Annotated in this window: 105 protein-coding genes, 1 other RNA gene and 1 pseudogene (2 of these 107 cut by a window edge); 33 read left to right on the top strand and 74 right to left on the bottom strand. The window is 62.7% G+C overall.

All coding sequences use genetic code 11. The features are described 5' to 3' along the window. Nucleotides 1-169, bottom strand: the start of a protein-coding gene (gene recG / locus NOV72_RS11740) for an ATP-dependent DNA helicase RecG (protein WP_106854750.1). It extends 2,015 nt beyond the left edge of the window; 169 of the gene's 2,184 nt are visible here — the first part of the coding sequence; its start codon is at nt 167-169; the stop codon falls past the left edge of the window. 72 nt (nt 170-241) lie between these two features. On the opposite strand from recG, the gene queA reads away from it, so the two are divergent. From queA to secF, 5 genes are all read left to right on the top strand, one after another. Next, entirely contained in the window at nt 242-1,288 is a 1,047-nt protein-coding gene (queA, locus tag NOV72_RS11745; protein ID WP_106854751.1) for a tRNA preQ1(34) S-adenosylmethionine ribosyltransferase-isomerase QueA, read from the top strand. 50 nt (nt 1,289-1,338) lie between these two features. Further along, the gene (tgt, locus tag NOV72_RS11750) at nt 1,339-2,499 is read left to right on the top strand and encodes a tRNA guanosine(34) transglycosylase Tgt (protein WP_106854752.1); all 1,161 of its coding nucleotides are present in this window, start codon (nt 1,339-1,341) and stop codon (nt 2,497-2,499) included. 209 nt (nt 2,500-2,708) lie between these two features. After that, a complete protein-coding gene (gene yajC, locus NOV72_RS11755) occupies nt 2,709-3,038 on the top strand; it encodes a preprotein translocase subunit YajC (protein WP_106854753.1) in 330 nt (109 codons plus the stop codon). Between the two features lie 127 nt (nt 3,039-3,165). After that, nucleotides 3,166-5,235, top strand: coding sequence for a protein translocase subunit SecD (secD, locus tag NOV72_RS11760; protein ID WP_106854754.1), 2,070 nt, complete (start codon nt 3,166-3,168; stop codon nt 5,233-5,235). Nucleotides 5,236-5,261: 26 nt separating this feature from the next. Next, nucleotides 5,262-6,212, top strand: coding sequence for a protein translocase subunit SecF (gene secF / locus NOV72_RS11765; protein WP_106854755.1), 951 nt, complete (start codon nt 5,262-5,264; stop codon nt 6,210-6,212). A gap of 77 nt (nt 6,213-6,289) precedes the next feature. On the opposite strand, the gene NOV72_RS11770 is transcribed toward secF, so the two are convergent. The 3 genes from NOV72_RS11770 to NOV72_RS11780 all read right to left on the bottom strand — a co-directional run bounded on the left by NOV72_RS11770 (nt 6,290) and on the right by NOV72_RS11780 (nt 8,168). Next, complete coding sequence (locus tag NOV72_RS11770; protein WP_106854756.1) at nt 6,290-6,868, bottom strand: YceI family protein; 579 nt, start codon at nt 6,866-6,868, stop codon at nt 6,290-6,292. 56 nt (nt 6,869-6,924) lie between these two features. Next, the gene (locus NOV72_RS11775; protein ID WP_106854757.1) at nt 6,925-7,482 is read right to left on the bottom strand and encodes a YceI family protein; all 558 of its coding nucleotides are present in this window, start codon (nt 7,480-7,482) and stop codon (nt 6,925-6,927) included. Between the two features lie 116 nt (nt 7,483-7,598). Then, nucleotides 7,599-8,168 (bottom strand): cytochrome b, encoded by a 570-nt coding sequence (locus NOV72_RS11780; protein WP_106854758.1) that lies wholly within the window; start codon nt 8,166-8,168, stop codon nt 7,599-7,601. Between the two features lie 460 nt (nt 8,169-8,628). Between NOV72_RS11780 and NOV72_RS11785 the strand changes: the two genes are divergently transcribed. From NOV72_RS11785 to NOV72_RS11805, 5 genes are all read left to right on the top strand, one after another. After that, nucleotides 8,629-9,309 (top strand): paraquat-inducible protein A, encoded by a 681-nt coding sequence (locus NOV72_RS11785; RefSeq protein ID WP_106854759.1) that lies wholly within the window; start codon nt 8,629-8,631, stop codon nt 9,307-9,309. Continuing rightward, complete coding sequence (locus NOV72_RS11790; RefSeq protein ID WP_106854760.1) at nt 9,306-9,986, top strand: paraquat-inducible protein A; 681 nt, start codon at nt 9,306-9,308, stop codon at nt 9,984-9,986. Before NOV72_RS11785 ends, NOV72_RS11790 begins: the two co-directional genes overlap by 4 nt. Further along, entirely contained in the window at nt 9,979-11,661 is a 1,683-nt protein-coding gene (locus tag NOV72_RS11795) for a PqiB family protein (RefSeq protein ID WP_106854761.1), read from the top strand. Before NOV72_RS11790 ends, NOV72_RS11795 begins: the two co-directional genes overlap by 8 nt. Further along, the gene (locus tag NOV72_RS11800; RefSeq protein ID WP_106854762.1) at nt 11,658-12,359 is read left to right on the top strand and encodes a PqiC family protein; all 702 of its coding nucleotides are present in this window, start codon (nt 11,658-11,660) and stop codon (nt 12,357-12,359) included. Before NOV72_RS11795 ends, NOV72_RS11800 begins: the two co-directional genes overlap by 4 nt. A 145-nt stretch (nt 12,360-12,504) precedes the next feature. Further along, nucleotides 12,505-13,116, top strand: a complete 612-nt coding sequence (locus NOV72_RS11805; RefSeq protein ID WP_181291007.1) for a glutathione S-transferase N-terminal domain-containing protein — start codon at nt 12,505-12,507, stop codon at nt 13,114-13,116. An 18-nt stretch (nt 13,117-13,134) separates the two neighbouring features. Here the strand turns inward: NOV72_RS11805 and NOV72_RS11810 are convergent, their stop codons facing one another. From NOV72_RS11810 to NOV72_RS11825, 4 genes are all read right to left on the bottom strand, one after another. Continuing rightward, on the bottom strand, nt 13,135-14,169 hold the full coding sequence (locus tag NOV72_RS11810) for an alpha/beta hydrolase (protein WP_106854871.1): 1,035 nt from the start codon (nt 14,167-14,169) through the stop codon (nt 13,135-13,137). A gap of 305 nt (nt 14,170-14,474) precedes the next feature. Continuing rightward, on the bottom strand, nt 14,475-15,032 hold the full coding sequence (locus NOV72_RS11815; RefSeq protein WP_106854763.1) for a TetR/AcrR family transcriptional regulator: 558 nt from the start codon (nt 15,030-15,032) through the stop codon (nt 14,475-14,477). Between the two features lie 140 nt (nt 15,033-15,172). After that, nucleotides 15,173-16,303, bottom strand: coding sequence for a tRNA 2-thiouridine(34) synthase MnmA (mnmA, locus tag NOV72_RS11820; RefSeq protein ID WP_106854764.1), 1,131 nt, complete (start codon nt 16,301-16,303; stop codon nt 15,173-15,175). A 7-nt stretch (nt 16,304-16,310) separates the two neighbouring features. Continuing rightward, nucleotides 16,311-16,793, bottom strand: a complete 483-nt coding sequence (locus tag NOV72_RS11825; protein WP_181291009.1) for an NUDIX hydrolase — start codon at nt 16,791-16,793, stop codon at nt 16,311-16,313. Nucleotides 16,794-17,018: 225 nt separating this feature from the next. On the opposite strand from NOV72_RS11825, the gene NOV72_RS11830 reads away from it, so the two are divergent. From NOV72_RS11830 to NOV72_RS11840, 3 genes are read left to right on the top strand one after another with little or no spacing between them, the layout of a single operon-like run. Beyond that, nucleotides 17,019-18,164: a Re/Si-specific NAD(P)(+) transhydrogenase subunit alpha gene (locus NOV72_RS11830; protein WP_106854766.1), complete on the top strand. Its 1,146-nt coding sequence runs from the start codon at nt 17,019-17,021 to the stop codon at nt 18,162-18,164. Between the two features lie 19 nt (nt 18,165-18,183). Beyond that, complete coding sequence (locus NOV72_RS11835) at nt 18,184-18,504, top strand: NAD(P) transhydrogenase subunit alpha part 2 (RefSeq protein WP_106854767.1); 321 nt, start codon at nt 18,184-18,186, stop codon at nt 18,502-18,504. Beyond that, nucleotides 18,505-19,947: an NAD(P)(+) transhydrogenase (Re/Si-specific) subunit beta gene (locus tag NOV72_RS11840; protein ID WP_106854768.1), complete on the top strand. Its 1,443-nt coding sequence runs from the start codon at nt 18,505-18,507 to the stop codon at nt 19,945-19,947. A gap of 70 nt (nt 19,948-20,017) precedes the next feature. On the opposite strand, the gene NOV72_RS11845 is transcribed toward NOV72_RS11840, so the two are convergent. Then, a complete protein-coding gene (locus NOV72_RS11845; protein ID WP_106854769.1) occupies nt 20,018-20,236 on the bottom strand; it encodes a hypothetical protein in 219 nt (72 codons plus the stop codon). Between the two features lie 212 nt (nt 20,237-20,448). On the opposite strand from NOV72_RS11845, the gene NOV72_RS11850 reads away from it, so the two are divergent. The 9 genes from NOV72_RS11850 (at nt 20,449) to ruvB (ending at nt 30,044) form a co-directional block, all read left to right on the top strand. Continuing rightward, entirely contained in the window at nt 20,449-21,753 is a 1,305-nt protein-coding gene (locus NOV72_RS11850; RefSeq protein ID WP_106854770.1) for a THUMP domain-containing class I SAM-dependent RNA methyltransferase, read from the top strand. Nucleotides 21,754-21,929: 176 nt separating this feature from the next. Then, the gene (locus NOV72_RS11855) at nt 21,930-23,327 is read left to right on the top strand and encodes an aminopeptidase P N-terminal domain-containing protein (RefSeq protein WP_106854771.1); all 1,398 of its coding nucleotides are present in this window, start codon (nt 21,930-21,932) and stop codon (nt 23,325-23,327) included. A gap of 2 nt (nt 23,328-23,329) precedes the next feature. After that, the gene (locus tag NOV72_RS11860; RefSeq protein ID WP_106854772.1) at nt 23,330-24,526 is read left to right on the top strand and encodes a UbiH/UbiF/VisC/COQ6 family ubiquinone biosynthesis hydroxylase; all 1,197 of its coding nucleotides are present in this window, start codon (nt 23,330-23,332) and stop codon (nt 24,524-24,526) included. A 212-nt stretch (nt 24,527-24,738) separates the two neighbouring features. After that, nucleotides 24,739-25,833, top strand: coding sequence for a tRNA dihydrouridine synthase DusB (dusB, locus tag NOV72_RS11865; protein WP_106854773.1), 1,095 nt, complete (start codon nt 24,739-24,741; stop codon nt 25,831-25,833). Next, a complete protein-coding gene (locus NOV72_RS11870; protein ID WP_008351548.1) occupies nt 25,830-26,063 on the top strand; it encodes a Fis family transcriptional regulator in 234 nt (77 codons plus the stop codon). Before dusB ends, NOV72_RS11870 begins: the two co-directional genes overlap by 4 nt. 64 nt (nt 26,064-26,127) lie before the next feature. Continuing rightward, a complete protein-coding gene (gene purH, locus NOV72_RS11875) occupies nt 26,128-27,693 on the top strand; it encodes a bifunctional phosphoribosylaminoimidazolecarboxamide formyltransferase/IMP cyclohydrolase (RefSeq protein WP_106854873.1) in 1,566 nt (521 codons plus the stop codon). Nucleotides 27,694-27,781: 88 nt separating this feature from the next. Beyond that, the gene (ruvC, locus tag NOV72_RS11880; protein ID WP_106854872.1) at nt 27,782-28,324 is read left to right on the top strand and encodes a crossover junction endodeoxyribonuclease RuvC; all 543 of its coding nucleotides are present in this window, start codon (nt 27,782-27,784) and stop codon (nt 28,322-28,324) included. A 21-nt stretch (nt 28,325-28,345) separates the two neighbouring features. After that, a complete protein-coding gene (ruvA, locus tag NOV72_RS11885) occupies nt 28,346-28,927 on the top strand; it encodes a Holliday junction branch migration protein RuvA (RefSeq protein ID WP_106854774.1) in 582 nt (193 codons plus the stop codon). Between the two features lie 58 nt (nt 28,928-28,985). Then, nucleotides 28,986-30,044 (top strand): Holliday junction branch migration DNA helicase RuvB, encoded by a 1,059-nt coding sequence (gene ruvB / locus NOV72_RS11890; RefSeq protein WP_106854775.1) that lies wholly within the window; start codon nt 28,986-28,988, stop codon nt 30,042-30,044. A 77-nt stretch (nt 30,045-30,121) separates the two neighbouring features. Here the strand turns inward: ruvB and NOV72_RS11895 are convergent, their stop codons facing one another. The 25 genes and pseudogenes from NOV72_RS11895 to NOV72_RS32280 form a co-directional block, all read right to left on the bottom strand. Next, nucleotides 30,122-31,270, bottom strand: coding sequence for a type VI secretion system protein TssA (locus NOV72_RS11895; RefSeq protein ID WP_106854776.1), 1,149 nt, complete (start codon nt 31,268-31,270; stop codon nt 30,122-30,124). Next, nucleotides 31,267-32,340 (bottom strand): type VI secretion system baseplate subunit TssG, encoded by a 1,074-nt coding sequence (tssG, locus tag NOV72_RS11900; RefSeq protein ID WP_106854777.1) that lies wholly within the window; start codon nt 32,338-32,340, stop codon nt 31,267-31,269. Before tssG ends, NOV72_RS11895 begins: the two co-directional genes overlap by 4 nt. Continuing rightward, nucleotides 32,340-34,232: a type VI secretion system baseplate subunit TssF gene (gene tssF, locus NOV72_RS11905; protein ID WP_106854778.1), complete on the bottom strand. Its 1,893-nt coding sequence runs from the start codon at nt 34,230-34,232 to the stop codon at nt 32,340-32,342. Before tssF ends, tssG begins: the two co-directional genes overlap by 1 nt. A gap of 69 nt (nt 34,233-34,301) precedes the next feature. Then, on the bottom strand, nt 34,302-34,856 hold the full coding sequence (gene tssE / locus NOV72_RS11910; protein WP_425428725.1) for a type VI secretion system baseplate subunit TssE: 555 nt from the start codon (nt 34,854-34,856) through the stop codon (nt 34,302-34,304). Beyond that, complete coding sequence (locus NOV72_RS11915) at nt 34,843-35,655, bottom strand: type VI secretion system accessory protein TagJ (RefSeq protein ID WP_106854780.1); 813 nt, start codon at nt 35,653-35,655, stop codon at nt 34,843-34,845. Before NOV72_RS11915 ends, tssE begins: the two co-directional genes overlap by 14 nt. Further along, a complete protein-coding gene (locus NOV72_RS11920; RefSeq protein WP_106854781.1) occupies nt 35,652-36,356 on the bottom strand; it encodes a TagK domain-containing protein in 705 nt (234 codons plus the stop codon). Before NOV72_RS11920 ends, NOV72_RS11915 begins: the two co-directional genes overlap by 4 nt. Nucleotides 36,357-37,354: 998 nt before the next feature. Continuing rightward, entirely contained in the window at nt 37,355-37,927 is a 573-nt protein-coding gene (locus NOV72_RS11930) for a hypothetical protein (protein ID WP_106854783.1), read from the bottom strand. A 100-nt stretch (nt 37,928-38,027) separates the two neighbouring features. Continuing rightward, nucleotides 38,028-38,834, bottom strand: a complete 807-nt coding sequence (locus NOV72_RS31930) for a lysozyme inhibitor LprI family protein (RefSeq protein WP_146149992.1) — start codon at nt 38,832-38,834, stop codon at nt 38,028-38,030. Next, on the bottom strand, nt 38,818-39,099 hold the full coding sequence (locus NOV72_RS31935) for a hypothetical protein (RefSeq protein ID WP_146149993.1): 282 nt from the start codon (nt 39,097-39,099) through the stop codon (nt 38,818-38,820). Before NOV72_RS31935 ends, NOV72_RS31930 begins: the two co-directional genes overlap by 17 nt. Before the next feature lie 16 nt (nt 39,100-39,115). Continuing rightward, nucleotides 39,116-40,075, bottom strand: coding sequence for a DUF2345 domain-containing protein (locus tag NOV72_RS32715; RefSeq protein ID WP_245933002.1), 960 nt, complete (start codon nt 40,073-40,075; stop codon nt 39,116-39,118). Then, a pseudogene (locus tag NOV72_RS32725) lies at nt 40,073-41,895 on the bottom strand (type VI secretion system Vgr family protein); the annotation flags it as partial. The pseudogene NOV72_RS32725 and the gene NOV72_RS32715, both read right to left, overlap by 3 nt. A 52-nt stretch (nt 41,896-41,947) precedes the next feature. After that, nucleotides 41,948-45,970, bottom strand: coding sequence for a type VI secretion system membrane subunit TssM (gene tssM / locus NOV72_RS11940; RefSeq protein WP_106854784.1), 4,023 nt, complete (start codon nt 45,968-45,970; stop codon nt 41,948-41,950). Between the two features lie 30 nt (nt 45,971-46,000). After that, a complete protein-coding gene (gene tssL / locus NOV72_RS11945; RefSeq protein ID WP_106854785.1) occupies nt 46,001-47,275 on the bottom strand; it encodes a type VI secretion system protein TssL, long form in 1,275 nt (424 codons plus the stop codon). A 71-nt stretch (nt 47,276-47,346) separates the two neighbouring features. Continuing rightward, entirely contained in the window at nt 47,347-47,610 is a 264-nt protein-coding gene (locus NOV72_RS11950; RefSeq protein WP_106854786.1) for a PAAR domain-containing protein, read from the bottom strand. 11 nt (nt 47,611-47,621) lie between these two features. Continuing rightward, a complete protein-coding gene (tssK, locus tag NOV72_RS11955) occupies nt 47,622-48,965 on the bottom strand; it encodes a type VI secretion system baseplate subunit TssK (RefSeq protein ID WP_106854787.1) in 1,344 nt (447 codons plus the stop codon). Between the two features lie 32 nt (nt 48,966-48,997). Continuing rightward, entirely contained in the window at nt 48,998-49,513 is a 516-nt protein-coding gene (gene tssJ / locus NOV72_RS11960) for a type VI secretion system lipoprotein TssJ (protein ID WP_106854788.1), read from the bottom strand. A 99-nt stretch (nt 49,514-49,612) separates the two neighbouring features. After that, complete coding sequence (locus tag NOV72_RS11965) at nt 49,613-50,098, bottom strand: Hcp family type VI secretion system effector (RefSeq protein WP_106854789.1); 486 nt, start codon at nt 50,096-50,098, stop codon at nt 49,613-49,615. 122 nt (nt 50,099-50,220) lie between these two features. After that, entirely contained in the window at nt 50,221-51,717 is a 1,497-nt protein-coding gene (gene tssC, locus NOV72_RS11970) for a type VI secretion system contractile sheath large subunit (RefSeq protein ID WP_106854790.1), read from the bottom strand. Nucleotides 51,718-51,753: 36 nt separating this feature from the next. Further along, a complete protein-coding gene (gene tssB / locus NOV72_RS11975; protein ID WP_106854791.1) occupies nt 51,754-52,287 on the bottom strand; it encodes a type VI secretion system contractile sheath small subunit in 534 nt (177 codons plus the stop codon). Nucleotides 52,288-52,340: 53 nt separating this feature from the next. Next, entirely contained in the window at nt 52,341-55,049 is a 2,709-nt protein-coding gene (gene tssH, locus NOV72_RS11980) for a type VI secretion system ATPase TssH (RefSeq protein ID WP_106854792.1), read from the bottom strand. 558 nt (nt 55,050-55,607) lie between these two features. Then, entirely contained in the window at nt 55,608-55,736 is a 129-nt protein-coding gene (locus NOV72_RS32985) for a hypothetical protein (protein ID WP_281261807.1), read from the bottom strand. Between the two features lie 311 nt (nt 55,737-56,047). Beyond that, entirely contained in the window at nt 56,048-56,698 is a 651-nt protein-coding gene (locus NOV72_RS11990) for a histidine phosphatase family protein (RefSeq protein ID WP_106854794.1), read from the bottom strand. Then, nucleotides 56,695-57,138, bottom strand: a complete 444-nt coding sequence (gene dtd, locus NOV72_RS11995; protein WP_106854795.1) for a D-aminoacyl-tRNA deacylase — start codon at nt 57,136-57,138, stop codon at nt 56,695-56,697. Before dtd ends, NOV72_RS11990 begins: the two co-directional genes overlap by 4 nt. Nucleotides 57,139-57,142: 4 nt before the next feature. Continuing rightward, nucleotides 57,143-58,402: a tyrosine--tRNA ligase gene (gene tyrS, locus NOV72_RS12000; protein WP_106854796.1), complete on the bottom strand. Its 1,260-nt coding sequence runs from the start codon at nt 58,400-58,402 to the stop codon at nt 57,143-57,145. Nucleotides 58,403-58,419: 17 nt separating this feature from the next. Beyond that, entirely contained in the window at nt 58,420-58,593 is a 174-nt protein-coding gene (locus tag NOV72_RS32280) for a hypothetical protein (protein WP_181291011.1), read from the bottom strand. Nucleotides 58,594-58,771: 178 nt separating this feature from the next. Between NOV72_RS32280 and NOV72_RS12005 the strand changes: the two genes are divergently transcribed. Continuing rightward, nucleotides 58,772-59,902 carry an anhydro-N-acetylmuramic acid kinase gene (locus NOV72_RS12005; RefSeq protein ID WP_106854874.1) on the top strand — a complete coding sequence of 377 codons (1,131 nt, stop codon included), beginning with the start codon at nt 58,772-58,774 and terminating at the stop codon, nt 59,900-59,902. A gap of 56 nt (nt 59,903-59,958) precedes the next feature. Here NOV72_RS12005 and erpA read toward each other — a convergent pair whose 3' ends face one another. The 3 genes from erpA to rplM all read right to left on the bottom strand — a co-directional run bounded on the left by erpA (nt 59,959) and on the right by rplM (nt 61,367). Continuing rightward, a complete protein-coding gene (erpA, locus tag NOV72_RS12010) occupies nt 59,959-60,324 on the bottom strand; it encodes an iron-sulfur cluster insertion protein ErpA (RefSeq protein WP_061117816.1) in 366 nt (121 codons plus the stop codon). Between the two features lie 210 nt (nt 60,325-60,534). Then, nucleotides 60,535-60,927 (bottom strand): 30S ribosomal protein S9, encoded by a 393-nt coding sequence (rpsI, locus tag NOV72_RS12015; protein ID WP_106854797.1) that lies wholly within the window; start codon nt 60,925-60,927, stop codon nt 60,535-60,537. 11 nt (nt 60,928-60,938) lie between these two features. Then, nucleotides 60,939-61,367, bottom strand: a complete 429-nt coding sequence (gene rplM / locus NOV72_RS12020) for a 50S ribosomal protein L13 (protein ID WP_008351572.1) — start codon at nt 61,365-61,367, stop codon at nt 60,939-60,941. Between the two features lie 573 nt (nt 61,368-61,940). On the opposite strand from rplM, the gene NOV72_RS12025 reads away from it, so the two are divergent. Continuing rightward, the gene (locus tag NOV72_RS12025; protein WP_062263356.1) at nt 61,941-62,363 is read left to right on the top strand and encodes an OsmC family protein; all 423 of its coding nucleotides are present in this window, start codon (nt 61,941-61,943) and stop codon (nt 62,361-62,363) included. Nucleotides 62,364-62,417: 54 nt separating this feature from the next. On the opposite strand, the gene rnpB is transcribed toward NOV72_RS12025, so the two are convergent. The 3 genes from rnpB to pyrC all read right to left on the bottom strand — a co-directional run bounded on the left by rnpB (nt 62,418) and on the right by pyrC (nt 64,737). Next, nucleotides 62,418-62,830, bottom strand: an RNA gene (gene rnpB, locus NOV72_RS12030) — RNase P RNA component class A. 13 nt (nt 62,831-62,843) lie between these two features. Continuing rightward, complete coding sequence (locus tag NOV72_RS12035; RefSeq protein WP_106854798.1) at nt 62,844-63,656, bottom strand: DUF3025 domain-containing protein; 813 nt, start codon at nt 63,654-63,656, stop codon at nt 62,844-62,846. 10 nt (nt 63,657-63,666) lie between these two features. Beyond that, the gene (pyrC, locus tag NOV72_RS12040; protein WP_106854799.1) at nt 63,667-64,737 is read right to left on the bottom strand and encodes a dihydroorotase; all 1,071 of its coding nucleotides are present in this window, start codon (nt 64,735-64,737) and stop codon (nt 63,667-63,669) included. A gap of 181 nt (nt 64,738-64,918) precedes the next feature. On the opposite strand from pyrC, the gene NOV72_RS12045 reads away from it, so the two are divergent. Next, complete coding sequence (locus tag NOV72_RS12045) at nt 64,919-65,821, top strand: class II glutamine amidotransferase (RefSeq protein WP_106854800.1); 903 nt, start codon at nt 64,919-64,921, stop codon at nt 65,819-65,821. 48 nt (nt 65,822-65,869) lie between these two features. Here NOV72_RS12045 and NOV72_RS12050 read toward each other — a convergent pair whose 3' ends face one another. The 7 genes from NOV72_RS12050 to NOV72_RS12080 all read right to left on the bottom strand — a co-directional run bounded on the left by NOV72_RS12050 (nt 65,870) and on the right by NOV72_RS12080 (nt 73,644). Beyond that, nucleotides 65,870-66,595: an amino acid ABC transporter ATP-binding protein gene (locus NOV72_RS12050; protein ID WP_106854801.1), complete on the bottom strand. Its 726-nt coding sequence runs from the start codon at nt 66,593-66,595 to the stop codon at nt 65,870-65,872. Next, complete coding sequence (gene gltK / locus NOV72_RS12055; protein WP_106854802.1) at nt 66,592-67,269, bottom strand: glutamate/aspartate ABC transporter permease GltK; 678 nt, start codon at nt 67,267-67,269, stop codon at nt 66,592-66,594. Before gltK ends, NOV72_RS12050 begins: the two co-directional genes overlap by 4 nt. Beyond that, nucleotides 67,269-68,009 (bottom strand): amino acid ABC transporter permease, encoded by a 741-nt coding sequence (locus NOV72_RS12060; protein ID WP_106854803.1) that lies wholly within the window; start codon nt 68,007-68,009, stop codon nt 67,269-67,271. The genes gltK and NOV72_RS12060 overlap by 1 nt, the downstream gene beginning before the upstream one ends. Before the next feature lie 68 nt (nt 68,010-68,077). After that, nucleotides 68,078-68,971 (bottom strand): glutamate/aspartate ABC transporter substrate-binding protein, encoded by an 894-nt coding sequence (locus NOV72_RS12065; RefSeq protein WP_106854804.1) that lies wholly within the window; start codon nt 68,969-68,971, stop codon nt 68,078-68,080. 265 nt (nt 68,972-69,236) lie between these two features. After that, nucleotides 69,237-70,550, bottom strand: a complete 1,314-nt coding sequence (locus tag NOV72_RS12070) for a Glu/Leu/Phe/Val family dehydrogenase (protein WP_106854805.1) — start codon at nt 70,548-70,550, stop codon at nt 69,237-69,239. Nucleotides 70,551-70,658: 108 nt separating this feature from the next. Continuing rightward, nucleotides 70,659-71,630 (bottom strand): LysR family transcriptional regulator, encoded by a 972-nt coding sequence (locus NOV72_RS12075; protein ID WP_106854806.1) that lies wholly within the window; start codon nt 71,628-71,630, stop codon nt 70,659-70,661. A gap of 130 nt (nt 71,631-71,760) precedes the next feature. Beyond that, nucleotides 71,761-73,644: an ABCB family ABC transporter ATP-binding protein/permease gene (locus tag NOV72_RS12080; RefSeq protein ID WP_106854807.1), complete on the bottom strand. Its 1,884-nt coding sequence runs from the start codon at nt 73,642-73,644 to the stop codon at nt 71,761-71,763. A gap of 242 nt (nt 73,645-73,886) precedes the next feature. Here NOV72_RS12080 and NOV72_RS12085 point away from each other — a divergent pair, with 242 nt between their 5' ends. Next, on the top strand, nt 73,887-74,282 hold the full coding sequence (locus tag NOV72_RS12085) for an acyl-CoA thioesterase (protein WP_106854808.1): 396 nt from the start codon (nt 73,887-73,889) through the stop codon (nt 74,280-74,282). 8 nt (nt 74,283-74,290) lie between these two features. Here the strand turns inward: NOV72_RS12085 and NOV72_RS12090 are convergent, their stop codons facing one another. Continuing rightward, nucleotides 74,291-77,404 carry a sensor domain-containing protein gene (locus tag NOV72_RS12090; RefSeq protein ID WP_106854875.1) on the bottom strand — a complete coding sequence of 1,038 codons (3,114 nt, stop codon included), beginning with the start codon at nt 77,402-77,404 and terminating at the stop codon, nt 74,291-74,293. A 198-nt stretch (nt 77,405-77,602) separates the two neighbouring features. Beyond that, nucleotides 77,603-78,082, bottom strand: a complete 480-nt coding sequence (locus tag NOV72_RS12095) for a nitrate reductase associated protein (protein ID WP_106854809.1) — start codon at nt 78,080-78,082, stop codon at nt 77,603-77,605. Between the two features lie 190 nt (nt 78,083-78,272). On the opposite strand from NOV72_RS12095, the gene fdhD reads away from it, so the two are divergent. Then, nucleotides 78,273-79,100 carry a formate dehydrogenase accessory sulfurtransferase FdhD gene (fdhD, locus tag NOV72_RS12100; protein ID WP_106854810.1) on the top strand — a complete coding sequence of 276 codons (828 nt, stop codon included), beginning with the start codon at nt 78,273-78,275 and terminating at the stop codon, nt 79,098-79,100. A gap of 6 nt (nt 79,101-79,106) precedes the next feature. On the opposite strand, the gene NOV72_RS12105 is transcribed toward fdhD, so the two are convergent. The 18 genes from NOV72_RS12105 to NOV72_RS12195 form a co-directional block, all read right to left on the bottom strand. Further along, nucleotides 79,107-79,871: an enoyl-CoA hydratase gene (locus tag NOV72_RS12105; RefSeq protein ID WP_106854811.1), complete on the bottom strand. Its 765-nt coding sequence runs from the start codon at nt 79,869-79,871 to the stop codon at nt 79,107-79,109. A 54-nt stretch (nt 79,872-79,925) separates the two neighbouring features. Further along, nucleotides 79,926-81,122 carry an acetyl-CoA C-acyltransferase gene (locus NOV72_RS12110; RefSeq protein WP_106854812.1) on the bottom strand — a complete coding sequence of 399 codons (1,197 nt, stop codon included), beginning with the start codon at nt 81,120-81,122 and terminating at the stop codon, nt 79,926-79,928. Nucleotides 81,123-81,150: 28 nt separating this feature from the next. Beyond that, nucleotides 81,151-83,580 carry a 3-hydroxyacyl-CoA dehydrogenase/enoyl-CoA hydratase family protein gene (locus NOV72_RS12115; RefSeq protein WP_106854813.1) on the bottom strand — a complete coding sequence of 810 codons (2,430 nt, stop codon included), beginning with the start codon at nt 83,578-83,580 and terminating at the stop codon, nt 81,151-81,153. A gap of 960 nt (nt 83,581-84,540) precedes the next feature. Beyond that, nucleotides 84,541-86,328, bottom strand: a complete 1,788-nt coding sequence (locus NOV72_RS12125) for an acyl-CoA dehydrogenase C-terminal domain-containing protein (RefSeq protein WP_106854815.1) — start codon at nt 86,326-86,328, stop codon at nt 84,541-84,543. A gap of 69 nt (nt 86,329-86,397) precedes the next feature. Continuing rightward, nucleotides 86,398-87,072 (bottom strand): TetR/AcrR family transcriptional regulator, encoded by a 675-nt coding sequence (locus tag NOV72_RS12130; protein WP_106854816.1) that lies wholly within the window; start codon nt 87,070-87,072, stop codon nt 86,398-86,400. Between the two features lie 268 nt (nt 87,073-87,340). Further along, nucleotides 87,341-88,588, bottom strand: a complete 1,248-nt coding sequence (locus NOV72_RS12135) for a phospholipase D-like domain-containing protein (RefSeq protein ID WP_245933004.1) — start codon at nt 88,586-88,588, stop codon at nt 87,341-87,343. A gap of 44 nt (nt 88,589-88,632) precedes the next feature. Beyond that, on the bottom strand, nt 88,633-89,109 hold the full coding sequence (nudB, locus tag NOV72_RS12140; protein WP_106854818.1) for a dihydroneopterin triphosphate diphosphatase: 477 nt from the start codon (nt 89,107-89,109) through the stop codon (nt 88,633-88,635). A 109-nt stretch (nt 89,110-89,218) separates the two neighbouring features. Then, the gene (gene aspS / locus NOV72_RS12145; RefSeq protein ID WP_106854819.1) at nt 89,219-91,021 is read right to left on the bottom strand and encodes an aspartate--tRNA ligase; all 1,803 of its coding nucleotides are present in this window, start codon (nt 91,019-91,021) and stop codon (nt 89,219-89,221) included. Nucleotides 91,022-91,114: 93 nt separating this feature from the next. Beyond that, complete coding sequence (locus tag NOV72_RS12150; protein ID WP_106854820.1) at nt 91,115-91,777, bottom strand: DUF502 domain-containing protein; 663 nt, start codon at nt 91,775-91,777, stop codon at nt 91,115-91,117. Between the two features lie 135 nt (nt 91,778-91,912). Continuing rightward, a complete protein-coding gene (locus NOV72_RS12155; RefSeq protein ID WP_106854821.1) occupies nt 91,913-92,269 on the bottom strand; it encodes an FmdB family zinc ribbon protein in 357 nt (118 codons plus the stop codon). Between the two features lie 143 nt (nt 92,270-92,412). Beyond that, nucleotides 92,413-93,030, bottom strand: coding sequence for a methyltransferase domain-containing protein (locus NOV72_RS12160; protein WP_106854822.1), 618 nt, complete (start codon nt 93,028-93,030; stop codon nt 92,413-92,415). Nucleotides 93,031-93,040: 10 nt separating this feature from the next. After that, nucleotides 93,041-94,612, bottom strand: coding sequence for a ubiquinone biosynthesis regulatory protein kinase UbiB (gene ubiB, locus NOV72_RS12165; protein ID WP_106854823.1), 1,572 nt, complete (start codon nt 94,610-94,612; stop codon nt 93,041-93,043). Between the two features lie 22 nt (nt 94,613-94,634). Next, nucleotides 94,635-95,303 carry a ubiquinone biosynthesis accessory factor UbiJ gene (locus NOV72_RS12170; protein WP_106854876.1) on the bottom strand — a complete coding sequence of 223 codons (669 nt, stop codon included), beginning with the start codon at nt 95,301-95,303 and terminating at the stop codon, nt 94,635-94,637. A gap of 169 nt (nt 95,304-95,472) precedes the next feature. Next, on the bottom strand, nt 95,473-96,483 hold the full coding sequence (locus NOV72_RS12175; protein WP_106854824.1) for a Tim44 domain-containing protein: 1,011 nt from the start codon (nt 96,481-96,483) through the stop codon (nt 95,473-95,475). A 25-nt stretch (nt 96,484-96,508) separates the two neighbouring features. Next, on the bottom strand, nt 96,509-97,240 hold the full coding sequence (gene ubiE / locus NOV72_RS12180) for a bifunctional demethylmenaquinone methyltransferase/2-methoxy-6-polyprenyl-1,4-benzoquinol methylase UbiE (RefSeq protein ID WP_106854825.1): 732 nt from the start codon (nt 97,238-97,240) through the stop codon (nt 96,509-96,511). 83 nt (nt 97,241-97,323) lie between these two features. Then, nucleotides 97,324-97,731, bottom strand: coding sequence for a gamma-butyrobetaine hydroxylase family protein (locus tag NOV72_RS12185; protein WP_106854826.1), 408 nt, complete (start codon nt 97,729-97,731; stop codon nt 97,324-97,326). A gap of 12 nt (nt 97,732-97,743) precedes the next feature. Then, complete coding sequence (locus NOV72_RS12190; RefSeq protein ID WP_106854827.1) at nt 97,744-98,178, bottom strand: HIT family protein; 435 nt, start codon at nt 98,176-98,178, stop codon at nt 97,744-97,746. A gap of 37 nt (nt 98,179-98,215) precedes the next feature. Next, nucleotides 98,216-102,310, bottom strand: a complete 4,095-nt coding sequence (locus NOV72_RS12195; RefSeq protein ID WP_106854877.1) for a DUF3683 domain-containing protein — start codon at nt 102,308-102,310, stop codon at nt 98,216-98,218. Between the two features lie 80 nt (nt 102,311-102,390). Between NOV72_RS12195 and NOV72_RS31940 the strand changes: the two genes are divergently transcribed. The 4 genes from NOV72_RS31940 (at nt 102,391) to queF (ending at nt 106,072) form a co-directional block, all read left to right on the top strand. Next, the gene (locus tag NOV72_RS31940) at nt 102,391-102,570 is read left to right on the top strand and encodes a hypothetical protein (protein ID WP_146149994.1); all 180 of its coding nucleotides are present in this window, start codon (nt 102,391-102,393) and stop codon (nt 102,568-102,570) included. 236 nt (nt 102,571-102,806) lie between these two features. Next, nucleotides 102,807-104,330: a threonine ammonia-lyase, biosynthetic gene (ilvA, locus tag NOV72_RS12200; RefSeq protein ID WP_106854828.1), complete on the top strand. Its 1,524-nt coding sequence runs from the start codon at nt 102,807-102,809 to the stop codon at nt 104,328-104,330. Between the two features lie 6 nt (nt 104,331-104,336). Beyond that, on the top strand, nt 104,337-105,251 hold the full coding sequence (locus NOV72_RS12205) for a 5'-nucleotidase (protein WP_106854829.1): 915 nt from the start codon (nt 104,337-104,339) through the stop codon (nt 105,249-105,251). Then, a complete protein-coding gene (queF, locus tag NOV72_RS12210; protein ID WP_106854830.1) occupies nt 105,248-106,072 on the top strand; it encodes an NADPH-dependent 7-cyano-7-deazaguanine reductase QueF in 825 nt (274 codons plus the stop codon). Before NOV72_RS12205 ends, queF begins: the two co-directional genes overlap by 4 nt. A gap of 54 nt (nt 106,073-106,126) precedes the next feature. On the opposite strand, the gene NOV72_RS12215 is transcribed toward queF, so the two are convergent. From NOV72_RS12215 to NOV72_RS12225, 3 genes are read right to left on the bottom strand one after another with little or no spacing between them, the layout of a single operon-like run. Beyond that, complete coding sequence (locus NOV72_RS12215; RefSeq protein ID WP_106854831.1) at nt 106,127-106,507, bottom strand: RidA family protein; 381 nt, start codon at nt 106,505-106,507, stop codon at nt 106,127-106,129. A gap of 31 nt (nt 106,508-106,538) precedes the next feature. Next, on the bottom strand, nt 106,539-108,023 hold the full coding sequence (locus tag NOV72_RS12220) for an N-acyl-D-amino-acid deacylase family protein (protein WP_106854832.1): 1,485 nt from the start codon (nt 108,021-108,023) through the stop codon (nt 106,539-106,541). A 2-nt stretch (nt 108,024-108,025) separates the two neighbouring features. Beyond that, a complete protein-coding gene (locus NOV72_RS12225) occupies nt 108,026-108,922 on the bottom strand; it encodes a MurR/RpiR family transcriptional regulator (protein ID WP_106854833.1) in 897 nt (298 codons plus the stop codon). 145 nt (nt 108,923-109,067) lie between these two features. Between NOV72_RS12225 and NOV72_RS12230 the strand changes: the two genes are divergently transcribed. After that, complete coding sequence (locus NOV72_RS12230; RefSeq protein WP_106854834.1) at nt 109,068-110,342, top strand: amino acid deaminase; 1,275 nt, start codon at nt 109,068-109,070, stop codon at nt 110,340-110,342. On the opposite strand, the gene NOV72_RS12235 is transcribed toward NOV72_RS12230, so the two are convergent. Both NOV72_RS12235 and NOV72_RS12240 read right to left on the bottom strand, forming a co-directional pair. Continuing rightward, nucleotides 110,339-110,809 (bottom strand): MarR family winged helix-turn-helix transcriptional regulator, encoded by a 471-nt coding sequence (locus NOV72_RS12235; protein ID WP_106854835.1) that lies wholly within the window; start codon nt 110,807-110,809, stop codon nt 110,339-110,341. The genes NOV72_RS12230 and NOV72_RS12235 overlap by 4 nt on opposite strands. Before the next feature lie 18 nt (nt 110,810-110,827). Beyond that, nucleotides 110,828-112,423: an MFS transporter gene (locus NOV72_RS12240; protein WP_106854836.1), complete on the bottom strand. Its 1,596-nt coding sequence runs from the start codon at nt 112,421-112,423 to the stop codon at nt 110,828-110,830. A 106-nt stretch (nt 112,424-112,529) separates the two neighbouring features. On the opposite strand from NOV72_RS12240, the gene NOV72_RS12245 reads away from it, so the two are divergent. Then, entirely contained in the window at nt 112,530-113,378 is an 849-nt protein-coding gene (locus NOV72_RS12245; protein WP_106854837.1) for an EcsC family protein, read from the top strand. On the opposite strand, the gene NOV72_RS12250 is transcribed toward NOV72_RS12245, so the two are convergent. Together NOV72_RS12250 and NOV72_RS12255 are read right to left on the bottom strand one after the other, a co-directional pair. Continuing rightward, nucleotides 113,348-114,274 (bottom strand): alpha/beta hydrolase, encoded by a 927-nt coding sequence (locus tag NOV72_RS12250; protein ID WP_106854838.1) that lies wholly within the window; start codon nt 114,272-114,274, stop codon nt 113,348-113,350. The two genes, NOV72_RS12245 and NOV72_RS12250, sit on opposite strands and share 31 nt — an antisense overlap. A gap of 12 nt (nt 114,275-114,286) precedes the next feature. Further along, nucleotides 114,287-114,398: the 3' portion of a CHRD domain-containing protein gene (locus NOV72_RS12255; protein ID WP_106854839.1), read on the bottom strand. It continues 335 nt past the right edge of the window; the window shows 112 of its 447 coding nt (coding positions 336-447); its start codon lies off the right edge, out of view; the stop codon is at nt 114,287-114,289.

A 114,398-nucleotide genomic window follows, 5' to 3' on the forward strand; every position in this document is an offset into this window, starting at 1 on the left:
TGTCGGATTTCAGGCCGAGCTTCGCGAGTTTGTCCGCCGTGCGAACGACGGGCTTGGGTTTTTCGTCCGCTTTCGCCTTCTTGCGCGCCGGCGCGGCGGCGCGCGGCGCATCGCTTTCCTCTTCGGGGAGCGGCTCGGTCGAGGCCAGGCGGCGGTCGGACAAGGGCATCTAATCTCTTCGCAAGTACAATAAGGGGTTTGTTCGGCGCGTTTTCGCCTCGTTCGTGCCTTTGTTCACGCCATGTTCACGCTTTCCGATTTCGATTTTAATCTGCCGCCCGAGCTGATCGCGCAGAGCGCGCTTGCCGAGCGCAGCGCGAGCCGCCTGCTCGAGGTGGACAACCGCGTCACGCCCGCCACGCTCGTCGACCGGCGCTTTTCCGAACTGCCCGGTCTGATCGCGCCGGGCGATCTTCTGGTGTTCAACGATACCAAAGTCCTGAAGGCGCGATTCTTCGGCCAGAAGGCTAGCGGCGGCCGCGTCGAGGTGCTGGTCGAGCGGCTGACCGGCGCGACCACGGCGCTCGCCCAGATCCGCGCGAGCAAGAGCCCGGCCGAAGGCAGCACGATCCGGCTCGCGGATGCGTTCGACGTCACCGTCGGCGAACGCGTCGAGCCGTTTTACACGCTGCATTTTCCGGCCGAATGCCTGACGCTCATCGAGCAATTCGGACGTTTGCCGCTGCCGCCCTACATCGAGCACGACGCCGACGCCTACGACGAAACGCGCTATCAGACGGTCTATGCCGCAAATCCGGGCGCGGTGGCCGCGCCGACGGCCGGCCTGCATTTCGACGACGCGCTCTTCGCCGAGCTCGATGCACGCGGCGTCGAGCGCGCCACGTTGACGCTGCATGTCGGCGCGGGCACGTTCCAGCCGGTGCGCGTCGAGAACATCGCCGAGCACAAGATGCACAGCGAGTGGTACGACCTGCCGCAATCGCTCGTCGATCGCATCGCGGCCGTGAAGGCGCGCGGCAACAAGGTGATCGCGGTCGGCACGACGTCGATGCGCGCCCTCGAAGCCGCCGCGCGCGATGCCGCCGACGCCGGCCGGCCGCTCGCCGCGACGCAGGCCGAAACCGATATCTTCATTACGCCGGGCTACGGATTTCGCGTCGTCGACCGGCTGGTGACGAACTTCCATCTGCCGAAGTCGACGCTGCTGATGCTCGTGTCGGCGTTCGCCGGCATGGACACGATCCGGGATGCGTACAGGCACGCAATCGAGCAGCGTTACCGCTTCTTCAGCTATGGCGACGCGATGCTGCTGACGCACCAGCGCTGAATTTCAACCACTGCAGCGCCGGACTGTTTTCCGGTCGCACAGGAACCTCAATGACGACCCATCACATCCCGCCCGAAAACGGCCTCAAGTTCGAATTGCTCACGACCGATGGCCAGGCGCGCCGCGGCCGTCTCACGCTCAATCACGGCGTCGTCGAAACGCCGATCTTCATGCCGGTCGGCACCTACGGCACCGTCAAGGCGATCCAGCCGCGCGAACTCGAAGAAATTCGCGCGCAGATCATCCTCGGCAACACGTTTCATCTGTGGCTGCGTCCGGGGCTGGATGTCATCGGCGCGCACGGCGGCTTGCATAAGTTCATGGGATGGAACCGGCCGATTCTCACCGATTCGGGCGGCTTTCAAGTGTTTTCGCTGGGAGAACTGCGCAAGATCACCGAAGAAGGTGTCACGTTCGCGTCGCCGATCAACGGCGACCGGCTCTTCCTCTCGCCCGAAGTGTCGATGCAGATTCAAAAGGTGCTGAACTCCGACATCGTCATGCAGTTCGACGAATGCACGCCCTACGCGACCAACGGCATTCCGACTTCGCACAAGGACGCCGCCGACTCCATGCGCATGTCGATGCGCTGGGCGAAGCGCTCCATCGACGAATTCAACGGGCTCGGCAATCCGAACGCGCTCTTCGGCATCGTGCAGGGCGGCATGTTCGAAGACCTGCGCGACGAATCGCTCGCGGGTCTGTCCGACATCGGCTTTCATGGCTTTGCGATCGGCGGGCTTTCGGTCGGCGAGCCGAAGGAAGACATGATGCGCGTGCTGAATCACATCGGCCCGAAGCTGCCGGCGGACAAGCCGCATTACCTGATGGGCGTCGGCACGCCGGAAGATCTCGTCGCGGGCGTCGCGGCGGGCGTCGACATGTTCGACTGCGTGATGCCCACGCGCAACGCGCGCAACGGCTGGCTCTTCACGCGTTTCGGCGATCTCAAGATCAAGAACGCGACGCACAAGAATTCGATGAAGCCACTCGACGAATCCTGCGCCTGCTACACGTGCCGGAATTTCACGCGCGGTTATCTGCACCATCTGCATCGCGTCGGCGAGATTCTCGGCGCGCAGCTCAATACGATTCACAACCTGCACTATTACTTGCAACTGATCGGCGAAGTGCGGGAATCGATCGAAAATCACACGTTCGAAGCATTCCGCAAGACCTTTGCGGAGAATCGCGCGCGCGGCGTTGATTGACGCGCGTCTCGAAACGCGCGACGAGTATTACAATCACCTTTCCACCACTTGCGGAAAATGCCGCGAAAGTCCGGGAATCCGCGCCGTAACGGCTTGATGACAAAGCGCATTCCCGGAGTCTCACGGCATGGGCGGGTGGTAGAATAGCGGGCTAATTTCTATTCGAGTTTTTCGAACGTATTTGTGACGTTTTCAACGGAGAGACCAACGTGTCGTTCATTTCCAATGCCTTTGCACAAGGCGTAACCGCGGGTGGCGCGGAATCGAGCCTGATGAGCTTCCTGCCGCTGATCCTGATGTTCGCGGTGCTGTACTTCATCATGATCCGTCCGCAGATGAAGCGTCAGAAGGAGCATCGCAACATGCTCTCCGCCATGGCCAAGGGCGACGAAGTGGTCACGAACGGCGGTATCGTCGGCAAGATCACGAAGGTCACGGATGCGTACGTGGGCGTGGAAATCGCCGAAGGCACGGAAATCACCATCCAGAAAGCTGCTGTGACCACCATTCTTCCCAAGGGCACCATCAAGTCGCTGTAAGGCCACTCGTTCCATCGCGTCCGGCGCGGCCTCGCTCACCGAGCCGTCCGAGTCTTCACAACCGGCTCATCGCGCATAACGCCGGACGCCCTCTCCTCCGAAGCCAACTTTCCGGTCGGCCATTCCCATGAATCGTTATCCCCTCTGGAAGTATGTCGTGATGCTGGTGGCGCTCGTCATCGGTCTCGTGTACACGCTCCCCAATTTCTTCGGCGAGGCACCCGCAGTCCAGGTGTCGAGCGGCAAGGCGACGGTCAAGCTCGATTCCTCGACGCTTTCGAACGTCGAAGCCGCGCTCGCCGCGAGCAACATCAAGGCCGACGAAGTCACCTTCGACAACTCGCAGCTGAACGCGAACATCCGCGTGCGCCTGAAAGACACCGACACGCAATTGCACGTGAAGGACCTTCTTTCGAAGGCGCTGAACGCCGATCCGACCGATCCGCAGTTCATCGTCGCGCTGAATTTGCAGAGCGCCTCGCCGCGCTGGCTGACGGCCCTGCACGCGCTGCCGATGTACCTCGGTCTCGATCTGCGCGGCGGCGTGCACTTCCTGCTGCAGGTCGACATGGCCGGCGCGCTCAACAAGAAGCTCGACTCCGACGCCGCCGACGCGCGCACCTATCTGCGCGACCGCAATATCCGCGACGGCGGCGTGAACCGCGTCGGGCAGTCGGTCGTCGTGAACTTTTCGGACGAGGCGAGCGCGGACAGCGCGCGCACGCAGCTCCAGACGGGCGTCTCCGAACTGCAATGGGTGACGCGCCAGGGCGGCGACGGCGTCCAGGTGGTCGGCACGTTCTCGCCGAGCGCGCAGAAGCTCGTCGAAGATGGCGCGCTCAAGCAGAACATCACGACGCTGCATAACCGCGTGAACGAACTCGGCGTCGCGGAGCCGGTGATCCAGCAGCAGGGCTCGGACCGCATCGTGGTCGAACTGCCGGGCGTGCAGGACACCGCGAAGGCGAAGGACATCATCGGCCGCACGGCGACGCTCGAAGCGCGCCTCGCCGATCCGGTCAACACTTACATCGGCCCGAACGAAGCGGTGCCGCCCGGCGACGAAGCGTTCAAGCAAGGCGACCGCACCGTGCTGCTGCGCAAGCAGGTGATCTTCACCGGCGACCGCATCATCGATGCATCGGCGGGCTTCGACGATCATCAGCGTCCGTCGGTCAACATCCGTCTCGACTCGGCGGGCGGGCGCGCGGTGTCGTCCGTGTCGCGCGACAACATCGGCAAGCCGATGGCGATGATCCTGTTCGAAAAGGGCAAGGGTGAAGTGCTGACGGTCGCGACGATCCAGTCCGAACTCGGCGACCGCTTCCAGATCACCGGCCAGCCCACGCCGCAAGCCGCCACGGACCTCGCGCTGCTGTTGCGCGCAGGCTCGCTCGCGGCGCCGATGGACATCATCGAGGAACGCACGGTCGGCCCGAGCCTCGGCGCGGACAACATCAAAAAGGGCTTCGATTCGGTGACCTACGGTTTCGCCGCGATCGCCATCTTCATGATCGCGTACTACCTGCTGTTCGGCGTGTTCTCGATGCTGGCGCTGTCGGTCAACCTGCTGTTGCTGGTCGCCGTGTTGTCGCTGCTGCAGGCGACGCTGACCTTGCCGGGTATCGCGGCTATCGCGCTCGCGCTCGGCATGGCGATCGACGCAAACGTGCTGATCAACGAACGTATCCGCGAGGAACTGCGTAACGGCGCGCCGCCGCAAACCGCGATCCAGGAAGGCTTCAAGCACGCCTGGGCCACGATTCTCGATTCGAACGTCACCACGCTGATCGCCGGTCTCGCGCTGCTCGCGTTCGGTTCGGGCCCGGTGCGCGGCTTCGCGGTCGTGCACTGTATCGGCATTCTCACGTCGATGTTCTCGGCGGTGTTTTTCTCGCGCGGGCTCGTGAACCTGTGGTACGGCGGCAAGAAGAAGGTGAAGTCGCTCGCGATCGGCCAGGTGTGGCGTCCGGATGGCGCGAACGCCGAAGCGGCCGCCGCGGCCTATCTCGCGGCGCAGCGCGGCGACGAATCGCCTGTCGACGAAATCGTGAAAACCGCCAAGGGCAAGACGAAGACGGCGGTGGCTGCGCCGCGCGCGGCGGCGGGCCGGGCGCAAGCGCGCACGGGCAAGCCGACGGTGCGCCGTCGTTCGGGCCCGGGCATCGATCAACAGAAACCGGGCGAGTCCCGCTGATTCCGCTGAGTCCGGAGAGATAGACAATGGAATTCTTCCGTATTCGCCGCGACTTGCCGTTCATGGAACGCGCGTTGATTTTCAACGTGATTTCGTTCGTGACGTTTCTCGTGGCCGTATTTTTCCTCGTGCATCGCGGCCTGCATCTGTCGGTGGAGTTCACCGGCGGCACGGTCGTCGAAGTGCAGTATCCGCAGGCCGCGCAGCTCGAACCGGTGCGAACGTCGATGTCCAGGCTCGGCTATCCCGACGCGCAGGTGCAGAACTTCGGCACGTCGCAGGACGTGCTGATCCGTCTGCCGCTCAAGCAGGGCCTGACGTCCGCGCAGCAGAGCGATCAGGTGATGACCGCGCTCAAGACCGACAACGCCGAAGTGAAGCTGCAGCGCGTCGAGTTCGTCGGTCCGCAGGTCGGCAAGGAACTCGTGACGAACGGCCTGCTCGCGCTCGCGTGCGTGGTCATCGGCATCGTGATCTATCTGTCGTTCCGCTTCGAATGGAAGTACGCGGTCGCGGGCATTATCGCGAACTTGCACGACGTGGTGATCATTCTCGGCTTCTTCGCTTTCTTCCAGTGGGAGTTCTCGCTGTCCGTGCTGGCGGCGATTCTCGCGGTGCTCGGCTACTCGGTGAACGAGTCGGTGGTTATCTTCGACCGGATTCGCGAAACCTTCCGCAAGCAGCGCAAGATGAGCGTGAAGGAAGTGATCGATCACGCGATCACGAGCACGATGTCGCGAACCATCATCACCCACGGCTGTACGGAAATGATGGTGCTGTCGATGTTCTTCTTCGGCGGCCCGACGCTGCACTACTTCGCGCTGGCGCTGACCGTCGGTATTCTGTTCGGCATCTATTCGTCGGTGTTCGTGGCGGCGGCGCTCGCGATGTGGTTCGGCGTGAAGCGCGAGGATCTCGTGAAGGACAAGAAGGACAAGTTCGATCCGAACGATCCGAACGCCGGGGCGCAAGTCTGAGCGTCACGCATTTTGCACAGGCGTAAAAAAGCGGCCGGTCATCGTTGACCGGCCGCTTTCTTTTGAGGCGTCGGAACTTACTGCTTCACGCCTTCGGCCTGAATATGCAGCACCGTCTTCAGGCTGAACCCGTACGACTTGCCGTAATCCATGCCGAAGTCGCCGCGATCGAAGGTCGTCGTCGCTTCCACGCCGCACACTTCCTTCTTCATCATCGGGTTCATGAAGCACTTGAAGCTCTCGACCTTCAGGTTGATCGGCTTCGTCACGCCGTGCATCGTCAGCGTGCCGATCACTTCCGAAGGCGTGTCGCCATCGAACTTGATCGACGTGCCCTTGTACTCGGCCGTCGGATACTTCGCGACGTCGAAGAACTCGGCCTTCTGCAGATGCTCGTCCAGCTTCGCATTGCCGGTGTTGACCGACGACACGTCGATCGTCACGTTGACCGTGCCGGTCTTCGCGGCGCGATCGAGCGTGACTTCGCCGCTGCTCTTGTTGAACTTGCCGCGCCACGTCGACACGCCACCGAAGTGATCGGCCTCGAAGCTCGGATACGTATGGTTCGGGTCGAGCTTGTACGTGTCGGCGGCCATTGCGCCGAACGAAAGACCCAGTGCAACCGCGCCCGCGGCGATGATCGAAAGCTTTTTCAAGTTGTTCTCCTGACTAACCAGATACGCTCAATTGCGTCGTGTGATGAAAGCGCCGCTCACTTCTTCGCGGCAACGATGTGAAACTTGATGACGACGTCGTCCGCGACGATCGACGTATCTTTCCATTCGCCCGTCCCGACATCGAACTGGGTGCGTTTGATCGGCAGCGCGCCGTCGAAGGTTTCCGTCGCGCCCTGCTGCGTGACCGTCACCGGAACCGTGACCGTCTGCGACTTGCCCTTGATCGTGATCTTGCCGGTCACGTTGTACTTGTTGCCGCCCGCCGGCGCGATCGCGCTGGAGACGAAAGTCGCCGTCGGATACTTGGCGGCGTCGAACCATTCCGCGCCACGCACCTGCTTGTTGTAGTCGTCGTCGCCGAGGTCGTAGCTGCCGGTGTCGATCGAGATGTTCGCCGTGCCCGCCGTCGGCTTCGCCGGATCGAATGCGATCTGCGCGCTGAACTTGTTGAACTTGCCGTCCGTGGGGACGTTCATCTGCTTCGAGGTGGCGGTCACCGTGCTCTTGCTCACGTCCACCTGCGCCTGCGCGGCGGCGACGAGAGCGAGCGAAGCCGCCGTGGCCAGCATCCAACGATTGAGTTTCACTTTCATGTGTGCCCTATTCAAACGGTTCGACCGAACAAACCAGTATTGGAAATCATAAGAACGCGATAACTATCAGCCGCCGAGAAACGCCCTGCCAACGGCGAGGAAACAATGCGATGCCCTTACTTGAGGAACGGCAGCATGCGAGCGAGCAAGCCGTCGCGATCGACGAAATGGTGCTTCAGCGCGGCGAGCACGTGCATCGCGACGAAGAACAGCAACGTGTAGTTCAACGCGATATGCACGATGCGCAGCGTCGCCTTCAGCGCCTTGTCCGGACCGATGATCGTCGGCAGCGGCAGCACGCCGAGATAGACCACCTGAAGACCGGCCGCCGAACTGTACAGATAACCCGAAGCGGGAATGACGAGCATCAGCAAGTAGAGCAGAAAATGGGTGAGATTCGCCGCGCTCTGCTGCCAGCGCGGCATGCCATCGGGCATCGGCGGCGCCTGATGCGTCGCGCGCCAGATGAGACGCAACAGCGCGAGCGCGAACACCGTCACGCCGATCCACTTGTGCCACGAAAAGTACTTGAGCTTCGTCGGCGTGAAACCCGGGATGTCGGTCATGATCCAGCCGAGCCAGAAGCCGCACACGATCAACAACGCGATCAGCCAATGCAGGCCGATCGCCGTGGCGCTGTAGCGTTGCGCCGGCGGCGTCGCCGCGATGCGAGCGGTGCTTTCCATTTTGCTTTCACCTCATGTGTTCGATATTGCCCGGCGCTGTCGCCGGCCGACGACGAGCATTCAAGGCCGCCATGCTACATCAACGATAACGAATTGCCAGTACGCGCAAAGACGCCCGCGCAGAACCCGAAGAGCCAGTGCCGGCGCGGCTTTGCGGGCTTTCAAGCGATGTTTTCGGGCCTTCGTATGCCGCGCATGCAACGAACTATTCCATGCGTGCAACGGTCGATGAAAACGCGAACAAGCGGCGCGGCCCGCGACGGATTCCGGCATTGAAGTAATAACGAGCGGACCCGCGATTTAATTCCGCGCACGCCACGCATCCTGCCCAATCCGACAGCGAGTCGCCATTTGATACCATGCTGTTACTTTTTGTGCTGGCCCACTGTTTGCTAAGCTCCGTCGGAGCCGGTCCTCGCGGCGCCCGACAAACATGCTCGACACGTCTCGGGCCTCGACCATGAACGCGAACGAACCGGATGATCTCATCGCGTGTCACGAATGCGACGCGCTGTTCAACAAATGTGCGCTGCCTCGGCGCACTTCGGCGAAGTGTCCGCGCTGCGGATCGCTGCTCTATCGCAGCATCTCGTCGAACCTCGACAAAATCTGCGCAATGACGCTCGCGGCGCTCGTCACGTTCGTGATCGCGCAGGGCTTTCCCATCGTCGAACTGGATGCGAACGGGCTTACCTCGCAGACCACGCTCATCGGCGCGATCGTCGCGCTGTGGAACGAGCAAATGGAAATCATGGCGGTGCTCGTCTTCTGCTCGACCATTCTCTTTCCGTTGTGCGAGTTGCTCGCGCTGCTCTATGTGCTGCTTCCGCTGCGCTCGGGCTACGTGCCGCCGGGCTTCAACGCGCTGCTGCGCGGCATTCAGTTCGTGCGTCCGTGGGGGATGATCGAAGTCTTCATGCTCGGCGTGCTCGTCACGCTCGTGAAGATGGTCAGCATCGCGCGCGTGATTCCCGAAGCGGCGCTCTTCGCGTTCGGCGCGCTGACGCTCATGTTCGCGGTCGTCGTGAGTTTCGATCCGCGCGCGCTGTGGGACATCGCGAGCACGCTCGGCCCGCGCGGCGCGACCAAGCCGGCGAACGGCCGCAAGCGCATCCCTTCCGAAGCGAGGCAGAAAACGTGAACGATCCGATCGATCCCGGAACGGGCGAGCAAGCCAGCGAGACGTACTACACCACGGCGTCGCGCGCGAACGTCGTGTCGTGCCATGCGTGCGGGCTCGTGCAACCGCTCGCGCGCACCGTCGAGAAGCAACGCTGCACGCGCTGCGACGCGGCCGTGCACCGGCGTCATCCGGACAGCATCGCGCGCACCTGGGCGCTGCTCATCAGCGCCGCGATTCTTTATATTCCGGCGAATCTCTTTCCGATCATGCACACGTCGTCGATTCTCGGTTCCGAGGACGACACCATCATGAGCGGCGTCGCGCTCTTCTGGAACGACGGCGACTATCCGCTCGCCGCGGTGATTTTCATCGCCAGCATTCTCGTGCCGATGCTGAAGCTCGTCACGCTCGGCTTTCTCACCATCAGCGTGCAGCGGCGCTCCACGTGGCGGCCGCGTCAGCGCACGACGCTCTTTCGCATCGTCGAAGGCATCGGCCGATGGTCGATGCTCGACGTTTTCGTCATCACGCTCACCATCGCGCTCGTGCGCTTCAAGTCGCTCGCTGTCATCACGCCGGGGCCGGGCGCGCTCGCGTTCGCGTCGGTCGTCGTGCTGACGATGATCGCCTCCATGCAATTCGACCCGCGCCTCATGTGGGACAACATCGAACCGTCAGGAAAGAAATATGACTAGTGCCCAAGGTCCGAACGACCCGAAGCAGCCGGCGCCGCCGACAGACAACCGGGGCAACGGCGACAAAGGCAAAGGCGGCGGCCTGCCGCCGAATCTGCCCGAGCCCGTGATCGAGCCGCGCAGCCGCTGGCTGCCTTCGCTCGTGTGGGTCATTCCGCTCGTTGCGGCGCTGATCGGCGTGATTCTCGTCGTGAAGACGGTGTCGAGCCGCGGACCGACCGTCACGATCAGCTTCGTGAGCGCGGAAGGCCTCGAACCGGGCAAGACGAAGGTGAAGTTCAAGGATGTCGATATCGGCACGGTCAAGAGCATCACGCTGTCGAAGGATCATTCGCGCGTGCTCGTCGATGTGCAGCTCACCAAGGAAGCCACCGATTTCGCCGTGAAGGACACGCGCTTCTGGGTCGTGCGCCCGCGCGTCGCGGCAAGCGGCGTGACCGGTCTGTCGACGCTGTTGTCGGGCGCCTATATCGGCGTCGATGCCGGAAAATCGACGGACGATCAGACGTACTTCGTCGGTCTCGAAACGCCGCCCGCCGTCACCGGCGATCAGAAGGGCCACACCTTCACGCTGCACGGCGAGTCGCTCGGTTCGCTCGATATCGGCTCGCCGGTCTACTATCGCCGCGTGCAGGTCGGGCAGGTCGTCGCGTTCTCGCTCGACAAGGACGGAACCGGCGTCACGCTGCAGGTGTTCGTCACCGCGCCCTACGATCAGTACGTCGGCAGCAACTCGCGCTGGTGGCATGCGAGCGGCGTCGATCTGCGGCTCGACTCGAGCGGCTTCACGCTCAACACGCAATCGCTCGCGACGGTCGTGCTGGGCGGCATCGCGTTCCAGACGCCGCCGAGCCAGCAATCCGGTCCGCAGGCGCAGAACAACACCACGTTCCGTCTCGCCGGCGATCAGGCCGACGCGATGCGCGATCCCGACGGTCAGGCCGTTCACGTCGTGATGAACTTCAACCAGTCGCTGCGCGGGCTGTCGGTCGGCGCGCCGGTCGATTTCCGCGGCATCGTGCTCGGTCAGGTGACGGGCATCGGCGTGCAATACGATACGAAATCGCATTCGTTCATGATGCCGGTGACGATCGATCTCTATCCCGACCGTCTCGGCCGGCGCGCGAAGCAGGCGCTGCCGGAACAGGGTTCGACGGCGAGTCAGGACATGCTGCAACTGCTCGTGAATCGCGGGCTGCGCGGACAGTTGCGCACCGGCAATCTGCTGACGAGCCAGTTGTATATCGCGCTCGACTTCTTCCCGAAGGCGCCGCCCGCGAAGGTCAGCGTCGCCAACGATCCGCTCGAACTGCCGACCGTGCCGAACACGCTCGACGAACTGCAACTGCAGATCGCCGACATCGCGCGCAAGATCGACAAGATTCCGTTCGACCAGATCGGCACGAATCTGAACGGATCGCTCAAGAACGCGAATGCGCTCTTCGACCGGCTCGACAAGGAGGTCCTGCCGGAAATGCGCGACACGCTCACGCAGGCGAAGAAGACGTTCGGCCAGGCGCAATCGACGCTGCAATCGGACTCGCCGCTTCAGTCGGACGTGCATCAGGCGCTGCAGGAACTCACGCGCACGCTGCAATCGCTCAACTCGCTCGCGGATTATCTGGAGCGCCATCCGGAATCGCTCTTGCGCGGAAAATCGGGAGACAAACCATGAAGTTCGGCTCGTTGATGTTGACCTTGAGCGCGTCGGCGATGCTCGCCGCCTGCGCTTCGCCGGCGAGCCGTTTCTACACGCTCGGCGGCGGCGACGCGCGGGCCGTGCCGTCCACGCAGGCGTCGTTCTATTTCGAGCTCGCGCCCGTCGATGTGCCGCAGCAGGTCGCGAAGAATCAGTTGGTGGTGCAGACGAGTCCCGCGCAGGTGCGCGTGCTCGAAGACGAGCGCTGGGCGTCGCTGCCCGGCGACGAAGTGCGGCGCGCGCTCTCCGCCGATCTCACGCAGCAGCTCGGCGCGATCGATGTCTACGGCACGCCGCATCCCGAGTCGGTGCCGGTGTATCGCGTGAAGGTGAACGTGCAGCGCTTCGAATCGTGGCCGGGCTCGCAGGCCGTGCTCGACGCCGTGTGGAGCGTGCGCGCCGCCGGCTCGGACACGGTGCTGACGTGCCGGACCGTCGCGCAGGAACGCGTGGACGCGGGTTACGACGCGCTCGTCGACGGTCATCGCAAGGCGGTCGACGCGCTCGCCTCCGCGATTTCCGCGGGCGTGCGGAGCCTGAGCGCGCTTCCGTCGACGGCGGCCGGGCCGGCAGCGTCGGCGAAAAGCAAAGGCGGCGCGAACGCGAAGCCCGCGACCGCGCCGGTTCTGCCGTGTCCGTCCGCGAGCGCCGCGACGACTGCCAGCGCGCAATGATTTGCCCCTTGCCCGGCGTCGTCCGGGCGTGCTCATGTTGTCGGCAGACGACATCGAAAACGGAAGCCGCCTCTAATTTGCCGATGGTTCGCGCGCGCCGGTTAAGATCGTCGTCGCCCGTATTCGGATCAATTGTGAAAATTAGATGATGAAACTGATCGGTTCGCATCCCAGCCCGTTCGTCCGCAAAGTGCGGATTGTCATGGCGGAAAAGAAGATCGATTGCGAACTGGTGCTCGAGGACGTCTGGGCATCCGATTCCAAGATCCACGACTACAACCCGCTCGGCAAGGTGCCGTGCCTCATCCTGGACGACGGCGAAGCGGTGTTCGATTCGCGCGTGATCTGCGAGTACGTGGACACGCTCACGCCGGTCGGCAAGCTGCTGCCGCAGGAGCGCCGCGAGCGCACCGAAGTGCGTTGCTGGGAAGCGCTCGCCGACGGCATGCTCGACGCCGCCGTGCTGATCCGGCTCGAAGGCGTGTTGCGCGAGGAAGCGCATCGCAATGAAAAGTGGCTGGCGCGTCAGCGTCACAAGATCGAAGACGGTCTGCACGCGATGTCGCGCGGTCTCGACGCCAGGCAATGGTGCTCGGCGAACCGCTTCACGCTCGCGGATATCGCCTGCGGATGCGCGCTCGGCTATCTCGACTTCCGCATGCCCGATCTGAACTGGCGCGACGCGCATCCCAATCTCGACAAGTACTACGCGCGCATTTCGCAGCGCCCGTCTTTCGTCGATACGGCGCCGGACTGATTCCCGGCGCCGAAGCGCTTACTTCTTCAGCGCGGCTTTCAATGTCGCGTTCGCCTGAGCGATCGCCGCGCGCGTGGCGGGCGTTTCGGCGAGTGCGTTGAGCATCACGAAGTCGTGGATCGTGCCGTTGTAGCGCGCCGACGTCACCGGCACGCCCGCTTGCGTCAGCTTGCGCGCGTACGCCTCGCCTTCGTCACGCAGCACATCGTTTTCGTCGGTGATGACGAGCGCCGGCGGCAATCCCTTCAATTCGTCGAGGCTCGCGCGCAACGGCGATGCCGTGATCTTCTCGCGGTCCGCGGCGTTCGGCGCGTAGGCGTCCCAGAACCATTTCATCGCGTCGCGGGTGAGCCACGGGCCGTTCGCGAACTGGTTGTACGAGGCGTCGTCGAAATTCGCGTCGGTCACCGGGTAGAACAACACTTGCGCGCGCAGCTTCGGACCGCCGCGTTCCTTCGCGAGCAGCGTGACGGCCGCCACCATGTTCCCGCCGACGCTATCGCCCGCGACGGCCATGCGCGATGCATCGACGTTGAATTCGCGCGCGTGATCCGCGACGTAGCGCGTCGCAGCGTAGGCCTGTTCGATCGGCACCGGATACTTCGTTTCCGGCGAGCGGTCGTAGTCGACGAACACGACTTCCGCCTGCGCGCCATTCGCGATCTCGCGCACGAGGCGGTCATGCGTGTTTTTGTCGCCGAGCACCCAGCCGCCGCCGTGGAAGTACATGACGACCGGCAGCGGGCCGTTTGCGTGCTCGGGCCGCACGATGCGCAGCGCGATCTTGCCGGTCGGGCCGGCCTGGATCACGCGATCTTCGATTTTCGCCACCTGTTTTTTCACCGGCTGCGCCTGTGCGCCGGCGAGCACGTTGCGCGCGTCGGCGGGCGAGAGCGTGTAGATCGGCGGCGCTTTGCTCGCGGCGAGCGTATCGATGAAATGCTGCGTCGCCGGTTCGAGTACGGGCGCGGCGGATTGCGCATGCGCGGCGGATTGCGTCAGCACGGCAGTTGCAACGGCAGTGGCGATGAGCGCGGCCTTGAGCTTTGTCATGATGCATTCCTTCTTGGGTTCGGTTGAGCCGTTGTTTTGTCGGCAGCGGCGGAACGGGAGGTGAAACAAAACAACGCCAAATTCGAATCTACATCTACTACTAGATAGATTTTGAACGGCAGTAGGACCCGATGAAGTCCGATACGGGCGCTTTCTTCCCGAAATGCTCGGCATCTCGCCATATAAACCGACGAAACCACCGCGCCGCTCAGAAAACTGCCTTATCCAACCAAAATCTATCTACTCAACGATAGATAATCAACCGTGAATTCACTTGTTTTTCACAAGGTTATCCACAGCCTTATCTACCGCCGGACCGCATCCGCGACTTCTTCGAGCCGCGTGCGCGTCTGAAACAGGCGGCACGCAAGCAAGCTTCCCTGAAACGCTGCGTACAAAGTGCGCGCCGCGGCCTCGGGTTTTCCACCGGCGTCGAGCGTGTCCTGCGCTTCGCCTTCGGCGAGCACTTTCGCCAGCCAGTTCTCGTTAGCCTTGTAGAACGACTGGACAGCGTGCCGCACCTTTTCCGGCAACGATTCGATGTCCGCCGCGAGCATGCCGCACAGGCAAATCTGGTCGCCACCGCCGATGATTCGTGCAAACAGCTTCGTGTAGCGATCGAGTTTCTTGTCGGCCGGGGCGGAACTGTCGATCGCGTAGATCGACGACATCACATCCGCGCTGTAGGCGTTCACGGCTTCGAGCGCCAGATCTTCCTTGGTCGGGAAGTAGTAGTGGATGCTGGAAGTCTTCACGCCGACCAGTTCGGACAAGTCGCGGTAGCTGAATCCGTTGTAGCCACGCGTCATCAACAAGGTCTGCGCGTGATCCAGCAGCGCTTCCCGTACCGTGTTCTTGTCCATTCGTGTCATTGCCCCTGCAGTCGATGTGCGTAATTTATCTATCACTAGATAGACCGTCAAGCGCTTGTATCAAAAAAGTTTTTATCGGACCGATAGAAAGTGGCAAGCCCCGACGGAGGTCGGGGCTTGCCACGAAATCGCTAACGCGCCACGGAAAGCGTCGCGGTTTGCGTCGACTCCTGCCCCGCCGCCGCATGCTCGATGATGCCGCCGCCCAGACATACATCGCCCTGATACAGCACCGCCGATTGACCCGGCGTGACGGCCCATTGCGCGTCGTCGAAATGGAGGGCGAAGCGGCCGCCGTCCGCGTTCGAGAAGCGGCACGCCGCGTCCTGCTGCCGATAGCGCGTCTTGGCGCCGCACGCCGCGTCTTCTGCGGGCGCAAAGCCCGCGACCCAGCTCGTGTTGCCCGCGACGAGCGTCGGCGACAGCAGCCACGGGTGATCGTGACCCTGCACGACGTAGAGCGTGTTCGTCGCCATGTCTTTGCCGGCGACGAACCACGGCTCGCCGCTGCCATCCTTCGCGCCGCCGATGCCGATGCCCTTGCGCTGCCCGAACGTGTAGAACGCGAGCCCGATATGTTCGCCGACGATCTTCCCTTCGGCCGTCTTCATCGGACCGGGCTTGGTCGGCAGATAGCGGTTCAGGAATTCGCGGAACGGCCGCTCGCCGATGAAACAGATGCCGGTCGAATCCTTCTTCTTCGCGTTCGGCAGGCCGATCTGCGCGGCGATCTCGCGCACTTTCGTCTTCGGAATTTCGCCGAGCGGAAACAGCGTCTTCGAAAGTTGCGCCTGATTCAGCCGATGCAAAAAGTACGACTGATCCTTGGTCGAATCGGTGGCTTTGAGTAGCTGGAACAGCCCGTTTTGCTCGCGCACGCGCGCGTAATGGCCCGTCGCGATGGTTTGCGCGCCGAGCGACATCGCGTGATCGAGGAACGCCTTGAACTTGATTTCGGCGTTGCAGAGGACGTCCGGATTCGGCGTGCGGCCGGCCGAACATTCGCGCAGGAACTCCGCGAACACGCGGTCCTTGTACTCGGCGGCGAAGTTGACCGCCTCGACATCGATGCCGATCAGATCCGCGACCGACACCACGTCGATCCAGTCCTGACGGGTCGAGCAGTACTCGCCGTCGTCGTCGTCTTCCCAGTTCTTCATGAAGAGGCCGACGACGTCGTAGCCTTGTTCCTTCAGAAGCCATGCCGTCACGGACGAATCCACGCCGCCCGACATGCCCACCACCACTTTTCGCTTGCTCATAGGGATATCACGCCCGCACCGCCGGCGCGACCGAATGCGTATGAATGAAATCGAGCGGCACGCGCCGCCCGGATAAATAGTCGTCGACACACTTCATCACGAGCGGCGTCCGATGCCGCTCCACGCATGCCCGCAACTCGTCGGGGCCGAGCCACATCGCGCGCACGATGCCTTCATCGAGAGCACGGCCGGCCTCTTCGCCCAAGGACTTGCCGCAGAACGTGAACCGCAGATACGTGACGTCGCGCCCCGGCCCGGCGAAGTGCGTCATATAAGCGCCGACGAGCGCCTCGGGCTCGAAGCGGTGCGCCGTTTCTTCGAGTGTCTCGCGGATCACCGCTTCGACGAGCGTTTCGCCCGCTTCGAGATGACCGGCCGGTTGGTTTATTCGCAGCCCTGCGGCCGTGTGCTCTTCGATGACGAGAAATTTTCCGTCCCGCTCGACGATTGCCGCCACCGTAACGTGGGGGGCCCAAGTGTCTGATTTCATGGTGAGATATTTTACCGTCCCGACGACGATCCCGCGCGACGCCTCCTAAGGGTAAGCGCTGAGTTGGGCGGATGAAACAAGTGCCGGATCGAATTCTTGCGCGCGCATTCTTCGGTTACAGTTGCGATAGCCGTAAGTTCCAGCATTTGAAATAAAAACTCAGCCTTAAGCCTTCCTAAGCCTTCCCCAGGGCGAAAGAGGCAACAAAGACAGGAGGATTTGAAGATGCACATCGGAGTGCCTGCTGAAACGCGGGCGAACGAGGCGCGTGTCGCCGCTACGCCCGAAACGGTCAAAAAACTCGTCACGCAAGGACATCGCGTTTCTGTCCAGAGCGGCGCGGGCTTGCCGGCAAGCTATATCGACGACGCCTTCGCGCAAGCGGGCGCGGATCTCGTCGATGTGGCGACGGCCTTTTCCGCCGAAATCGTCCTCAAGGTGCAATCGCCGAGCGAAAGCGAACTGGCGATGCTCAAACCGGGCGCCGTGCTCATCGGCATGCTCGATCCCTTCAACACTGAAAATACCGCGCGGCTCGCCGGCACGGGCGTCACCGCGTTCGCGCTCGAAGCCGCGCCGCGCACCACGCGCGCTCAAAGTCTGGATGTGCTGTCGTCGCAGGCGAACATCGCCGGATACAAGGCGGTGCTCATGGCCTGCCAGTATTACCAGCGCTTCATGCCGATGCTGATGACCGCCGCCGGCACCGTGAAAGCCGCGCGCGTGCTGGTGCTCGGCGCGGGCGTCGCGGGTTTGCAGGCGATCGCGACGGCCAAGCGTCTCGGCGCGGTCGTCGAAGCGTCCGACGTGCGTCCGGCCGTGCGGGAGCAGATCGAATCGCTCGGCGGGAAGTTCGTCGACGTGCCGTTCGAAACCGACGAGGAACGCGAGGCGGCGGTGGGCGTGGGCGGCTACGCGCGTCCGATGCCCGCAAGCTGGCTCGCGCGGCAAGCGGCGCAGGTTCACGAACGTGCGAAGGCGGCGGATATCGTCATCTCGACGGCGCTGATTCCCGGGCGTCCCGCGCCGACGCTGATCTCGGTGGAAACGGTCAAGCACATGAAGCCGGGCTCCGTGATCGTCGATCTCGCCGCCGGTCGCGGTCCCGAGTTCGAAGGCAAGAAAGGCGGCAACTGCCCGCTCACCGAAGTCGATCAGGTGGTGATGAAGCACGGCGTGCATATCGTCGGCCATACGAATCTCGCTTCGATGGTCGGCGCCGATGCCTCCGCGCTCTACGCCCGCAATCTTCTGGACTTCCTGAAGCTCGTCATCACCAAGGAAGGCACCCTCAACATCGACCTCGCGGACGACATCGTCGCGGCCACGCTCCAGTGCCGCGACGGACAAGTCACGCGTCCGGCCGCCTGACGCCGATACGGAGACGCACATGGATGTCATCAATCACACGGTGATCAATCTCATCATCTTCGTGCTGGCCATTTATGTCGGCTATCACGTCGTGTGGAACGTCACGCCTGCGCTGCATACGCCGCTCATGGCCGTGACCAATGCAATTTCGGCGATCGTCATCGTCGGCGCGATGCTCGCGGTCGGCCTCACGGTCGGCGCGGCGGGCAAGTTCTTCGGCACGCTCGCCGTGCTGCTCGCGGCGGTGAACGTGTTCGGCGGCTTTCTCGTCACACGGCGAATGCTCGAGATGTTCAAGAAGAAAGAGCCCAAGAAGATCACGCACAAGGAGGGCGCGTAAATGAGCTTGAATGTCGTCACTCTCCTGTATCTCATCGCCTCGGTGTGTTTCATCCAGGCGCTGAAGGGCTTGTCCAATCCGAAGACCGCGCGCATCGGCAACACGTTCGGCATGGCGGGCATGGCGATCGCCATTCTCACCACGCTCGCGCTGATCGTGAAGCAGGCCGCGTATCTCGAAGCGAATCTCGCGCTCGGGCTATCGCTGCTGTTCGTCGCGCTGATTATCGGCGGCGGCGCGGGTGCGTACATCGCCGCGAAAGTCGAAATGACGAAGATGCCCGAACTCGTCGCGGCGATGCACTCGCTGATCGGTCTCGCGGCCGTGTGTATCGCGTACGGCGTCGTGGCCGAACCTGCGGCATTCGGTCTCGCGCCGCTCGGCGAGCCGATTCCGTACGGCAATCGTGTCGAGTTGTTCATCGGCACGTTCGTCGGCGCGATCACGTTCTCGGGTTCGGTCATCGCGTTCGGGAAACTGTCGGGCAAGTACAAGTTCCGGCTGTTTCAGGGCGCGCCGGTCGTGTATTCGGGGCAGCATCTGATCAACTTGCTGCTCGCCATCGCGATGGTCGGCTTCGGCGTGATCTTCATGCTCACCGAATCGTGGCTGCCGTTCATCATCATGACGATCATCGCGTTCGCACTGGGCGTGCTGATCATCATTCCGATCGGCGGCGCGGACATGCCGGTGGTCGTGTCGATGCTGAACTCGTACTCGGGCTGGGCGGCGGCGGGCATCGGCTTCTCGCTGAACAATCCGATGCTGATCATCGCGGGTTCGCTCGTGGGTTCGTCGGGCGCGATTCTCTCGTACATCATGTGCAAGGCGATGAATCGCTCGTTCTTCAACGTGATTCTCGGCGGTTTCGGCGGCGAAGCGGGCGGTGCGGCCGCGGGCGGTTCGACGGAGCAACGTCCGGTCAAATCCGGTTCTGCGGATGACGCCGCGTTCATGCTCGGCAATGCGGAAAGCGTGGTGATCGTGCCGGGTTACGGGCTGGCCGTGGCGCGCGCGCAGCACGCGTTGAAGGAACTGACGGACAAGCTCGTGGAGAAAGGCATCGATGTGCGGTACGCGATTCACCCGGTCGCGGGGCGGATGCCTGGGCACATGAACGTGCTGCTCGCCGAAGCCGAAGTGCCTTACGAGATGGTGCAGGAGATGGAGGACATCAACAGCGAGTTCGGTCAGACGGACGTGGTGTTGGTGCTCGGCGCGAACGACGTGGTGAACCCGGCCGCGAAGACCGATCCGAAATCGCCGATCGCCGGGATGCCGATTCTCGAAGCGTACAAGGCACGGACGATCATCGTGAACAAGCGGTCGATGGCGGCGGGCTACGCCGGTCTCGACAACGAATTGTTCTATATGGACAAGACGATGATGGTGTTCGGGGACGCGAAGAAGGTGGTGGAGGAGATGATGAAGGCGGTGGAGTGAAGCCGAGTCCTGTCCAGCAGCCGCGCCTCGTTCGATAACCGGCGCGGCTGCCGGGACAAGTGGCGTTGAATCAATCTGCCGAGCGCCAGTGATCGGGATTGCCCTTGTCCGTCTTTCTCACGCGCGCGACCAGCGGTTTATAGCCGTTGGCGCGCGCGGCATTTATCGCATCGGCTTGTGTCTTGTAGATAACGGTGGTCAGTCGTTGCACGGCTGAGAGTTCGAGTGCGTAGCCTTCGATTGCCCCCTCGCGATGCTTCGGAAGTGGTTCAACGTACACGTTCGGCATGGAATCTCCTTTGGCTGGCGGGTTCGCCACATCAAACTTTGGAGATCAGACTGACCTGACAACAGGCGATCTTTCCGAATTCGGCTGTGTGGAAACGAGCGGCCGACTGTTCGTTTTCGCCGCCCTTGCAAATGTGCGGGGTTGTTTGTGACGCCGGGGCCGTTGAAGCACGCGCGTACAATACCGCCTTTAAACGTCCTGCAAAGCACCACATGTCCTCCCCACTCTTCGACTGGTTTGTCCCCTGCCCGCGCGGTCTCGAAGCGCCGCTCGCCGCCGAGCTTTCGGAGATCGGAGAGCGTCATGTGGCGAGCGCGCCGCTGTCGGGCGGCGGATCGCTGATCGTCGGCGCGCAAGTGCCCGGCGGCGTGCATTTCCGGGGCGGATGGGTCGCGGGCATGGCGGCGAACCTGCATTCGCGCATCGCGAGCCGCGTGCTCCTGAAAGTCGCGCAAGGCCCGTATCGCAACGAACACGACATCTACGAACTGACGCATCAGCAACGCTGGGAGCAATGGTTCACGCCCAGCCAGACGATGCGCGTCGACCTCACCGCGATCAAATCGCCGGTGAAGAGCCTCGAATTCACGACGCTGCGCGTGAAGGACGCCGTCTGCGACCGCCTGCGTGACGTCGCCGGCGCGCGTCCGAGCATCGATACCGCGCAGCCCGACGTCCGCGTGTTCGCGTTCCTCACGGTGAACGAGTGCACGCTCTACCTCGACACTTCCGGCGAACCGCTCTTCAAGCGCGGCTGGCGCCTGGACAAAGGCGCCGCGCCGTTGCGCGAAAATCTCGCGGCCGGCATCCTTCGCCTCACCGGCTGGACGCCCGGCACGCCGCTCTTCGATCCGATGTGCGGCAGCGGCACCTTCCTCGCCGAAGCGGCGCAGACGGCGCTCAACATCGCCCCGGGCAACGACCGGCATTTCGGCTTCGAAAGGCTCAAGCCGTTTCACCCGGGCATGTGGCAGAAGCTCAAGACGGCCGCTCTCGAACAACGCCGCGCCGCGCGCGCCACGCAAGCCGAACTGAGCATCTTCGGCAGCGACATCTCCGGCGACATGCTCGAAAAGGCGCGCGCGAACCTGAGCCGCGCGGGCATCACCGAGTTGTCGCTCAAGCAGGTCGACGCCCGCAACATGGTCCCGCCAACCGATGCGCCGGGCATCCTGCTCGCGAATCCGCCGTACGGCGAGCGCATCGAAGTGCGCGGGCGCGGTCCGCGCGGCGAGATTCGCGACACGGCGCGCTCCCGCCGCGAGGACGACGACGCTTTCGCGCGCGCGCAACCCGATCCGGCCGATACGGAATTCTTCGTTTCGTTCGGCAATGCGCTCAAGCAGCGCTTTCCCGGCTGGCGTGCGTACGTGCTCACGTCCGACCGCAAGCTGCCCGGCCTCTTGCGGCTGCGCGAATCAACGAAGACGCCGCTTTTCAATGGCGCGCTCGAATGCCGCCTTTTCCGCTTCGATCTCATCGCGGGCAGCGTACGCAATCGTCCCGCCGGCGAATGAGCCGCGCCGACTTCGAGACAAGTATGCGGCGGCGGCACAGATGAAGCCATTCGGCCGAATGGCATAGGCAAATTGCACGAATCGCACGATTCGCACGAATGGCGCGCCGAAATCGCGAAAAGCCTATGCCGAACGGCCGAGTGCCTTGATCGCGAAGCCGGCGCTACAATCGGCGCATGAACTCACCGACCGAACTCGCCAGCCCCATTGCCGTCGATATCTACCGCGCCCGCCGCGAGCGCGTGCTCGCCGCGCTGCGTGCGCGAGGCGGCGGCGTCGCCATCGTGCCGACTGCGCCGGAAGTCATGCGCAACCGCGACACGGACTACCCTTTCCGTCACGACAGCTACTTCTACTATCTGACGGGCTTCAACGAACCCGAAGCGACGCTCGTTCTGAACGCGAGCGCGAAGGAAGGCGAGCCTGCGTCGATTCTCTTTTGCCGCGAAAAGAACGTGGAACGCGAAACATGGGAAGGCTTTCGCTACGGCCCGGACGCCGCGCGCGACGCCTTCGGTTTCGATGCCGCGCTTCCCATCAACGCGCTCGACGAGGAAATGCCCCGTCTGATCGCCGATAAACCCGCGCTGCACTACGCGCTCGGCACGTCGGCGGAACTCGATGCCCAAGTGCGCGGCTGGCTCGCCGCCGTGCGCGCGCAGAGCCGCACCGGCGTGCGCGCGCCCGCCGCCGCAGAGCATCTTCTGCCGATTCTCGATGAAATGCGCCTCGTGAAAGACGCGCACGAAATCGCCATCATGCGCCGCGCGGCATCGATTTCGGCCGAAGCGCACCGCCGGGCGATGCGCGCAACGCGTCCCGGCATGCGCGAGTACGAGATCGAAGCCGAACTGCTCTACACATTCCGCCGACACGGCGCGCAGGCGCCGGCATACGGATCGATCGTCGCGGCGGGCGCGAACGCCTGCGTGCTGCACTACCCGGCGGGCAACGCGATCGCCCGCGACGGCGACCTGATCCTCATCGACGCCGCGTGCGAATTCGACGGTTACGCATCCGACATCACACGCACCTTCCCCGCGAGCGGCCGCTTCACGCCCGCGCAGCGCGAGCTTTACGACATCGTCCTTGCCGCCCAGGCCGCGGCCGTCGATGCGACGCGCGCAGGCGTGAGTTTCGACGCTCCGCATCAGGCGGCGCTGAAAGTGCTGTCGCAAGGTTTGCTCGACACCGGCATCATCGCCAAGACGAAGTTCGGCAGCGTCGACGACGTTCTCGCGCAACGCGCCTACGCGCCTTTCTACATGCATCGCACGGGGCACTGGATCGGCATGGACGTGCACGACGCGGGCGAATACCGCGAGCCCGACGGGCCGCTCGACGAGCAAGGCGCGCGTCCGTGGCGCACGCTCGCGCCCGGCATGGCGCTTACGGTCGAGCCGGGCCTCTACGTGCGCGCCGCCGAGGACGTGCCGGAGAAATACTGGAACATCGGCATCCGCATCGAGGACGACGCCGTCGTCACGCAAAGCGGCTGCGAGCTGATCACGCGCGAGGTGCCGGTCGCCGCCGACGAGATCGAAGCGCTGATGCGCGATTCACAAGCAAACTGATCATGAGCGACGTTCAAGGCATCGAGCCGCATTTCGACTACGACATCGCCATCGTCGGCGCCGGGCCGGTCGGGCTCGCGCTCGCGGGCTGGCTTGCGCGGCGCAGCGCGACATCGCGGCTTTCCATCGCGCTGATCGACGCGCGCACGCCCGAAGCCGCCGCCAGCGATCCGCGCGCGCTCGCGCTGTCGCACGGCAGCCGCGTGATGCTCCAGCCGCTCGGCTTCCCCGGCGACGCCACGCCGATCCGCCGCATTCACGTGTCGCAGCGCGGACACTTCGGCCGCACGCTGATCGAGCACGACGAGCACGAGTTGCCCGAACTGGGCTACGTGGTGCGCTACGGCTCGCTCGTCGGCGCGCTCGCCGATGCCGTGCGCGCGACCCACGTCCACTGGCTCACCGATACCTCCGCCCTCGCGCCGCTGCAGGATCACGACGGCGTCACGCTGCCGCTGCAATCGTCGGACGGCGAGCGCACGATTCGCGTCAAAGCGCTCGTGAATGCCGAAGGCGGTCTGTATCAGAAGAGCGACGCGACCACGCCCGGCGAGCGCCGCGCGCGGGATTACGGGCAGACGGCCATCGTCGGCACGGTGAGTGTGTCGGACCCGCGCGCGAATGTCGCGTGGGAGCGCTTCACCGGCGAAGGGCCGATCGCCCTTCTGCCGTGCGGCGGCCCGCGTCACGCGGACTACTCGCTCGTCTGGTGCTGCACGCCCGACGAAGCCGCGCGCCGCATGCAGCTCGACGACGACACGTTCCTCGCCGAACTCGGCGCCGCGTTCGGCACGCGCATGGGCCGGTTCACGCGCATCGCGGGGCGCGCCGCCTTCCCGCTCGGGCTGACCGCGCTCGACGTGCTCGTCGACCGGCGCACGGTCGCCATCGGCAATGCCGCTCAGACGCTGCATCCTGTCGCGGGTCAGGGCCTGAACCTCGGCTTGCGCGACGCGCTCGCGCTCACCGACGCCCTGTCCGCCGACGGCCCGCGCCCGCTCGCGCTCGCCCGCTTCGCGCAACGCCGCGCGCTCGACCGGCGCCTGACCATCGGCGCCACCGATACGCTCGCGCGCATCTTCACGGTCGATTTCCCGCCGCTCGCCGCGATGCGCGGTCTCGCCCTTACCGCGCTGGAGTTCCTCCCGCCGGTGAAATCCGCGCTCGCCCGGCAGATGATGTTCGGTCAGCGGCGCTGATCCGGCACGAAACAACGCAACCGTCTGCGTTAAGGGGCGGAACTTATCCTCTATGAACGCCCGTCCTTTCATAGAAGATTTAAAGACTTGCACGCGATTGCTCTTAAATTCAGCACGCTCTTCGCGTTAAAATAGCTGTTTCCCCTTCAGCAACGTTGCATCCGCCTGACGCGGCTTTTGCCGAGATCATCCGCGCGGATCGTTTAGCCTTCATGCCCACCATCGGTTCACACGTCCTGCGCAATAACCTGTTCGTCGCCCCGATGGCAGGCGTCACCGACCGCCCGTTCCGGCAGCTCTGCAAGCGCATGGGCGCGGGCTATGCGGTGTCGGAGATGGTGGCGTCGAACGCGCAGTTGTGGAAAAGCGAAAAAACCATGCGCCGCGCGAACCACGCGGGCGAGGTCGAGCCGATCTCGGTGCAGATCGCGGGCGCCGATCCGCAGATGCTCGCGGAAGCCGCGCGTCACAATGTCGCGAACGGCGCGCAGATCATCGACATCAACATGGGCTGCCCGGCGAAGAAGGTGTGCAACGTCGCGGCGGGATCGGCGCTGCTGCAGAACGAGCCGCTCGTCGCGCGCATCGTGGAAGCGGTGGTGCAGGCGGTCGGCGTGGGTCCGGACGCCGTGCCCGTCACGCTCAAGATTCGCACGGGGTGGAATCGCGAGAACAAGAACGCGCTGACCATCGCGCGGATCGCGCAGGAAGCGGGCATTTCGATGCTCACCGTCCACGGCCGCACGCGCGCCGATCTCTACAAGGGCGACGCGGAGTACGAAACCATCGCGGCCGTGAAGGCGTCGGTGCGGATTCCCGTCGTCGCAAACGGCGACATCACGACCCCGGAAAAGGCGCGCGACGTGCTCGCCGCCACCGGCGCCGACGCCATCATGATCGGCCGCGCGGCGCAGGGGCGTCCGTGGCTGTTCCGCGAGATCGAACATTTTCTGAAGACCGGCGAGCGCCTGCCGCCGCCGCGCATCGACGAGATCCAGCAGGTGATGAACGAACACCTCGAAGATCACTACGCCTTTTATGGGGAATTCACGGGCGTACGGACTGCGCGCAAGCATATCGGCTGGTACACTCGCGGCCTTTCCGGCGCCGGCACCTTCCGGCACCGGATGAATACGCTGGACACGACCAAAGAACAATTGCTCGCCGTAAACGAATTCTTTGACGCGCAAAAGGCGTTGTCGGACCGCCTCGTCTATGTGGACGAGGCCGGCGACGCCGAAGACGCGGACGGGGAAGAATCGTGCGGCGGGAACAACAACACGACAGACCGACTGATTGCCGCATGAGCAGACATAACATCGAACAATGCGTCCGCCAGAGCCTCGACAACTACTTCCAGGACCTGGACGGCTCCAACCCGCACGACGTGTACGACATGGTGATTTCGTGTGTGGAAAAACCGATGCTCGAAGTGGTGCTCGAGCAGGCGGGCGGAAACCAATCGCTCGCGGCCGAATATCTCGGCATCAACCGCAACACCTTACGCAAGAAGCTCCAGCAGCACGGATTGATTTGATTCATCGGACTGAGGCGCGCGCCTTGGTCCGGCCTGGTTTCCCTCTACGGTTTCAGTGTTCATCATGATCAAGCAAGCGCTCCTCTCCGTTTCCGACAAATCCGGCATCGTCGATTTCGCCAAATCGCTGTCGGCGCTCGGCGTCAAGCTCCTTTCGACCGGCGGCACCGCGAAACTGCTCGCCGACGCGGGCCTGCCCGTGACCGAGGTCGCCGACTACACCGGCTTTCCGGAAATGCTCGACGGGCGCGTGAAGACGCTGCATCCGAAAGTTCATGGCGGCATTCTCGCGCGCCGCGACCTGCCGGAGCACATGGCCGCGCTGGAAAAGCACGATATTCCGACCATCGACCTGCTGGTCGTGAATCTGTATCCGTTCGTGCAGACGGTGTCGAAGCCGGAGTGCTCGCTGGAAGACGCGATCGAGAACATCGATATCGGCGGGCCGACCATGCTGCGCTCGGCGGCGAAGAATCATCGCGACGTGACGGTCATCGTCGATCCGGCCGATTACGCCGCCGTGCTCGACGAAATGCGCGCGAACCATAACGCCGTCGGCTACAAGACGAACTTCCGTCTCGCGACGAAAGTGTTCGCGCACACCGCGCAATACGACGGCGCGATCACGAACTACCTGACGAGCCTCACCGAAGAACTCCAGCACGCGAGCCGCAACACATATCCGGCGACCTTCAACATGGCGTTCGAGAAGGTTCAGGACCTGCGCTACGGCGAGAACCCGCATCAGAGCGCGGCGTTCTATCGCGATCTTTCCGTGCCCGCCGGCGCGCTCGCGAACTACGAGCAGTTGCAGGGCAAGGAACTGTCGTACAACAACATCGCCGATTCGGACGCCGCGTGGGAATGCGTGAAGACGTTCGACGCGCCCGCGTGCGTCATCATCAAGCATGCGAATCCGTGCGGCGTGGCCGTTGGCGCCAATGCGGCCGAAGCGTACTCGAAGGCGTTCAAGACGGACCCGACCTCCGCGTTCGGCGGCATCATCGCGTTCAATCGCGAAGTCGATGAAGCCACGGCGCAAGCCGTCGCGAAGCAGTTCGTCGAAGTGCTGATCGCGCCGTCGTTCAGCGAGGCGGCGCGCGCCGTGTTCGCGGCGAAGCAGAACGTGCGTCTGCTGCAAATCGCGCTCGGCGACGGTCACAACACGTTCGACCTGAAGCGCGTCGGCGGCGGCCTGCTCGTGCAATCGCTCGATGCGAAGAACGTGCAGCCGCACGAACTGCGCGTCGTGACGAAGCGCCATCCGACGCCTAAGGAAATGGACGACCTGATGTTCGCGTGGCGCGTCGCGAAGTACGTGAAGTCGAACGCGATCGTGTTCTGCGGCGGCGGCATGACGCTCGGCGTCGGCGCGGGCCAGATGAGCCGCGTGGATTCGGCGCGCATCGCGGGCATCAAGGCGCAGAACGCCGGCCTGACGCTGAACGGCTCGGCGGTGGCGTCGGATGCGTTCTTCCCGTTCCGTGACGGCCTCGACGTCGTCGTGAACGCGGGCGCGACCTGCGTGATCCAGCCGGGCGGCTCCATGCGCGACGACGAAGTGATCGCCGCCGCCGACGAGCACAATGTCGCGATGATCGTTACCGGCACGCGTCATTTCCGTCATTAAACACGCCTGCTTCATTTAAGATTGGCCTGTTTGCGCTCGAACGGCGCAAGCAGGCCTTTTTGATTTGGACTACGCGCATCGCGAACGAATGAGAATCCTAGGCATCGACCCCGGCCTGCGCGTGACGGGCTTCGGCATCATCGACAAGACGGGACACACGCTGACTTATGTGACGAGCGGCGTCATCAAGACGGCCGACGCCGACTTGCCTTCGCGTCTCAGCACGATCTTCAGCGGAATTTCGACGCTCATCACGCAGCACAATCCGGATCAGGCCGCGATCGAAAAGGTCTTCGTCAACGTCAATCCGCAATCGACGCTGCTGCTCGGGCAGGCGCGCGGCGCGGCCATTTGCGGACTTGTCGCGAGCGGCGTGCCGGTGGCGGAATATACGGCGCTGCAGTTGAAGCAGGCTGTCGTCGGCTACGGACGCGCGACCAAGGAACAAATGCAGCAGATGGTCGTGCGTCTCTTGAACCTGTCCGGCGTGCCGAGCACCGACGCCGCCGACGCGCTCGGCATGGCCATCTGTCATGCGCACGGCGGCACGGGTCTCGCGGCGCTGGGCGGCATCGCGCCGGGGCTTGCGAAGAAAGGCTTGCGCGTGCGGCGTGGCCGGCTTATCGGTTGATTTTTCGAGAATTCAAAACACATGATTGGTCGCATCGCCGGCATTCTGCTGGAAAAAAATCCGCCGCACTTGCTCGTCGATTGCGGCGGCGTCGGCTACGAAATCGACGTGCCGATGAGCACCTTCTACAACCTGCCGAATACCGGCGAAAAGGTCGTGCTGCTCACGCAGTTGATCGTGCGCGAGGATGCGCATTTGCTGTACGGCTTTCTCACCGCGCAGGAACGCTCGACGTTCCGCGAGTTGCTGAAAATCAGCGGCATCGGCGCGCGAATGGCGTTGGCGGTGCTGTCGGGCATGAGCGTGCAGGAACTCTCGCAGACCGTGACGACGCAGGACGCCGCGCGCCTCACGCGCGTACCCGGCATCGGCAAGAAGACGGCGGAACGGCTGCTGCTCGAACTGAAAGGCAAGTTCGGCGCGGATCTCGGCGCGATGGCGAGCGCGGCGTCGCAATCGGACCACGCATCGGACATTCTGAATGCGCTGCTCGCGCTGGGATATTCGGAGAAGGAAGCGCTTGCCGCCATCAAGAACGTGCCGGCGGGAACGGGCGTGTCCGAAGGCATCAAGCTGGCGTTGAAATCGTTGTCGAAAGCGTAATTTTGCCTAGGCCATTTGGCCGACTTCGCAGCAGATAAGCACGCGTTACAATCGAATCATGATCGAAACCGACAAACTCGCCGCCGAACGCGTTATCTCGGCCACGCCCGTCTCGCCGAACGAAGAAGCGTTTGAGCGCGCGCTGCGCCCGCACAAGCTCGACGAATACATCGGGCAGGAAAAGGCGCGCGGCCAGCTCGAAATCTTCATCGAAGCGGCGAAGCGCCGTTCGGAAGCGCTCGATCATGTGCTGCTGTTCGGGCCGCCGGGTCTCGGCAAGACGACGCTCGCGCACATCATCGCGCGCGAAATGGGCGTGAATCTGCGGCAGACGTCGGGGCCGGTGCTGGAGCGCGCGGGCGATCTCGCCGCGCTCCTGACCAATCTCGAAGCGAACGACGTGCTGTTCATCGACGAAATTCACCGGCTTTCACCAGTCGTCGAGGAAATCCTTTATCCGGCGTTGGAGGATTATCAGATCGACATCATGATCGGCGAAGGACCGGCCGCGCGCAGCGTGAAGCTGGACTTGCAGCCGTTCACGCTCGTCGGCGCGACCACGCGCGCGGGCATGCTGACGAATCCGCTGCGCGACCGCTTCGGCATCGTGTCGCGGCTGGAGTTTTATAACGCGAGCGAACTGGCGCGCATCGTGGCGCGGTCGGCGTCGCTGTTGAAGGCGGACATCGTGAACGAGGGCGCGCTGGAAATCGCGAAGCGCTCGCGCGGCACGCCACGAATCGCGAACCGCCTGCTGCGCCGGGTGCGCGACTACGCCGAAGTGAAAGCGGACGGCATGATCACCGCCGACGTCGCCGACCGTGCGCTGAAGATGCTCGACGTCGATCCCGTCGGCTTCGACCTGATGGACCGCAAGCTGCTCGAAGCGATCCTTCACAAGTTCGATGGCGGGCCGGTCGGCGTGGACAATCTCGCTGCGGCAATCGGGGAGGAGCGCGATACGATCGAGGACGTGCTGGAGCCGTATCTGATCCAGCAGGGGTTCTTGCAGCGCACCCCGCGCGGACGCGTCGCGACGATGCTTACGTATCGGCACTTTGGCATCGCCGCGCCGGATGCGGGGCCGATTCGGGATCTTTGGGATACAAAAGGGTAATTCACGACACGCCGCCGGACCAACACCACCTCGTGAGAGCAGTGACAGTCAGGAGCGGCGAACGAAGGTACACCGATCTATATATCCCACTCCGCCAGCAATTCGGCCGGAATGGCCTTTACCACGTCCGAATAACGCTTACCCACGAACGCTTCCGCCCGTTTCAGCAATACGGGGATCGGACTGCTGGGCTCATGCACCTCGAACCAGAGCCGCGCAGCGCGAATCGATGCCAGCGCACTTTGTCGGTCGTTTGGCGCGGCGTGCAGCCCCAACCGCGCAGACGACGTGCTCCCTTCTGCGGGCAACTCGGTAGACTGAGTCTCGACTTCATCTGCGCGACTGAGACTTGTCTGCACCTCCTCGTCTTGCATGCCGGGCTCGACCTTTTCGGTCAACGCCTCGGCCGCGAGCGGCTCGTCATGAGTCACCGCTTCGGCCTCGTCGGATGCAGAAGGCCGCAACAGTTCCAGTAGCCTCACCAACGGCGCAAGGTCTGGCCGGTTGTCACCCAACTGCTCGCCGCACCACGCGTCAATCATTTCGAGATGCGCCAGCGTTTCTTCGAATGCGGTCATCGTCGCGGACTGCTGCATCCGCAAGTCGCGCAATTGCTGCACGACCGAATCTGGCGCGAGCGCATCGGCCGGGCGCGGAAACGCAAAAGCGCGCTCGACGTCGCGCATCCGCAGACGCGCAACTGTAGATTTCCCCAGCGCGATCTCGCGCACGTCGGCCATCAGCCCTTCCGGATCGACCAGTTCGAGCAGCGCGTTCATGCGCATTTCCTGCGCTTCGCCACGCCCGTACTCCGCCCCCTCGCGGGGATGCACCTGTCGAGGGTACGTCCGGAGCCAGGCGGCAAGCAGGCCCATGCCTTCGGCCAGCCCCGTCGCGCCCGCCAGGCGAGTCCGGCAGCGCACGTGCAGCACCGCTACCCGGATATCCTTCGTGCGGCTCAGCAATCGCCGGCAGTCACGGTCTACTTCGCCCCAGTTGATCGGATCGGCCGCGCCGACGAATGCCCCGTACTGCACGTCCTGCTTGGCCACGGTGCTGGCGAACAGCACGACGAAGTCGTGGTCGTATTCGAGGTCCGGCCCGCACGGTTCGGCGGCTGTGACAGGCGTGATCCATTCACGGGGCGCGCCCTCGGGTTTGACAGCGTCCGCGCTGTGCCGCTTCTGTTTGCCTGCGTGCCGCTTGTCCACGGTTTGAGAGGTCATGTGCTTACTTGTGTGATTGGACTGCGACGCCCGAACTGATGAGCATAGCGTTCCGGCTCGAAGACCATGCCCTTGATCGGCCGATCGGGATTCGGACGGCCGAGCCAGCCTGACCAGCCCATCTGCTGCTCGCCGCCCATCTGCGCGGGTGGCGCACTCGCGGGATTGATGCGCAACTCGAGTTCCCATCCGAGTTCCTTTCCGACGAAGGCACGAACCCATTCGACCAGGTGCGGCAGATCCGCACCTTTGGGCGTGAAGCGTAGGTACGACTTCAGATCCACTGGGCCGATCACGATTCGAAACCGGTGCTGTCGGTCAGGGGCGACCCGTCCGAGCATCGCGCCCCGGCCCATCATCGCGCCCGCTCCGGCGGCACCGATCCGGCCCTGGTCTTTCTTGTCGATGTCGATCCAGTGAAAAATACGCTCTTCGATCTCGACTGGCACGCTGAAGTAGTGCGCGAGCGTGGCGCGCAAGCCTTCGGGATTTCGCGACTCGCGCACGAGATGCGCCGACGCAGCCAGCCGCGCATGCGACGGCAACGCCCGGTCACGCATCTCGTTTGCGTCCTGACCGGTGAGGCTCGCGATGTAGAACGAGAATATCTCGTCATCTGCCTGATCCAGGCCCGCCGTCGCTTGCGCCGAAGCCCACGCCCGGTAGAACAACGCCAACGCGCGGTGATGAAAGATGTCGAAGAAATCGACCGTGGTCGTGTCGTTGCGGCCCTGCTGCCGATCACGCGCAATTTCGGTTACATGGATAGGCAATGGCCCGTTCGGACCCAGCATGCCCAGGCCAAACAGGCTGATCCGGAGATGATCGCCGGATCGCTCGACGTTCGCGATATCGCGCGGCGCGAAAGCCAGCGTTGGTGTCTGTCCGAGACGAAACGGCTCGGTGCCTGGGCGCTGCGCGGTGCCGATCGCTTCGAGGCCAGGATACGCGGCGATCCTGCGCAACAGCGCCAGAAAGCCATGACGCCACGGCTCGGCTTCCAGCGTCTCGAGCATTTCGGACGACAGCGTATTGCCACGGATCAGGTCGGGGAGCGTCACTCGACTCATTACACGACTCCGCGCGTACCGGTGCGCACTTGCCACGTATGGACGAGGCCACGCTGCATCGAATGCAATTGCGTTTGCGTGAAGCTGTTGATCGACACATGACGCGCGAGCCACTGCTCGAGAATCAGCCCGAAGAGATACGGACTCGCGCCGGAGAAGCCGGTTTCATCGATGGTCAGCGTGCACTCGATGCCACGTCCGAAGGTCATCGGTCCCGTGCCGGGCAGTTTGCGGGTCACCGGTCGCGTCTTCACGCCGACGAGTCCTTCGATCTGACGCTGATAGTCGCTCTCGTCGTCCATCACGTACAGTCGCAGCAGGTCCCGCAGCGCCTGTCCGCCGGGGCGGTGATCCAGATCTTCCAGCGCCAGATAGTTGAAGTTGAGTTGCCGGATCAATCGCCACGCCATCTCCCGATCCGCATAGGGCGGACGCGGCGCGCTGGGCGCGCGTATCAGCCCGATGCTCGCGATCGGCCCGGACGATTCGCCCACGTCCAGGTCGTCCTCGCCGTTCCGCGGAACGAGCGTCGCGAGATCGCGATTCGTCACCAGTGCATCGACCGATAGATAGCGGATCCCTTCGGGATACGGCGCTTCCTTCTGATCCACCAGCGACAGAAACACCTCCGTGCCAACATACGGCGTACGCGTTCCATAGCGGCGCGCGGAATCCGAATGAAGCCTGCGTTCACGGCGAATCGAGAAGTAACGGCCGTAGTTGCCCTCGTCGTTGTTCAGCGTTTGATAGAGCGGCCTGAAGGACAACTCTTCCGACTCTTTTTCCACCTGTCCGTAGACGGTTTGCACGGAGTAGACCTCGTAGTCGAGCGGCGCGAGACGCGCCGGCACCACATGGCATTCCGTGTCGCCTGGCTCTAGCCTGACACGGTCCGTGTGCTTCTCGAACAGATTGATGACCGGCGTGCAGTACAGCGCGAAGCGCGATGCATCGACCAGATTGGCCAGGTGCCCGGGCGCGCGATCGAGAAGGATCACAATCTCGGCTTCGCGCCCGCCGATGCTCGAAAGCCCGCGCGCCAGTCCATTGAGGGCGAAGAACCAGAAACGCGCCGGGCATGCAAAGTACTCGTGCAGCAAGTTGTGGCCGTGGAACTTCGTCCAGGTCAGCGGCAACAGATTCTGATCGGTGCGTAAGCCGTCGTGCTCAACGGCGTTCTCCATCACGAAGCACGGACGATGCGACGTCGAATCGAATTGGCCCGGCGCGGCGATCACGGTCGCGAGACTGGACACGTGAACCAACTCGTAAAGATGTGACGCGACCTGTTCGTCACCGGCCACGTACACCGGCAACCGGTCCAGACCCGCGATTTCCGCAAAGCCGATTTCGCCCGTCGTCTCGAGCTTGAGACGTAGCGCGCCCCGCACCTGGCGGTCTGGTGGCACATAGCGATTCAGCGATGGGATGTCCGGCGGAACGCCAGTCAGGCGTGCCTCCTTGATCCGCACCGGCCAGATCGTGACATCCTGACCGCTCGTAAAGGTGCAGGCGGTCTTCTCGCCTTCGGCAATACTGGAGGTGAACGTGGTGCCGCGTGGCACCTTATGGCCCTTGCCGAGCGAGCCTGCCTGACCGCCGGGGAAGATCCGGGCGACGGCGATCGATGGTGTCGGCGCGACGTAGTTCGGATAGATCACCTCGAGAAGCCGGCCGGTGAAGCGCGGGAACTCCGCATCGAGCTTGAGTTGCGTCCGCGCGGCCATGAAGCAGAACGATTCGATCAACCGTTCGACGTATGGGTCGGCCACCTCGCCAGCCTGCATGCCGAGCCGACGCGCGATTTTCGGATGCGCCTGCGCGAACTCCATTGCGAGTTCGCGCATGTAGACAAGTTCCTGGTTGTAGTAATCCAGCAGTCGAGGATCCATTGAGAGTCTCGTCGTGTCCTTCTGTTCGTTGGCACGGTGGCCTGCATGCGTGCACGTTCGCCTGCAAGCTCAATCCGCGCGCGCACCGGTGATGTTGATCTGACTCGTCTCGAGATCGAGCGAGCTTTGCACCATGAATTCGAGTGGATACGGGTCCATCTGGATTTCGCCACGAACCTCGAACGAGAGGACATTGCGATGCGCCGCGGCCTTTTCCGCGTCCAGCGCGCGGATAGTCAGCGAGTCAGGGCGCAGGCGGGGCTCGAATCGCTCGATCACACGTCGAAGCCTCTGCTCGATGTTGGGCCATTGCAGCGACGCAACAGATTCACCCGTGAGCGGAGGCACCCCGAAGTTGACCGTGGACTCCGCCGCTTGCGGATAGCGCTCGCTATCGATGCGGTCCTGGATGTTTGTCGCGTTGAGCAGATACGTCAGGTCGCGCTGAATGATGCTGCGCATCTGCTGCTTCGACACGGCGTACTCGTCGGGTGACTCGGATTGCCTGCGCGGTTCGTCGTCGCGCAGGCGGTCGAGCAGGGTCGGCATGATGCGCGGGTCGGCGCGGCGCGGCGGGCGAAACGCGTTGCCGGCATCGGGTAGCGGGACTTTACGACGGGTCACGGCCACCCTCTTGAGCTACCTGCGCGTCCGCCGTCGCGCGTGCACCGAAATCGGCGAGCAGCCAGTCGAACACCCCGAAGTCTCCTTGCGCCGTTGCCCACGTCTTTCGCCCGAGCGCGATGACGCCCGTGCGGCCGGATTCGCGCCAGAGCGTTTCCCGGCCGCGGCGGATGGCGTCGGAGCCGGACTCCGAGCCTGCATAGCGGGCGGGAACGAAGCCGCGCACGATGCTGCCGTCGACCAGTGTCAGCACACATGGCGCCCAAACGAGATCGATGAGCGCGCTCGGCGGAGTGACGTGCCACGTGGCGATGTCGGCGAACGGAACCCAGCGGTAATGGCCGGCCGTAACAATCTCGAACACCGGGCCGAGGCGGGAGTCGCTATCCGCCACCCACTCGGCGATGCCTTGCGGCGTTCGCGCGACGGTGAGCGGCGCGGCATCCAGCGCGGCCTCGCGCGTGGCATCGGCTTCGTCGATACGGCCTTCGGCACTGAGGCGCAGGGCTTCGGCAAGTCCTTCGACCCAGGCGGGCGGCTCCAGCACGAAGGAAGGCCGTTCCTCGCCGGTCATGACTTTCGCGCGCCAGCACTCCGCCCGAATCAGATCACGAAACACCTGCGCCATGCGATCCTGCTCCTTGCCGAGCTTCGCCCACAATTGCAATTGCTGGATGGCACGCGTCCAGTCGCCCGTCATACACAGAAGTTGAAACAAGGCCCAGCGATGAGCGGCACTGGCCGGCTGCGCGCGAATTTTCGCTTCGGCTTCCTGAATTTGCTGTTCGAATGACGTCATGCAAGATCCTCTTTTTCTTCGTGATCGGCGGACGCGGGTGCAACGAAAGCGCTGTCGACCGACAATACGTGATGCTCCCGCCGATTCAAGGCGGGCGGCAGGGCGGCCGTACGACGCGCCTCCGCGGCGTGATATTCGACGGGCGCGAAAAGACGCAACACTTCGGGCACGGAATCCACTTCGAGGTCGTCGTGACCGGGCGTCATCTGGCCGAAGGCGTCTTCGAGCGTGCGTTGACCCGACAGCAGCGCCTCGATCGATTCGTACTGCGAGGATGCCTTCGGAGCCTGCCAGCCAAGCTCCGCAGCCTCGATCATCGGCGGAGGCGCAGGTTCGTTTGCTTGCCAGGCCCACGAGCCCATCAGGACGTCATGTGGATCGGCAAGCGCGCGCCAGTACTGGCGTTGCAATGAATTGATCAGTTCTCTCGAAGCATCGGATGCTCTCGATGTGTCCGATTTGCGGTCCGGTACCGGCTTCTTTTCGGCGCGTATCGATTCGAGTTCGGCCTCGTCAGACGCTCCGCCTACGAGGCCGAGGACCGGGTCGCTGTTCAACCGGTCGTCGGCGTCGGAAATAAGGTCTGCCCAGTCGCTGTCTGTCGTGCGCTGACGAGCGTCGTCGGGCGCGCGCGATTCGCTGGCGACTCTTCCTTCCGAAGCGGCACCTCGACGCCACCGTGGAAGCTTCAACATCGGCATAGTAAGAACACTTAACTAACTTCGAGATGCGTATTAGACAGTACGCGCCAAGCGACGTCTATCGGTTGGTTTGGTTGTGTGAAGAATAGTTACGCTCTTACGGTTTCGGCGCGGAGACGGACCGACGCTGTCGTCGCTTGGCTACTAGATGACCTGTAGCGCCGCACATTGCCCAGCCTTCGGGAAAAACTCGACCGATGTCATACAGGAGACAAAACGAGACCAACGGATGTCGCTACGGTGCCCGAAGTCGGAGGCGAACTTCCGACTGACAGAGAAATAAGCCGAAACGAAGATTATTTCAGCGCTGCTATCTTGCCTTCAGGTTGAATTTGATACTTGCCAACCAATTCTCGGGATGCCTTGATACCAGTCTTAGGCTCTCTCGAATAGACGAAGATTTGGTAGTTCTTATCGATGTAGAAATCGCGTGTCAAAAAGCGTTCCTCCGTATCGATCACCCCAATCACCTGATGATCGACGAGCCGGTCGCTAACCAGAGTGAGAACTGCGTATGTCGCCACATTGTCCGAGGATCTTGAGCGACAAATATCCGTGCCGCCCTTTCCATCAGTACGAGCGTCTCCGTCAGAAAATGTCGCAGACTGAACAAAAACCGACAATTTTCATATTTATTCTCAAATTTCCGGAGAGATCTAAGGCCTCACCGTGGCTGGTTATCCGTTGCTAATTCGATGCTCATTTAGTCAAATCTATTCTCATGTTGCCCGTCGAGCGTCTCATCTCTTATTCTCCACACTGCCCGCGGGCTGGCTTCTTTCTAACTAGCTCGCAAAATTGACTGTAACGCTATCCATACAGCCTGGCTTTCGAAACGCCATCGACTCCCCGACTTGCGCACTCAAATTCGGGGACGAAAGCTCGTCCGCCTGCACCACCCCTCGACGTCAGCGAAATGTGAAGGTCAAACGCTAATAATCTAATTATTTTCCCCGAAAACATTTGCAGCCTATTCGTTCTCGACTTACCGACCTCCATTATTCGTCACACGGATAAATATATAGCTCGACCCCTGCGAGTCCCACCTTGTTTTTCTCTTTCGTAAAGTCAAACGTCAGTATGTTAACTTTTTGGGCCTTTGCGCACACTCCTTCCGATATATCGTAACTAACCTGCTCCACACATTCGTTTTTAGGGAACCGCGTCGAACTCTGGAGATTATCGACCGACACTCGAGCACCTCGTAAACGACCTCTCACATAAGTGAACTTGACAGACTTGAACTGCGAAATATCCGAAAACAGGCGTGAATGGTTTTTCATTAAGTTTGATAACCATGAAATTTCCTTTTCGAGGGACGCGACTTCCGTCTCCAAAGCGGCTCCCGCAGCCACATTCGTAAAAATCTTGAACCTTCCGTTACCCGCGTATGCAGCAAATGCCTCAGTGTTCGGTAGCTTTGAAAAGAATGCGCGACGAATAGCCATTGACTCTTCTTTCGTTATGCAGTCAGCAGTCGACCAGAATCCGTGCGCGACGCCCGCTGTCGACAAAACCAGCATCGTCATCGCAATGATGGCTCTAATTGATGCGATCTTTTGGAACTCCATAGCTTAACTCAGTCTGTTTGAATATCGGATATCCATGGACTTTCGACGCTGCAATCTTGCGGTGTTCTCGGACGCCCCCTCCAGCCCCTCCGATCGCCTACTAGTCGTACTGTGGATTACTCACCTTTTGCGGATAAGATGGGTATCGCGCGGATAGTCTTTTTTTGAAATAAGCGACTCTCGCCTTATACGCATTGAAAAGACAAGCCGTATCGACACAGTTATTCCGAACGTCGCGAAGCCAATTTATTTGATCTACTCTAACCGGATCTTCAGCCGAAATCTCTTTCGAAAAGCTGTCTTGCATTTCTACGAATCCAAGGTTTACAGCCGCGTCGAACACCATCAGTTCTCGATTTGCACAGGTCATACGTTCGACATTCGATCTTGCCCTCTGACATTCAAGAGCGCGAGTAGCATCTCTAACAGGCACGTTCTGATGCCGAAATACATACATCCAATCCTCACTCCAAACCACTATGCTTTCTTTCGAAGTATAAATCTTCGAATATTTGAATGCTCGACAATCTTCCTTGGCATTGCCCCCCAATAAATATGAATCCGTGAATTCGTTGTATCGCAGGCCAAACTTCTTGAACATGAATTTCTCGAAATCTTCTGATGTTCCAAAATTCTGGGCCGCAATCACATCGAACGAAAAATTGGCATGTTTGTCGACCGGAACTGAACAGTGCAAATCCCCGTAGTTATTCGAATAAGTGAATTCAGCCTCACTAATTGAGGCCGATCCAGAGTAAGCCGGGTTAGAGGGCAAGAATAAATGCGGCGACGCATCATTTTTACCGACTTTTGCAACACCTGTATAAATGTAGCTTTCAACTGCGCTAGCCATTTGAACGACCAGAAAAAACGTCAACGACATCAGGCATTTAATCGTGATTTTCATTGTTTTTAGCATCAGTGTTGCCAGTTATAGGTACCGCTCGTATATCGTCGGTCAGCCGTTTGACCTGAACTGCAACTTCATTCCCCCTAGCCACCACAAAGTGTAAGACTCCCTCAGCATCGGTCTTTGCTGAGTGGTAGAGACGAGTGGCATCTTCGTTCAACCCTCGAATTTCCACTTCCAAGCCTCGGATAGGGTTTCCGAGGCGATCCTGCAAGCGCAGGCGTATAGACGAGGCGCGGTGATCGTCGGTTTTCTTATGCATTCCAGTTCTCTTTCTTTTATGAGAGGATTTCGTACTCGCGATTCACGTAATGGTTATTATCTTCGCCGAGCAAATGCTCTGCGACTGTAACTGTTGTGGGATGGGAAGATTCGGCATCCTCCGATTCCACGAGCCAGCCGCCGGTGGTGCCGACTAACACATCCAGTTCCTCAGCGGCCTCGGTGAAAATCCGATCTGTGCGACCGTGTTTGTCTAGTGTTCCCGTCTTAATGACCTCTCCGCTTACTGCCTTCACAATGTATTCGATCTCGTCGAAATTTCGTAGCCAATATTCATCGTAGGCATCGAGGCGAATGCTATAAGGTCCAGGCATGCCAGGAAGACATCCTTTAACCGGAACTGCTTTCTGTTGAGGCAAGGCGTGGCTAGCTGCGTATGCGGCCCAAGAACCCTGCGTGCCATGCTCAATTCCCGTTCCATTGATTCGAATATAGCTGCCTCTAGCATGAAGCAGGATTTCTTGGCCCGCGGCAATTTCGATTCGTTTTTTGGAACTAATCAGCCTCAGAACTTGATCCGCAATGATTTCAATATCATCACTCTGGGCTTTGATCTCGATATCTCCCGAGGATGCAATTAGTCTTATTCCGAAGCGTTGCACAAATACTACGAGCCGCTCTCGAATACTCGCAAATATTGATTTTTGACTGGCGAGCGCGACGCTGCCTCCCGCCGTCATTGCAATGTTTTCCTTACTGGCGATATGGGCACTTGAGGAAGCAGACATCGCAATTCCTTCTGAGCTGGAAATCACGATATCTGGACGTTCGATCTCGGGAAAAGGATTGTTCGATTCAACGAGACCTTCGCTGATAGCAGCGTTTTGCGCTTTCAAGCGCTGGGCGATTTCGCCTTGATCCGTCCGAGATACCTGAGCGCCACTTTTCACCGCCAAGCAAGCAAGGTCTTCCTGTCGCCGACAGGCCTCCCGCAGATGCTGACTTGTAGCCGGCATATTTTTCGCGGGCGCATTAGCACCATCCTTTGCCTCGGTCGTGATCAACATCCCTCGATTCGACCGCAGTACTCCCTGCGCTTCCGTCGCAAGCTCAAACCCTTCCCCACGCTCTTCCCGCCTCCCCGTGTCCCTTCGATCCGCGTGTTATAGCCGAGCACCAACCGCGAGTTCGCATGATCGCTCGCTACCTGCACCTGCAATTTCCCCGGGGTGTCATCCATCACCATCTGATTGGACTGACTGCCCTCCAGACTGCGACTGCGCAAGCCCGTCAACGCCTGGTTCTTCGGCAACTGCCACGGCGGCTGGTTGAAATCGTTCACCTGCCTATCGGCGATATACGGCTTATCCGGGTCGCCTTCGTGATAATTCACCGTCACTTCCTGCCCGATGCGCGGCAGCGCGATGAATCCAAAGTTGCTTCCTTGCCAAGGCGACGACACCCGCACCCAGCAACTCGACCGCTCGTCCTTTTGACCAACTCGGTCCCAAACAAACTGAACCTTCACGCGCGCGTAGCCGTCGACCCACATGGACTGCTCATCCGGGCCCACCACCACTGCCGTCTCCGCGCCGCATTGGGGCTTGTTCCTCGGCTGATTCTTGAAAAATGCATTCGCCAACTGCAACACGAAGTCGCAGCGGCACCGGTACGTGTCTTCGCCGCTGGTCTCGCCGTTGTTGCGGATGTGCAGATCGGCCCCGATCACCAGATACTCTGCGTTAGCCGCCTTGTCCGGATGATCGGTCAAGAAGAACGTGTGCCCGACGGCCAGGCCGCGCAGATTGCCTCGTCCCTTCAGGCGTAGTTGCCGGGCGCGCAGCGCATCGGCGCGCACGCCGGCCAGGTAGTGCGCCTCGCCCACGAAGTCGTTCGGCTTGCCAGCCAGGCCGGTCGCTCCCGCGCGCGGTTGGGAGAACTCACCCCAACTGTAATGCTCGGAGTTGTCGAAAGGCGCGAAGCTCTCGCGTTCAACCTTGTCGGTCAGTTTTGCTCGGGAAAGCGTGGGATCGTAGTCCGTCAGTGTCACCGCGCCGGCGGTGATCGCGTGTGAAACTTTCAATCGATGAATATGCTCTTCATCGATACGCGCGCCGATCGGCGGCTGATAGCGGATCGAGTCATACATGTTGTCATGAGGCCGATGTCCACCTGGCGAATCGCACAGCACGAGCGTCGAACCGTCCATGTAGAAGTACAGACCCCATTCGCGCCACAACCGGGTCAGGAACTGGAAATCGGATTCCCACATCTGGCGGACGTAGTCGCGCTTCGGATAAATGCCGCGCAGCCCGGGAGCGGCAAGCCGCAATTCATATTGGAATGGATACAGCTTGGAGTCGAGCACCGCCTGCGTGATCTCAACCACGCTCTTGTTCGGAAAAATGCGGTTCTCGCAATTGCGCGTTGCAAGCCACAACCACGGCTTCACGGTCGCTTGATAATAGGTGTGCTTGTCGTCCTCTCCGGTGAGCGCGAACTGTGTGATCAGTCCGGTAACGACGCGCGTGCCTGCCCCCACGTTGCCTAGCCCAAGATTGCCGGGCAAGCCGGGTAAGAACTCGCCCTTGCCCTCGAACGCGATCGACAGCGAGATTTCAGTGCCGGTCAGCTTGCTGGCGTCAACCAACGAGCGCGCCTTGTAAACCGGCAGCGCCGGCGCATGATGCGTCTTGAGCGCGACCGTATATGAGTAGAGCTTGCCGAGCTTCTCGCGCCCGTCGAGCGAAGTCACAGCCAGCACGGACTGTCCGGCCCATTGCGGAAGCGCTGCGCCCGATATCTCGACGACACGGGCCTGTTGCGGAATGTGCATACGTTTTTCCTTCTCGTTCGTTCGCACGCACCGAGGTACGCGCTATCGGTAATCAAGTCGCGTTCAGTCTTGCACCCATCGGAGCGGCCGGCAGGCCCGGCGGCGGGCCGCTGTCAGGCAGGCTCAAGAAGGTCGGCATCGAACTCGGACATTGGAATGATTTCAGTGCGTCGCTCGTGAGCGGATTGGGCACGCTGCCCACAGTGTCGATATCGAGCACTGCCCTGCGGCCGTCGAACATGAAAGCCACGCGCGTGCGCCCCGGACTCGCCGTTTCCGTCACCTGCCCCTTCTGGATCAGACGCATCAACGCCCACGGCCCATCTACGGCAATCGTCGATGTGTCTGGTCTGATACGGGGATTCGCGGTCAGCTCGACGTGTGCGCCGCCGCGCGGCCCCGGCCAGGTCACCGTGAACGGTGTGACCGGGCCGTGCTGATAAAGCATCGCCTGGCCGTCGATGTCGAGCGACAGGCTCATCGCGTTCGGATCGAGCTCAATCACGCGGATGTCCGCCTTCCACGTCATCTGCTTTTTCGCCGGATCGTTGAAGAACACATCGCGGATTACTTTGGCGTTCTGGAACGGCGCGAGGTCTGGTCCCTGCACGGGCTCGGTCGCGCCTGGCAGCGTGCGGTAGCGCCACGGATTGGCCGATGTATCGACGAACGGCGCCAGTGTCTTATTGAAGAAGTCATCGATGACGCCACCCTCTGCGAACACGCGCGTGAAATCGTCGATGCCGACATCGCGTGTACTGGTCGGCGAAAACGGAAAGTTGCCTTCGACGATCAGCCGGCAGGTGTCGCCAACGACCGCCTGCAACTGACGCGACAGCAACTGGCCAATGCCCCGATTCACTTCGCGCGAGCCATTGGCCGCGAGTTGCAGCAACACCGTGCGCAACGGTGCAGGCATCGTGTTGGCCGTCATCTTCAGTTTGGCGGCCGCGTCACTCGCGGGCGGCATGCTGTTGTTGACGAGCGCGTTGTCGGAGATCGTCAGCGCCGTGTAGTAGTCGTTGAGCAGCGCGGTGACGCCGTCGAGCCCGGTCTTGTCGGCTTGCGCGCCGCCGGGCGGCTGCTCGCCGTGCTGCGAGTCCGAGTTGCCGGTCGCCACTTCGCGCAGCGCGGCGAAATGGCTGTCGACAAGCTCGCGCTCGACGCGCTCCGAGGCTCGAATCCCGAGGGTCTTGTCCGCCTTCTGGCTGATCTGGCTCGTGGCCTTCTGAAGCAGCGAGCCATCCGGCGCAGCCTGGTTTTGCGTAAGCGTGGTTTCCCGCGTGGCCGCACGCACCAGTCGCGCGAGCGGCGAGTCGGGCGCGGCAAAGCTGCGCAGCACTTGCAGGTCGAATGCGAGGCTCGTGCCGCTGACTGTGCGGATGTCGCCGAGGAAGGCATCCCACTGCTGAGCGTATTCGAGCAGATACTGTCGGCGCACGGCATCTGTCAGGGCGTCGTCCGCACCGGCTGCGGATCGCATCACGTCAGCCGTTTTTTTTTGAGCATCTCCCAAATAGGAGCGGCCCATCACCCATGCATCGTTGTCACGGGCGATCTGGACGAACTCCGACAGCCGCTTGTCGAACAAGTTGCGATAGCCTTCGTACGTATAGAGTCCCGGGACACCGCGCGACAACGGCGCTCCGCTCGCTCGAGTGAAGACCGTGCCGGCTTGCGGCCCCACCGCGCGCAACAACGTGAACTCGTCGGGCGCCTCCTTCATCATTGCTTCCTTGGCGCGCTGATAGAGACGCTCCGTGGCATTGCTGCCGTCGAGAAAGGCGCGTGCCTGCTGGATCAGCGCATCGTTGCGGATCAGCGGCGACTGCACCACGCGTTCTCCCGAGAACAATTGCTGGACGTGATCGATCATCGACGCCCGTCCGCCGAAAGCCGCCGCGCTATCGTTTTTCGCCCAGTCATCGAGCACCCAGGCCTTGACGGTGTCGGCGTCATAGCGCGACTTGTCTTGCAGCATCAGATACACGCGCAGCGCGTCGTAGGTCATTCTGGAATCCTGACTCGCGATGCCTTGCGAAATCACGGCTTCCATGCGCCGCACGATCTGCGGCAACAGCAGGTTGTCCTCCAGCGCCCGGTACGTCACGCGGCTTTCGTCGACGATCGCGCCCGGCGTGTACAAACCGTAGCGCCACGCGCTGTCGGGATCGGACAAGTCGAGCCCGGAATAAGTCGGCAGATAGCGCGCCTCGGTCAGCACGTCGGGCACCGCCTCGGGCTTCGGATCCTTGTACAGTCCGGTGACACGCGCGGCCAACGCGTGGACTTTGCCTTCCATCATGTCCAGATAGCGGCCGTTGTGGCCGACGCTGACGTACATTCCCATCGCCAGCCACGCGAACAGAACCAGCGCGAGTGTGTGACCGACCAGCCGCAACAGCCGGTAGCGGTACTCCCAGCGCAGATTCGGGCTGACCAGATGCGCCTCCGGAAACACCACCTGATTAAGCAGGCCTTGCAGAAAGTAGCTCTGATGCGTCTCGGGCAGCGACACACCATCGGGCCGGCTCGACAGCGAAGCGAAGAGGCGCTGCGTCACCGTGCGCTGATCGGCCACGAGTTCGACGCCGCGCTGTTGCGCGCTCGTGAAATAGACGCCACGCAAGGTCGAATGCAGTTGCGTGTCGTCGTAGCGGGAATCGAGAAAGACGCGATCGAGCAGGTCGATCAGTCGATGTGCGAGCGCCCCGAATTCCTCCGGCAACGCGCACAGACGACGGCGCCGGGTGACGTCGTGTTCATCCTGAAGGCGGGTGTCGATCGCGGCGGCCAGCCGATCCGCGAGCAGCTTCAGTTCCTGGTGACAGCGTGCATGCAAACCCTCTTTCGCAATGGTTTCCTTCGCATAGGGCAACGTGAAGCCCCAGGCCTGCGCCCGACCTTCGGAGGTCAGCGAACTGAAGTACTCGGAAAAGCCCGTCAGCCGGTCCAGCTTGGTCACGATCAGATACACCGGGAAGCGGATGCCGAGTTCCTGACGCAGTTCGTTCAGCCTGCCGCGTAACGCCGCCGCTTCGGCGATTCGAGTGTGCTCGTCGCCACTGAGCAGCGTTTCGAGATCGACGCTCAGCAACGCCCCGTTGATCGGCGCGCGCGGACGATGGCGGCGCAGCATGCCGAGAAAGCCCAGCCATTCCGCGCGGTCGAGTTCTTGCGGATCGACAGGTGCGAGCTTTGCCGGCGCGGGCTCGCTCAACTTGGCCGCTGCGTCTGGCTGCCCATTCGCAGCCGGTTCCCGAACGGGCGCGGTGTCGACCGCTGACGTCAATGCGGAGGCCATGCGACTGCTCCGCGAGGTGCCGTGTCGCGTGTAGTAGCCGATCGTATCGATCAGCACGGCGTCGTTCGTCAACCACCAGTCAACGGAAGCAGGCTCGCCGTTCACTTCGCCGGCGGCGTGTTGCATTTGTTCGGCCACCGGGAACGTCAGGCCGCCGTTCAATAGCGCGCTCGATTTCCCCGAACCATTCGAGCCGAGCGTGATGTACCACGGCAATTCGTACAGGTAGCGCTGACCCTGAAAGAGTTTGCCGATGCCGCGCGCGCCGGTGCGCATCGACTTCAGACGGGCGATCGCGCCAGACACTATGGGTTCAAGCCGCTTGAGACGGCCTGCCGCCGGTGACTCTTCTTTCGCGCGGCCGAACTGTATGACCTTCTTCAGAAACGTGGCGTCTTCGCGCATCCGCTGCGCGATGCGGAAACCCCAGTACACGACGAACAGCAGGGTGACCACCGCGATCGTCGCCACGCGTGTGGCGGCCGACTCGAACGGCGCGTTCTGCCCGAAGGCGATCAGCGAAGACGCGTTCCAGATCAACAGGCACAGCGCAGTCGCTACGACAACACTGAGCCACCATCCGGCGAGCCAGAACAGCGTACCGGCAAACATCAGCGCGATAACGACCACGCGCATGCCGATGCCGATCAGGGGACGAATCTCGCCAAACGAGAACGACGGTCCCACGAACCACACGACGAGCGCGACGATCACGAGCGCCACGAAGGCGAGGAACTGGCGCGAGGCCACAAACGATACAAACTTCTTCATGTGATGTCTCGGAGTTTGATCCGTTACGCGTCAGTGCGTGACGACGATCGCAACACGGCGGTTCTGTGCGCGGCCTTGCACGGTGCTGTTATCGCCGACCGGGTCCGCTTCGCCTTTGCCCTCGGCCGTGAGACGGTTTGCCGCCACGCCGTCGGATTGCAGCATCTGCATGACTTGCGCGGCTCGCTCCTCCGATAGCGCCTGGTTCGAAGCGAAAGCGCGGCTGCGGATCGGGACGTTGTCGGTGTAGCCGAGGACGGTCACCTTTCCAGGCACCTTGACGACCTCGCCGGCGATTTTCGCGATCAGCCCGTTCATCGTCGTCTTGACGGCTGCGCCGCCCGGCTGGAACATCGCGTCGCCTCGAAACGTCACCGCGCTGTGGCTCGCGTCCTCGTCGACGCTGACCGTGCCCGCAGCGATCTCATCCTTGAGCAGGTCCTTCAGATGCAGCGTAGCCGGCACGGGCGGCGGCGTCAGGTGACCGATATCGGCGATCTGCTTCTGGACTTCCGCGCTGCGGCTCATCAGTTGGTACTTGTAGACGCCGAACAAACCGATAAGGCACGCCGCGAGCACAGTGAAGGTGAGCCACACGGGAAAGTCGTACAGCGACATGCGCTTGCGCCGCGCGTCCGATTGCCAGTGCGGAGACAGAGAGATCGGCAACGCATCGCGGCCAGCCGTGATCTCGGTGTAAAGACGCTGGCGCACGGCGTCGTGCTTGCGTGTGCCGTCGCTGTCGTATCGATAACGCCCGATGAAGCCGAGACTCAGAATCCGGTAGATCACTTCAAGCAGATCGCGGTGCTCCTGCTTGTCGCTCAGCAACCGGCCGATCAGCAGGTACGTCTTGTCACCGCCCTTGGTGTCTTCGTGGAAAGTCGAAGCCAGCCCCTTGCGGATCCAGTCCGCCGCCGCGTCGGCCGCGAGCCCCCAAGTCGTCTGCCCGACGCTTTCGTCGAGCGCAGTGCATAAACAATAGCTTGCGCCGATCATGTGATCGCGCCTGACATTCGATTGCTCACAGATTCGCCTGAAGCTCCTCACTTCCTGCTCGAGTAACTCACGCAGCCGCAACCCCGCGCCGGCCTGGAGATGCTGCGGCATGTCGGCGAGCGCTCGCAGCAACGGACGCGCGGCCTCGAGCAGCGGATTGCGCGCCTCGCTGACGGCGATCAATCGGTCGCGAAGCGGGATCGCGTCAAGCACTGGCCCGTTCGAGGTCACGCTCGTCGGATACGGTTCGTCCGCGTACGCTACTGTGGCGTCCGGCGGATAGGCGGAATTGGAGGGTTGACTCATGGAGTTAGAACTTCGTGCGTGTCGCCGTGACGGGGCGTCGACGATGTGGCCATCGCTCCGTCATGGCCTGATTACGAAACGGGCAGGGTGGTCTGAAGACTGACGAGCGTGCAGCCGCACAGGGCGCGGTGACCCGAGAGCGCGACGGGACGATCCGCGCACAGAAAGGTCGGCGAGCCTTCCGCAATCGCATTCGCGCCGTGCGCGTCGCAGCGGACGGGATCCCCGACGCGGGCAATCGCACGGCCGTCGATCGTATCCGCCACGAACCCTGCGATCACTTGTCCTCCGTACGGCGCGAGCGTGTCGCCAACAACGATGACCTGTCGAGTCATGAGAAATCTCCCTATCCGCGTACGCCCCACAATTGCAGGTCGAGTTGCGGAAATTCGCCGGCGACGTGCAGCGCAAGCCCGCCGTGGCGCGCCACCTCGTCCCAGAGCGGGCCGTTCTGCGTGAGTTCGAAATACAGGTAGCCCGCGTTGTAAGGAATCTGACGGGGCGCGACCGGCATCGCCTGCAAGCCGATTCCGGGCAGATGGCTGCGCACGAGGTCCTGCAGCTTTTCGGACGGCCCCGCCTTGGCCTGCGTCTGGAAGCGCTGCTGCAGCACGTCCGGCGGCATTGCCGCATTGACGGCCAGCACCACGGCCGTGAAGTCGCGCATCTCGGCTGGATCGATCACCGCGTTGCTCAAGCCGTGACCCTGCTCGACCAGCCCGATCCTTTGCGCGCTGCGCACGAGCACCTGATTGAGCATCGCGTGGATCTCGTCGACCAGCGGCCTCAGGCACGTATGCGGCTCGGCGTGCGTGTACGACGGAACCTGCAGCGGCCGCCGTGTTCCAGGCCGCAGATGGGTCGACAGTTCACCCGCCATGCCGAGCAACAGTTGGTAGATGTCGGCCGGCGAGGTGGATGGCACGAGCATCAGATGCTTCAGTTGCGGCTCGTAGCAGTTGAGGATCTGCAGCAACAGATAGTCGCTGACCGTCGCGGCGCTGGCCGTGCTGTTGACGCTGCCGGCCAGGCGATTGGCGAGCGCATCGGCGCGCATGCGCGCGAGGTCCTGAATCTTGAACAGCCAGCTCATCAGAAGCTCGCTTGCGCCGAAACCACTGACGGTCGGAACGAGCGTGGTGTCGAGCTCGAGGCTTCCGTCCGCGCGAATGGTCGCCACCCGAGTGAGCGGCAGGCCGATCCACGCCTCTCCCATCTCCTTTTCCGGCACCAGCCGCAAGCGCAGGCTGGACAACTGGACCAGCTCCGGCGCAAGGCTGACCGAATTCGTGTCGCGCAGTTCGGTATCGAAAACCTGATAGCGCGCCAGCGACTCGGGGGAGGCGTCGAACGTGGTTTCCTCGCAATTCGGCAGCCGCACCGGCACGGCCAGATAAATCACCTGCCCGAGATGCTCGTGGCGAGCCGTCAACGGCACGGGCAGCGGCGTGTTGCCGGGCGCGTCGAACGGCGTGCCGTCGGCGAACACGCCGGTCGCCGATTGCAGGATGACCTTGCCGAGCGCGAGCGACTCAAGATCGAGGCGATAGTGCGTGAAGCCGAAGAAAAACGGTGACAGCGGCGTCGCACGCATATGCGCGTACTTCTCGAAGTAACGCTCCTGCTGCTGGAACAACTGCGGCCGGAAGAACAGCCCTTCCTGCCAGGTGACCTTTGCATACCAACTCATGATCTCGTCCGCTAAGTGAATCTTGTACGTGCTTATTTCTTTTCGGGATTGGCGACGTCCGCGATCTTGACCGCCTTCGCACCCACGGTGATCGTCAACTCCAGCTTGGGCGTGAAGCGATACCAGGCAGCGTCGGGCGGCGGCGGCAGCGCAAAGGTTTCGCGCCATACCGAGTTGGGCAGATCTCGATAGGCGGCGATCACGCCGATCGTTGTCGTCTCGGGATCACTGCGCCGCACGATCTGCTTGCTGTCGCCGGGGCGCATCTGGTACTGATCGCGCTTCACGAGATCGTTGGCGAGCAAGGTCTTGTCTTGCGTCTGCAATGAGAAGAAATCGGCGCTGTTGAACACCACCTCATTCTTGAGCTCGTAGATGCGCACGACGATCGGCGCGGCGCGGCCTTTCTCGTCGGGATTGACGTCGCTCTGCGCGATAACGCTCAGCTCGAGGCGGGTCGCCTCTTTCGGCGTGGGCTCGCTACTGCTCGCGCACGCCGACAGCCAAAGGGCACAAGCCAGTACGGCGACGGTCGAAATCAAACGCATGCTGAATACTTTCGAAGTCCGGTGAAACTGGAAGACATGTGAACGCAATCGCCCGGCGAGAGCGAACTCCCGCCGGGCCTCCAGGCTAGTCAGTCAACTTCAGACTTCCTTGTTGCCCTTGATGTCGAAGCCGGCCGTGACCGCGCCGCCCGAGCCGCCCTGCGCGTTCTGGACGACATACTCCTGCTTGACCTTGGCGAACGAAAGCGAAACGGTCTCGCGGCTGTGATCGCTGTCGTTGCGGCTGCCCGACGGAGCCACGCGCGTGACGAGCACATCGCTCATCGTGATCTTGAGGTACTCGAGCGGGCTGCCACCGGTCTTGCGCATGACGAGCGTCGCGTGATCGATGTGCTTGCCGGTCAGGGCGTACTTCATCAGGTTCGGGCTCGAACGGTCGATGTTGTGTTCGAACTTCAGGTCGGACACAGTCGCCTTGCCAGCGCCGCCACCGCTGCCGGAGTGCATCGTCGATTCCTGACTAATCTCCCAGGTCCAGTTGAGGACTTCGATCTCGTCCTTGTGCTTGTCGTCAAGCGATTCGCCGGTGATACCGTCGATCTTCAGGAAAATGTCCTGTGCCATATAACACTCCTTACTGTTATCAAAGTGCCAACGGGCTCGCATCGATGATGCTCACCCGCAGTCGGGTCGCGTCGAAGACGCGATTTCTTGGGTCGGACGCCTGTCAGACCGCGTATTCGGAATTACGCCGCATCCTTGATCGACGGTAGCTTCGTCACCAGTCGCAGCGACACGGTCAAGCCTTCGAGCTGGAAATGCGGACGCAGGAAGAACTTGGCCTGGTAGTAGCCAGGGTTGCCTTCGACGTCCTCGACGACCACTTCCGCCGCTGCCAACGGACGCTGTGCCTTGGTTTCCTGCGACGAATTGACCGGATCGGCGTCGACGTAATGCATGACCCATTCGTTCAGCCAGCGTTGCATGTCTTCGCGCTCGCGGAAAGCGCCGATCTTGTCGCGCACAATGCACTTCAGGTAGTGCGCGAAACGCGAGCATGCGAACAGGTACGGCAGTCGTGCGGAGAGCGCCGCATTTGCGGAAGCGTCGGCGTCGTGATACTCGGCCGGCTTTTGCAGCGACTGCGCACCGATGAAGGTCGCGTGGTCCGTGTTCTTGCGATGGATCAGCGGAATGAAACCGTTCTTCGACAACTCTGCCTCGCGCCGGTCCGAGATTGCGATCTCGGTCGGGCACTTCATGTCGACGCCGCCGTCGTCCGTGGGGAACGTGTGGCACGGAAGGTTTTCCACCGTCCCGCCCGACTCCACGCCGCGGATCAGCGAGCACCAGCCGTACTTCTTGAATGAGCGGTTGATGTTGACACCCATCGCGTACGCAGCGTTGGCCCACGCGTAGCGGCTGTGATCCGCGCCACTGGTTTCCTCTTCGAAGTCGAACTCATCGACCGGATTGGTGCTCGCGCCGTACGGCAGACGCGACAGGAAACGCGGCATCGCGAGACCAATGTAGCGTGCATCCTCAGTGTTGCGCAGCGAGTTCCAGGCGGTGTACTCAAGGTTCTGCGTGAAGATCTTCGTCAGGTCGCGGGGGTTGGCGAGTTCCTGCCACGATTCCATCTGAAGCACGGACGGTGCGGCGCCAGCAATGAACGGCGTGTGCGCTGCCGCCGCGACCTTCGCGATCGAGCCAAGCAGGTCAACGTCGGTCGGGGTGTGATCGAAGAAATAATCGGCCATCAGGCAGCCGTACGGCTCACCGCCAAGCTGGCCATACTGCTCTTCATAAATCTGCTTGAAAATCGGGCTCTGATCCCACGCGATGCCCTTGTAGCGGCGCATGGTCCGGTGCAATTCGGTTTTCGACAGATCCATGAAGCGAATCTTCAGATGCTCGTCGGTTTCCGTGTTCGACACCAGATGATGCAGACCGCGCCAAGCCGATTCCAACTGCTGGAAGTCGGCATGATGCAAGATCAGGTTGATCTGGTCGGAAAGCTTGCGATCGATCTGCGCGATGATCGCCGCGATACTCTTGTAAGCATCGTCACTGATCGTGAGCGACTGCGACAGCGCCTGCTCAGCAAGGGTTTGCACCGCGGACTCGACCGCTTCGCGAGCGAGTTCGGTTTTCGGGCGAAACTCCTTTTCAAGCAGTCCGGTGAAGTCGCTTTGTGCGTACGCCGCCTGGGCGAGCGCCGCTTCTGGTGCTCTGTTCGTCATGGTTTGAGTCCTTGAATCCGTTCGTGTTGACTGCGCTTATTGCTCGCCGGCGGTGTCATCGCTCGCGGCGCGCTCGGGCTTCGGCGCGGCGGCCAGCGACTTGAGCAGAGCCGGGTCCTGCAGCAGTTTCGTAACGAGGGCTTCCGCGCCCGACTTCCCGTCCATATAGGTCTGCAGGTTGGCGAGCTTGGTCCGGGCGTCGAGCAGTTGGCGCAGCGGGTCGACCTTGCGCGCGATCGCGGCAGGCGAGAAGTCTTCCATGCTCTCGAAGGTCATATCGACCATCATCTGACCGTCGCCGGTGAGCGTGTTCGGCACCGCGAATGCGACACGCGGGCGAATCGCTTTCATGCGCTCGTCGAAATTGTCGATGTCGATGTCGAGAAAGCGACGGTCGGCCACAGGCGGAAGCGGTTCAAGCGGATGCTTGCCCGACAGGTCGGCGAGCACGCCCATCACAAACGGTAGCTCGACCTTCTTTTCCGAGCCGTAGACTTCGACGTCATACTCGATCTGCACGCGCGGCGCCCGGTTGCGCGCGATGAATTTCTGCGAACTGCTGGATGACATGAAATGTACTCCTAAATTATTGTTTGAAAAGACTATGCGACTAACGCGGCTGCTCAGTCCGGCTCGCCCGCAGGCGCGCATTGGGTCTCGAAGACGAGGGCATCGGACGGCGCGGCAGCCGCGTCAGTCACGTCGATCGAGATTTGCGTGAACTTCTTCCGGGCCGCGAATGTGTCGAGCCAAAGCGTGGACAGACGCGGCAGGATGTGCTGCTCGATGAAGCCGATCAGCACCCGCGCGCCGGTTTCCTGCACGAGGCAGCGCGCGACGATGTAGTCGGTCACCGCGTCGCCGTAGCACAGCGTGATGCCGTGGCTTTCCGCCATGCGGCTGACCACGCGATTCAAATGCAGACGCACGATGCGTCCGAGCGCGTCCTCGGCCAGGGGGCGATACGGAACCACCGTCACGCGACCGAGGAACGCCGCCGGGAACGTCTTCAGCAGTTCGGGCGTAAGCGCCTCGCGCAGAGCCTCCGCGTCGGGGGCCAGCGCAGCATCGGCGCACAGGCTGGAGGTGAGTTCACTGCCGACGTTGCTGGTCAGCAGGATCACCGTGTTGCGGAAATCGATGTAGCGACCGTCACCATCCTCCATGTAGCCCTTGTCGAACACCTGGAAGAACATTTCGTGAACGTCGTGGTGCGCTTTTTCGATTTCATCGAGCAAGACGACCGAGTACGGACGGCGGCGGACGGCTTCGGTGAGCACCCCGCCCTCGCCATAGCCGACGTAACCCGGAGGCGCGCCCTTGAGCCCGGAAACGGTGTGCGCCTCCTGATACTCGCTCATGTTGATGGTGATCAGGTTCTGCTCGCCGCCATAGAGCGCGTCGGCGAGCGCCAGCGCGGTTTCAGTCTTGCCGACGCCGGACGGACCGGCGAGCATGAACACGCCGAGCGGCTTTTTCGGATCGCTGAGACCGGCGCGAGCCGTCTGCACGCGTTCGCCGATGCGGCGCAAGGCGTCTCGCTGGCCGATTACACGAGCTTCCAGCGTGTCGGGCAGCGCAAGGACAGCGCTGAGTTCGTCGGTCATCATGCGGCCGACCGGAATGCCCGTCCAGTCCGAGACAATTTCGGCGACGATCGCGTCGTCCACCTCGGGGAAAACCAGCGGCTGGTCGCTCTGCAATTCGGCCAGCGCCCGTTCGAGCGCGCGCAGCGTATCGAGCGATGGAACCGCTTGCGCATCCGCCTCGTCGCCGAGCTGCTGCGATTTGGTTGCCGACACCGCTTCACGCGCGGCGAGCAGCTTCTGCGCGGCTTCTGCCTGCTTACGCCAATCTGTTTCGACGGCGACTTCACGCGTCGCCAGTTCGTCGATGCGCGTACGCACCTGACTCAACGTCTTGCCGGATTCGATACCCAGCTGCGCCTCCTGGGCGAGCAGACTTTCCTCCACGCGGGCCGCGGTTAGGCGCTGGCGCACGTCGTCGAGTTCGCGGGGCGTTGCGTGCTGCGACAGCGCGACTCGGGCGCAAGCCGTGTCGAGCAGGCTGATCGCCTTGTCGGGCAACTGCCGCGCAGGAATGTAACGGTGCGAGAGCGTGACCGCCGCACGGATCGCACTGTCACGAACGACCACGCCGTGATGCTGCGACAACGTTTGCGTAAGGCCGCGCACCATGTCGATTGCCGCCGCTTCGGACGGCTCGCCGACTTGCAGCACCTGGAAGCGCCGAATGAGTGCGGGATCCTTCTCGATGTGCCGCTTGTACTCGGCCCAGGTCGTCGCACCGATGGTACGGACCTTACCGCGCGCGAGCGCAGGCTTCATCAGATTGGCAGCGTCGCCGGTGCCCGCCTGGCCGCCCGCGCCGATCAGTGTATGGATCTCGTCGATGAACAGAATGACGGGCGTGGTGGATTTTGCCGCTGCTTCGAGCACGCCCTTCAGACGTGCCTCGAATTCGCCCTTCATGCTCGCGCCCGCGAGAAGCGCGCCGACATCGAGGCTGAGCAGGCGCACGTCGGCGAGCCGGGGCGGCACATTGCCGGCGGCGATCGCCCGTGCGAGACCTTCGGCCACGGCGGTCTTGCCGACACCTGCCTCGCCAGTCAGCAGCGGATTGTTCTGCCGACGGCGCAACAGCACGTCGATCATCGTGCGGATTTCGAGTTCACGGCCGATCACCGGCTCGATCTCACCCGCGCGGGCACGCGCCGTCATGTCGGTGCAAAACTGCTCCAGGCCAGCGCCCTTGCCGGCGGCGGGCATGGCGCCGGAGGCTTCGCCGGGCGCGGCGCCCGCATCGAACTCGCTATGGTCATAGGTGCGGTCCTCCGCTTCGGGCGAACCGTCGATCCATGCGCTGAACTCGTCATCGGGCTGGTCGACAGGGATTTTGGCGAACGCGGGAGAGATCGACATCAGCACGCGGCGCAGTTCCGCGTTGCCGGCAAGGGCAGCCAGGAGCCATGCACCGCGGACGCGGCGATCGCCGTGACTCAGCGTCGCGAGCACCCATGCGCGTTCGATGGCCGATTCGATATGCCATGAAAAATCGCTGATCGAGCTCGCGCCGGCGGGCAGCGCAGCCAGTGCGCGGGTGAAGTCGCGATCGAGCGCGTCGCGGTCGATGCCGGCGTGTCGCACGATACGGTGCAGATCGCTGTCGGGCAGTTGCAGGATCTGATGCAACCAGTGCACGAGCTCGACGTACGGATTCCCACGCAGCTTGCAAAAGGAAGTCGCTGATTCGATGCTTCGGTAAAGCGTGACGCCTAGCTTACCGAACAGAGCCTGACGAGAAATGGTCATACCCGGTCTGTATTATTTTTAGTTTTTGACTGCGCCGTCTCGAGAGAAGGCGGTCCTTGCCCTGCGACTATTGAATTGCAATCCTAACTACACATTTCAACAACTTCGTTTCCCTTCGACCAGGAACGATGTCGCGGTCCGAATTATTCGCACGAGCGCTGAAATAGTCAATCGACTTTTCCGGCGATTCTTAATCCAAATACACTAAGCACGACGTTCGATAGATTCCTTAGCCATACGAATGATGAGCTAGAGTTCGGGCGATCGAGAGGCTACGCTGTTGATTGGCAACGTAAATCAGTTGCTTAGCGAAATTACGCGGGGCGACGCACAATCGGCCGGTGCGCCGGGGCGCGGATTCTTGAAATTGTGTCGCAGCCGAGGGCCAGCGGGCGACTTGCCTCAGCGCGTGCGAAGCAAGAGGCATCCAGTACCTTTTTCTAGATACCGAATGACACCCTCACTCAGAGGGTAGGTAGACGATATGTCCGCACCGGCCAGTTTGGATGCCCTGCCGAACAGATCGATCTCCGCGCTTATCCGGCCTTCGCGAGAACGTCAGTCGGAGATCGGTGTCAACGTCGCCTCGGTCGACTTCCATGGCATCCGGTTCGCCAGTACCGCCAGCGGGTGCCGCAAGTCGGTCATCGCGTCCAGGCGGCTGCGGAAGTATTCCGGTCTGCGCATCGGCGCCCACTCCGGGCTGATAGGGCCCACTCTATATGGAACTACGAGAGCCACCACGGCGCCTTGCGCTGGCGATGCAAGCAGGGCCATGTCTGGTTGACGGAGCCAGGCAGCATCAATGCCGGAACTGGTGCTCGCGATGCGTGCGGATAGGGCGGAGGCGCACGATTGAGGATGTGGCTTCCGAGCGCTCTTTGGCGCACGAGCCAAGACACGTTGGATGCGCCGGTCCAAATATGTGACCCGCTTGGCTTACGGCGAACCAAGCGAAACCCGAGACGGTCGAAGCGCGTCATCGTCGGAATAGAAGCCTAGACCTTTCTGCGAATACTATCGTCGTCCGTATCCGTGGAAAGATGCCCAACATCCCCCCACGCCACGACCTGCGCGCCACCGCCCTCATAATCCACCACATTGACGCTGCAATTGAGCAGCGGCCAGTTGCGCGGTTCCTGCAGCGACAGCTTCATCGCGAACCGATAGATGCAATCCAGCACGCCGCCATGCGCGACCACCGCGATACGTCCATTCGGATGCGCCGCGACGATCGGTTCCATCGCATGCACGACGCGGTGATAAAACGCGCGCTGCGATTCGCCATCGCCGGGCGGTGAGAAACCCGGGTCGCGCGTCTGCCATTCGACGTATTCAGCCGGAAACTTCTCGCTAATCTCGTCGCTATCATGGCCTTGAAACGCGCCATAGAACCGCTCGCGCAAACGCTCCGACAAACGCACTTCGAGCCCGAGCGCATCCGCGAAAGGACGCGCCGTTTGCTGCGCGCGTTGCAAATCGCTCGAATAGATCGCATCGATCCGGCCTTCGCGCGCAAGACGCGCTCCGAGTTGTTCGGCCTGTAGCAATCCGTGCTCGGACAACGGAATGTCGATATGCCCCTGAATGCGCTTGATGCGATTCCAGTCGGTTTCGCCGTGCCGGATAAAAAGAACCTGAGTCGTCATGGACGCACCTGAAGCCAGAACGTAACCGGCCCGTCATTGACGAGCGAGACCTGCATCTCCGCACCGAATTCGCCCGTCTCGACAATCGGATGCTTCGCGCGCGCCTGCTCGACGAAATAATCGAAGAGCCGCTTGCCTTCGTCGGGTGGAGCGGCGGGCGTGAAGCTCGGACGCAGGCCGCTGTTGGTGTCGGCGGCGAGCGTGAATTGCGAGACGAGCAGCAAACCGCCGTCGACGTTCTGCACCGAAAGATTCATCTTTCCAGCCGCATCGCTGAACACGCGATAGCCGAGCATCTTCGCGAGCAATTTGTCGGCGGCGGCTTCGTTGTCGCCGCGCTCGGCGCAGACCAGCGCGAGCAGGCCCGCGTCGATGGCGCCGGTCACGCGCTCGCCCACGCGCACGTCGGCGCGCTTCACACGCTGAATGAGCGCGATCATCGGCTTAAGCGGTCAGCGTGACGCGCGCGAAACGGCGCTTGCCCACCTGCACCACGAACTCGCCCGCTTCGATCTTCAGGCCCTTGTCGGAGACGGTCGCGCCGTCGATCTTCACGCCGCCCTGCTCGATGTTGCGCAGCGCCTCGCTCGTCGACGGCACGAGTCCCGCCTGTTTCAGCAACTGACCGATCGCGATCGGCGCGCCTGCGAGCGTCACCGCCGGAATGTCGTCCGGCACGCCGCCCTTCGCGCGATGATTGAAGTCGTCGAGCGCACGCTCCGCATCCGCCGGCGAATGGAAGCGCGCCACGAGCTCCTGCGCGAGCATGACCTTGAAGTCGCGCGGATTGCGGCCGCCTTCGGCTTCCTTCCGGAAGCCCGCGATCTCCCCGATGCTGCGGAACGACAGCAGTTCGAAGTAACGCCACATCAGCACGTCCGAAATGCTCATCAGCTTGCCGAACATTTCCGTCGGCTTTTCGCTGATGCCGACGTAGTTGTTCTTCGACTTCGACATCTTCTCGACGCCGTCGAGGCCTTCGAGCAGCGGCATCGTCAGGATGCACTGCTGTTCCTGACCGTACTGCTTCTGCAATTCGCGGCCGACGAGCAAGTTGAACTTCTGGTCCGTGCCGCCAAGTTCCAGATCCGCGTTCAGCGCGACGGAGTCGTAGCCCTGCATCAGCGGATACAGGAATTCGTGGATCGAGATCGGCACGCCGCCCTGAAAGCGCTTCGTGAAATCCTCGCGCTCCAGAATGCGCGCGACCGTGTAGCGCGACGCGAGCTTGATCATGCCGTCGGCGCCGAGCGGCATCGACCATTCGCTGTTGTAGCGGATTTCGGTCTTCTCGCGATCCAGCACGAGCGCGGCCTGCTCGAAATACGTCTTCGCGTTGCTTTCGATTTGCTCGCGCGTGAGCGGCGGGCGCGTCGCGTTGCGGCCGGACGGATCGCCGATCAGCGAAGTGAAATCGCCGATCAGGAAAATGACCTGATGGCCGAGATCCTGCAACTGACGCATCTTGTTCAGCACGACCGTATGGCCGATATGGATGTCGGGCGCGGTCGGATCGAGACCGAGCTTGATGCGCAGCGGCTTGCCCGTCGCGGCGCTCCTCGCGAGCTTCTGCGCGAATTCGTCTTCGATCAGCAGTTCGTCGCAGCCACGCTTGGCGATGGCGAGCGCGTTTTTCACTTCGTCGGTGATCGGGAAGCTCTGCGCGGCGGCGGGCGCGGAAGAAGCGTTGGAATCAGTGGTCATGCTTGCGGCTTGTGAAGTCAAAAGGGTTCGATGACTGGCGAACGGCGGCGCGATCTGGCCTCGATGCCGTCGCAGCGGTCCGGCGTGGCCGGATGGGACGCCGCGCGTCGAAACGCGGCGCGCGCGGAAAATGATGAAATCGCGCGCAATTGCTTGTTCAGGCTCACGATTTTACGCGATGACGCGGCCATTCGCGCCGTTTCGTGCCAGTTGCGGCTCGTTTGCGGCTCCCCGGAACGCGCCGCGCGATACAGACGACGCCCGACGCGTCTTAACGATTCGATCCATAACGCGGATAATCGCCGCTGGAGAAAAACCCGGCAACATGGCATCGATGAGGAGAGCAGCGTGCCCAAGAAACCCGAAGCAATCGAAACCGGGAAGGCGGATGGCGTGTACTTCGGTTTGATGTCCGGAACCAGCATGGACGGCGTGGACGGCGTCGCGGTGCAATTCGCGACGGGCAAACCGCCTGTCGTGCTCGGCGAAGCGCACGTCTCCTTTTCGAAAGGCTTGCGCGATGCGCTCTTCGCACTGCAATCGCCCGGCGAGAACGAACTCGAACGCGCGGCGCTCGCCGCCAATGCGCTCGCGACGCGTTACGCCGTCTGCTGTCACGAACTGCAAAGCATGAGCGGCTGTTCGGCGACGAAGGTGCGCGCAATCGGCGTTCATGGTCAGACGGTGCGGCATCGGCCGGAGAAAGGCTACACGCGGCAGATCAACAATCCCGCGCTCCTGGCGGAAATGACCAACATCGACGTGATCGCCGATTTCCGCAGCCGCGATGTCGCCGCGAGCGGTCAGGGCGCGCCGCTCGTGCCGGCGTTCCACGCGACGGTGTTCGGCGAAAAGAACGAAACGCGCGTCGTGTGCAATCTGGGCGGCATCAGCAATATCACGATTCTCGCGGCCAGCGGCGAAGTGCGCGGCTTCGATTGCGGTCCGGCAAACGCGTTGATCGACGAATGGGCTTTGCGCCACACGCAGCGCGCGTACGACGATGCCGGGCAGTTCGCGGCGCAAGGGCGAATCGACCCGCCGCTCCTGAACGCGTTGCTCGACGAACCGTTTTTCGACCTCGCGCCGCCGAAGAGCACGGGCCGCGATCTGTTCAACCCGGCGTGGATGGACGCGAAACTCGCCGCCTTCGCGCACCTCGCTCCCGCCGACGTCCAGGCCACGCTCACCGCGCTCACCGCGACGACGGTCGCCCGCGAGATCGCGCGTCATGCATCGGATGTGCGCGCCGTGTACGTGTGCGGCGGCGGCGCGCGCAATCCGGTCTTGCTGAAGATGCTCCAGCAGGCGCTGGAAGACGGCGGCATCGCAGGTGTGCCCGTCATGACGACCGAGGCGCTCGGTGTGCCGCCGCAACAGGTCGAGGCGCTCGCGTTCGCGTGGCTCGCGATGCGCTGCGTCGCGCGCGAAGCGGGCAACTTGCCCGCGGTGACAGGCGCATCGGGTGCGCGCGTGCTCGGCGCGATCTATCCGCGTTAACGCAAAACGGAGCCGACGAGGCTCCGTTTTTCTTCGGTGCGAAAAAACCCCTGCGCTTAAACCGAGAACGACGAACCGCAACCGCACGTCGTGGTCGCATTGGGGTTCTTGATGACGAACTGCGCACCGTTGATATCGTCCTTATAGTCGATCTCCGCCCCGACGAGATACTGATAGCTCATCGAGTCGACGAGCAATTGCACGCCCGCCTTGTCCATCACGGTGTCGTCTTCGTTGACTTCTTCGTCGAACGTGAAACCGTACTGGAAACCCGAGCATCCGCCGCCTTGCACGAACACGCGCAGCTTCAGATCCGGATTGCCTTCTTCGTCGATCAATTGCTTGACTTTGTCCGCAGCCGCGTCGGTGAAGACGAACGGCATCGGCATTTCGGTCGTGGGGGTGTCGCTGACAGCGCTCATTCGAACTCTCCAATTAAGCTTCTAACCGCTATTGTAGGGCTGATCTCAATATCGTGCCGAATGTCCATGAAATCAATGGGCTATATGCAAATTCGACATGATCGCGGTTCGCCGCGCCAAAACGAAAAAGCCGCCGGCACCAAGGTGCGGGCGGCTTTGCAGCATTTTCGCCAGGAGCCGGTGTCCGGCACTGGCGAAACGCCGAAGCGCTTAACGCTTCGAGAATTGCTTCCTGCGGCGTGCCTTGTGGAAACCGACCTTCTTACGTTCCACTTCACGCGCGTCGCGGGTGACGAAGCCTGCGTTCGACAGTTGCGACTTCAGCGTCGCGTCGTAGTCCATCAACGCGCGGGTGATGCCGTGGCGAACCGCGCCTGCCTGACCCGTCTCACCGCCGCCCGTCACGTTGACCTTGATGTCGAACGTGGTGCCGTGGTTCGTGAGTTCGAGCGGTTGACGCACGATCATCAGCGACGTTTCACGCGAGAAATAGTCGGCGATGGGCTTGCCGTTGACGACGATATCGCCCTTGCCCGACTTGATGAAGACACGAGCGACGGCGCTCTTGCGGCGGCCCGTACCGTAGTTCCAGTTACCGATCATGTGGGCTCCCCTTAGATCTCGAGCGCTTTAGGCTGTTGAGCCGTGTGCGGATGCGTTGCTTCGGCGTAGACCTTCAGCTTCTTGATCATCGCGTAGCCGAGCGGACCCTTCGGAAGCATGCCCTTGACAGCCTTCTCGAGCGCGCGGCCCGGGAAACGCTCTTGCATCTTGCCGAACGTCGTTTCGTAAATGCCGCCCGGGTAGCCCGAGTGACGATAGTACTTCTTGTCCGTGGTCTTGTTGCCGGTGACCTTCAGCTTGCCGGCATTGACGACGATGATGAAATCACCGGTGTCGACGTGCGGAGTGAATTCAGGCTTGTGCTTGCCGCGAAGACGGCGTGCCACTTCGCTGGCGACACGGCCGAGAACCTTATCCGTCGCGTCAATCACGTACCATTCGCGCGTCACCTCTTCGGCTTTTGCGGAAAACGTCTTCATGATCGATCCAAAAAATTGATCTGCCCTTGAACTTTGCGTTGTTCGGCCCTGCTTATATGAGTGCGTTCGTGACGCGTGCAGGCTCTCACAAGCCTCTCTCCGCGGGCGTGTGGCGAAGAGAACTTTGAATTATAAAGGGAAATTGACTGCCGCGTCAAAGATTTACTTCACGCGGCGAACGGACGAAAAAAAGCCCGGGCCGTTGGGCTCGGGCTTAATCCACCAAGGAGGAGGTGGAGGAGACAGGCACGAGTATAGGCACGGTCATGCTGCAAGGCAAGAAGATTTGCATGGTGAAAATGTATTTCATTATTTGAAATTTGAAACGACGGAAAATAAACCCATTTTATTCAATAAATTCAGATATTTACCACAAATAATCGTCCACCGATCGGTGAAATTTCCGTCTAGAGGTCATCCTCGACTCAAGTTTTCTTGGCCGGCGACAAAGCCATCGCGCAGATTTTCGCCCCGTCAACTCGTGGATGCTCGTAAGTCGCGACCCGTAGGAATTCCCTGAACCGCTACAATAAAGTTTCTGTAACGACGCGCTGAGCCGCCTGGAGCCTGAGCATGGAATGCAAAGTTAGCTGGATGGGACAAGACGGCATGGCCTTCGCCGCGGAAACGGGAAGCGGCCATCTCGTCAACATGGATGGCGCGCCGGAAGGCGGCGGCCGCAACCTCGCGCCGCGCCCGATGGAAATGGTGCTGCTCGGCACCGGCGGCTGTACCGCCTACGACGTCGTGATGATCCTGAAGAAGAGCCGTCAGGAAATCCAGGGATGCTCGGTCACGCTCAAGGCGGATCGCGCGAGCGAAGACCCGAAAATCTTCACGAAGATCCATTTCCATTTCACCGTGACCGGCAAGAACCTGAACCCGGCGACGGTCGAGCGCGCGATCAATCTGTCGCACGACAAGTATTGCTCGGCGTCGATCATGCTGGCGAAGACGGCGGAACTCACGCATTCGTTCGAAATTGTCGAGGCGTAAGCCGAAACGAAAAAAGCCGACGTCGCGAGACGCCGGCTCTTCTCTTTCGAATGACGGCAAAGCGGGCCGATAAGCCGGATTCTGTGCACGCGCCTGGCCGAAACCGAACGCGCGTGGCAATCATTCCTCTAGGCGCGCCATTGCTGACGCGCTCAAGCTTCCTACCCGCAGACGGACGGGGGCCCCGTCCTGCATCGCGAAGATGCGCGCCTGCCTATTTGGAATTGCTCCGGGTGGAGGTTACCGTGCCGGAACGTCTCGCGACGTCCGCGGTGCGCTCTTACCGCACCGTTTCACCCTTACCTGATCTCCGGACTTGCGCCCGAAGCCATCGGCGGTTTGCTTTCTGTTGCCCTGTTCCGCGTGTTGCCACGGATGGCCGTTAGCCATCACCCTGCCCTGTGGAGTCCGGACTTTCCTCGCCCTCTGCGCCGAAACGCCGAAGCCGCGATTGCCTGGCCTGCTTTGCAACTTGCGATTTTAGCATCTGCGATTCAGGCGGCCGGTGCGAAACACGGAGACATCCTCGTAAAACGCCGTCGATGTATTCGCGTCCCACCATCCCGGCACGCCCAGCACCGGCAACGGCGCGAACACCCGGTTGTCGAGCGGCGCGTCGAGGATGCTGTGCGAAATGCGTTCGTCGAGCAGCGCGCGGCGGGCCGCATCGTCGAGCGTGAAATAACCGGCGGGAACGTCGACGATCCACGCATGCCCCGCGCACGCCTTGTACGGCGCGACGAGCTTTTCCAGCAATGCGTGTCCGAAAATGCGTGCCTCGCAGCGCGTGCCCCATGCCGCGCGCTCGCCGACGAACAGCGTGCGCCAGTCGAAGCCGCGCAGCGCATCCGCGAGCGATGCATCCGCGCAGGCGAAGAGCACCGCGTTCTCGTCGAAGAGCGTGAGCGCGTCGCGCACGCCGCCGCGCGTCGGGCCGATGCCAAGCGTATCGATCTGCTGCGCCTGTCGCGCGTTGAGCGCCGCCTTGATGCGCGGATACGCGAACCACATCGACGCGTTGAAGAAATCGTGGAGATTGTGGCGTGTCGGCACGCGGCCCGTCTGCGCGATGTGCCCTTCATATGAAGCATCCGGCGGCAGTTCTTCCTGCCCGATGAACGCGAGCCGCTCGCCGCGGCCGGTGACATGCAAGGCCGACGCCGCGTCTTCGTTGAGCGTCGCAAGATATTCGTCGTAGCCGGCGAGCGCCGCCGCCTGCCAGCGCCTGCCGCGCGCTTCGATCGGCGCGAGCCAGGGCCGCGCCCAGTCGATATCGGCGAAACCCGCGCTCACCGATGACGGCTCACTGCGCGTCCGCGAAACGCCAGCCGATCGACTCGCCGCCGCGCAACGGCACGATCGTCGCGTCGCCGGCGGTGAATTCGGCGGGCAGCGTCCACGCGCCGCGTTCGAGCGTCACCGTTTCCGCGCTGCGCGGCAGGCCGTAGAAGTCCGCGCCATGGAAGCTCGCGAAGCCTTCGAGCTTGTCGAGCGCGCCGGCCTTGTCGAAGGTTTCGGCGTAGAGTTCGAGCGCGTGCAACGCCGTATAGCAGCCCGCGCAACCGCACGCGTGCTCCTTCAGACCCTTCGGATGCGGCGCGCTGTCCGTGCCGAGGAAATAGCGCGGATTGCCGGACGTCGCCGCTTCGACGAGCGCCACGCGATGCGTCTCGCGCTTGAGCACCGGCAGGCAGTAATAATGCGGCCGCATGCCGCCGACCAGCATGATATTGCGGTTGTAAAGCAGGTGATGCGCGGTGATCGTCGCGCCGATCGGGCCTTGCGCCTCGCGCACGTAATCGGCAGCGTCCTTCGTCGTGATGTGCTCGAACACGACCTTCAGCGCCGGAAAATCGCGGCGCAGCGGCGTCATCACGCGATCGATGAAAACCTTCTCGCGATCGAACACGTCGATGTCGCCATCGGTCACTTCGCCGTGCACCAGAAGCGGCATGCCGGTTTCCTGCATGGCTTCCAGCGTCTTCGCGCACTTCCCGAGATCCGTCACGCCGGCGTCGGAATTGGTCGTCGCGCCCGCCGGATACAGCTTCACGCCATGCACGAAGCCGCTGTCTTTCGCGCGGCGGATTTCATCGGGCGGCGTGTTGTCCGTGAGATAGAGCGTCATCAGCGGCTCGAAGCGCGCGGCCGCGCCCGCCTTCGGCAGCGCGGCCAGAATGCGCTCGCGGTAGGCACCGGCCAGCTCGGTCGTCGTCACGGGCGGCTTCAGGTTCGGCATGATGATCGCGCGGCCGAACTGGCGCGCCGTGTGCGGCAGGACGGCCGCGAGCGTCGCGCCGTCGCGCACGTGCAGATGCCAGTCGTCGGGGCGCGCGATCGTGAGCGAATTGAGCGAGGAAGAGGTAGCGGACATGGCGTGATGACGGGAAACGTTGGAATGGCGCACGTCCACGCGAGGACAGGAAAAAATCGCCGTGGGAATTCCACAACGCGCACGTTTTATGAGCGGTTGCGCGATTTTTTCGGCCCGACCTCGGTGATATGCTTGTCGGACGTATTGTAACAACAGGCCATAAGCCGCCCGCCCCAGCATCATGTGCCAACTTCTCGGAATGAATTGCGCCGAACCGACCGACGTGACGTTCTCGTTCACCGGCTTCGCGGCGCGCGGCGGCGTCACGGACCATCATGCGGACGGCTGGGGTATCGCGTTCTTCGAAGACAAGGCGTGCCGGCTCTTCATCGATCATCAGTCGTCCGCCAGCTCGCCGCTCGCGGACATGGTGAAACGCTATCCGATCAAGTCGAAGAACACGATCGCGCATATCCGCAAGGCGACGCAGGGGCATATCCTGCTGGAAAACTGCCATCCGTTCATGCGCGAGTTGTGGGGCCGGCACTGGATCTTCGCGCACAACGGCGACCTGAAAGGCCATGCGCCCGAACTCACCGGCGTGTATCAACCGGTCGGCACCACGGATAGCGAGCTCGCGTTCTGCGCGCTGCTGCAAGGCCTTCGCCGCGCGTTTCCGTGCTCGCAGCCGCCCCTCGACGAACTCTTCGACGCGCTCGCCGTGCTCACCCGCGACATCACGCAGTTCGGCGTCTTCAATTTCCTGATGTCGAACGGACAGGCGCTCTTCTCGCACTGCTCGACGCATTTGTACTATCTGGTGCGTAGCTGGCCGTTCTCGACGGCGCATCTGATCGACGCGGACATGTCGATCGACTTCGCCAAATACACCACGCCGGAAGACCGCGTCACGGTGATCGCCACGTCGCCGCTCACCGACAATGAAATCTGGACGCGCTTCGCGCCCGGCGATCTCGCGATGTTCCAGTGCGGCGCGCTCGCCCGCACGGTGAATATTCCGGTGCCCGAGGACATCGCGAAGAAGGCGGCGGAACCGCTCGCGAAAGCGTGCGTCGGGTCGGCGCTGGAGCTTGGCGAGATTCGGACGTCGGCGGCGGTGGAATCGGAACTCGGGATCGAATAAAAAAACGGCGCTTCGTTTCGGAAGCGCCGTTTTTCTTTCGCAACGGGATCAGTGCAGGATCTTCGCCAGAAAATCCTTCGCGCGATCCGACCGCGGATTCGCGAAGAACGCTTCCTTCTGGTCGTCCTCGACGATCAGCCCCTTGTCCATGAAGATCACGCGGTTCGCCACCTTCTTCGCGAAGCCCATTTCGTGCGTCACGCACATCATGGTCATGCCTTCCTGCGCGAGTTCGACCATCACGTCGAGCACTTCGTTGATCATTTCCGGATCGAGCGCGGATGTCGGCTCGTCGAAGAGCATCGCGATCGGGTCCATCGACAACGCGCGCGCAATCGCCACGCGCTGCTGCTGACCGCCCGAAAGCTGGCCCGGAAATTTGTCGGCATGCGCGCGCAGGCCGACGCGATCCAGCAGTTTCAAACCCTTTTGCGTGGCTTCGTCGTTCGAGCGGCCGAGCACCTTGATCTGCGCGAGCGTCAGGTTCTGCGTGATCGTCAGATGCGGAAACAGTTCGAAGTGCTGGAACACCATGCCGACCTTCGAGCGCAGCTTCGACAAGTTGGTCTTCTTGTCGGTGAGCGATTGCCCGTTGATCGCGATCTCGCCCTTCTGGAACGGCTCCAGGCCGTTCACGGTCTTGATGAGCGTCGACTTGCCCGAACCCGACGGGCCGCACACCACGACGACCTCGCCCTTCTTCACTTCGGTCGTGCAGTCCGTCAGCACCTGGAACTGCCCGTACCACTTGGAAACATTCTTGATAGAGATCATCTTGCGACCTTTTTCTGAAGACTTTTGACGAGGGCCGACGCCACCACGCAAATCACGAAATAGCACGCGCCCGCGAACAGCACCATTTCGACGGACGTGCCGTCGCGGTCACCGATATTCGTCGCCGTGCGGAAGAAGTCCGCGAGACTGATGACGTAGACGAGCGACGTATCCTGAAACAGCACGATCGCCTGCGTGAGCAGGAGTGGCACCATCGCACGAAAGGCCTGCGGCAGCACGACGAGTTTCATCGCCTGGCCGTACGTCATGCCGAGCGCGAAGGCCGCGTTCACCTGACCGCGCGGCACCGCCTGAATGCCCGCGCGAATGATTTCCGAATAGTACGCGGCCTCGAACAGCGAGAACGCGACCATCGCCGAAGCGAGACGAATGTCGATGTCCGCCGACAGCCCGAGCACGTTCTGCAGCACCTGCGGCACGATCAGGAAGAACCACAGCAGCACCATCACCAGCGGGATCGAGCGGAACAGCGTGACGTAGGCGCTCGCGAACCATTGCAGCGGCTTCACGCCCGACAGGCGGAACAGCGCGAGCACCGTTCCCCAGACGATGCCGACCACGATGGCGAGCACCGTGATCTGCAGCGTGATCTTCGCGCCCGTCATCAGCGTGGGCCACTGCGTGAAGACGTCACTCCAGTTGAACTGATGCATTACTTGCCTCCGATGTAGCCAGGCAACCGCGTTTTCGCTTCGACCCAGCGCATCAACTGCATCACGACCAGATTGATGAGCATGTAGGCAACCGTCACCGCGATGAACGACTCATAGGTCTGCGCCGTGTAGTCGACGAGCTGACGTGCCTGCGCGGACAGATCCAGCAGACCGATGGTCGACGCCACCGCCGAGTTCTTGAACACGTTGAGAAATTCCGACGTGAGCGGCGGCACGATGATGCGGTACGCGACCGGCATCAGCACATAACGATACGTCTGCCATTGCGTGAAGCCCATCGCGAGGCCCGCGTTGCGCTGTCCGCGCGGCAGCGCGTTGATGCCCGAGCGCACCTGTTCGCACACGCGCGCGCCGGTGAAGAGCCCGAGACAGATGATCGACGAAGAGAAGAACTGCGCGGTCGGCGGCAGTTGCTTGAACCAGTTGCCGATGGAAGGCGGCAGCAGTTCCGGTATCACGAGATACCAGACGAAGAACTGCACGATCAGCGGAATATTGCGGAAGATCGCGACATAGACGGTGCCGATGCCCGCCAGCGTGCGATTCGGGACCGTGCGCAAGATGCCGAACAACGAGCCGACCACGAGCGCGATCACCCAGGCCGCGAGCGACACGGTAATCGTCACCCAGAAGCCGGAGATCAGCCAGCCGAGATAGGTGGTGGGCTCGCCGGTCGAAACCGGACTCAGCAGGACGCCCCAGTTCCAGTGATAAGACATGGACTCACTCCAAAAAGAAACGGAAGAAGCAAGCTCCTTCCGTTTCGTTCGTTCGAGACTCGAACCGGTTAGTCGATTGCCTTGTCATTCGGGCTCTTGTAGAGAGCCTTCATGTCGTCACTTTCCGGGAAGTTGAGGTTGAGACCCTTCGGCGGGATCGGGCTTTCGAACCACTTCTTGTAGATCTTGTCCGCATCACCCGACGTTTCGACCTTGGCGATCGCGTCGTCGACGACCTTCTTGAATTCCGGATCGTTCTTGCGGATCATGCAGCCGTACGCTTCATGCGATTGCGGCGCGCCCACGATCACGAAATCGTTCGGGTTGTTCGACTTGGCGCGCTCGCCGGCGAGCAGCGCATCGTCCATCATGAACGCGACGGCGCGGCCCGTCGACAGCGTCAGGAACGACTCGCCGTGGTCCTTCGCGCTGATGATGTTCATGCCCATGCTCTTGTCCTGATTCATCTTGCGAAGCAGGCGCTCGGACGTGGTGCCGGCCGTCGTCACGACGGTCTTGCCCTTCAGGTCGGCCCAGTCCTTCACGCCCGAATCCTTCTTGGTCATGAGACGCGTGCCGATCACGAAGATCGTGTTCGAGAAGGAGACTTGCTGCTGGCGTTCGGCGTTGTTCGTCGTCGAGCCGCACTCGATATCGACCGTGCCGTTCTGCACGAGCGGAATGCGGTTCTGCGACGTGATCGGCGTGAGCTTGACCTTCAGATCCTGCATGCCGAGCTTCTGCTTGACGGCCTCGACGACCTTCAGCGCGAACTCGTGCGAGTAGCCGACGACATTCTGCTTGTCGTCATAGTATGAAAACGGAATGGACGATTCGCGATGCCCCAGCGAGATCACACCCGTGTCCTTGATTTTCTTCAGCGTGCCCGCGTCCTGCGCGTATGCGCTGGTGGCGATGAAACCGAGCGCGGCGACGAGCAGCGCAGCCTTTTTAACCTTCATGTGTTCGATCTCCTGTGGCGAAAAACCGGGGCAAGTTTAGCAGGGTAATTATTCTGAAAGAATGATTGTTAACCCACGTCGTCTTATTTGTGAGACGCCGGGTTGCAACGGGTTGCGACCGCGCATCTTACTGGCGTTTTTGGGCAGACGCTTGACCGAATACAACTAACCGGGCGACTTGTAGTTTTCATGCAAATACGGGCGGCATTTCCGAGGAAATGCCGCCCGTATTACTTAGAGGATGCGACCGCAGCGCCGCATCGGATCAGGGATAGAGCCCGCGCATTTCACGCGCCTGCAGAATCCGCGTACACGCGACGATAAACGCCGCCGTGCGGACCGAAACCTGATGCTCGCTCGCGACCTGCCACACGCCGGCGAACGCTTCGCGCATCACGCGTTCGAGACGCTGATTGATTTCGTCCTCGGTCCAGAAGAAGCTCGAAAAATCCTGCACCCATTCGAAGTACGAGACCGTCACGCCGCCCGCGTTCGCGATGACGTCCGGAATCACGAGAATGCCCTTGTCGTTCAGGATGTCGTCCGCGGCGGTCGTGGTCGGGCCGTTCGCGCCTTCGACGACGATCTTCGTGCGAATCTTCGACGCGTTCCTCTCGGTGATCTGGTTTTCCAGCGCGGCCGGAATCAGGATGTCGCTTTCGATCATCCAGAACTCTTCGGCCTGCACCGGGTCCGCGCCCGCGAAACCGCCGACGCCGCCGTTCTTCGCGACGTGATCGAGCAGCGCGACCGCATCGATGCCCTTCGAGTTGTGGATCGTGCCCGTGTGATCCTGCACGGCGATCACGCGCGCGCCCGCTTCCTGGAACAGCTTGGCCGCGATGCCGCCCACGTTGCCGAAGCCTTGCACCGCGATGCGCGCGCCTTCGATATCCATGCCGATGCGCCGCGCCGCCTCGGTGCCGACGACGAACACGCCGCGCCCCGTCGCTTCCTTGCGGCCGAGCGAACCGCCGAGCGAGATCGGCTTGCCGGTCACGACGCCCGTCGCCGTCTGGCCCTGGTTCATGGAGTAGGTGTCCATCATCCACGCCATGATCTGCTCGTTCGTGTTCACGTCCGGCGCGGGAATGTCCGTGTTCGGCCCGATGATGATGCCGATCTCGCTGGTGTAACGACGCGTCACGCGCTCGAGTTCGCCGCGCGACAGCGTGCGCGGATCGACGCGGATACCGCCCTTCGCGCCGCCGTACGGCACGTTCACGGCGGCGTTCTTCACCGACATCCACGCGGACAGCGCCATCACTTCGGAAAGCGTCACGTCCTGGTGATAACGCACGCCGCCCTTGCCCGGACCGCGCGACGTGTTGTGCTGCACGCGATAGCCTTCGAAGTGCGCGACGGTGCCGTTATCGAGTTCGATCGGGCAATCCACGACGAGAATGCGCTTCGGGCGCTTGAGGGTTTCGAGCCAGCGGGAGAGGGAACCGAGATACGGGGCGACGCGATCGACCTGGCGCAGATAGTTTCCCCAGGGACCGAGATCATCGGCGTGGAGATACGACGGGATGGCGTGTTTTGCGTCCGGCGTTTGCACAGGTTGCTTCGAGGCAGACATTGATGCTCCAGCGGTGAAGGAATGCGCTCATTGTCGAAAAAGGCCGTTTCCAAATCCAATGCCGTTTCCTTATCCCGTCATGCATTTCTTGCATAACGTCGCTGGGCCTTACGCGGCGGGCTTCCCGGCCGATGCCGTCAACAATTCTTCCCCGACTGCATCCCATAGCGCGCGCATCAGCGCCTGTCGCGGTTCCTCGCCTTGCGCGGCGAGCTTGTCGCGATAGAGGCGGATTTCCATCGTCAGCGTGAACTGGCCGGCGGGCGTGCCGCGCGTGCCGCGATCGAGGCGAATCAGCCGCCCTTCCTCGACCGCGTCTTCCACCGCGCTGTGCGGCAGGAACGCGACGCCGTGCCCGGCCAGCGCCATCGCCTTGAGGCCTTCGGCCATGTCGGTTTCATAGACCTTGTCGAGATAGAGCCGCGCGGGCGCCGTCGCGATGATGACTTCGGTCATGCGTCCGAGATAGGCGTTCGGCGTGTACGAGAGGTAAGGAACCGGCGACTCGGCCGTCGCGGGCAGCGTGAAGCGCGCGCGTCCGCCCTTGGTGACGGCGGAGAACGGGCTGATCGGCTCGGCGCCGAGCGTGAGCATGTCGTAGCGGGCGGGATCGAGCGCGACCGGATGACTCGGATGGTGATAGCCCATCACGAGATCGCAGCCGCCTTCGACGAGCGACAGCACCGCATCGTGAACGTTGAGCGCGCGCAGCCGCGTATGGATGCGCCCGAGCCGCGCCTCGATATGTTCGAGCCAGCGCGGAAAATACGTGAGCGAGAGCGTGTGCGGCACGGCGAACTCGATGGTCGCCGAAGGCACGCCGCCCTGCCCGCGCAGCAGCGTGCGCGCTTCGTGGAACTGCGAGAGCATCGCGAGCGCCTGCTCGTAGAACACGTTGCCCGCTTGCGTGAGCCGCGTCGGATACACGGACCGGTCGATGAGTTCCGTGCCGAGCCACGCCTCCAGCGCCTGGATGCGCCGCGAAAAAGCGGGCTGCGTGATATGCCGAAGTTCGGCGGAGCGGCTAAAGCTGCGCGTCTCCGCGAGCGACACGAAGTCTTCCAGCCATTTGAGTTCCATTCGATTCAGGCGCGCTCGGCGCGCGTTCGGCAAAGACCGCATTCTAGCGGGCGCGTGAAACGCGCGAAGGCGCGGCGGACGCACCGATGACGCCGCCCGCGCTTTCGCCTCATTCCGGCGTGCTTGCGCGTCATTCGCCCAGTGCCGCCAGCGCCGCCTCGCCTTCGCCGGGCCCGGCGGCGCGTTGTTGCTGAAGCGCCCACATCTGCGCAAACAGCCCGCCCGCGTTCAGCAGTTCCGCATGCGTGCCCCGCTCCACGATGCGCCCGTGATCCATCACGATGATCTGCTGCGCATGCACGACCGTCGAAAGCCGATGCGCGATGATGAGCGTCGTCCGCTCGCGTGCGATCGAATCGAGTTCGCGCTGAATCGCGCGTTCGGATTTCGAATCGAGCGCCGACGTCGCTTCGTCGAAGATCAGGATCGGCGGATTCTTCAACAGCGTGCGCGCGATCGCAACGCGCTGCTTCTCGCCGCCCGACAGCTTCAGCCCGCGCTCGCCGACAGGCGTGTCGTAACCCGCCGGCAACGCCTCGATGAACTCGTGGATATGCGCCGCGCGCGCCGCCGCGATCACTTCGTCGCGGCTCGCGGAAGGACGCCCGTACGCGATGTTGTAATAGATCGAATCGTTGAAGAGCACGGTGTCCTGCGGCACGATGCCGATCGCCGCGCGCAATGAATCCTGCGTCACGTCGCGAATGTCCTGCCCGTCGATCCTGATGCTTCCGCCCTGCGCGCGCTCGAGATCGTAGAAGCGGAACAGCAGCCGCCCGAGCGTCGACTTGCCCGATCCGCTGTGCCCGACCACGGCCGTCGTCGTGCCGGCCGGAATCGTGAAATCGACGCCATGCAGAATCGGCCGCGCCTTCTCGTACGCGAAGCTCACATTCTCGAAACGCACTTCGCCGCCGCGCACGGCGAGTGGCTGCGCGTTCGGCGCATCGGGGACTTCGCGGCCCGCGCCGAGCAGCGTGAACATGCGATCCATGTCGGTCAGCGCCTGCTTCAGCTCGCGATACACGACACCGAGAAAATTCAGCGGAATATAAAGCTGCAGCATGAACGTGTTGATGAGCACGAGGTCGCCGAGCGTGAGACGCCCCGCCATCACGCCCTGCGTCGCGCGCCAGAGAATGAACACTAGCCCGACGCCGATGATCATCTGCTGCCCGAAATTGAGCATCGACAGCGAGCGTTGCGACTTGATCGCCGCCGCGCGATAGCGTTGCAGGTTTTCATCGTAACGGCGCGTTTCCCACTCCTCGTTACCGAAGTACTTCACGGTCTCGTAGTTCAGCAGCGAATCGATCGCGCGCGAGTTCGCCTTCGAATCGAGATCGTTCATCGTGCGGCGAAAATGCGTGCGCCACTCGGTGACCTTCACCGTGAACACGATGTACGTGACGAGCGCGACGAACGTGACGATCGCGTAATACGCCTCGTACTTCGTCACGAAGAACGCGAGCACGAGACCGACTTCGACGAGCGTCGGCAGGATGCTGTAAAGCGAATAGGAAACGAGTTGCTGGATGCCGCGCGTGCCGCGTTCGATGTCGCGCGACATGCCGCCCGTCTGCCGCTCCAGATGAAAACGCAACGACAGCGAATGCAGATGCCGGAACACTTGCAGCGCGAGTTGCCGCACGGCGCTTTCGGTGACCTTCGCGAAGAGCAGTTCGCGGAGTTCGGTGAAGAGCGATGTCGAAAGCCGCGCGCCCGCATAAGCGATCACGAGCAGCCCGATGCCGCCGATCAGCACGATGCCCGGCGCGTCGTGCGCGCGTCCGAGGGCGGTGAGATGCTGCACGGAAGCGAGGCCGTCGACGATGCGCTTCATCACGATCGGCACGCCGAGATTCGCGACCTTCGCGCCGATCAGGCACGTGAGCGCGAACGCGACGCGCCATTTGTACGTGGTGAGGTAAGGCAGCAGCGAGCGGATCGTCTGCCAGTCGTTGCGCGAACCCTGGGCCATCGGGGCGGGCTCGCTGTTGGGATAGCGGCGCATGAGTCGTATTGTCTGAACGCGTCGCTTGGGGGCGGCGTCGGGGATGCTGTTATCGGCGAAAGGGGCGCACGTCTCGCGCATGCTTTCCCGTACAATTTGCTGCAAGCCCCGGCGTCACCGAGGTCTTTTGCCCCGCGCGCGGCGGGGTCCACTCATCAATATGCATTGTCGCAGAAGGTTCGAGGGGCCGCTCACGCCGGCCAGCCCGCCTTCCCGCCGCATTGCGAACCGGAGCGCCCTCCATGAACGACCATTCCAGTCTTCCCGAAAAGCACGTCGCGCTGCGCGTCGTGCCGCAGCCCAGCGACGCCAATGTCCACGGCGACGTCTTCGGCGGATGGATCATGGCGCAGGTGGACATCGCCGGCTCCATTCCGGCGAGCCGGCGCGCGAACGGCCGCGTCGCGACCGTCGCGGTGAACTCGTTTCTGTTCAAGCATCCGGTGTTCGTCGGCGACCTGCTGAGCTTTTACGCCGATATCGTCAAGACCGGCAATACATCGGTGACGGTGTCGGTCGAAGTGTGGGCGCAGCGCATGAACCTCGCCGAAGAAGTCGTCAAGGTCACGGAAGCGACGCTCACCTACGTCGCGACCGACCGCGATCGCCGTCCGCGCGTGCTGCCGTCGCGCGACTAGACGCGCGCTCAGTGGGGCAGCACGCCCCGCTGCAACAAGCCCGGAATCGCTTCGTGCGGCATCGGGCGCGAGAACAGATAGCCCTGCATTTCGTCGCAATCGCGCTCGCGCAGGAATTCGTGCTGCGCGTGCGTTTCGACGCCCTCCGCGATCACCTGCAATTCCAGCGAATGCGCAAGCGCGATGATCGCCGACGTGATCGTTTCGTCATCGCCCGACGAGCCGATATCCGCAACGAACGAGCGGTCGATCTTCAACCGGTGCACCGGGAAGCGCTTGAGATACGACAGGCTCGAATAGCCCGTGCCGAAGTCGTCGATCGCAATGCCGATGCCGAGCGCCGATAGCTCCGAGAGCATCGTGATCGCTTCCTCGGCGTTGCGCATGATCGCGCTTTCCGTGAGTTCGAGTTCGAGATAGCGCGGCTCGAGCCCGGTCTCTTCGAGCACGGACGTCACGAGCCGCGCGATGTCGCGTTGCTGGAAATGCCGCGCCGACAAATTCACCGACACGCGCGCCGGCGGCAGCCCGGCGTCCTGCCACGCCTTGTTCTGCCGGCACGCTTCGCGCAACACCCACTCCGACAAAGGCCCGATCAAACCGCTCTCTTCCGCCACGGGAATGAACGACGCGGGCGGCACGAGCCCTTGCTCCGGATCGTGCCAGCGCACGAGCGCCTCGATACCGACGATCGCACGCGTGGCCATGTCCACCTGCGGCTGATAGTGCAGCAGGAATTCGCCGTCGCGCAGCGCACGCCGCAAGCGCCGTTCGAGATTCATGCGCGCGCCGACGCTCGCGTTCATCTCGGGCTGATAGAACTGATACGTGTTGCGGCCCATGTCCTTCGCGCGATACATCGCGAGATCGGCCTTCTTCATCACGGTTTCGGCGTCGTCGCCGTCTTGCGGATAAAGACTCGCGCCCATGCTGCAACCGACATAAAGCTCGGTGTCGTCGAGCCAGACCGGCTCCGAAATCGCCGCACGCGTGCGTTCCATCCACGCGATCAAGCCGGCGTCGTCGGTGATATCGGGCAGCACGACCACGAACTCGTCGCCGCCGTGACGCGCGACCGTATCGCTCGATCGCGCCGAGCGCGCGAGCCGCTCCGCGATCACCGCGAGCAGACGGTCGCCGACGCTGTGACCGAGACTGTCGTTGACGTTCTTGAAGCCGTCGAGATCCATGAAGACGACGGCGATCTTCGACTCGCGCCGCCGCGCCGTCTCGATGGCGTGCTGCAAGCGGTCGCGCAGCAGATTGCGGTTCGGCAGGCGCGTGAGCGTGTCGTAATTCGCCTGATATTCGAGCTCTTCCTGATAGTGCATCAGATCGGTCACGTCGTTGATGATGCCGATGTGATGCGTCGTCATGCCCTGCGCATCCGGCACCGGCGCGACGAAAAGCTGATTCCAGAAGAGCGCGCCGTCCTTGCGATAGTTGCGCACCACCACGCTCGCCTCCATGTTCGCGGAGAGCGCGCGGCGGATCGCGGTGAGGCCGTCCTGATCGCCGTCGGGGCCGTGCAGGAAGCGGCAGTCCTGCCCGATCACCTCGCTCGGGTCGTAGCCCGTGATGCGCTTGAACGCCGGATTCGCATACTCGATCACGTTCGCGCCATCCACGACACCCGTGATCAGAATCGCGTTCACGCTCGCGTCGAGCGCGCGGCTTTGCAGGCGCAGCGCGAGTTCGGCGCGCTTGCGATCGGTGACGTCGTGATACGAGCCGAGCACGCCGATCGTCTGTCCTTCGCCGTCGAGCAGCGGCAGCTTGCTCGTGACGACGGTGCGCAGTTGCTCGCCCATCACGATGTCGCGTTCGTAGTGCATCTTCGGCACCGTCGTGACGATGACCTCTTCGTCGTCCGCACGCACGACGGCCGCGAACGCGCCCCACGGCAGCTCGAAATCCGTCTTGCCGATGACCTGCTCGTTGTACGCGAGACCCGCATCGCGCGCGAACGCGTTATTGCAGCCGAGATAGCGCAAATCGCGATCCTTCCAGAACACGCGCTGCGGGATGTTGTCGATAACCGCTTCGAGCATCTCGTTCGATCTGCGCGCCTCGGCTTCCGCGTTGATGCGGTCGGTCACGTCGTTCGCCAGCATGAAGATGCCGGGACGATTCGAATACGTGAGCGAGTGATGCGAGACATCCGCGCCGACGATCGCGCCGTCCTTGCGCCGATAGCGCCACACGCCCGCCGATCCTTGCCCCGGCGCGCTGCGCTCGCCGCCCTCGCCGCCGCTGCGCGCGAGCCGTGCGGCGAAGCTGTCGAAGTCGTCCGCGTGGTGCAGGTCGCGCAGCGTCATGTTCATGAACTCCGGCTCGTTGAAGCCGAAATGCTCGATCGCGGCCTGATTCACGGCGACGAAGCGCATCGTCTCGCGATCGACGATCCACATCGGCACCGGATGCGCCTCGAACATGCCGCGAAAGCGTTCGTTGCTGCGCTGTCTCGCGCGCACGACGCCGAGCTTCTCGCGCGATTGCCGCTCGTGGCTCGCGAACAGCCAGATGAGCACGGCGCTGCCGGCGAGCATCGTGAAGACGAGCAGCAGCATCGCGCCGCTCGACGCCTGCGCGGACTGATCGAGCGCGACGATGGTCGTGTTATCGATGCGCGAGCGCACGTAGTCGAGTTCGTCGTCGACGCTCTGCTGATCTTCGCCGAGCTTGACGAAAGCGGCGTCGGCCCACGCGCGGGATTCGTCGGGCGCGGCGTGTTTCGCGCGCTCGAACGCGAGTCCGGCATCGCGGCGCATTTCGGCGGCGCGGGCAGCGAGCGCGTCGAAAGCGCCCGTCGTGCCCGGCTCCATCGCGATCTGCGCGCGCAGTCCGCTTTCGAGCGCGTCGAGATGCGCCTCGCGCTCCTGACGACGCGCGTCGGTTTCGGCGATGCCGGTCGCTTCGAAGCGGCTCAGTTGCGTGAGCGATTCGCCGAGCGTGCCGCGCCAGGCCGCGAGATCACGCAGGAGGCTCATCGAGCGCAGCGTGCGCGCGTCGCTTTCGCGCAGTCCGCCGATGCGCTCGCAGGCGACGAACGCGTTCGCGCCGAGCGCGGCCAGTACGACGGCAATGTTGACGAGCAAACCTCTGGAGAGGAATCGGGTCATGAGCGGCGGGGTCGATCCTTTGACGCGCGTCGGATGCGCGTCGAGCCGACGCGCGTCCACGCGAATGCGCGGCGTGCAACTCGTACACGCCGCGATTAATGGATGACGACCATTAACGGCACCGCTCGCCCCGAATTTAGGGCTTGCCCGGAAATAATCCGATTAAAGCGCGCGCTTAACGTTTGCGCGTTTCCGTCCTCACTCGACCAACCCGAATTCCTTCATCGCGGGCAGGAAATCGTGGTTGACCTTGTCGGTGTTGCGCGAGAGTTTCGCCAGCGCGTAACGCTGGAAGCGGTCGAGCTGGCCCCATCGGTCGAGGCTCGGTGCGCTGATGCCCGAAAGACTGCTTTGCCGGATCACGGTTTCGGGCACGGCATCGGCGTGCATCCACACCGGTTCGGGATCGCGTGCGATCTTCTCGGGCGCGGTGTTCGCGTGCGTCTTCAACATCTCTTCGAGCGCGAGGTCGAAGTTTTTCTCCAGTTCGACATCGTCCTCGACGGGAAAGCGTGCGAGCAGCGCGCGATCGTCGTAAGGAAGCTGCTGCCATTCATCGAGCGTGATGCGCATGCCGAAGCGATCGAGATTGAAGCGCACTGCAAGCGGGATGAAACGCAGATTGTCAGAGGATTCGACTTCGAATCCGAAGAGACGGGCGGCGTCGTAGAGTCCCATAGCGAAGCCTCGTTGGATTGAGCGGAGGTGCGCGACGCGCATCGCCCGCTTAAGTTATTGTAGGGCCTTGGATCTGGCTGGAACCATTGCAATCTAGCCGCTGTTCGCGTCGCGATGCGTGCGAACAGCAACGATAGGCAGCAAGTCACATACCCGACTTTACTCGAAGTGAGCGGTCAGGAGCATAGAAGTGAGTCAACTCGAAACCGACGACCAACCGGGCTTCGTCGAACGTCAGGTGCGCAGGCATCGCAGGAACGAAAGCGCGATCGCCGCGGACAACGTCGGCCAGGAATGGCCCGTCGCGCTCGTTTTCAACGGCATCTCGCACGCGGTGATGATGTGCACGCCGCGCGATCTCGAAGCGTTCGCCGTGGGCTTCTCGCTGACGGAGGGCATCGTCGAACGCGGCAGCGACATTCACGACATCGAGGTCTACTTCCGCGATGACGGCGTTGCAGTGCCGCACGCCGAAGTGCATCTGCAGGTCGTGCAGCAGGCGTTCGCGTCCTTGAAGGACAAGCGCCGCGCGCTCGCCGGGCGCACGGGCTGCGGCGTGTGCGGCATCGAAAGTATCGAACTGCTCGATCTTCAGCCTGAGCAGGTGCCCGACACGGGCTTTCTCGCGCGCCTCGCGCCCGACGCGATCGAGCGTGCCGCACGCGAACTGCCCGCGCATCAGCGGTTGACGAAGCTGACGGGCGGCCTGCACGCCGCCGCATGGTGCGACGAAACCGGCGCCGTGCGCCACGCCTTCGAGGACGTCGGACGGCATAACGCGCTCGACAAGCTGATCGGCCAGTTGATTCTGCGCCGCGAGGACACGACGCAGGGTTTCGTGTTTCTTTCGAGCCGCGCGAGCTATGAACTCGTGCGCAAATCGGCGCGCGTCGGCATTCCGATGGTCGCGACGATTTCCGCACCGACGTCCCTCGCCATCGCGATCGCGAAGCAGGCGGGCTTGCGGCTCGTCAGCTTCGCGCGCGAGAACAGCTTCGTCGAATACGACGTCGAGTGACGCCGCTCATTCGAACCGGCTGAAGTCCGGCTTGCGCTTCTCGAAGAACGCCTGAAACGCTTCGCGCGCTTCGGGCGCGACCAGCATCCGCGCGAAATGCGCCGCCTCGTCTTCCATGCGCGCGCTCACTTCATGCGTCTGCGCGCCCTTCATCAACGACTTGGTCACGCGCAGCGACGACGCCGGCAGCATCGCCAGCCGCTTCGCCTTTTCGAATGCGTAGGCGTCGAGTTCGGCTGCATCGATCGCGCCGTTCACGAAGCCCATGCCGATCGCTTCGTTCACGTCGAACGCCTCGCCAAGCAGGAGCTTTTCCGCCGCGCGCTGATAACCCGCCGTGCGCGGCAGCAGCAGGCTCGAAGCCGCTTCGGGACACAGTCCGAGCTGCGAGAACGGCAGCGAGAATTTCGCGTTCGTGCTTGCGTAGACGACGTCGCAATGCAGAAGCATGGTCGTGCCGATGCCCACCGCCGTCCCTCCGACCGCCGCCACGATCGGCTTCGGAAAACCGCTGATGCGCCGCAGGAACTGGAACACGGGCGCGTCGAGGCCCTTGGGCGGGTCGTTGAGAAAATCGTCGAGATCGTTGCCCGCGCTGAATGTGCCGCCGACGGCGCGAATCAGCACCGCGCGCACGGTCGGGTCCATCTCGGCTTCGTAGAGGCCGTCGGCCATTTCCTGATACATCGCCGCGGTGAGCGCGTTCTTCTTCTCCGGACGATTGAGCACGATGCTCAGCACGCCGTCCGCGCGTTCGATCTGAATTTCCATCCGCTGTCTCCTTCGTGTCGGTCCGCGAGCGATGAACTCGCGGACCATTCGCCATCAAAGGCGCTCGATGATGCCCGCCGCGCCCATGCCGGTGCCGACGCACATCGTCACCATGCCGTACTTCAGGTTGCGCCGGCGCAGGCCGTGCACGACCGTCGATGCGCGGATCGCGCCTGTCGCGCCGAGCGGATGGCCGAGCGCGATCGCGCCGCCGAGCGGATTGACCTTCGCGGTATCGAGACCGAGATCGCCGATCACCGCGAGCGCCTGCGCCGCGAAGGCTTCGTTCAGCTCGATCCAGTCGATGTCGTCCTGCTTGAGCCCTGCCGCCTTCAACGCGGCCGGAATCGCTTCCTTCGGCCCGATGCCCATGATCTCCGGCGGCACGCCGCGCACCGCGAAGCTCACGAAGCGCGCGAGCGGCGTGAGGTTGAACTGCTTCAGCATCTTTTCCGACACGACGATCAGCGCGCCCGCGCCGTCCGACGTCTGCGAACTGTTGCCCGCCGTGACCGAGCCCTTGTTCGCGAACACGGGACGCAGCTTCGCCAGCCCTTCCAGGCTGGTTTCGCGCGGACCTTCATCGAGCGCGATTTCGCGATTGTTCATGCGCACTTCGCCCGATGCGAGATCCGGAAAACGCTCGTTCAGCGTGTAGGCGGCGATTTCGTCCGCGAATTCGCCCGCCTGCTGCGCGGCCAGCGCACGGCGATGCGACTCCACCGCGAACGCGTCCTGCGCCTCGCGGCTCACCTTCCAGCGCTCCGCGACTTTCTCCGCCGTCAGTCCCATGCCGTAGGCGATGCCGACATCCTCGTTGCGATCGAAGATATGCGGCGACAGCGACGGCTTGTTGCCCATCATCGGCACCATGCTCATCGATTCGCAGCCGCCCGCGATCATCGCATCCGCTTCGCCGACGCGGATGCGGTCCGCCGCCATCGCGAGCGCGGTCAGGCCCGACGCGCAGAAGCGGTTCACCGTCACGCCGCCGACCGTGTTCGGCAAGCCCGACAGCAGCGCGCCCATGCGCGCGACATTCAGCCCTTGCTCGGCTTCGGGAATCGCGCAGCCGACGATCGCGTCCTCGATCACGCTCGTGTCGAGTCCCGGCACTTGCGCGACGGCCGACCTGATCGCGTGGACGAGCAGCTCGTCCGGGCGTGTGTTCCTGAACACGCCGCGCGGCGCCTTGCCGATCGGCGTGCGGCTCGCGGCGACGATGTATGCGTCTTGAAGTTGTTTGCTCATTTTCTGGAAGCTCCGTATCTCGCGCGACTTAGTTGCGCACCGGCTTGCCGGTCTGCAACATGCCCATGATTCGCTCTTGTGTCTTCTGCGTGCCGAGCAGTTCGACGAACGCGCGGCGCTCGAGCGCCAGCAGCCATTCTTCGTCGACGAGACTGCCCGCTTCGACATCGCCGCCGCACACCGCTTCCGCGATGCGGCTCGCGATCAGATAGTCGTGATCGCTGATGAAGCGCCCGTCGCGCATGTTCACGAGCGACGCCTTGATCGTCGAGATCGCCGAGCGGCCCGCCACCGGCACCTGCTTCACGCGCAACGGCGGCCGATACCCCGACGCGCTCAACGCGCGCGCCTCGTTCTTCGCGACGTCGAGCAGCTCGTGCACGTTGAAGACGATCGTGTCGGTCGGCTTCAGATAGCCCATTGCGCGGGCATCGAATGCGGACGACGAGACTTTCGCCATCGCCGCGTTTTCGAACGGCTTCTGCAGGAACTTGAGCAGATCGCTGGTGGCATTGACGGCGCTCGCCGCTTCCGCCGCGCGCAACGCGGCTTCCTTGAGACCGCCGCCCGCCGGCACGAGACCGACGCCCACTTCCACGAGACCGATATAACTCTCGACATGCGCAACACGCTTCGCCGAATGCAGCAGCAATTCGCAGCCGCCGCCGAGCGCGATGCCCGACACCGCCGACACCACCGGCACGTTCGCGTACTTCACGCGCAGCATGCCTTGCTGGAACTTCTTCACGAACGGATCGATGCCTTTCGCGCCGCCCATCATGAACGCGGGCATCGCTTCTTCGAGATTCGCGCCCGCCGAGAACGGACCGCCCGGCGCGCCCAGTTGCAGCGAAGTCGGCTGCCAGATCACCACGCCGCGATACGACTGTTCCGCGAGCTCGATCGCTTGCGTGAGGCCGTCGATCACGCCCGGGCCGATGGTGTTCATCTTCGTCTTGAACGAGACGATCACGATGTCGCCGTCGTCGCGATCGAGCCAGGCGCGCACGTTCTCGGTTTCGAACAGCGTCTTGCCGAAGGTCTTGGGATCCGCGCCGCTTTCACCGATGAGCGGCGCGCGGAACACTTGTTTGCTGTAGACCGGCAGCGTCGAGCGCGGAACGAACTTGCGCGCGGCGGGCGACCACGAGCCTTCGTTCGTGTGGACGCCGTCGTTCCCGGCGACGGGACCGTCGAGCACCCACGCGGGCAGCGGCGCGTTCGAGAGCGCCTTGCCTGCATCGATATCTTCCTGCACCCACTTCGCGATTTGCTGCCAGCCCGCCGCCTGCCAGCTTTCGAACGGCCCCTGATTCCAGCCGAAGCCCCAGCGGATGGCGAGATCGACGTCGCGTGCGTTGTCCGCGATCGATTCGAGATGCACCGCAATGTAGTGGAACACGTCGCGGAAAATCGCCCACAGGAACTGCGCCTGCTTGTTGTCGGTTTCGCGCAGGAGCTTGAAACGCTCGGCCGGCGGACGCTTCAGAATGCGGCCGATGAGTTCGTCGGCCTTCGCGCCGCCATCGACATACGAAGCCGTTTTCGGGTCGAGAACCTTGATCGCGCGGCCTTCCTTGCGATAGAAACCCGCGCCCGTCTTCTGGCCGAGCGCGCCGTTTTTCACCAGTGCTTCGAGCACGGGCGGCGTCTTGTAGACGGAGAAGAACGGATCGCCGGGCAGGTTGTCCTGCATCGTCTTGATGACGTGCGCCATCGTGTCGAGACCGACGACATCCGCCGTGCGGAACGTCGCCGACTTCGCGCGGCCGAGGCGCGCGCCGGTGAGATCGTCGACTTCGTCGAAGCGCAGGCCGAACTTTTCGGCTTCGGCGATCACGGCGAGAATCGAAAAGACGCCGACGCGGTTCGCGATGAAATTCGGCGTGTCTTTCGCGCGCACGACGCCCTTGCCGGTCACGCTCGTCAGGAAGGTTTCGAGCTGGTCGAGAATCTCGGGCTTCGTCGCGGCCGTCGGAATCAGTTCGACGAGATGCATGTAGCGCGGCGGATTGAAGAAGTGCACGCCGCAGAAGCGCGATTTCAGTTCATCGGAGAAGCCGTTCGACAACTCGGTGATCGACAGGCCCGACGTGTTGCTCGCGAAGATCGCGTGCGGCGCGATGTGCGGCGACACTTTCTTGTAGAGATCGTGCTTCCAGTCCATGCGCTCGGCGATAGCCTCGATGACGAGATCGCAGGTCTTGAGCTGCTCGATGTCGTCGTCGTAATTCGCGGGCTCGATGTACTGCGCGTCGTCCTTCACGCCGAACGGCGCGGGCGACAGCTTCTTTAGATTCTCGATGGCCTTCAGCGCGATGCCATTCTTCGGGCCTTCCTTGGCTGGAAGGTCGAAGAGCATGACCGGGACGCGGGCGTTGATCAGATGGGCTGCGATCTGTGCGCCCATTACGCCTGCGCCGAGCACGGCGACTTTTTTGATGTTCAGGGTGCTCACAGGGGGTTCACTCCGGGGTTCGTGAGAGGTGATCGGAATCGGCTTCGGTTTTGGCTTTGCTTGTGTTGCCCCTTTGCGGGGCGGCTTTCGTGGAATCCTGATTTCGTGTCGGTTTGTTGGCGTTGCCCCTGTGCGGGGCGGCTTTCGTGGAATCCTGATTTCTTAGTGGTCTATTTGCACTGCCCCTGTGCGGGGCGGCAGTCACTTTCTTTGCTGCTGCAAAGAAAGTAACCAAAGAAAGCAGCTTTCCCCATCCTAAGCACTTCACACCGGCCGCGGCACAGGCGATCGGCCGAATGGCCCCCAGAGTAGCAAGTGCCCTCATAGGTCTCGCGCAGCTTGGATCGCGCACGGTCCGACACATCGCGCCGCACAACAAACTGGTTCAGCACCAAATTGCTCCAGCCCGCTTCGCGGCCGACGGGTCAATCGGGTTTGCATGGGTTTGCACTCGTTTGCATGGGTTTGCATGAGTTTGCATGGGCTTCCTTGCACTTCCATCTCATTGCACGCGCCGACCGATGGTTTCCCTTGCAGACCCGGCGGCAGCGCGTAGCGCTGTGCCGAAGCTATTTCGTGCTGAACCAGCGCACTTAAACATGTGGTGCGGCAAACCGTGTGCGATCCAAGCCCTGTTCTGCTTGTGAGGGCACTCGCTACTGCCGGGCCATTCAGCCAATCGCCTGTGCCGCGGCCGGCATGAAGCACTTTGGATGGGAAAGCTGCTTTCTTTGGTTACTTTCTTTGCAGCAGCAAAGAAAGTGACTGCCGCCCCGCACAGGGGCAGTGCTAATAGACCGACGCGAAAGCAAGTTTCACTCACACAAAGAGCCCCCGCGCCGAGCACGATAAAAGCTGCTTTCTTTGGTCACTTTCTTTGCAGCAGCAAAGAAAGTGACTGCCGCCCCGCACAGGGGCAACACCAATAACAAAACGCGATCCAGCAAAAGCCCGAAACAATCAGAAAAGCGCTTCGTCGTAGTCCATCATGGGCTTGGCTCCAGCACGAGCAGCACGAATCGTCGAAGCGGTCTCAGGCAGCAGCTTGGCGAAGTAAAACCGCGCAGTGGCGAGCTTCGCCTGATAGAAGGCATCGCCCGAAGCGGCGTTATCCAGAGCAACTCGCGCCATCCGCGCCCAGAAATACGAAAACACCAAATGCCCGACAGTCCGCAAATACGGCACCGCCGCAGCGCCCACTTCATCAGGATTCTGCATGGCCTTCATGCCGATCTCCATCGTGAGCTTCTGCACCTTGTCGCCGATATCGGCAAGCGGATCGATGAACTCCTGCATCTCCGGCTTCACGCCTTCCTGCTCGACGAAGTCGGCAACGAGCTTGCCGAAGCGCTTCAACTTCGCGCCCATGTCGCCGAGAATCTTGCGGCCGAGCAGGTCGAGCGCCTGAATCGAATTCGTGCCCTCGTAGATCATGTTGATGCGCGCGTCGCGGACGTACTGCTCCATGCCCCACTCGGAAATGAAGCCGTGGCCGCCGTAAATCTGCATCGCCATGTTGGTGCCTTCGAACGCGTTGTCCGTCAGGAAGGCCTTGATGACCGGCGTCAACAGCGCGACGAAATCGGCGGCCTCGGCGCGCACGGCCTCATCCGCGTGTGACAGTTCCTTGTCGATATTCAACGCCGCCCAGTACGTGAACGCGCGGCCCGCTTCGGCATACGCCTTCTGCGTGAGCAGCATGCGCCGCACATCCGGATGCACGATGATCGGATCGGCGGCCTTCTCCGGCGCCTTCGGGCCGGTGAGCGAGCGCATCTGCAGGCGCTCTTTCGCATAGACGAGCGAGTTCTGATACGCGACTTCGGTCAGGCCAAGGCCCTGCATGCCGACGCCCAGACGCGCCGCGTTCATCATCACGAACATCGCGTTCAAGCCCTTGTTCGCCTCGCCGACGAGCCAGCCCTTGGCGCCGTCGAGATTCATCACGCAGGTCGCGTTGCCGTGAATGCCCATCTTGTGCTCGATCGAACCGCACTGGATGCCGTTGCGCTCGCGAATCGCGCCATTCGCATCCGGGACGAACTTCGGCACGATGAAAAGGGAGATGCCCTTCGTGCCCATCGGCGCGCCCGGCAGACGCGCGAGCACCAGATGAACGATGTTCTCGGCCATGTCGTGCTCGCCGCTCGAAATGAAAATCTTCGTGCCGGTGAGCGCGTACGAGCCATCGGAATTCGGTTCGGCCTTCGTGCGCAGAATGCCGAGGTCCGTTCCGCAATGCGGTTCGGTCAGGCACATCGTGCCGGTCCACTCGCCCGAGACGAGTTTCGAAAGATAGGTCGACTTCTGCTCCGGCGTGCCGTGCGCGTGCAGGCATTCGTACGCGCCGTGCGAGAGACCGGGATACATCGTCCAGGCCTGATTCGCCGAATTGAGCATTTCGTAAAGCGCGTTGTTCACGAACGCGGGCAAGCCCTGACCGCCGTACTCGGGATCGCACCCAAGCGCGGGCCAGCCCGCATCGATGTACTGGCGGTAAGCCTCCTTGAAGCCGGCCGGCGTCTTCACGACGCCATCGCCCGCGTAAGTGCAGCCTTCGCGATCACCGCTCTGGTTGAGCGGGAACACGACTTCGGCGCAGAACTTTCCGGCTTCCTCGAGCACCTGATTGATGGTGTCGGCGTCGAGGTCGGCATGCTTCGGCATGCTCTTCAATTCGGCTTCCACGTTCAGCACTTCGTGCAGCACGAACTGCATGTCGCGAAGGGGGGCGGCGTACTGTCCCATGAGTCTCTCCAGTTTCTTTCAAGCGTCTGGTTGCGCGCCGCCGAACCACCTTCGATTCGAACAGCGCCGCTAACGGCTGTCGGTGTGTTGCGATGTCAGATTCGTAGCCGCATTCGCAGTCGGCTGAGGGATCGGCATTCCGGCTCCCGCATTCGACGCCTGATACGACGTGATCGTCTTGTCCAGCGCGTCCCGCGTCAGTTGCACGGCTTCCGGCAGATGCAGGAAGCGCGCGTCGTGATGCAGGCCGAGCGTAAAGCTGTACAGCTCGAAAAGCATCAGATGCGGATCCGTCTCCGCCTTCAGATGCCCTTCGTCCTTCGACTGGCGGATCGCGCGCAGCAACGCCTCGCGCCACATGCTCACGCTGTGCACGAGCTGCTCGCGCACGGCGCTCGCGGCGCGGTCGTCGTACTCCACCGCTCCGCTGATGTAGATACAGCCCGTGGTCACTTCCTGGATGCGCTTCTCCATCCAGCGATTCATCATCGCGCGCAATCGCGGCAGGCCGCGCGCCTCGCGCAGACTCGGAAAAAACACTTCGTCTTCGAAGCGCCGGTGGTACTCGCGCACCACCTCCACCTGCAAGTCCTCGCGCGACCCGAAATGCGCAAACACACCGCTCTTGCTCATTTGCATCCGCTCGGCCAGAAGGCCGATCGTCAGCCCTTCCAGCCCGTCCCGACTTGCCAGTTCCAGCGCTGCGTCGAGAATCGCGGCTCGCGTCTGTTCGCCTTTTCGCATGATGTCCCTACCGTTCTCGTGACCCGTAAAATCGAACGGCCGTTCTATTATTGTGGCCGAACGTTGGTGATACAAGCAAATTTTTAGATATGCGTTTCTAAAACGCCAGGACATGTCTATAGGATAAATCTCAACATTGTCCGCGCCCATTGTCGCGTTTTATGTACGGACTGCCTGTAAGTGACTGCCCGAGTTTCCGATTCGCGGGAACCTTCGTCTAGAAATGCCTGTGGACACGTATTTTTACGCAATCGCTGCCAAATAGCAGTTAATCGTACTGACCAATGGTGATCATTTTCATCATCACACGATAAGTGTTGTAGGCCAGCCAGTTAAGTGCCCGCTCCGTAACGGGCCGCGACGCATAGTGTTTTTCGTCGATGGGGCGGCCTTCGTCAAACGCCTGAAGAATGGCGTCGTGCAGCCCGGCAATTTCCGGATGATTCACGAGCACCATGTTGGCCTCGTTGTTGAGCACGAGCGACAGCGCGTCGAGGTTCGATGAACCGATGGTCGCCCAGTCCGCATCCACGACCGCGACCTTGCCGTGAAGCATCGTCTTCTCGTACTCGGCGATCCTCACGCCGTGCTTCAGCAGATTGCCGTAGAGAAAGGGCGTCGCGTAATCCAGCGCGACGAATTCCTTGCGACCGATGACCAGCGACACGCGCACGCCGCGCTCCGCCGCATTGACGAGCGCGCGCCTCAGCTTGCGCCCCGGCATGAAGTAAGGATTCGCAAGCAGCACTTCGCTCTCGGCGTGGGCGATTGCCCGGAGATACGCCTTCTCGATCGCGCGCCGGTTGAGCAGGTTGTCGCGCGCGACGAACGCGACGCACGGCTGATCGACCGCGTGAATTTCGCCGAGCCGCGCGCGACGGCGCGCCAGCATTGCGCGGCGCGCGTTCCATCGACCGGGCGCGCGCGCGCTTTCGGTTTCCTGCGGCTCACAGCCCGGTTGCGTCGGCTGGCGCGGCTTCACGCCGAGCCGGATGCGCTGCCATTGCAGGTCGAACGCTTCGCGCACGTCCCTGACGACGGGGCCTTGCGCCTCCATCGCATAATCCCAGCGCGGCCGTTCGAGGCGCGTGCCGTTCTGATCGTAGTCGTCGACGATATTGATGCCGCCGCAAAAGGCGTACGTCTCGTCGATCAGCGCAAGTTTGCGATGCGTGCGCGAAAAGCCGAGCGGCCCGAACAGCAGATGCGGGTTGTAGATGCGATGCTCGACGCCACGCTCCTGCCAGAGCTTGAACATCGGCAGATTGCTTTCCGTGCCGATGCCATCCGTGATCACGCGCACCGTGACGCCGCGCTCGGCGGCGCGCACGAGCGCATCGGAGACGGCGCGGCCGCTATCGTCGTTGGCGAAGATGTAGGTTTCCAGCGACACCGACTTGCGCGCGTTGTCGATCCGCTCGATCAGCGCCGGGAAAAATTGCACGCCGCCCTTGAAGAGCCGCACGTGATTGCCGGACGTGAAACAAAAGCGCGGTGGCCGGCGGCCCGAAAACATCGCCTGGCGCAACCGCTTGAAACTGCGCCGTGGACGCAGTCCGATCATCGGCTATGCGCCGCGAGGCGCTCGGGCAATTGAAGGATGGCTTCCCGGTTCGACCACGAGAAGCATCGGTCGGCGGCCGCGCGGAGCGGCAGCCATAAGTGTGCGGTGTGTTCGCGCGGCGCGAGTGTCACTTCGAGACAATGCGGCACACAGAGGCTGAACTGGTGTTCGGTGTTGTGAACGATACCCTCCGCATAGCGATGCCGCCATTGCGGATAGATCTCGTATTGAATGCTGTGATGCCAGTCGAGCAGCGCGTTCTCCGGCACGAGCGCGCCGCCGATCACGATGCCCGTTTCTTCCCGCACTTCGCGCGCGGCGGTCTCGATGAGCGGTTCGTCGATGCGATCCTTCGAGCCCGTCACCGATTGCCAGAAGCCCTTGTGATCCACACGTTCGATGATGAGCACATCGAGGTCCGGCGTATGAATGACGACCAGCACGGATTCGGGGATTTTAGGCGGCTTCTGCATGTCTTTGTAAACGCGCGTTTCATGGTTTGGCTGTGCCCAAAGACTGTAACGCAAAAAATGAAAAAGGCGCACTCGGCGCCTTTTTCATCACATCGACAACGAAAGCTGCTTAGTGCGCCTTCTGCTCCGGTTGACGCAGACGGATGTGCAACTCGCGCAACTGGCGCTCGTCCACTTCGCTCGGCGCTTGCGTGAGCAGGTCCTGCGCGCGCTGCGTTTTCGGGAACGCGATCGTGTCGCGGATCGAATCCGCGCCGGACATCAGCGTGACGATGCGGTCCAGACCGAACGCGATGCCACCGTGCGGCGGCGCGCCGTATTGCAGCGCGTCCAGCAGGAAGCCGAACTTCAGGCGCGCTTCTTCCGCGCCGATCTTCAGCGCGCGGAACACCTTGCTCTGTACGTCTTCCTGGAAGATACGCACGGAACCGCCGCCGATTTCCCAGCCGTTCAGCACCATGTCGTATGCCTTCGCGAGGCAGCGGCCCGGATCGGTTTCGAGGTACTCGAGGTGCTCGTCCTTCGGGCTCGTGAACGGGTGATGCGCGGCCACGTGACGGTTCTCTTCCTCGTCGTACTCGAACATCGGGAAGTCGATGACCCACAGCGGCTTCCAGCCGGTTTCGAGCAGGCCGGTCGACTTGCCGAATTCCGAATGGCCGATCTTCAGGCGCAGCGCGCCGAGGCTGTCGTTCACGACCTTCGCGCGATCCGCCGCGAAGAAAATGATGTCGCCGTCTTCGGCTGCCGTGCGTTCCATGATCGCCGCGAGCGCCGCGTCATGCAGGTTCTTGACGATCGGGCTTTGCAGACCGTCGCGACCACGCGACTTGTCGTTGACCTTGATCCACGCGAGACCCTTCGCGCCGTAGATGCGCACGAATTCCGTATAGCCGTCGATGTCGCCGCGCGACAGCTCGCCGCCCTTCGGCACGCGCAGCGCCGCGACGCGGCCGTCCTTCGAATTGGCCGGCATGCTGAACACCTTGAAGTCGACGTCCTTCACGGCATCCGTGAGGTCGGCGAATTCGAGTTTCACGCGCAAGTCCGGCTTGTCCGAACCGAAGCGGCGCATCGCTTCCGAGTACAGCATGACCGGGAATTTCGCGGGCAGCTCGACTTCCATCGTCTCCTTGAAGACATGGCGGATCATCTCTTCGAACAGATCGCGGATTTCCTGCTCGGTCAGGAACGAGGTTTCGCAGTCGATCTGCGTGAATTCCGGCTGACGGTCGGCGCGCAGGTCTTCGTCGCGGAAGCACTTGGTGATCTGGTAGTAACGGTCGAAGTTCGCGACCATCAGCAACTGTTTGAACAATTGCGGCGACTGCGGCAGCGCGAAGAACTGGCCGGCGTTCACGCGCGACGGCACGAGGTAGTCGCGCGCGCCTTCGGGCGTGCTCTTGGTCAGCATCGGCGTTTCGATGTCGATGAAGCCTTGCGCGTCGAGATACTTGCGCACTTCCATCGCGACGCGATAACGCAGGCGCAGGTTCTTCTGCATCTGCGGACGGCGCAGATCGAGCACGCGATGCGTGAGGCGCGTGGTCTCGGAGAGGTTGTCGTCGTCGAGCTGGAACGGCGGCGTGACCGATGCGTTCAGCACGGTCAGCTCATGGCACAGCACTTCGATCTTGCCGCTCGTGAGATTCGCGTTGACCGTGCCTTCGGGACGGTTGCGCACGACACCCTTCACTTGCACGCAGAACTCGTTGCGCACGCCCTCGGCCACACTGAACATCTCGGCGCGGTCCGGATCGCAGACGACCTGAACGAGCCCTTCTCGATCGCGCAAGTCGATGAAGATAACGCCACCGTGATCGCGGCGGCGATGCACCCAGCCGCACAGCGAGACGGTTTGGCCCAGACGGGCCTCGGTCACCAGACCGCAGTATTCAGATCGCATCGACATGATGTTGTGTCTTTCGTTGTTCGTTGATCAACGGCTCGCGCGTTCGGGTCTCGCTCTTTCGCTCGGCGGACTCCAGGTTCGCGCGCGCCGGCATTACATCGGCGGCTCGGTGGGGCGGCGGGCGGGCGCGACCGCTGCCGGCGCGCTCGGGGCGGGAGCCACCACGCCCATCGAGACGATGTACTTCAGTGCGGCGTCGACGGTCATGTCCAGTTCGACGACTTCGCTTTTCGGCATCATCAGGAAGAATCCGGATGTCGGGTTCGGCGTCGTGGGCACGTAGACGCTTACGTGCTCTTCGTCGAGATGGTTCAGAACGTCGCCGCCCGGAATGCCTGTCAGAAAGCCAATGGTATACGAGCCCTTGCGCGGATATTCGATCAAAAGCGCCTTGCGGAACGCGTTGCCGCTCGAAGAGAGCAACGTGTCCGACACTTGTTTCACGCTCGTATACAGTGGGCCCACCACCGGAATGTGACGCAGGATCGCGTCCCACCATTTCACGAGCTTCTGGCCGACGAAGTTCTGCGTCAGCAGCCCGACGATGAAGATGAACGCGAGCGTCAGCACCGCTCCCACGCCCGGCAGATGGAAGCCGACGACGCGTTCGGGCTGCCACGATTCCGGCAGGAGCAGGAGCGTCTGGTCCATCGTCCCGATGACGAGGCCCAGCACCCACAAGGTGATCGCGAGCGGCACCAGCACGAGCAGGCCGGTGAGGAACACGGATTTCAGCGTAGTCTTTTTCGTCGTCATTTACACGGGGCGGAGGCTGCGCCGGCTTTCAACTGTGTCGGCGATCCGGCTTGGCGGGCGAGCCGCGCCCAATTGCGCGCGGTCGGCGAGGTCATCTGCGCGACATATCGCCAGATTGACTGGCGATCCGGCGTTTCAGGCTGCGTCCGACGATGTGGACGGACCCGCCGCAGGCTTGGCCGCATCCGACGACGATGTCGTGCTTGCCGGCGCAGCGCTGTCACTAGCGTTCGAAGTGCCGGTGCCGGACGAGGATGCGTCGTCCGATTTCGCCGGCGTATTCGCCGCGTTGCCCTTCGCGCCGTTGTTGCCGCTGCGAAAATCGGTGACATACCAGCCGGAGCCTTTCAACTGGAATCCGGCAGCCGTCACCTGCTTCGAGAAAGAGTCCTTTCCGCAGGCGGGACATTGCGTGAGCGGCGCATCGCTCAGTTTCTGAAGCACGTCTTTTTCGTGGCCGCAGTGTGCGCAGCGGTACGCGTAAATCGGCATGGCACTCTTCCTACAATGATCTGTCGACGCTTGCAAAGCCTTGAATTATAGCCGCAAACTTGCCCCGCCAATTTCGGGACGGCGGGCGCAAGCCCGATCGCCCCTATTTCAGGGCGCCACCGCCGGATTTCAAGCTGGGCAGTTCAGATTCGTCGCCAGGTCAGCCAGCGTTCGCGGCCGGCGAACACGGCAATCGAGCCGCTCACCTCGCGGTCTTCGATCAATTCGAAGTGCGGCGTGAGCAACGCGTCCAGTTCGCCGCGTTCGATGCCGAAAGGCGGCCCTTTCGGCGTCGATCCGATGAAAAAGAAGCCGGCGAGCAGCGCGCCCGGCTTGAGCAACGCCGCCATCCGGGTGGCATAGTCCGGCCAGCGGTTTTTCGGCAACGCGCAGAGAAAGGCCCGCTCGTAGATCCAGTCGGGCGAAAAAGGCGGCGCGTAGGCAAAAAAATCCGCCTCTTCGACGACGCCCGCATGCGCGCCGAGTTGCGCGCGCGCGGCCTCGACGGCGCCCGCGGAGAAGTCGATCGCGCGCACCGGCCAGCCGAGTTCGGCCAGATAGAGCGCTTCGTACGCGCTGCCGCAGCCGGGAATCAGCACGTTGCGGGCATTTTGCGACGCGACGAAGGTTTTGAACGTCTCCGGTACGCCGGCCTGATCCCACGGTGTGAACTGCTGGCCGAAACGCTCGTCCCAGAAACCCGGCGAGTTCGGATCGCGGTTCTGGAAATCGGGCACGTCGGGATTCGTCGGATCGCTCATGATTCGGCCTTCAAGGGTGAAGAAAGAACTGCGCGACGACGACACCCGCGCCCGCCATCGCGACGAGCCCGGCGACGAGCAGCGTCACCAGCAGCCGGTTCGTGCGCTTCTGCTCGGCGAGCAGCATGCGCATGAGGTCGTCGCTGCCGCTTTTCGGAGAATCGTGGTGCTCCGCCAGAATATGGTGAATCAGCCGGGGCAGTTGCGGAATGGTCTTGCTCCACTGCGGCGCTTCCATTTGCAGGCGCTCGTACCAGCCGCGCCAGCCGATCTGCGCGTTCATCCAGCGTTCGAGATACGGCTTGGCCGTTTTCCACAAATCGAGTTCGGGGTCGAGCGAGCGCCCCAGCCCTTCGACGTTGAGCATCGTCTTTTGCAACAGCACGAGCTGCGGCTGGATTTCGACGTTGAAGCGGCGCGACGTCGAGAAAAGGCGCATCAGCACCTGCCCGAGCGAAATGTCCTTCAACGCGCGATCGAAGTACGGCTCGCAAACCGCGCGAATCGCGCTTTCCAGTTCCTCGACGCGCGTGCTCGGCGGCACCCAGCCGGATTCGAGGTGCAGCGTCGCGACACGGTGATAGTCGCGCTTGAAGAACGCGAGGAAGTTCTGCGCGAGATAGTTCTTGTCGAAGTCCGACAGCGCGCCGACGATGCCGAAATCGAGCGCGATATAACGCCCGAAGGTCGCCGGATCGAGGCTCACCTGAATGTTGCCGGGGTGCATGTCGGCGTGGAAGAAGCCGTCGCGGAACACTTGCGTGAAGAAAATCTCGACGCCTTCGCGCGCGAGCTTCGGAATATCGACGCCGGCCGCGCGCAAGGTTTCCACCTGACTGATCGGCACGCCGACCATCCGCTCCATGACGAGCACCGTCGGCGCCGACAGGTCCCAGTACATCTCGGGCACGAGCAGCAGATCGAGGCCCTGGAAGTTCCGGCGCAACTGGCTGCCGTTGGCGGCCTCGCGCATCAGGTCGAGCTCGTCGTGCAGGTATTTGTCGAATTCGGCGACGACTTCGCGCGGCTTCAGGCGCCGGCCGTCCGCCCACAGGCGTTCGGCCCACGTCGCGATATCGCGCAGCAGCGCGAGGTCGGAGTCGATCACGGGCAGCATCCCCGGGCGCAGCACCTTCACCGCGACGGCCTTGCCCGCATGCTCGCCGTTCCTGATCTTCGCGAAATGCACCTGCGCGATCGACGCGCTCGCCACCGGCACGCGCTCGAAATCGTCGAACAGTTCGTCGATCGGCGCACCCAGCGATTTCTCGATGATGGACACCGCCACCGCCGAATCGAACGGCGGAACCTGATCCTGGAGCTTGGCGAGTTCGTCGGCGACATCGACGGGCAAGAGATCGCGCCGCGTCGACAGTACCTGTCCGAACTTCACGAAGATCGGTCCGAGGCTTTCCAGCGCGAGCCGCAGACGAATGCCGCGCTCGACGTCGAACCGGCGGCCGAAGGTCGTGATGCGCATGAGATAGCGCACGCGGCGATCGTCGATGCCGCTCATCACGAGTTCATCGAGCCCGAAGCGGACGATCGTGAAAAATATCTTGAGAAAACGCAGAAAACGCATGGTTCGAATTCGCTTCAGCTCGTTATTCGTGCGAGTCGCGCACTGACTCGCCGCCGGTTCGCGCTGAGGCGCCGCTCGCCGGCCGTGATTGTTCGGTTCGTTGTGTTTGTTGCTCGATTCTTTCGATGCGCTTTTCGACACGCGCGAGCGCGTCGCGGGTTTTCGACAGCTCGGCGTTGAATGCGTCGAGCGCGCTTTTGCGCACGAGTTGCGGACGCTCGTCGAGGAAATATTCGGTGAAAGTGTCCAGCAGATTCCGCCCGGTGCGCTGCGCCTGCTCCTGCACGGCCCGCGCGACGAGTCCCACGCGATGCGCGGGCGCGTCGCCGATGACGCGCGCCAGATCCTCTTCGGGATCCCAGCGCAGATGCTCCGCGAGTTTTGCGAGCGTGGTCGCGAACTCCGCGTCGCCTTCGATCCGGACATGCTTCATCACCGCCGCCTGCCCGCCTTGCAGAAATATCGGCAGCGCGTCGAGCGGAACGGCGATGGTCACGTCGAACGCGCCCGCCTCGGCCTCGGTGGTGGCCGCGAGAAGGCCGTCGGGTTGCACCACGAGCGCGATCGAAACCGGCGTGCACGACAGCTTCACGCGCTTGCCGGCGTACGGCTTCAGGCGCTCGAGCGCCCACGGCTCGCGCACGAGCAGGTGATTCACGGCGGCCGCGAATCCACTGGACACGGTCTTCAAGGCGGGATTTGCTGCGGGACGGGCGGATTCGTCTGCGTTCGTCATCGGCTATGAGATGAAAAAACCCGCGCGAGGGGCTTCTCGCGCGGGTTTCTATTCTACCGCCGCAACCGGCTGGCACACTGACGGTTGCGGCGCCCTGGCCATCCGGCCAAGGGTATGGACGGGCTCAACTTACCTGCTGAATCCCCGCCAGCAGCCAGCCTTCGTTGCCGGCCTTCTGCTTCGAAAGATTCCACACCTCGACGAACGGCTCCGCCGCCGAACCTTCCGACTCGCGGATCAGGCCGTGGAAGCGCACGCTCGCGAGATACTCGTTCGCGCGATCCTCGACGCCGAGCAGATCGGCGTTGAGTTGCACCACATCGGTACGATTCGGCGCGCTGCCGCGGGCATCGACGTCGAGTTTCACTTCCGCGAACATTTCGGGCGTCGTGAATTCGCGGATGTCATTGACGTTGCCGCGATCCCACGCGTCCTGCAGGCGCACGAAGTAAACCTTCGCGTTACGCACGAAGGCATCGGTGTCGAAGCCGGCCGGCACGTTCGGATTCACGACCTGCTGCGTCGCTGGAGGTTCGATGTAGTTCGCGCCGAAACCGGTCGGCTGCGGCGTTTGCGGCGGATCCTGATTCAGGCTCGTGCGCGCGGTCGCGCTGTACGGCGAACCCGAAGCCGAACCGACGCCGGCGTAGGCAGGCGTATTGTTGCCCTGACGCTTGCGCATGATGAAGCGGAACAGCATGACGGCAGCCAGCACGATCAACGCGATGATGATCATATTGGCCATCGCGCCGGCGAAAGCTTCGCCCAGCCCGAAGTGCGACAGCAGCGCCGCGATACCCAGACCGGCGGCGAGACCGGCGATCGGTCCGAGCCAGCGATTGCGCGCGGGTTGCGCCGCTGCCGGCGCGGCGGGCGTGGGTTGCGCGCGCTGAGCCTGCGCCGCCTGACCCGCCTGCCCTTGCTGCATCGATTGCGACGGCGGCGTTGCCTGATGTTGCTGCGTCGCCGTGGCCGACTGACGGCCCATGCTGCGGCCGCCGCCCATGCGCTTGGCTTCCGCCGTTTCCGCGAAGATTGCGCCAGCCGCAATAACGCCAGCCAGCGCCAAGATTCCGGCCTTCCTGAAGAAGAGGTTCAGGAAACCCCGGGATTGGGGTTTGCGCGAATCGAACATATCGAATCCTTAAGAGAGTGGAACATCAGAATTTTGTCCCGACGTGTAACGCTACCACGCCACCTGACAAATTGTAATATTCGACTCGATCCAGGCCCGCTTGTTCCATCATCGTTTTTAAAGTTTCCTGGTCCGGGTGCATGCGGATGGACTCGGCCAAATACCGGTAGCTGTCCGCATCTTTGGCCACTTTTTCGCCAAGCCACGGCAAAATCTTGAAACTGTAGATATCGTACGGCTTTTTCAGCGGTTCCCACACTTTCGAGAATTCCAGCACGAGCAACCTTCCGCCCGGCTTCAACACACGCGTCATCTCGGCCAGCGCGCGGTCTTTGTGCGTCATGTTACGAAGACCGAAGGCAACCGTAACCACATTGAAATAACTATCCGGGAAGGGAATCTTCTCGGCGTCGCACAGCAGCGCGGGCGTCAGCACGCCTTTGTCGATCAGCCGGTCGCGGCCCACGCGCAGCATCGATTCGTTGATGTCTGTGTGCCAGACTTCACCCGTTTCGCCCGCCTGTTTGGCGAACGCCATCGCCAGATCGCCCGTGCCGCCTGCGAGATCCAGCACCTTGTAGCCCGGCCGCACCTTGGCCTGCCCGATCGTGAAATGCTTCCAGATCCGATGCAGTCCGCCGGACATCAGGTCGTTCATCAAGTCGTAGTTGCTTGCGACGGAGTGGAAAACGCCCGCCACTTTCTTCGCCTTGTCCTGCTCGTCGACCGTTTCGTATCCGAAGTGGGTCTTGCTCATCGCGCTCTTACCTCGCCTGTTGTTCGTTCTATGTATGCGCAATCGTCGCGCCGGCCTGCGGCGTCATGCCGCAGCCCTGATGCTCAGTGGCAATGGCCACCGGATGGTTTCGCGGCCATCGGCGTGTCGCGGTCCACGCCGGCGGCTTCCAGTTTCGCCAGATATTCGCGCCACAGTTCGTCCTGCCGCGTCGCCAGGTCGTGCAGGATGTCCCAAGAATAGATGCCCGTATTGTGGCCGTCCGAAAAATTCAGTTGCAGCGCGTAATGCCCGACCGGGTCGATGCCCATGATCGTCACCTCGCGCTTGCCGGTCTGAAGCGTTTCCTGGCCCGGTCCGTGGCCCTGCACTTCGGCGGAAGGCGAATAGACACGCAGCAGTTCGAACGGCACGCGATACGACTCGTCGCCGTATTGCAGTTCGAGCACGCGGGATTTCGAATGCACGACGACGCCGGTGGGAATCGGCGTCGCGGAAGTGAGTCCGGTCATGATGATGTCGTCTTATTGAGTGCCGAACGCCTGATTCAGCTCGTTGCGCAACTGCTCGCGCAAGAGCGTGGCCTGCGCGCGGCGCTTCGATAGCTGCGCTTCGGAAACCGTGCGCTGGCGCGGCGCCCAGATCGGCAGAGGGAAGCGGGAATCGTTGGAAAAGCGCGGAATGACGTGCCAGTGGACGTGCGGCACCTGATTGCCGAGGCTCGCCAGATTGATTTTCTCCGGCACGAGCACGCGGCGCATCGCGCGTTCGACGCAGTTCACGGCGGTCATCACGCGCGCGCGGTCGCCATCCGCCAAATCGGACATTTCGGCGACGTGCGCGCCCCAGACCACGCGGCACAGGCCCGGCCAGTCGGGCTCGTCGGCGAGGACGACGCGCAACGCGTCGTCCGACCACAGCACCTCGCCGCCGTCTTCACGGCAAAACACACAGTCCATCTCAAACCTCTAGCGAATCGAAACCTCGATTTCGCTATTACACCAGCACGCGCTCAATACCGCCATTGTTCGCGCGTTCGACATACTGTTCCATCCAGTTCTCGCCGAGCACCTTGCGCGCCATTTCCACGACGATATAGTCCGCCTCGACATTGGCGTCCTCGTTGTAGCGCGACAGACCTTGCAAGCAGGACGGGCAGCTCGTGAGGATTTTCACGTCCTGGCCATTGGGCTGAGGGCCGTCGCCGGCCTTGAGCACCGAGCCGGGTTGCGCGCCCGCCGCGCCGGCCGCCCCGTTGGCCATGTTGATGGCGTTCGCGCCCGCTTCCGCGACGAGCGGAATGCCGCGCAACCGCGCCGCGCCCTTGCGGATCTCTTCTTCCTTGCGGAAGCGCACTTGCGTCGAAATGTCGGGGCGCGTGACCGCGAGCGTGCCCGATTCGCCGCAGCAGCGATCGTTCTTCTCGATCTTGTAGCCGTCGTTCTGCGAACCCATCAGATCGTTGACGAGCTTGACCGGGTCCATCGTCTTGATCGGCGAGTGACACGGGTCGTGATACATGTAGCGCGTGCCCTTCACGCCGTCGAGCTTGATGTTCTTTTCAAGCAGGAATTCGTGAATGTCGATGATCCGGCAACCCGGGAAGATCTTCTCGAATTCATAGCCCGCGAGCTGGTCGTAGCAGGTTCCGCACGACACGACCACGGTCTTGATGTCGAGATAGTTCAGCGTATTCGCGACGCGATGGAACAGCACGCGATTGTCCGTGACGATCTTCTCGGCCTTGTCGTACTGCCCCGAGCCGCGCTGCGGATAGCCGCAGCACAGATAACCCGGCGGCAGCACGGTCTGCACGCCGGCTTCCCACAACATGGCCTGCGTCGCGAGCCCGACCTGCGAGAACAGACGCTCCGACCCGCAGCCGGGGAAATAGAACACGGCTTCCGAATCGACGGTGGTCGTTTGCGGATTGCGGATGATCGGGACGATCTTGTTGTCTTCGATATCGAGCAGTGCGCGCGCCGTCTTCTTCGGCAGATTGCCCGGCATCTTCTTGTTCATGAAGTGGATCACCTGCGTGACCACGGGCGGCTTGCCGACCGTCGCGGGCGGCTTCGCCGTCTGCTTCTTCGCGAACTTCTTGAGCACGTCATTGCCGAAGCGCTGCGCCTTGTAGCCGACGTCCATCATCGCGGTGCGCGCGAGGTTGATGGTCTGCGGATTGGTCGCGTTGAGAAAGAACATGCCCGCCGCGTTGCCCGCGTTGAACTTCTTCTTGCCCATTTTGCGCAGCAGATTGCGCATGTTCATCGTGACATCGCCGAAGTCGATCTTCACCGGGCACGGCGTCACGCACTTGTGGCAGACCGTGCAATGATCGGCGACGTCGTTGAACTCGTCCCAATGCTTGATCGATACACCGCGGCGCGTCTGCTCTTCATACAGGAACGCCTCGACGAGCAGCGACGTCGCGAGAATCTTGTTGCGCGGGCTGTACAGCAGGTTCGCGCGCGGCACGTGCGTCGCGCAAACCGGCTTGCACTTGCCGCAGCGCAGGCAGTCCTTGATCGAATCGGAGATCGCACCGATATCCGACTGCTGCATGATGAGCGACTCGTAGCCCATCAGCCCGAAGCTCGGCGTGTACGCATTGCGCAGGTCCGCGCCTTCGAACAGCTTGCCCTTATTGAAGCGCCCGTGCGGATCGACGCGCTGCTTGTACGCGCGGAAATCGCCGATTTCCTCTTCGGTCAGGAACTCCAGCTTCGTGATGCCGATGCCATGCTCGCCCGAAATCACGCCGTCGAGCGAGCGCGCGAGCTTCATGATGCGCGCCACCGCGTGATGCGCGTCCTGCAGCATCGCGTAGTTGTCGGAGTTGACGGGAATGTTCGTGTGCACGTTGCCGTCGCCCGCGTGCATGTGCAGCGCGACGAACACGCGCCCGCGCAGCACCTGCTTGTGGATGGCCTGCGCTTCGTCGAGGATCGGCTTGAATTCGCCGCCGTTGAAGATCGAGCGCAGTTCCGCGCGAATCTCCTGCTTCCACGAGATGCGCACCGTGCGGTCCTGCGCGACGTGGAAGATGTTCGCGCCCGGCTGCACGTCGACGCGATCCGCGAACTTCTCCGCGAGCGCTTCGTAGCCGAGATTGACGAGATAGTGCTGCGCCTCGCGCAACGGCATGTCGAGCTTTTCGCCGACGAAGGTCCAGCGCTCGCGCACGCGCTTCAACAAATCGAGCGCCTGCTGCACGCGGTCTTCGAGGAGTTCGGCGCTGGGAATTTCGTTGGCGTCGTCGGTTTTGCCGAGCGGCAGCTTGCCGGTGCGGAAAAACGCTTCGAGCGCATCGACGAGTTGCAGCTTGTTCTTGATCGACAGCTCGATATTGATGCGCTCGATGCCGTCCGTGTACTCGCCCATGCGGTTGAGCGGAATCACGACGTCTTCGTTGATCTTGAACGCGTTCGTGTGCTTGGCGATCGCCGCCGTGCGCGAGCGGTCGAGCCAGAAACGCTTGCGCGCCTCGGCGTTCACCGCGACGAAGCCTTCGCCGCTCTTGCCGTTCGCCATGCGCACGACTTCCGATGCGGCGAGCGCGACGGCATCGGCGTCATTGCCGACGATATCGCCGATCAGCACCATCTTCGGGAAAGCGTTGCGCTTGCTCTTGGTCGCGTAGCCGACCGCGCGCAGATAGCGCTCGTCGAGATGCTCCAGACCGGCGAGAATTGCGCCGCCCTGCTTCGACGTCTCGAACAGATAGTCCTTGATCTCGACGATGCTCGGAATCGCGTCGCGCGCCTGGCCGAAGAATTCGAGGCAGACGGTGCGCGTGTGCGCGGGCATCTTGTGCAGGATCCAGCGCGCGGACGTGATGAGTCCGTCGCAGCCTTCCTTCTGCACGCCGGGAAGGCCGGCGAGAAATTTGTCGGTGACGTCCTTGCCGAGCCCTTCCTTGCGGAACGTGCGGCCGGCGATGTCGAGATTTTCGGTGCGCAGCAGCTTTTCGCCCGGCGCGCGATTGCCGTCGAACCAGTCGAGCCGGAAGCGCGCCACTTCGACGTCGTGAATCTTGCCGCAGTTGTGATCCAGACGCGTGACTTCGAGCCAGTTGCCTTCCGGATCGACCATGCGCCACCACGCGAGGTTGTCGAGCGCCGTGCCCCACAAGACGGCCTTCTTGCCGCCCGCGTTCATCGCGACATTGCCGCCGACGCAAGACGCATCCAGCGAAGTCGGATCGACGGCGAACACGAAGCCCGCCTGCTCGGCCGCCTCCGTGACGCGTCGCGTGACGACGCCCGCGCCGGAGAAAATCGTCGCGACCTTGTGATCGACGCCCGGCAGATCGGTCATTTCGACGGGGCCGAGTTGTTCGAGCTTTTCCGTATTGATGACGGCCGAGAACGGCGTGAGCGGAATCGCGCCGCCGGTGTAGCCGGTGCCGCCGCCGCGCGGAATCACGGTGAGCCCGAGCTCGAAGCACGCCTTGATGAGACCGGCGATTTCGCCTTCGGTGTCCGGCGTCAGCACGACGAAGGGATATTCGACGCGCCAGTCGGTCGCGTCGGTGACGTGCGAGACGCGCGACAGGCCGTCGAACTTGATGTTGTCCTTCTGCGTTTCCTTGCCCAGCACACGCGACGCGCGGCGGCGCAAGTCGGCCATGCGGCCGAATTCGGAGGCGAAATCGTCGACGGCGCGGCGCGCGGCGGCAATCAGCAACTGCACGCGCCCGGCGCGCTCGCGGCTGCCGGCTTCGTCGCTGTGGGCGGAGAGATCGGCGCTGCGGCGCTTTTCGATTTCCGCGAGCCGGTGATTCAGCGCCTCGACGAGCAGCGCGCGGCGCTTCGGGTTGTCGAGCAAGTCGTCCTGCAGATACGGATTGCGGCGCACGACCCAGATGTCGCCGAGCACTTCGTACAGCATGCGCGCCGAGCGGCCGGTGCGGCGCTCGTTGCGGAGTTCGTCGAGCACGGCCCAGGCTTCGTCGCCCAAAAGCCGCATGACGATTTCACGATCGGAGAACGACGTGTAGTTGTAGGGAATTTCGCGCAGACGGGGCTCGATATCGAGCGCCAAGGCGGCATGGGCGCCGTTCGGATCGAAGGCTTGAGGTGCGTTCATGTTCGACGGTTCGGTGTGCCGGCGGACGCGCTTCGAAAAGCGGAAACGCCGACGATGCGCGTGGGGGCGCAAATTTTCGAATGAAACTGATCTTGGCGAAGGCCGCCGGAGTTCTTCACGGCGCCTTCGGTGTGCCCGGGATCAACGCCACGATCGCGCGTGGCGCGCATGCTTTTCCGCCGCGGGATGCGACTCGCGGGAAACATGCGCCAGAAAATCGATCCGAAGCTGCCGATGCATCTGCCGATCCTGATTGCTGATTCGTAAAAGGAAATTCTAACCCATCGCGGTTGCGCGCGTTCGCTGCCGCTAGCGGCGAGAAGGGGCTTTTGCATGTGAAATCGCGACACGTTTCCGGCATTTTCGACGCTTTTTTGCACGACCGTCCGGACGGTCCAAGCGCACGGCGTGCCCGGAAGACGCGCGGTTGGCGCTATCATTGATGCTTTCGCCCTCAAAAACCCGCGCGCTTCGCTGCCGCGTGACGATTCCTCGCATGACACATCCCGACTATCTGAAGAAAGTGCTGACCGCGCGTGTGTACGACGTCGCGCGGGAGAGCGAACTCGAACCCGCGCGCATCCTGTCGGCGCGTCTGCGCAATTCCGTGTTCCTGAAGCGCGAGGACAATCAGCCGGTGTTCTCGTTCAAGATTCGCGGCGCCTATAACAAGATGGCGAATCTGTCGGCGGACGAACTCGCGCGCGGCGTCATTACGGCGTCGGCGGGCAATCACGCGCAGGGCGTGGCGCTCTCGGCGGCGCGGCTCGGCTGCCGCGCGGTCATCGCCGTGCCGACGACGACACCGCAAGTCAAGATCGACGCGATCCGCGCGCACGGTGGCCCGACGGTGGAAGTGGTGCTGGCGGGCGAGTCGTACAGCGACGCCTACACGCGCGCCGTGCAGCTTCAGGAAGAGCGCGGCCTGACGTTCGTGCATCCGTTCGACGATCCCGACGTGATCGCCGGCCAAGGCACCATCGCGATGGAAATCCTGCGCCAGCACCAGGCGCCGATTCACGCGATCTTCGTGCCGATCGGCGGCGGCGGACTCGCCGCGGGCGTCGCGGCGTACATCAAGGCGGTGCGGCCGGAGATCAAGGTGATCGGCGTGCAGACCGAGGATTCCTGCGCGATGGCCCGCTCGATCAAGTCGGGCGAGCGCGTCACGCTTTCCGAAGTCGGCCTGTTTTCGGACGGCACGGCGGTGAAGCTCGTCGGCGAGGAAACGTTCCGGCTGTGCAGCGAGTTGCTCGATGAAGTCGTCACCGTCGATACCGACGCCCTCTGCGCCGCGATCAAGGACGTCTTCCAGGACACGCGTTCGGTGCTCGAACCGGCCGGTTCGCTCGCTGTCGCGGGCGCGAAGCTGTATGCGGAGCGCGAAGGCATCGAGGGCAAGACGCTCGTCGCGGTGACGTCGGGCGCGAACATGAACTTCGACCGCATGCGCTTCGTCGCGGAGCGCGCGGAAGTCGGCGAGGCGCGCGAAGCCGTGTTCGCCGTGACGATTCCCGAAGAACGCGGCAGCTTCCGGCGCTTCTGCGAACTCGTCGGCACACGCAGCGTGACGGAATTCAACTATCGCATCGCCGATGAACGCGCCGCGCATATCTTCGTCGGCGTGCAGATCAAGTCGCGCAAGGAAACGGCGCAGATGATGACGTCGTTCATCGAGCACGGTTTTGCGACGGTCGATCTGTCGCACGATGAACTCTCGAAACAGCACATCCGTTACATGGTCGGTGGCCGTTCGCCGCTCGCGCAGGACGAGCGCCTGCTGCGCTTCGAATTCCCGGAGCGTCCGGGCGCGCTGATGAAATTCCTTTCGTCGATGGCGCCGGACTGGAACATCAGCCTGTTCCATTACCGGAATCAGGGCGCGGACACGAGCTCGATTCTCGTCGGCATTCAGGTGCCGCAGTCGGACAACGCGGAGTTCGAGCGCTTTCTCGCGACGCTCGGTTATCCGTGGTGGGACGAAGGCGCGAATCCGGTCTACAAGCTGTTCCTGGCGTAAGCGGCAATGCCGAAGTTCACGCTCGAAGACAAGCTCGTCGTCGCGATTTCCTCGCGCGCGCTCTTCGATTTCGAGGAAGAGAACCGCGTCTTCGAGACGGGCGATCTCTCGCAATACGAAGCGTTGCAGCGCTCGCGGCTGGAAACGTCCGCGAAGCCGGGCGTCGCGTTCGGGCTGATCCGCAAGTTGCTCGCGCTGAATGCGCACGAGCAGCGCGTGGAAGTGGTGATTCTGTCGCGCAGCGATCCGATCAGCGGTTTGCGCGCGTTTCATTCGTGCCGCGAGCATGGCCTCGCGATCGAGCGCGGCGTGTTCACGCGCGGCCGCTCGCCGTTCGCGTATCTGAAGCCGCTGCGCGCGTCGCTGTTTTTATCGGCGAATCCGGACGATGTACGCGCCGCGCTCGCCGCCGGCTTTCCCGCTGCGCGCGTGCTGCCGGAAACGCCGCGCGCCGCGAGCCGTTATGCGGACGAGATCCGCATCGCGTTCGATGGCGACGCCGTGTTGTTCTCCGACGAAGCCGAACGCGTCTTCCAGAGCGATGGCTTGCGCGCGTTCGTCGGCCATGAAATCGACAAACGTAATCTGCCGCTTCCCGGCGGACCGCTCAAGCCGCTGCTTGAAGCGCTGAACAAGCTGCAACGCATCGCCGACGACAACGAAAGCCCGTCGCCGATGCACATCCGCACCGCGCTCGTCACCGCGCGCTCCGCGCCCGCGCACGAGCGCGCGATCCGCACGCTGATGGCCTGGGACATCGAAATCGACGAAGCGATGTTCCTCGGCGGCCTCGACAAGGGCGAATTCCTGCGCGAATTCGAGCCCGATTTTTTCTTCGACGATCAAATTCGCCACTGCGAATCGGCCCGCGTCGTCACTGCGACGGGGCACGTTCTCAGCGGCATAGCGAATGCATCATGACACCCGACCAATCTCCGCTCGGCAAACCCGTCCACTACACCGAACAGTACGATGCATCGCTGCTGTTCCCGATCGACCGCAAGCGCGCGCGCGATTCGATCGGCGTGCCCGCGCGGCTGCCGTTCTTCGGCACGGATATCTGGAACGCCTATGAATTGTCGTGGCTGAACCGGCGCGGCAAGCCGCAGATCGCGGTGGCGACGTTCTTCGTGCCGGCGGACTCGCCGAACATCGTGGAATCGAAGTCGTTCAAGCTGTATCTCGGCTCGTTCGCGCAGACGCCGTTCGATTCCATCGACGACGTGCGCGCCGCCATCAAGCGCGATGTGTCCGCGATCTGCGGCGCGACGGTGTCGGTGCAACTCGCCGCGCCGGGCGACTTCGGCAAGCTGACGATGGAAGAATTCGACGGTTTGTCGCTGGATCGGCTCGATCTCGATTGCGATGTTTTTTCGCCTGATCCTTCGTTGCTGAAGGCGGCGCATGACGAAGCGCCGACCGATGAGACGCTGTTTTCGAATCTGCTGAAATCGAATTGCCCGGTGACGGGACAGCCGGATTGGGGCAGCGTGCAGATCCGCTATTACGGCGGGCAGATCGATCACGCGGGGTTGCTGCGGTATATCGTGTCTTATCGCGAACATACCGGCTTTCATGAGCAATGCGTCGAGCGCATCTTCATGGACATCATGCGGGAGTGCAAGCCGGAACGGCTCGCGGTGTATGCGCGCTATACGCGGCGCGGCGGGCTGGATATCAATCCGTTTCGGACGAATTTCAATTTGCCGATGCCGGATAATGCGCGGCTGGCGCGGCAGTAAACCGGTCGATGAAAACGCGGCTCTGCTTCCGATGAATCAGAGCCGCGATCGCGATTACGCCTTCTTATAAGCCACGCAATCCACCTCGACCTTGCAGTCGATCACCATCGACGACACCACGCACGCCCGCGCCGGCGGATTCGCGCCGAAGTACTCCTTGAATACCTTGTTGAACGACGCGAAATCGCGCGGATCGTCCAGCCACACGCCGCAGCGCACGACATCTTCCGTGCCGTAACCGGCTTCCTTCAGAATCGCGAGCACGTTCTGAATCGCCTTGTGCGATTGCTCGACGATGCCGCCGTTGATCACCTCGCCGTTTTCCATCGGCGTCTGGCCCGAGACGAAGAGCCAGCCATCCGCCTCGACCGCGCGTGCGAACGGCATATGCGCGCCGCCTTGTCCCTTGCCACCTTCCACGCCATAACGCTTCATCGTTTCACTCCTTTACCCAAGCAATCAATATTCAGAACGCGCCGGCCGCATCGAGCTTCGATGCCGCGCCGCGCGCCACGAAACGTCCCGCGCGCACGCCGGTCACGGCCTGTTCGCGATACGTCAAAACGCCATTCACCCACACCGCGTCGATGCCGTCCGCCGCCTGCTGCGGCTTCGCGAACGTCGCGGCATCGCGCACGCGCTCCGGATCGAAGACGACCAGATCCGCGTGATAGCCGACCTTCAACTCGCCGCGCTCCGTCAAACCGAAGCGCCGCGCCGACAAACTCGTCATCTTGCGCACCGCTTCTTCGAGCGAGATCAGCGACGTGTCGCGCGCGTAGTGGCCGAGCACGCGCGGAAACGCGCCCCACAAACGCGGATGCGGCAGCGGATCGTTCGGCAGGCCGTCGGAACCCACCATCGTCGCGGGATGCGAGAGGATGCGCCGCACGTCGTCTTCCGACATGTTGTGGTACACCGCGCCCGCCGGCTGCAGGCGCTTCGCCGCTTCCTGCTGGCTCACCTTCCATTCGTCGGCGACTTCGCGGATCAGCTTGCCCGCCATCTCCGGATGCGGCGTCGACCACGTGATCGTGATGTCGATGTCGCCCGTGACCTGCTTCAGATCGAGCGTCGACGAACTGCGGTTGTACGGATAGCAATCGCAGCCGACCGGCTGACCGTCGCGCACGGTCTCGATCGACTTCAGCACTTCCGTGCTGCGTCCCCAGTTCGACGGCCCCGCGCACTTCAAATGCGAAATCACCACCGGCACGCGCGCATGGCGGCCGACGCGGTACGCCTCGTCCATCGCATCGAGAATCGCGTCGAATTCGGTGCGCATGTGGGTCGTGTAGAGCGCGCCGGCTTTCGCGAGCGGTTCGGCCAGCGCCTGGACTTCTTCCGGCGGCGCGCTGAACGCCGATCCGTACGCGAGCCCGCTCGACAAACCCAGCGCGCCGTTGTCCAGCGCTTCTTCGAGCTGCGCGCGCATGCCCGCGACTTCATCCGCGCTGGCCGCGCGGTCGAGCCGATCCATATGATTGTTGCGCAGCGCCGTATGCCCGATCAGCGCGCCGACATTCACAGCCGGACACGCGGCATTCACGGCATCCACGTAAGACGCGAAAGTCGGGTACGCAAAAGCGGCGGCGTCGCCGAGCAGGTTCATCGGATCGGGCGGATTGCCCTTCAGCGTCACCGGCGACGCGCTGATCCCGCAATTGCCGACGATCACCGTTGTCACGCCCTGCGTGATCTTCGGCATCATCTGCGGCGAGCGGATCACGTGCGTGTCGTCGTGCGTGTGGACGTCGATGAAACCGGGCGCGAGCACTTTGCCCCCGGCGTCGAAGGTTTCGTCGGCGCGCCAGCCGGACAAGCCGCCCGGCGCCTCGATCGCGACGATGCGCCCGTCGCGCACGGCGACGTCGCGCTCGACGGCGGGCGCGCCCGTGCCGTCGATCACGCGCGCGCCGACGATCAGCGTGTCGGCTTTCAACGATTCCATGATCAGTCTCCCAAGGGTTGTCGCTCGCCGCCGCCGCGATGCGAATCGAGCGCGTGTTTCATGCGGCGCAGCAGTTCGCGGCTGTGGTCGGCCTGCTTGACCGCCAGTTCGGTGACGAGCAAATCGAGCGCCATCATCATCGCGTAGCGGGACGACGACGGTTTGTAAATGAAGTCCGATTCGATCGCGATGACCGGAATCAGCCAGTCCGCGAGCGCACCGAGCGGCGACGCCGGCGCAGTCAACGCGATCACGCGCGCGCCGTACTGTTTCGCGAGCTGGCAGCTTTCGACCATCTCCGGCGTCTGCCCCGTCACCGACAACGCGACGATGACATGCTCCCTCGATAGCGTCGACGCGACCATCCGCTGCAACAGCCCGTCCTGATACGACGCGACCGGCCGTCCGAGCCGCACGAGACGAAAGCGCATCTCGTCGGCGAGCGCGGTCGAACCGCCGCCCATGCCGAACACGTAGATCATCGACGCCGCGGCGAGCACGTCCGCGGCTTCGGCGATCGGCGCGGCCGAAAGCGCGCCCTGATTTTGCGCGAGCGTCGTCTGCACTTCCTCGAAGATACGCGCGGCGAGCGAATCGGGCACGGCGTCGCCCTCGTCCGGACGGCGCTTCAGGAAGCGCTGCCCCACCGCCGCCGCCTGCGCGAGCCGCAGCTTCAATTCGCGCACATCCGCACAGCCGACCGCCTTCGCAAAACGCGTCACGGTCGCGATGCTCACTTCTGCCTTGTCGGCCAGCGCGCCGATGCTCGCGCGCGATGCGCTCGTCAGGTCGTCGAGAATCAGCGCGGCGACCTTGCGTTCGGCGCTGCGCAATTCGGGTGCGCGCTCCGCGATGCGTGCGACGATGTCGAAACTGAGCATGTCGGCGTGGCCGTTCATATCGGGTTGCGGGTTTACGTGATGCTCGTGTTACTAAATAACATTTCCATCGCGGATGCTACTTTGGTTAACATAGCACCGTCAACTCTGATGCGCATCGAGTCGTGCAGAGAGTTTATTTAAACGGACGATGGAGTAGCAGCACATGAAAGTTACAAACTATCAGAACGCGACGATCGACCCGTTCGGCAAGGGTCTCGGCATGGTGCCGGGCACGAGCATCCAGTTGAACGACGCGTCGCGCCTGCAATGGAATCTGCTCGAAGAGGACGTGAGCCTGCCCGCCGCCGTGCTCTATTCCGATCGCATCGAACACAATCTGAAGTGGATGCAGGCGTTCGTCGGCGAGTACGGCGTGAAGCTCGCGCCGCACGGCAAGACGACGATGGCGCCGCAACTCTTTCGCCGTCAGCTCGACACCGGCGCGTGGGGCATCACGCTCGCGACGGCGCATCAGGTGCGCGCGGCGTATCGCGGCGGCGTGCATCGCATCCTGATGGCGAACCAGCTCGTCGGCAAACGCAACATGGGCATGATCGCCGAGTTGCTCACCGACACGAATTTCGAGTTTTTCTGTCTCGTCGATTCAGCCGATGGCGTCGATCAGCTCGGCGAATTCTTCAGTTCCGTGCGCAAGAAACTGAACGTGCTGATCGAGCTCGGCGTGCCGGGCGGACGCACCGGCGTACGCGACGACGCGCAGCGCGATGCGGTGCTTGCAGCGATCGCGCGCTGGCAGGGCACGATCGAACTCGCGGGCATCGAGTTGTATGAAGGCGTGCTGCAGGACGAGACGAAGGTTCGCGAGTTCCTGCAAAGCGCCGTCGATACGACGCGCAAGCTGATCGCGGAAGGCAAAATCGCGCGCAAGCCCGCGATTCTCTCGGGTGCGGGATCGGCATGGTACGACGTCGTCGCCGACGAATTCGCGAAAGCCAATAGCGATGCCATCGAAGTCGTGCTGCGTCCGGGCTGCTATCTGACGCACGACGTCGGCATCTACAAGAAAGCGCAGAACGAAATCTTCGCGCGCAATCCGATCGCGAAGAAGATGGGGCAAGGTTTGAAGCCGGCGCTGCAGTTGTGGGCGTATGTGCAGTCGATTCCCGAGCCGGACCGCGCGATCATCGGGCTCGGCAAGCGCGATTCCGCGTTCGATGCGGGCATGCCCGAGCCGGCGAAGCATTATCGTCCGGGCAACGAAGCGCCGCGCGACGTCACGCCCGGCGAAGGCTGGGAGATTTTCGGCCTGATGGATCAGCACGCGTACCTGCGCATCAAGCCCGGCGACGACGTGAAGGTCGGCGACATGATCGCGTTCGACATCTCGCATCCGTGCCTGACCTTCGACAAGTGGCGTCAGGTTCTCGTCGTCGATCCGAAGTATCGCGTCACCGAAGTGATCGAAACGTTCTTCTAAGCCTTCTCTTCGACGGCGGCCGCCAGCGACGCATTCGCGGCCGCCACTTCCTGAATGCGTCCCTCGAACATATGAAGCGCGCTCGACAACGCTTCGATGGCTTCGTCGGGCAGCGACGCCATGGTGTCGTGCAAGAACGCGTTGCGGCGCGGCAGGCTTGCTTCGGCCATCGCGCGCCCTTGCGCCGTCAGCGCGACGTTCGATACGCGATTGTCGCGTGCATCGACGCTGCGCACGATCCAGCCGAGTCCTTCCAGCGTCTTCAGTTGCCGCGTCAGCGCGCCCGGGTCCACTTTCAGGCGCTCGACGAGCCGCTTCTGCGACAGCACGCCCGCGTGCTCGTGCAACGCGAGCAGAATGCGCCAGCGCGGCATCGGCTGGCCGACGGCCGCCTCGAACGCCGACATGAACGCGCGATACGTGCGCCCGAATTGCTGCACCACGGCTATACGGTCCTGTTCATTCATGCTTTTCGATTTCCCTAGTCACTCGGCGAGGATGACCGGTTCCTGCGGTCCTTTCAGGCGCACCGGCGGCACACGGCGCGACTGCCACACCGACACCACCGCGACCATCGCCGCCAGCGCAAGACCGATGTGAATCGCGGCGACGAGCGCCTCGCGCGCGGCTTCGAGCAGCATCGCGCCGCTGTGGCCCGCCGCGCTCAGTTGCGAAAGCAGCGCCTGCTGTCCTTCACGGTTGATGAGTATTTGCGGATCGGTGAGATCGCCGGCCCAGCGCATCGCGTGGTCCTTTTCGAGCGCGAGATTCACGCCGCTCGCATACAGATGACTCACGAGCGTGCCGGTCAGCGCGGTGCCGATCATCCCGCCGATCATGCGCAGCGATTGCAGCAACGCCGTCGCGATACCCAGATGCGCACGCCCCGCGGTCTGCTGCGCGAACACGGTGAGGTTCGGCATCACGAAGCCCAGGCCGAGTCCGCCGAGCAGCATGATCACGAGCAGCACCGAGCGCGGCATGTTGTGCGTGGCGACGACAATGCCCAGACACGACACGGCGAGCAACGCGAAGCCGACGTACAGCATCGGATTGGCATTTTTCAGGCGCGTCACGATGCGCCCGTTCACGATGCTGCCGATGGTGATGAACACGACGAGCGGCGTGATCATCATGCCCGCGTCTTTCGGCGACATGCCGAAGCCGCCCTGAAACAGCAACGGCGCGTAGAACAGGAGCGAGAACATCGTGAAGCCGCCGAGAATCGCGAGCGTGAAGAGCGCGGCGAGCGCCTTGTTGCGGAACATGTCGACGGGCAGGATCGCGTAGTCGCAGCGCATTTCCCACTTCCACAGCGCGATGCCGGCCGCGACGCTGATCGCGAGCGGCGCGAAGGTTTCGGCGCTCAGTCCGTGCTTTGGCAGCATTTCGACGAACAATTGCAGCGCGCCGAGCGCCACCGCGATCAGCGCGGCGCCGGGCCAGTCGAGGCGCATCTTGCCTTCATGCGCGACGTGGCGCAGATGCGGCAGAAAGCGCCACACGAAAAAGAGCGACACCACGCCGACCGGCAGATTCACGTAGAACACCGAGCGCCAGCCGTAGTATTGCGTGAGAAAACCGCCGAGCGACGGCCCGACCGCGTTGGCGATGCCGAACGCCGAACTCATCAGCACTTGCCAGCGCAGGCGCACGACGCTGTTCGGAAACAGATCGGCGATGCACGCGAACGCCGTGCCGACGAGCATCCCGCCGCCGATGCCCTGCAACCCGCGCGCGAGAACGAGAAACATCATGCTGTTGGCGAGCCCGCAGAGCACGGACGCGACGGTGAACACGACGATCGACGCGATCACGAACGGCTTGCGGCCGTAGTAGTCGCCGAGCCGGCCGAAGATCGGCACGGTGATGACGGAAGTCAGAAGATACGACGTGGCGACCCACGCGTAGAGATCGAAGCCCTTAAGCTCGGCGACGATCGTCGGCAACGCGGTGCCGACGACCGTCTGATCGAGCGCGACGAGCATCGTGACGAACGAGACGCCCAACATCGCCATGAGCGATTCGCGGAAAGGCAGAACCTGCCCGCTGGAATGGTGCGCGGCTGTGTGAACGGCCATTTTTTGTAAGCGCAATGATTGACTAGTCAACGGAAATGGAATCATAGCACGGTGCCGCACTCTAATTTCCGTGGCCATTCATCATTTACCGGACAGAACACATCGCATGGAACCCACGCCGATCATTACCTCGCCGCTCACGACCGAAGATTTCGCAGCCCTGGCCCGCGCGAAGGAAGCGCTGGAAAGCCCGTCGCTGACGATGAAGCTGGCGAGCGTCGTCGGCGCGCCCATCGAAAAGCTGATGGGCCGCTTGCCTTCCGCCGCGCAGGAAAAGGTCGACGACGCGACGCAACTCGCGCTGAAAAAATGCCTTCAGCTCGCGTTGCGCACGCTCGGCAAAAGCGCGCCCTCCGATTCGCTGCTCGCACCGCCGCCCGACAAGCCGCACAACCTGATGCACAAGCTGGCCGTCGCGACGACCGGCGCGGCGGGCGGTGCTTTCGGGCTGTTCGCGCTGCCGGTCGAGTTGCCGGTGACGACCACGCTGATGTTCCGCTCGATCTGCGATATCGCGCGTAGCGAGGGCGAGGATGTGCATCGCGTCGAGACTCAGCTTCAATGCATGATGGTGCTCGGCATGGGCGGCGCCAAAGCCAGCGACGACAACGCCGATCTCGGCTATTTCATCGTGCGCGGCGCGCTCGCGCAGTCCGTTTCGCGCGCGACCAGCGAGATCGCCGCGAAGGGACTCAGCAGTCATGGATCGACGGCGCTGCTCAAGTTCCTGCAGACGATCGCGTCGCGGTTCTCGGTGCAAGTCAGCGAGCAAGTCGCCGCGAAGTCGATTCCGGCGATCGGCGCGGTGCTCGGCGCGATGGTCAATACGGTGTTCATCGACCATTTTCAGCAGATGGCGCATGGACACTTCACCGTGCGCAGGCTGGAGCGGCGCTATGGCGCGTCGCCCGTCGAGCGCGCCTATCAGACGATCGAGGTCATGGGCGGAAGATGAATCCGGCGCGCGGACGTTGCACCGTCGATAAACGCGGCGGCGCGTGTGAGCGCCTCGCGTGCCTCGGGCATGAACGGCGCCCAGATCTGAAAGATGTGCGGAACGTCGCGCCAGATTTCCAGTTCGACGCGCACGCCCGCCGCGCGCGCTTTCGTGGCGACGCGAGTCGAATCGTCGAGCAATAGTTCGGTGTCGCCGACCTGAATCAGCAGCGGCGGCAAATCCACGAAATCGCCGAATAGCGGCGAGGCGTAGGGGTGATGCGCGTCGGCTGCGCCGAGATACTGCGCGGCCACGCGAGGAAACACCGACGCGTGATACATCGGATCGCGGCCGTCGTTGGTTCGCATCGACTCGCCGCCGCAGGTCAAATCCGTCCACGGCGAAAACAGCACCGCCGCCGCGGGAAGCGGATCGCCCGCGTCGCGCAGCGCGAGCAGCGTCGCGAGCGCGAGTCCGCCGCCGGCCGAATCGCCCGCGATGGCGATGGTTTGCGCGGGAACGCCATCGTCAAGCAAGCGACGATATGCGGCAACGCTGTCGTCGAGCGCCGCAGGAAAGCGATGTTCGGGCGCGAGACGGTAATCGAGCGAGAAGACTCGCGCATGTGCCCGCGTGGCCAGCCCGAAAGCGATCGCGCGATGACTGCGCGGCGAGCAGAAGTAATAGCCGCCGCCGTGCAGATAGAGGATCGTGGCGCGCGGGTTTTTCGGCGGTGTGAGCCATTCGCCGCCCGTTTCGCGGATATCGAGCCGCCAGCCTTTCGGCACGCGCGGCGACCAGATCCGACGGGACGCGTAACGTCGCGCGAGTTCGACGTCGAGTCCGGGTTTCGCGCTGTGCGGACGCATGCGCGTGCGCACGGCCCAGCACGCCAGGGCGCTTTGCCAGCTCATCGCCGATGCGCGTTAGTTTGCCGGCATCACCTGACCGCGAATCTCGCCGGTCGGATTTTCCTGCGTGTGAATGTTGAAGTACCACTGACCTGTCATCAGATCGCTTACTTGCTGTTCCGATAGC

The organism is Caballeronia novacaledonica (assembly GCF_900258035.1).
GTDB lineage: Bacteria > Pseudomonadota > Gammaproteobacteria > Burkholderiales > Burkholderiaceae > Caballeronia > Caballeronia novacaledonica.

Bases quoted from the DNA above. Each gene is read 5' to 3' on its own strand.
- purH (WP_106854873.1), top strand. From the start codon at position 26,128: ATGATCAAGCAAGCGCTCCTCTCCGTTTCCGACAAATCCGGCATCGTC.
- NOV72_RS11965 (WP_106854789.1), bottom strand. From the start codon at position 50,098: ATGGCACAGGACATTTTCCTGAAGATCGACGGTATCACCGGCGAATCG.
- tssC (WP_106854790.1), bottom strand. From the start codon at position 51,717: ATGACGAACAGAGCACCAGAAGCGGCGCTCGCCCAGGCGGCGTACGCA.
- NOV72_RS12075 (WP_106854806.1), bottom strand. From the start codon at position 71,630: ATGGAACTCAAATGGCTGGAAGACTTCGTGTCGCTCGCGGAGACGCGC.
- NOV72_RS11840 (WP_106854768.1), top strand. From the start codon at position 18,505: ATGAGCTTGAATGTCGTCACTCTCCTGTATCTCATCGCCTCGGTGTGT.
- NOV72_RS11825 (WP_181291009.1), bottom strand. From the start codon at position 16,793: ATGAAATCAGACACTTGGGCCCCCCACGTTACGGTGGCGGCAATCGTC.
- NOV72_RS12190 (WP_106854827.1), bottom strand. From the start codon at position 98,178: ATGGACTGTGTGTTTTGCCGTGAAGACGGCGGCGAGGTGCTGTGGTCG.
- NOV72_RS12240 (WP_106854836.1), bottom strand. From the start codon at position 112,423: ATGGCCGTTCACACAGCCGCGCACCATTCCAGCGGGCAGGTTCTGCCT.
- NOV72_RS12250 (WP_106854838.1), bottom strand. From the start codon at position 114,274: ATGAGCTGGCAAAGCGCCCTGGCGTGCTGGGCCGTGCGCACGCGCATG.
- pyrC (WP_106854799.1), bottom strand. From the start codon at position 64,737: ATGTCCGCTACCTCTTCCTCGCTCAATTCGCTCACGATCGCGCGCCCC.
- tssH (WP_106854792.1), bottom strand. From the start codon at position 55,049: ATGACCATTTCTCGTCAGGCTCTGTTCGGTAAGCTAGGCGTCACGCTT.
- NOV72_RS11950 (WP_106854786.1), bottom strand. From the start codon at position 47,610: ATGACTCGACAGGTCATCGTTGTTGGCGACACGCTCGCGCCGTACGGA.
- ilvA (WP_106854828.1), top strand. From the start codon at position 102,807: ATGACACATCCCGACTATCTGAAGAAAGTGCTGACCGCGCGTGTGTAC.
- NOV72_RS12060 (WP_106854803.1), bottom strand. From the start codon at position 68,009: ATGTCTTATCACTGGAACTGGGGCGTCCTGCTGAGTCCGGTTTCGACC.
- NOV72_RS11830 (WP_106854766.1), top strand. From the start codon at position 17,019: ATGCACATCGGAGTGCCTGCTGAAACGCGGGCGAACGAGGCGCGTGTC.
- NOV72_RS31940 (WP_146149994.1), top strand. From the start codon at position 102,391: ATGAAACTGATCTTGGCGAAGGCCGCCGGAGTTCTTCACGGCGCCTTC.
- NOV72_RS12160 (WP_106854822.1), bottom strand. From the start codon at position 93,030: ATGAGCGATCCGACGAATCCCGACGTGCCCGATTTCCAGAACCGCGAT.
- NOV72_RS11835 (WP_106854767.1), top strand. From the start codon at position 18,184: ATGGATGTCATCAATCACACGGTGATCAATCTCATCATCTTCGTGCTG.
- dtd (WP_106854795.1), bottom strand. From the start codon at position 57,138: ATGATCGCGCTCATTCAGCGTGTGAAGCGCGCCGACGTGCGCGTGGGC.
- tssL (WP_106854785.1), bottom strand. From the start codon at position 47,275: ATGAGTCAACCCTCCAATTCCGCCTATCCGCCGGACGCCACAGTAGCG.
- nudB (WP_106854818.1), bottom strand. From the start codon at position 89,109: ATGCAGAAGCCGCCTAAAATCCCCGAATCCGTGCTGGTCGTCATTCAT.
- NOV72_RS12050 (WP_106854801.1), bottom strand. From the start codon at position 66,595: ATGATCTCTATCAAGAATGTTTCCAAGTGGTACGGGCAGTTCCAGGTG.
- tgt (WP_106854752.1), top strand. From the start codon at position 1,339: ATGACGACCCATCACATCCCGCCCGAAAACGGCCTCAAGTTCGAATTG.
- NOV72_RS11810 (WP_106854871.1), bottom strand. From the start codon at position 14,169: ATGACAAAGCTCAAGGCCGCGCTCATCGCCACTGCCGTTGCAACTGCC.
- ruvA (WP_106854774.1), top strand. From the start codon at position 28,346: ATGATTGGTCGCATCGCCGGCATTCTGCTGGAAAAAAATCCGCCGCAC.
- NOV72_RS12175 (WP_106854824.1), bottom strand. From the start codon at position 96,483: ATGTTCGATTCGCGCAAACCCCAATCCCGGGGTTTCCTGAACCTCTTC.
- NOV72_RS11805 (WP_181291007.1), top strand. From the start codon at position 12,505: ATGATGAAACTGATCGGTTCGCATCCCAGCCCGTTCGTCCGCAAAGTG.
- NOV72_RS11795 (WP_106854761.1), top strand. From the start codon at position 9,979: ATGACTAGTGCCCAAGGTCCGAACGACCCGAAGCAGCCGGCGCCGCCG.
- tssG (WP_106854777.1), bottom strand. From the start codon at position 32,340: ATGAGTCGAGTGACGCTCCCCGACCTGATCCGTGGCAATACGCTGTCG.
- NOV72_RS12230 (WP_106854834.1), top strand. From the start codon at position 109,068: ATGAAAGTTACAAACTATCAGAACGCGACGATCGACCCGTTCGGCAAG.
- NOV72_RS12070 (WP_106854805.1), bottom strand. From the start codon at position 70,550: ATGTCTGCCTCGAAGCAACCTGTGCAAACGCCGGACGCAAAACACGCC.
- secD (WP_106854754.1), top strand. From the start codon at position 3,166: ATGAATCGTTATCCCCTCTGGAAGTATGTCGTGATGCTGGTGGCGCTC.
- aspS (WP_106854819.1), bottom strand. From the start codon at position 91,021: ATGTCGATGCGATCTGAATACTGCGGTCTGGTGACCGAGGCCCGTCTG.
- NOV72_RS12185 (WP_106854826.1), bottom strand. From the start codon at position 97,731: ATGACCGGACTCACTTCCGCGACGCCGATTCCCACCGGCGTCGTCGTG.
- NOV72_RS11815 (WP_106854763.1), bottom strand. From the start codon at position 15,032: ATGGACAAGAACACGGTACGGGAAGCGCTGCTGGATCACGCGCAGACC.
- NOV72_RS12110 (WP_106854812.1), bottom strand. From the start codon at position 81,122: ATGAGCAAACAACTTCAAGACGCATACATCGTCGCCGCGAGCCGCACG.
- NOV72_RS11930 (WP_106854783.1), bottom strand. From the start codon at position 37,927: ATGGAGTTCCAAAAGATCGCATCAATTAGAGCCATCATTGCGATGACG.
- NOV72_RS11845 (WP_106854769.1), bottom strand. From the start codon at position 20,236: ATGCCGAACGTGTACGTTGAACCACTTCCGAAGCATCGCGAGGGGGCA.
- NOV72_RS12090 (WP_106854875.1), bottom strand. From the start codon at position 77,404: ATGACCCGATTCCTCTCCAGAGGTTTGCTCGTCAACATTGCCGTCGTA.
- NOV72_RS12095 (WP_106854809.1), bottom strand. From the start codon at position 78,082: ATGGGACTCTACGACGCCGCCCGTCTCTTCGGATTCGAAGTCGAATCC.
- mnmA (WP_106854764.1), bottom strand. From the start codon at position 16,303: ATGAGCAAGCGAAAAGTGGTGGTGGGCATGTCGGGCGGCGTGGATTCG.
- ubiE (WP_106854825.1), bottom strand. From the start codon at position 97,240: ATGAGCAAGACCCACTTCGGATACGAAACGGTCGACGAGCAGGACAAG.
- erpA (WP_061117816.1), bottom strand. From the start codon at position 60,324: ATGAGCGCTGTCAGCGACACCCCCACGACCGAAATGCCGATGCCGTTC.
- ruvC (WP_106854872.1), top strand. From the start codon at position 27,782: ATGAGAATCCTAGGCATCGACCCCGGCCTGCGCGTGACGGGCTTCGGC.
- NOV72_RS11870 (WP_008351548.1), top strand. From the start codon at position 25,830: ATGAGCAGACATAACATCGAACAATGCGTCCGCCAGAGCCTCGACAAC.
- tyrS (WP_106854796.1), bottom strand. From the start codon at position 58,402: ATGACCACTGATTCCAACGCTTCTTCCGCGCCCGCCGCCGCGCAGAGC.
- NOV72_RS11780 (WP_106854758.1), bottom strand. From the start codon at position 8,168: ATGGAAAGCACCGCTCGCATCGCGGCGACGCCGCCGGCGCAACGCTAC.
- NOV72_RS12205 (WP_106854829.1), top strand. From the start codon at position 104,337: ATGCCGAAGTTCACGCTCGAAGACAAGCTCGTCGTCGCGATTTCCTCG.
- NOV72_RS32280 (WP_181291011.1), bottom strand. From the start codon at position 58,593: ATGGCCGCGTCATCGCGTAAAATCGTGAGCCTGAACAAGCAATTGCGC.
- tssM (WP_106854784.1), bottom strand. From the start codon at position 45,970: ATGAAGAAGTTTGTATCGTTTGTGGCCTCGCGCCAGTTCCTCGCCTTC.
- NOV72_RS11800 (WP_106854762.1), top strand. From the start codon at position 11,658: ATGAAGTTCGGCTCGTTGATGTTGACCTTGAGCGCGTCGGCGATGCTC.
- NOV72_RS12105 (WP_106854811.1), bottom strand. From the start codon at position 79,871: ATGGAAATTCAGATCGAACGCGCGGACGGCGTGCTGAGCATCGTGCTC.
- queF (WP_106854830.1), top strand. From the start codon at position 105,248: ATGACACCCGACCAATCTCCGCTCGGCAAACCCGTCCACTACACCGAA.
- NOV72_RS12225 (WP_106854833.1), bottom strand. From the start codon at position 108,922: ATGAACGGCCACGCCGACATGCTCAGTTTCGACATCGTCGCACGCATC.
- tssB (WP_106854791.1), bottom strand. From the start codon at position 52,287: ATGTCATCCAGCAGTTCGCAGAAATTCATCGCGCGCAACCGGGCGCCG.
- queA (WP_106854751.1), top strand. From the start codon at position 242: ATGTTCACGCTTTCCGATTTCGATTTTAATCTGCCGCCCGAGCTGATC.
- tssK (WP_106854787.1), bottom strand. From the start codon at position 48,965: ATGAGTTGGTATGCAAAGGTCACCTGGCAGGAAGGGCTGTTCTTCCGG.
- NOV72_RS11920 (WP_106854781.1), bottom strand. From the start codon at position 36,356: ATGCCGATGTTGAAGCTTCCACGGTGGCGTCGAGGTGCCGCTTCGGAA.
- NOV72_RS11860 (WP_106854772.1), top strand. From the start codon at position 23,330: ATGAGCGACGTTCAAGGCATCGAGCCGCATTTCGACTACGACATCGCC.
- NOV72_RS11850 (WP_106854770.1), top strand. From the start codon at position 20,449: ATGTCCTCCCCACTCTTCGACTGGTTTGTCCCCTGCCCGCGCGGTCTC.
- NOV72_RS12220 (WP_106854832.1), bottom strand. From the start codon at position 108,023: ATGGAATCGTTGAAAGCCGACACGCTGATCGTCGGCGCGCGCGTGATC.
- ubiB (WP_106854823.1), bottom strand. From the start codon at position 94,612: ATGCGTTTTCTGCGTTTTCTCAAGATATTTTTCACGATCGTCCGCTTC.
- NOV72_RS31935 (WP_146149993.1), bottom strand. From the start codon at position 39,099: ATGCATAAGAAAACCGACGATCACCGCGCCTCGTCTATACGCCTGCGC.
- NOV72_RS12085 (WP_106854808.1), top strand. From the start codon at position 73,887: ATGAACGACCATTCCAGTCTTCCCGAAAAGCACGTCGCGCTGCGCGTC.
- NOV72_RS12080 (WP_106854807.1), bottom strand. From the start codon at position 73,644: ATGCGCCGCTATCCCAACAGCGAGCCCGCCCCGATGGCCCAGGGTTCG.
- NOV72_RS12155 (WP_106854821.1), bottom strand. From the start codon at position 92,269: ATGCCGATTTACGCGTACCGCTGCGCACACTGCGGCCACGAAAAAGAC.
- NOV72_RS32715 (WP_245933002.1), bottom strand. From the start codon at position 40,075: ATGCCGGCTACAAGTCAGCATCTGCGGGAGGCCTGTCGGCGACAGGAA.
- dusB (WP_106854773.1), top strand. From the start codon at position 24,739: ATGCCCACCATCGGTTCACACGTCCTGCGCAATAACCTGTTCGTCGCC.
- NOV72_RS12135 (WP_245933004.1), bottom strand. From the start codon at position 88,588: ATGTTTTCGGGCCGCCGGCCACCGCGCTTTTGTTTCACGTCCGGCAAT.
- rpsI (WP_106854797.1), bottom strand. From the start codon at position 60,927: ATGATCGGTAACTGGAACTACGGTACGGGCCGCCGCAAGAGCGCCGTC.
- rplM (WP_008351572.1), bottom strand. From the start codon at position 61,367: ATGAAGACGTTTTCCGCAAAAGCCGAAGAGGTGACGCGCGAATGGTAC.
- NOV72_RS12045 (WP_106854800.1), top strand. From the start codon at position 64,919: ATGTGCCAACTTCTCGGAATGAATTGCGCCGAACCGACCGACGTGACG.
- NOV72_RS12125 (WP_106854815.1), bottom strand. From the start codon at position 86,328: ATGGGACAGTACGCCGCCCCCCTTCGCGACATGCAGTTCGTGCTGCAC.
- NOV72_RS12245 (WP_106854837.1), top strand. From the start codon at position 112,530: ATGGAACCCACGCCGATCATTACCTCGCCGCTCACGACCGAAGATTTC.
- NOV72_RS12195 (WP_106854877.1), bottom strand. From the start codon at position 102,310: ATGAACGCACCTCAAGCCTTCGATCCGAACGGCGCCCATGCCGCCTTG.
- NOV72_RS11785 (WP_106854759.1), top strand. From the start codon at position 8,629: ATGAACGCGAACGAACCGGATGATCTCATCGCGTGTCACGAATGCGAC.
- NOV72_RS31930 (WP_146149992.1), bottom strand. From the start codon at position 38,834: ATGAAAATCACGATTAAATGCCTGATGTCGTTGACGTTTTTTCTGGTC.
- NOV72_RS12235 (WP_106854835.1), bottom strand. From the start codon at position 110,809: ATGAATGAACAGGACCGTATAGCCGTGGTGCAGCAATTCGGGCGCACG.
- ruvB (WP_106854775.1), top strand. From the start codon at position 28,986: ATGATCGAAACCGACAAACTCGCCGCCGAACGCGTTATCTCGGCCACG.
- NOV72_RS12130 (WP_106854816.1), bottom strand. From the start codon at position 87,072: ATGCGAAAAGGCGAACAGACGCGAGCCGCGATTCTCGACGCAGCGCTG.
- NOV72_RS11895 (WP_106854776.1), bottom strand. From the start codon at position 31,270: ATGACCTCTCAAACCGTGGACAAGCGGCACGCAGGCAAACAGAAGCGG.
- NOV72_RS12215 (WP_106854831.1), bottom strand. From the start codon at position 106,507: ATGAAGCGTTATGGCGTGGAAGGTGGCAAGGGACAAGGCGGCGCGCAT.
- NOV72_RS12150 (WP_106854820.1), bottom strand. From the start codon at position 91,777: ATGACGACGAAAAAGACTACGCTGAAATCCGTGTTCCTCACCGGCCTG.
- tssJ (WP_106854788.1), bottom strand. From the start codon at position 49,513: ATGCGTTTGATTTCGACCGTCGCCGTACTGGCTTGTGCCCTTTGGCTG.
- NOV72_RS12025 (WP_062263356.1), top strand. From the start codon at position 61,941: ATGGAATGCAAAGTTAGCTGGATGGGACAAGACGGCATGGCCTTCGCC.
- NOV72_RS11775 (WP_106854757.1), bottom strand. From the start codon at position 7,482: ATGAAAGTGAAACTCAATCGTTGGATGCTGGCCACGGCGGCTTCGCTC.
- NOV72_RS11855 (WP_106854771.1), top strand. From the start codon at position 21,930: ATGAACTCACCGACCGAACTCGCCAGCCCCATTGCCGTCGATATCTAC.
- NOV72_RS11990 (WP_106854794.1), bottom strand. From the start codon at position 56,698: ATGACGACTCAGGTTCTTTTTATCCGGCACGGCGAAACCGACTGGAAT.
- NOV72_RS11915 (WP_106854780.1), bottom strand. From the start codon at position 35,655: ATGACGTCATTCGAACAGCAAATTCAGGAAGCCGAAGCGAAAATTCGC.
- gltK (WP_106854802.1), bottom strand. From the start codon at position 67,269: ATGCATCAGTTCAACTGGAGTGACGTCTTCACGCAGTGGCCCACGCTG.
- NOV72_RS32985 (WP_281261807.1), bottom strand. From the start codon at position 55,736: ATGCGCAGACCGGAATACTTCCGCAGCCGCCTGGACGCGATGACCGAC.
- NOV72_RS12065 (WP_106854804.1), bottom strand. From the start codon at position 68,971: ATGAAGGTTAAAAAGGCTGCGCTGCTCGTCGCCGCGCTCGGTTTCATC.
- tssF (WP_106854778.1), bottom strand. From the start codon at position 34,232: ATGGATCCTCGACTGCTGGATTACTACAACCAGGAACTTGTCTACATG.
- secF (WP_106854755.1), top strand. From the start codon at position 5,262: ATGGAATTCTTCCGTATTCGCCGCGACTTGCCGTTCATGGAACGCGCG.